We start from the raw sequence: 113,068 nt of genomic DNA, 5'->3' as shown, positions 1-113,068 counted from the left end.
ACGCCAGAACACCGCGGCGATCGGCGACGTGCTCTACACCCATTACGTCTTCTACTTCCAGCTCGCCGGCCTCGTGCTGCTGGTCGCGATGATCGGCGCCATCGTGCTGACCTTGAAGCATCGCACGGACATCAAGCGCCAGGACATTTCGCGTCAGGTGGCGCGCAAGCCGGAAACCGCAATCTCCGTGGTCAGCCCGAAGCCGGGCCAGGGCATCTGAGGGTAGGGGAAGGAAAGAAACATGGAAATCACCATCGGTCATTACCTCACCGTCAGCGCCATCCTGTTCATGCTCGGCGTGTTCGGCATCTTCCTGAACCGCAAGAACGTCATCATCATCCTGATGTCGGTCGAACTTATCCTGCTCGCGGTCAACATCAACATGGTGGCGTTTTCCACCTTCCTGAACGACATCACCGGTCAGGTTTTCGCATTGTTCATTCTGACCGTCGCGGCCGCGGAAGCCGCCATCGGTCTCGCAATTCTCGTCGTCTTCTATCGTAACCGGGGCACGATCGCGGTCGAAGACGTCAACATGATGAAGGGCTGAGAAGGCTATGATCATCTACAAACTCATTGTCTTCCTTCCGCTGTTGGGATCGCTGATCGCGGGGCTGGGGGGACCTGTGATCGGCGCCAAGGCGTCGGAATATGTGACCACCGGCCTCATGATGATCGTGGCGGCCCTGTCATGGATCGTCTTCTTCGACGTCGCGCTCGGCGAGACGCAGACCATCGTTCCGGTGCTGCGCTGGATCCAGTCCGGCGGCGTCGATGTCGAATGGGCGTTCCGGATCGACACGCTGACCGCCGTGATGTTCGTGGTCGTGAACTCGGTGTCCTGCCTCGTCCATCTCTACTCGATCGGCTACATGCATCACGATCCGCATCGGCCGCGCTTCTTCGCCTATCTGTCTCTGTTCACCTTCGCCATGCTGATGCTGGTGACGTCCGATAACCTGCTGCAGATGTTCTTCGGCTGGGAAGGCGTGGGTCTCGCATCCTATCTGCTGATCGGTTTCTGGTATAAGAAGCCCTCGGCCAGCGCCGCGGCGATGAAGGCGTTCATCGTCAACCGCGTCGGCGACTTCGGCTTCGCGCTCGGCATCTTCGGGATCTTCGTGCTGTTCGGCTCGATCAACTTCGACTCGATCTTCGCCGCCGCCGCCACCTATTTGCCGGCCGCCGCCGAACATGCCGCTGAAGGCGCCGCCGCCGCGACCGGCGAACACACCGCCGTCGCCGGCGACACGGTGCTCAACTTCCTGGGCATGCATCTCGACAAAGCCAGCGCGCTGACCGCCATCTGCCTGCTGCTCTTCATGGGCGCAATGGGCAAGTCCGCCCAGTTCCTGCTGCACACCTGGCTGCCGGACGCCATGGAAGGCCCGACGCCGGTGTCGGCGCTCATCCATGCCGCGACCATGGTCACCGCCGGCGTCTTCCTCGTCGCCCGCATGTCGCCGCTGTTCGAACTGTCGCACACCGCGCTGATGATCGTCACGCTGGTCGGCTCGATCACCGCCTTCTTCGCGGCCTCGGTCGGCCTGGTGCAGAACGACATCAAGCGCGTCATCGCATACTCGACCTGTTCGCAGCTCGGCTACATGTTTGTCGCGCTCGGCGTCGGCGCCTATGGCGCGGCCGTGTTCCACCTGTTCACGCACGCCTTCTTCAAGGCGCTGCTGTTCCTCTGCGCCGGTTCGGTCATCCATGCCGTCTCCGACGAGCAGGACATGCGCTACATGGGCGGGCTGCGCTCGCATATTCCGCGCACCTTCTGGATGATGATGATCGGCACGCTGGCCATCACCGGCGTCGGCATTCCCGGCACCCCGATCGGCTTCGCAGGCTTCTTCTCGAAGGACTCGATCATCGAGGCTACGTTTGCCGCGCACAGCCCGCTGTCCGGCTGGGCCTTCACGCTGCTGGTCATCGCCGCCTGCTTCACGAGCTTCTATTCGTGGCGCCTGATCTTCATGACTTTCTTCGGCAAGCCGCGCGCCTCGCACGACGTCATGCATCATGTGCATGAATCGCCGAACGTGATGCTGATCCCGCTCTATCTCCTCGCCATCGGCGCGGTGCTGGCCGGCGTGATCTTCCACGACCACTTCTTCGGCGAAGCCTATGCCGAATTCTGGAAGGGCGCGCTGTTCACGGCTCCCGGCAACGAAGTGCTCGAACACTTCCACCATGTGCCGCTGCTGGTGAAGTGGAGCTCGTTCATCGCCATGGCGCTCGGCTTCATCGTGGCCTGGATCATGTATATCCGCGCCCCCTGGATGCCGTCGTACCTCGCCCAGCAGCATGACGGTCTCTACAAGTTCCTGCTGAACAAGTGGTACTTCGACGAGCTATACGATCTGCTCTTCGTGCGTTCGTCGAAGTGGCTCGGCCGCTTCCTGTGGAAGCAGGGCGACGGAACCGTCATCGACGGCTTCGGGCCCAACGGCATCGCCGCCCGCGTGGTGGATGTCACCGGCCGCGTCGTTCGCCTGCAGACCGGTTTCCTTTATCAATACGCCTTCGTGATGCTGATCGGCATTGCCGCTCTGATAACCTGGATGATGCTCGGGAGTTCGTTCTAATGTCCGGTTGGCCCATTCTCTCCCTGGTCACCTTCCTGCCTCTGGTCGGCGTGGTCCTGTTGCTGCTGATGAGGGGCGACAGCGAGCCGGGGCGGCGCAACGTGCTGCTCATCTCGCTCGCCACCTCGGTCGTGACGTTCGTCGTCTCGCTGTTCATCTGGACGGGCTTCGACAATTCCAACCCCGGCTACCAGTTCGTCGAGAAGATGAACTGGTTGAACACCGGCATTTCCTACCATGTCGGCGTCGACGGCATTTCCATGCTGTTCGTGATCCTGTCGACCTTCCTGGTGCCCTTCTGCATCCTCGCCAGCTGGTATTCGGTGGAGAAGCGCATCAAGGAATACATGATCGCCTTCCTGCTGCTCGAAACGCTGATGATCGGCGTGTTCGTGGCGCTCGACATCGTGCTCTTCTACGTCTTCTTCGAAGGCGTGCTGATCCCGATGTTCATCATCATCGGCGTCTGGGGCGGCAAGGATCGCGTCTACGCCTCCTACAAGTTCTTCCTCTACACGCTGCTCGGTTCGGTGCTGATGCTGCTCGCCATCATGGCGATGTATTGGGACGCCGGCACGACGGACATCACGGTTCTGGCCGGCCACAAGTTCCCGGCCAATATGCAGACCTGGTTGTGGCTGGCCTTCTTTGCCTCGTTCGCGGTGAAGATGCCGATGTGGCCGGTTCACACCTGGCTGCCCGACGCGCACGTTCAGGCGCCGACGGCGGGTTCGGTCATTCTGGCCGGCGTCATGCTGAAGCTCGGCGGTTACGGCTTCCTCCGTTTCTCGCTGCCGATGTTCCCGCTGGCGTCCGACTATTTTGCGCCCTTCGTTTTCGCGCTGTCGGTCATCGCCATCATCTACACCTCGCTGGTGGCGATGATGCAGGAAGACATCAAGAAGCTGATCGCCTATTCGTCGGTCGCCCATATGGGTTACGTGACCATGGGCATCTTCGCGGCCAACACCCAGGGCGTGCAGGGCGCGATCTTCCAGATGCTCAGCCATGGCATCGTCTCCGGCGCGCTGTTCCTCTGCGTCGGCGTGGTCTATGACCGCATGCACACCCGCGACATCGACGCCTATGGCGGCCTGGTCAACAACATGCCGAAATATGCGGTGGCCTTCATGGTGTTCACCATGGCCAATGTCGGTCTGCCCGGCACCTCCGGCTTCGTCGGCGAATTCCTGACCCTGCTCGGCGCCTTCCGCGCCAACACCTGGGTCGCGCTCTTCGCCACCACCGGCGTCATCCTGTCGGCAGCCTATGCCCTCTGGCTCTATCGTCGGGTCGTCTGGGGCGCGCTCGAGAAGGAAAGCCTCAAGAAGCTTCTCGACCTGTCGCCGCGCGAACAGCTGATCCTCTATCCGATGATCGTGCTGACCATCTTCTTCGGCGTCTATCCCGCGCCGGTGTTCGACGCCACGGCCGCCTCGGTCGAGCTTCTCGTCAACAATTACTCTGCGGCTCTGGAGGCAGCGCACAGCGTTGCCGCCGCGGCCAACTGATCACAGGACCTTGCCCCAATGACGGCTGAAACCCTTCTCGCAAGTCTGACCATCACGACGCCGGAGTTGATCCTGGCGATCGGCGCGCTGGTTCTCCTGATGATCGGCGTTTTCGCGGGCGAAAAGTCCGCGAAGACTGTGACTTACCTCAGCGTGCTGCTGCTGCTCGGCGCGGCCGCGACCGTGGTGCTGCATCCGGCTGAAGGCGGAGCCTTTGGCGGCGTCTTCGTCGCCGACGGCTTCACCCGCTTCATGAAGACGCTGGCGCTCGGCGCTTCCGCCGTGGCCCTGTTCATGTCGGCCGGCCAGGCCAAGCTCGAGAATATCGACAAGTTCGAATTCCCGATCCTGGTGGTGCTGGCGACGCTCGGCATGACCATCATGATCTCGGCCAACGACCTGATCACCGTCTATATGGCGCTCGAACTGCAGTCGCTGGCGCTTTATGTGGTCGCCGCTCTCAACCGCGATTCCGCCCGCTCGACCGAAGCCGGCCTGAAGTATTTCGTGCTTGGCGCCCTGTCGTCGGGCATGATGCTCTACGGCATGTCGCTGGTCTACGGCTTCACCGGCCATACCGGTTTCGCCGACATCACCCAGGCGCTCACCGCCGAGACCCGGTCGATCGGCCTGGTGTTCGGCTTGGTCTTCGTGCTGGCCGGCGTCGCCTTCAAGATCTCGGCCGTTCCGTTCCATATGTGGACGCCCGACGTCTATGAAGGCGCGCCGACACCGGTCACCGCATTCTTCGCCGGCGCGCCGAAGGTGGCGGCCATGGCGGTGTTCATCCGCGTCGTGATGGACGCCTTCCAGCCGTTGATCGCCGATTGGCAGCAGATCATCGTCTTCATCTCCATCGCCTCGATGCTGCTCGGCTCCTTCGCCGCGATCGGCCAGAGCAACATCAAGCGCCTGATGGCCTATTCGTCGATCGGTCACATGGGTTACGCGCTGGTGGGCCTCGCGGCCGGCTCTCAGGAAGGCGTCACCGGCATCGTGCTCTATATGGCGATCTACGTCGTCATGACGCTCGGCGCCTTCGCGATCATCATGGCGATGCGGTCAAAGGACGGCAAGGCGCTGGAAAACATCTCCGATCTCTCGGGCCTTTCGAGCACCAGCCCTTTCATGGCGTTCGTCCTGACGGCGCTGATGTTCTCGCTGGCGGGCATTCCGCCGCTGGCCGGCTTCTTCGCCAAATATTTCGTGTTCCTGGCGGCGATCAAAGCGGGCCTCTACTGGCTGTCGGTGATCGGCGTTCTGGCTTCGGTGGTGGGCGCCTATTATTATCTCCGCATCGTCAAGGTGATGTGGTTCGATGCGCCGGCGGCTGAAATGGCCCGCGCGCCCGGCGCCCTCAAGCTGGTCTATGGCCTGTCGGGCCTGCTGGTGATCGGCTACATCGTCGTCGGCGGCCCGATCGGCGCCGCGGCGGAAGCGGCAGCGGCCGCGCTGTTTTGATGGTCGCCAGCAACAAGTCCGCCATCGCCCGGTTTCGTCATGAAGCGCTGGGCGATGTCGGATCCACCAATACCTTATGTCTGGAGCGGGCGCGGGCAGGAGATCCGGGCCCGCTTTGGCTTACGGCGCGCCGTCAGCTGAGCGGTCGCGGCCGTCGGGGACGCACCTGGATTTCCGAGCCCGGAAATCTCTATGCCTCTTTGCTGCTCACCGATCCTGCCGCGCCGGAAGCGCTCGGCTCGCTGCCGATCGCGGTGGCGTTGGCCCTTCATCGCGCCGTCGCTTCGGTCGGTCCGTGGCTCGGCGACAGGCTGCGGATCAAATGGCCGAACGATCTGCTGATCGATGGCGCAAAAATTTCCGGAATTCTCATCGAGGCCGAGCAGCTGGCGGATGGCCGCCGCGCCGTGGTGATCGGCTGTGGCGTCAATGTTACCCATAAACCCGAAAATCCCCTCTATCCGGCCATGACGCTGGCCGAGGCCGGTGTGTCGACCTCCGCCGACGATCTCTTCGCGCATCTGTTCGAGGAGATGGCGCTCGTGCTTTCCGAATGGGACGCGGGACGGGGCGTGGCGAGCGTGGTGGAAGCCTGGAAAGAGCGGCTGGCGGGTCTGGGGGCGGCTATTACGGTGAACCTTCCTGACCGGTCGATTTCCGGCGTTTTTTCCGCTATAGATCTCGACGGATATTTGCATCTCAAGACGGCGGATGGCGCCGTTCTTCGTATCGCCTCGGGCGATGTTTTCTTTTCATGATGAAAGACTGTGAGTGACGATGGCCGACAAGGATGAACTTGTGTTCCTGCCGCTGGGCGGCGTGGGCGAAATCGGGATGAACCTGGCGCTTTACGGCTATGGACCGCGGCACAAACGCCAATGGATCATGGTCGATTGCGGCGTGTCTTTCGCCGGTCCCGATCTGCCGGGCGCCGAACTGATCCTGCCCGATATCCGCTTCATCGAGGAAGAGAAGCAGAATCTGAAAGCAATCTTCATCACGCATGCGCATGAGGACCACTACGGCGCCGTTCGCGATCTCTGGCCGCGCCTCAAGGCGCCGCTCTATGTGTCGCCCTTCACGGAAGGCCTGCTCGAAGCCAAGGGCGACTACGACAAAGCCGATCCCATCCCCGTGCAGATGCTTTTGCCGGGCCGGCAGATCAACGTCGGTCCGTTTACGGTCGAGCCGGTCAACGTGGCGCACTCCATTCCGGAAGCCATGTCGCTGATCATCCGCACGCCGCTCGGCAATGTCGTGCATACCGGCGACTGGAAGATCGACCCCGAGCCGTCGCTCGGCAAGCCCACCGACGATGCGCGTTTCCGCGAAATCGGCGAGGAGGGGGTCCTGGCGCTGATCTGCGATTCGACCAACGCCCAGCGCGAAGGCGTGTCTCCCTCCGAACTCGACGTGTCGCGCGGCCTGGAAGAGATCATCACCAAGGCGGAAGGCCGGGTGGCGATCACCACCTTCTCGTCGAATGTCGGGCGGATCAAGTCGATCGCCATGGCTGCCGAGAAGGCCGGCCGCGAGGTCTTGCTGCTGGGTTCCTCCATGCGGCGGGTAACGGACGTCGCCAAGCAACTGCACATGCTCGACGACATCAAGCCTTTCGTGGCCGAAGACGAATTCGGCTATCTGCCGCGCCAGAACGCCGTGGTGATCCTCACCGGCAGCCAGGGCGAGGCGAGGGCGGCTCTGGCCAAGATCGCCCGCGACGAGATGCGCAATATCGGCTTCACCAAGGGAGACACATTCGTCTTCTCCTCGCGCGCCATTCCCGGAAACGAGAAAGCCATTCTCGACATCAAGAATGCGCTGATCGATCAAGGCATGATCGTGCTCACCGACGCCGACGGTCTCGTGCACGTCTCGGGCCATCCCCGCCGCAGCGAGCTCAAGCAGATGTATGACTGGGTGAAGCCGCAGATCCTGGTGCCGGTGCATGGCGAGGCGGCGCATCTGCGCGCCCATGCCGATCTCGGTCGCCAATGCGGCATCCCGGAAGTCGCCGAAGTCCGCAATGGCGGTATCTTGAGGCTTGCTCCGGGACCGGCGGAAATCATCGACGAAGCGCCGTTCGGCCGCATCTTCAAGGACGGCAATCTGATCGGCGATTTCGACGAGATGGGCATCGGCGATCGCCGCAAGCTCTCTTACGTCGGCCATGTCGCGGTCAATGTGCTGCTCGACGGACGCTACGACTTCATCGACGATCCCGATGTCTCCGCTTTCGGTTTGCCGGCTTTCGACGAGGCGGGCGACGAGATGGAAGACATTCTCTATGACGCCGTGCTCGGCGCCGTGGAGAGCATTCCGCGCGTCAAGCGCAAGGATCTCGACATGGTCAAGGAGGCGGTCCGTCGCTCGGTCCGGGCTGCGGCAAATCAGGTCTGGGGCAAAAAACCCATTGTGACCGTCTTCGTCACGCGGATACAATAAGGCCAAAGGGGCGTCATTCGCCCCATTCAATCGATCTGTGATCTCGGTCCGTCGCCTTCTCGGCGGCGGCCGCGTGCTGGGAGACGGCCATGAACATCGTTTCAATTATCGCTGAATACTTCATCTGCTGGTGGATCACGCTGTTCATCGTGTTGCCGATCGGACTGAGGACCCAAGCCGATGAAAAGACCGTGATCAACGGCACGATCTCGAGCGCGCCGGCCAAGTTCCGTCCGTTCCGGGTATTCGTCGGCACGACGGCGCTGGCCGCGATCATCTATGCCTGCTGGTTCATCGCCACGCGGGTCTTTGGACTGAACGCCCTGTCGATCCCTCGCATCGTTCCCGACTTCCATTGACCAGCATGACGCAACGTTGGTTGACGTTGCGTGACGGGATTCTGCCCGGCCTTGGCTCGTAAATGATGCTTCGCCAGGACGCCTCACGCTTTCCGGTCGGATCCGCTGATTTTACGGCTGCTGCGCCATTCTGACACATCCCGAATATAAGCGTCGGGTTTCCTATCTGGGACTTTTGCGCCGCGCGGCCCATTGGCGTCCAAGCTGCGCGATCGACGGCGCGAAGAAGGCCATTTCGCCGCAAAATTAGTCATATTTATTTGAAAGCGATCTTCCGCCGTCGTCGAAACACCGAAAGCATGTCCGAAAACGAGAAGCAGCCGCAGCGCAGGCAAAAAAAAACAAGGCTTAACGCCTTGTTTTTAGGTAGTTTCGCGTGATCTTCAACCCAATTAAGGGGGCAGCGGGTTAACGCGCCTCAGATCCCATCCTCCCAAGACTTAACCGCGAAGTTTGGCAAGGATTTGATCCCCTTGCCTCTTTTATGACCGGAAACTAGCCCAAAGATTAATCGTTGTCATCACCTTTTTTGCAAAAATGCGACAAGCGTCGAAAAAAAATACGTTGACAGGAAAATAACGGCTTCCGTAGCGTGAGGGTCATAATCTTGTCGTAATGAGTCGAATTTTTGGCCGCCGCGCATCCTGGCGCGCGCTGCATCGACGCACCGGGCGCCAGGAGGCGGCCCTGTAGAGGCCGTGCGCTTTCCCCCTTTCGCAGACATGGCTTTCAGAGGGGAATTCTCCGGCTCCGGGTTTCTTTCTTGCTGCGAACTGGTTAAAGAAACAGCGGAAAATTGCTGTCTTTGCCGCGATTCCGATCAGGGTCGCCGAAATTCCGGATCACACCATGCGCCTTAGCCGTTACTTCCTGCCCATCCTCAAGGAAAATCCCAAGGAAGCGGAAATCGTTTCCCACCGCCTGATGCTGCGGGCCGGCATGATCCGCCAGCAGAGCCAGGGCATCTACAGCTGGCTGCCGCTGGGCAAGCGGGTGCTGGACAAGGTCAACAGGATCATCCGCGAAGAGCAGAACCGCGCCGGCGCCATCGAGCTATTGATGCCGACCCTTCAGTCGGCCGAGCTCTGGCAGGAGAGCGGGCGCTACGACGCCTATGGCAAGGAGATGCTGCGCATCAAGGACCGCCAGGACCGCCAGATGCTCTATGGTCCGACGAACGAGGAAATGATCACCGAGATCTTCCGCTCCTATGTGAAGTCCTACAAGGACCTGCCGCTCAATCTCTATCACATCCAGCTGAAATTCCGTGACGAAGTGCGTCCGCGCTTCGGCACCATGCGCTCGCGCGAATTCCTGATGAAGGACGCCTATTCCTTCGATCTGGACCGCGACGGCGCCATTCATTCCTACAACAAGATGTTCGCCGCCTATCTTCGGACCTTTGATCGCCTCGGCCTGCGCGCAATCCCCATGCGCGCCGACACCGGCCCGATCGGCGGCAATCACAGCCATGAATTCATCATCCTGGCCGACACCGGCGAATCCGAAGTCTATTGCCACAAGGATTTCGTCGATTTCGACATTCCGGCCGAGGACACCGATTTCGACAGCGTCGACGGTCTCAAGGCGATTTTCGACAAGTGGACCTCGCGCTACGCGGCGACCTCGGAAATGCATGACGAAGCCGCCTTCGACGCCATTCCGGAAGGCGAGCGCCTGTCGGCCCGCGGCATCGAAGTGGGCCATATCTTCTATTTCGGAACCAAGTATTCCGACAGCATGAACGCCGCCGTCCAGGGGCCGGACGGCAAGCAGCACAATGTCCATATGGGCTCCTACGGCATCGGCCCGACGCGCCTTGTTCCGGCCATCATCGAAGCCTCCCATGACGAAGCGGGAATCATCTGGCCGAAGTCGGTGGCGCCCTTCGACGTGGCGGTGATCAACATGAAGGCGGGCGATGCGGCCTGCGACACCGCTTCCGAAGGCATCTACGCTGCTCTGACTAAGGCCGGCTTCGATGTGATCTACGACGACACCGACGATCGGGCCGGCGCGAAATTCGCGACCGCCGACCTCATCGGCGTGCCGACGCAGATCATCGCCGGCCCGCGCGGCGTCGCCGCCGGCGAGGTCGAGATCAAGGATCGCAAGACCGGCGCGCGGGAAACCATGACCATCGAGGCAGCGATCAACAAGCTGACTTCGGGCAACTGAACGGGGACGACATGACCGACAGAACGGGCGCTCAGGATGGCGCGAGCTCGCGAGCGTCTTCGCGGCCTTTCTCAGCCTATGAGCGCCTGGTGGCGTGGCGCTATCTGCGCCCGCGCCGCAAGGAGGCGTTCATCTCGGTGATCGCCGGCTTTTCCTTCGTCGGCATCATGCTCGGCGTGGCGGCGCTCATCATCGTCATGGCGGTGATGAACGGCTTCCGCACCGAGCTAATCACCCGCATCCTCGGCATCAACGGCCATATGGTGATCGAGGCGGCCGACGGGCCTCTCGACAATTACGCCGAGATCACCGCCAATGTGTCCAAGCTCCCCGGCGTCAAATTCGCCATTCCGTTCATCGACGGTCAGACGCTCGCGTCGGGCAAGGGCGGAGCGGGCACCGGCACCATCGTGCGCGGCGTGCGCGCCGACGATCTGACCAAATTGAAGATGGTTTCGGACAACATCAAGGCCGGAGACCTCGTCGGTTTCGCGGCGGGGCAGGGCGTTGCGATCGGCAGTCGGCTAGCGACGCAGCTGGGATTGCAGGTGGGCGACCAGATCACGCTGATTTCGCCCGAAGGCGATGTGACGCCGCTCGGCGTCAGCCCGCGCGTCAAAAGCTACCGGGTCGACGCGGTTTTCGAGATCGGCATGTCGGAATATGACGGTTCCATCGTCTTCATGCCGTTCGACGAAGCGCAGCTCTATTTCAACGCCGACGGCATCGCCAAATCCATCGAGGTCTTCGTCGATCACCCGGACAAGATCGACGATCTGATTCCGAAGGTCGAGGACGCCGCCGGCCGGCAGATTTTCCTGACCGACTGGCGCGACCGCAACCGCACCTTCTTTTCGGCGCTGAATGTCGAACGCAACGTGATGTTCATGATCTTGACGCTGATCGTGCTGGTGGCGGCGCTCAACATCATCTCCGGCCTGATCATGCTGGTGAAGGACAAGGGCAGCGACATCGCCATCCTGCGCACCATGGGCGCGACATCGGGCGCGGTGATGCGGATCTTCTTCATGACCGGCGCTGCGATCGGCGTGACCGGCACATTCGCCGGCTTCGTGCTCGGCAGTCTCGTCTGTTTCAACATCGAGCGGATCAAGGAGTTCTTCTCCTGGATCGCCGGCACCGACGTCTTCAATCCCGAGCTTTATTTCCTCAGCCAGTTGCCGGCGGAAATGAATGTCAGTGAGACGATCTCGGTCATGATCATGGCGCTGACCCTGTCGTTCCTCGCCACCATCTTCCCGGCCTGGAGGGCGTCGAAGATCGATCCCGTTCAGGCGTTGCGCTACGAATAAGGCCAGATATGACCGAAATACTCAAGCTCGCCGCCGTTTCGCGCCATTACGGGGAAGAAGAGACGCGGCTCGACATTCTGAAAGACGCCGATTTCGTGATGCGTCCCGGCGAAATGATCGGTCTGGTCGCCCCGTCGGGCACCGGAAAGTCGACGCTGCTGCATCTCGCAGGCCTGCTGGAGCGCCCCGACGGCGGCGAGGTCATCGTCAACGGCCGGTCCTGCGGCAATCTTTCCGACGCGGAGCGCACCGATATCAGGCGCTCCGACATCGGCTTCGTCTATCAGTTTCATCATCTGTTGCCGGAGTTTTCCGCGCTCGAAAATGTGATGATGCCGCAGATGATCGGCGGCCTCGCGCCTAAAGAGGCGGCCGAAAGGGCAGGGCAATTGCTCGACTATATGCGCATCGGCCATCGCGCGACCCACCGTCCGGCTGAACTCTCCGGCGGCGAACAGCAGCGCGTCGCCATCGCGCGCGCTGTGGCCAATGCGCCGCTGGTGCTGCTTGCCGACGAGCCGACGGGCAATCTCGACCCTCACACCGCATCCTATGTCTTCGACGCGCTGGAGGCCCTCGTCCGGCAATCAGGCCTGTCGGCGCTGATCGCCACGCATAACCACGAACTGGCGTCGCGCATGGATCGTCGCGTCACCATCGACGGCGGCAGGATCGTCGAGCTCTGATCATTTCAAGGTGAAACGCTGCTCGACATCGGTCTTGTTGCCGGAGGCGAGGTCGGTGAAGGTGTATTTCAGCACATAGGCGCCGGCCGGCGCCTGGGATACGTCCAGCGTCAGCGGGGTGAAGATCTCGAACAGCGGCTCGACCGAGGTGATCGAGAAGTTGCCGAACGATTTCTGCTCGGCGAGCAGTTCGCCTTCCGGGCTCCGCAATTCGAAATCGACCGTAAATCGAGCCTGCACCCTGCCGTCATCGGAGTTCTTCCATGCCAGCCCGATCGGCTCGACATAGGAGATCAGGGTGGCCCCGACGGAAAACTCATTCGTCTTGACGCGCTTGTAGGCCCCGAACATCAGCGGTTTCTCGTTGACGAAAAACGCCTTGCGGATATCGAACGGGATCTTCGCCTGGGCCGCAGCCATGGCGGAGCGCATCTTCTCGAAGGCGGGGCGGCCGCCCTCGGGTTTGGCGAGTTCATCCTCGGCCTGTTTGGCGAGGTCCGCCATCTGACCAGCCGCGACGATCGAAGGCGCTGCGAGCGCGAGGAGCGATGCCAGGAGAACAGGTATCCGCATACGGCGTCCTTTCGGATGAAGGTGCTTCAGCGCTCAGTTTATAAGCGATTCGCTTGTTTCGTCTGCCGCGAAGGCAGGGCGAGCGTCTTTTCTACCCAGGCGGCGATGACGTCCGTCACCACGCCGTTGGTGGCGGGCGAGAGAGCGTCGCCGGCGAGCACGTGCAAATAGGGATCCCCGACTGCCTGGATCTCGATCAGCGCGCTCGGCCCGCCCCACCGCGCCTGAGCGTCGCGCACGAGATGCGGACGGATGACGCGATCGTCCGGCGAGACCAGAAAGAGCGCCGGCGTGGCGATCTCGCTGAGATCGACGGCTCGGGCCTGTTTGACGCTTTCGGCCATCGGCAGCAGAGCGGCCGTCGGATAATCCGAGGTCCAACTTGCGGCATGACCCGGCGTTGCCGGCTCGAAGCCCCGCCGCGCACCGAGAACCATATACGCCAGTCGTCGCGCCCAGGGTCCCTCGAGAAGAAATGCGCCGGCCGCCTGTACGCCGTAATTGGGCGAGACGAATACGACTGCGGCGATCCTCTCCCGAATATCGGGGCGTGCGAGCAGGATGGTCACCAGCGACGCGCCGGTCGAGGTCGCCATGATCACCACCTTGCGGCCCAGACGCTCGCCGATCGCCAGGGCCTCCGCCGTATCATTGAGCCAGTCCTGCAGGCTCGGTTCGGCCATGGCGTCGCGATCGGCGCGGCCGTGTCCGGCGAGGCGCGTCAGGAACAGGTTTGCGCCGAGACGCTTCGAAAGATCGTCCGGCACGGGCCGCATCTCGCCGGCCGACGCCGAAAAACCGTGAATATAGACGAGCGAGACGGGCGTTTCATGCCCCTCGAAGCTGTTCAGCCAGACGATCTGTTTGGCGAGACCGGCCCGGATGTCGGCATAACGCGATTCTCGCGCCGCGAGCCAATCGTCGAGATCGGCGCCGATTTCGTCGGCGTTGAACGTGACGGTCAGATCGGCGGGCTCGCGAGGCCCGAGTGCATAGACGATGCCGGCAGCCGCTGCGAGCGCGACGATCACCCATAACAGGATCATGATATGCCCTCCGCGGCTTGTGTTGCGGCTCCGCATTTCGGCTTCCCCCTCGCCGGACGCTGTGCTACATCGCCACCATGACCGGATTTCTCGATAAAATCAAAAGCCTGTTTTCTTCCTCCGCCGCCGGCGAACCGGCCAGCCAGAAGGAAACCGCCCAGACCATTCATGATTGCCGCGTTGTCGCGACGCCGCGCAAGGAAGGCGCGCAATATCGCCTGGCCGGCCGGATCGAAAAAGTGGTGAATGGCGAGACGTTGACACGCAACTTCGTGCGCGCCGACCTGTTCAGCAGTGAAAGCGACGTGCTCGAGATCACCTTCCGCAAGGCGACGCAGATCATCGAACAGAACGGCCCGACGCTCTGGTCGGACGGAGCCAAGGACCGCCAAGTCTGATATTTATCTGATCGACGGCGAGGGCGCAGTCACGAGGCCGCGCCCTTTTCCATGTCACGTTTTCATCGACGCCAACTGGCGGAAGGCGTTTTCAAACACCTCGACACTTTGCGCGCCGGTCACCACATACTGGTCATCGATCACGAAGCAGGGCACGCCGGAGACTCCCATGCGTTGGGCGGCGGCGATCTCGTCCTTCACCGTGTCGACATCGATATCGGAGGCCAGCTTCTCCGCTGTCGCGCCTCGGTCCATGCCCGACTTCTCGGCGATATCCAGCAGCACGGCGTGATCCCCGACATTCTCGCCCTCGACGAAGTTGGCGGTGAACAGCGCCTTCGACACTGCGTTCTGCACCGTCTCCCCGGAGGCTGCCGCCCAATGGATAAGCCTGTGCGCGTCCAGCGTGTTCGGAAATATCCTGGCCTTTTCAAACGCGAACGGCAGGCCGATCTCATTGCCCAACTGTGTCAGCATCTGATGGCCCCGTTTGACAGCTTCGGGGCCGCCGATCTTGCGGGCGAGGTAATCGAAAGTATCCAGGCCCTCGGCCGGCGCGTTTGGCTCGAGTTGATAAGGTTTCCAGGCGATCGTCGCAGTCAGCACATCCTTGACGCGGTCGAGCGCCAGCGCCAGCCGCGCCTGTCCGAGATAGCACCAAGGGCAGACGACATCCGAGATGATGTCGATTTTCACGGTCGTTTTGGTCATTTCCGAGCTCTTTCGTCCCACCAGGTGGAAAACTGGACGCCGTAGAGAGACAGCGTCGCGGGGTGATCGATGTGTTTCCAACGCGCCACCCGCTGTTCCGGCGAATGGAAGAGTGGGATGGCGTAATATTGTGACAGCAGCAGCCGGTCGAAAGCGCGGACGGCGGCCTTGAATCCTTCGTCGGTGCGGGCGGCGAGGATGACGCCGATCATCCGATCGATATCCGGGTCACCCGCGCCGGCGGCATTGTCCGATCCCTGAATGTCGCGAGAGGCCGAGGCCCAACGGGTTTCCTGTTCCAGCCCCGGCGACAGCGTGGCGGCATAGGTGCGGAAGATCATGTCGAAATCGAAGCGCTGCGTGCGCTCCTGATACTGCGCATCCTCCACCGTGCGGATGGTGACCGCGATGCCGAGAGCGCTGAGCGTGCGCTGATAGGCGATGGCGATGCGCTCCTGATCGAGGCTCTGCGACAGAATCTCGAAGGCGAACGGCTTGCCGTCGCGACCTACCATCCTGCCGCCATCGATATGATAGCCGGCTTCCCTCAGAAGCGCGAAGGCCTGTTTGAGGATCTTTCGATCGCGTCCCGATCCGTCGGATACGGGCAGGCGGAAGGATCCGTCCAGCAGCGAGGGCTCCACCTTGGCGCTAGCAGGTCCGAGCAGGTCGAGTTCGCGCGGGCTGGCGGGTACACCAAGGCTGGACAGGTCGGAATTTTGCCAGAAGCTCTCCGTTCGGCGATAGGCTTTCTCAAACAGACTGCGATTGAGCCATTCGAAATCGAAGGCGAGGGTAAGCGCCTTTCTCACCCGGAGATCGGCGAAAACGGGCCTGCGCGTGTTGAAGGTCATCGCCAGCGTATTGGCGGGCAGGCGCGGCTGGAAGACTTCCTTGATCACGTCTCCGCGCTGAACGGCGGGAAAATTATAGGCCAGGTCCCAGTTCTTCGGCGAGCCCTCGCTATAGACGTCGATCAGGCCCTTCTTGAAGGCTTCGAAGAGAGTGTTTTCCTGCAGATAATATTCGATGGAGATCTCGTCGAAATTGTCGAAGCCGATCTTGGCGGGAATATCCTTGCCCCAATAGTTCGGGTCGCGCTTGTAGACGATGCGTTCGCCCGGCCGGATATCCTTGACCAGATAGGGGCCCGAGCCCAGTTGCGGCGTCAGCGTGGTCTGGTCGAAGCCCTCCACCTTTGTGGCGTGCCTGGGCAGCACCGGCGACAACGCCAGCAAGAGAGGAAATTCGCGATCCGCCTCGGGCTTGAAGCTGAAACGCACGGAGCGGTCGCCGATCTTCTCCATCTTCTCGACGAGTTTCAGGCGGGTCGAGAAAGGCGGGCGTCCCTTGTCCCGCAGCAGTTCGAAAGTGAAAATCACGTCCTCGGGCGTAACGGGCCGGCCGTCCGACCAATGCGCCTTCGGATTGAGATTGAACTGAATGAAGGTCCTGTCCTCGTCCATCTCCACCGTTTCGGCCAGCAAGCCATACATGGTGAAGGGCTCGTCGCGAGACCGCGCCATCAGCGATTCGACCACCAGATTGCCGAGCTCCGGATCCCACATGCCCCGCGCGGTGGTGCGCTTGCCCTTGAGGATGAAGGAATTGAGATTGTTGAACGTGCCGACGACGCCGAAGGTGAGCTTGCCGCCCTTGGGGGCGTCCGGATTGGCGTAGGGAAAATGGGCGTAATCTGCCGGCAGCGCCGGTGCGCCATGCATGGCGACGCCATGCAGGGGCTGCGCCGCGGCCGCGAGCGGCATGAGCGAGAGGAGAGCGATGAGAAGCGTCTTGAACACGACTTGTTCCTTTGCGTCGACGGGCGGCGCCGGATGAATCACGCCAGACAGTACAAATTGTGACGCGCGACTTCAACGAATGAGCCGCAACGTGAAAATATTCACCTGCCGCATAGCAAGAAATACTGGATATCTGCGATTGGCCGATGTAACAGGAGCCCATGCGGGGCGGGTCATGCATTCGCCTCATTTGGTCGGCAGGAGGGGCGCGGCTCAAGCGGCCCGCGTTGCCGCCGAGGAGATCTTCCAAGAGACGGGAAAGCAAAATGACATCCAAGTTCAAATCCGTTGTCGGCGCGCTGATCGCAGGCGCTACTTTCGCAACGACGCTGATCGCGACCCCGATGACGGCGTCGGCGCAGCAGGCGACGCCGCAAGGCTGGTTCAAGGTGTGCGACAAGCAGGGCGACTCGGATGTTTGTTCGGTCCGCAACATCATCGCGGCCAATACCGGACAGCTGATCACCGCGGTGGCGTTGGTGACCGTGTCGGGCAAAGTGAACCGCAAGTTCATGCAGGTCTCGGTTCCGCCCGCGCGTCTCATCCCCCCCGGCGTGTTGATGCAGATCGACGGCGGCAAAGGCCAGAAGCTCGATTACGGCATCTGCATGCCCGATCTCTGCATTGCCGAAATGCCGCTGACCGACGCCGTTATCGCCAGCCTCAAGAAGGGCAATGAAGTGGTGTTCACCTCGGTGAACTTCCAGCGCGCGCCCAACCCGATCAAGATGACGCTGTCGGGTTTCACCGGCGTGTTCGACGGCCCTGCCATGGAACAGTCCAAGCTGCAGGAAACCCAGCGTAAGCTGCAGGAAGAAATGCAGAAGAAGGCCGAGGAAGCCCGCAAGAAGCTGGAAGACGCCCAGAAGGCCGCGACCCAGCAGTAAGCCTTCAAGCGCTCGACAAAACAAAAACCCGGGATGCGGCGCGCATCCCGGGTTTTTTCGTATTTCGGGCCGTGATTTTCGGCGCGCCGACCCAGACGCGCCGATTTGCAGCCTGTCAGGCGGGAATCTTCAGGCCCTTCTGGCTGGCGGGGCGCGCCATGCAGCGCTCGTACCAGGCCATCATCGCCGGGAAGCTGTCCATTTCCAGGACGTCCTTGCCGCCATAATAGAAGTCGGCGCACCAGATCCAGGGGAAGGTGGTGATGTCCGCGATCGTGTAATCGTCGCCCATGATGAACTGACGATCCTGCAGCCGCGCATCGAGCACGCTCATCAGCCGCTTGGCCTCGTCGCGATAGCGCTCCATGGGATAGGAATTGTTGGCGACCTTGTCGGCGGCGAATTTGTAGAAATGGCCGAACTGGCCGAACATCGGCCCGACCCCGCCCATCTGGAACATCACCCAGCACAGCGTCTCATACCGCGCCGCCGGGTCCTTGGGCAGCAACTTGCCGGTCTTTTCCGCCAGATACATCAGGATCGCGCCGGATTCAAACAGGCCGATCGGTTGGCCGTCCGGACCATCGGGATCGATCAGCGCCGGGATGCGTCCATTCGGATTGAGCGACACGAATTCCGGGCTCTTCTGGGCGTTGCTGGAGAAGTCGACCTTGTGCGGCTCGTAAGCCAGGCCGAGTTCTTCGAGGGCGATCGATACTTTGACGCCGTTCGGCGTGGGCAGCGAATAAAGCTGGATCACGGAGGGATCGGCCGGGGGCCATTTTGCGGTGATCGGGAAGGAAGACAAGGAAGCCATGGAAAGGTCCTGACAGGTTGGCGCGCCGGAGGCGCAGGCGTTGTGAGAGCGGCGCGACTGCGCAAACGCACGCCCCGATGTAGGAGGTCATGCCGAAAGCGCAACGGCTGCGCGGTCAATAAGGTCGGAAATTTTCGGTCATTGCGCCCGAGGCGTCCGGATCGCCGTCCGGAGGCCGGCGGCGCCCTTCCCACAAATCCGCGTGGAAAGGACGCTGCCGGGTCGCCATGAGGGTTTGGCTGGCAAACAAAAGGGACAATGCCTGCGCCAACCCGCCCATGAATAATGCCGACCAAACGGCGCGAATTACAATACCCGCGCGCTTGTCAAGTGAAAACATAGTAAATTTGTGGATCGTCAATGTCCTAACACGCCGAGCCGCTCGGCGATCAGGCGCCGCTGCGCGCATGTCTGGCCGTCCGGTTGGGCGTCGGGCGCTGTGATGCGCGCCAGCTTGAGGCGGAACCGACGGCGCGCCTCGGCCGTAAGGTCCCACATCTGCTCGTCGATCGCCCGCCGCACCGCCAGCATGTCCAGATCATAGCCGCATCGATAGGCGCCGCCGATGCCGAGCGCGAGATCATGAACGTAGCGAAGTTCTTCCTGTCCCTTGTCGGCGACGGCGTGGGAAACCAGGAACAAAGCGGCCACACCGGCGCTCGCGCCTGTCAAAAACAGGGACATCATGGGCAAAGCCTGGGTTTGCGATGCGGACCGCGACTGGCGAAAAATGGGACGCGACCGGTGTCCGCCGCCCGGTCGCGTCCGACAGCCCCACAGACGCCGCGGGAGGAGAACGGCGCATGCCCCTGTCTGATCTCAACCTAGCTGATTTGCGCCGACGATTTTTGAGTTGTATCAAAAATCGGCGCTATGTTTTCGCGGGAGGGGCCGCCATGAGACCGGATGAGAACCGTTGCAGATGACCGAGGAAAGCCCTGACCGCCGGATTGGATCGCCGGCTTTGCGGCCAGACCGCCGTGATCGTGTCCCGCCTGACCGAATACGCCTCGAGCACCGGCACGAGTTCGCCACGGGCGACATGCGGCGCCGCGGCGAAAGATGCGCAGACGCCGATGCCGCCTCCCGCAACCAGCGCCGCGATCAGCGCTTCACTGGCGTCGACGACGATAGCGGACGGCGGCGCCATGTCGATTTCTCGCTCGCCGATCCGGAACGGCCAGCGGAACAACTGGCCGCTGCTCTGAAACCGGAGGGACACGGTGTCGTGGGCGTGGACGTCGTCCGGGTGGCCGGGGACGCCGCGTTCGGCCAGATAGGCGGGCGAGGCGAAGCAGCCGAGCACATGGGGCGTCAACCGGCGTGACAAAAGCCGGGAATCGGGGAGATCCCCGAGCCGGACCGCGATGTCGATTCCATCCTCGACGAGATCGACGAACCGGTCGCTCAGTCTGAGATCGACCTGCACTCGTGGAAAGCGCCGCCGAAAGGATGGCAGGGACGGCGCGAGAACGTGGATGCCGATCGGCAAGGACGCAGCGACCTTCAGGACGCCCGAGGGCTCCGCGCGCGCCTGGATCACCGATTGCTCGATCTCGTCGACGGCGCGCAACAAAACCAACGCCCGCTCGTGCAGATCGCGGCCCTCCGGCGTCAGCGTCAGGGCGCGGGTGGTCCGCGTCAGCAGGGTGACGCCCAGCGTGGTCTCGAGCCGCTGAACGCTCTTGCTGACGGCGGAAGCGGACACCGACAGCGAGCGGGCCGCGGCGGTGAAGCTGCCCAACGAGGCGACGCGCGCAAAGGCGACCAGACCCGTAAGGCGATCGAGCGATATTTGTTCCATCATGGAAAGAGTAAAGCGAATTCGGCGTGCATTATCAAGCGCGGGGTGATCAGCCATATGGAAGCATCAGCAAGATCCGATGGAGATAAAGATGACGATCACGACGATGAAAGCCGTCAGGCTGCACGCTTTCGGCGGACCCGATGCGCTGCGCTACGAAGACGCGCCGCTGCCCGCACTCGCCGCCGGCGAGATCCTCGTGCGGGTCCATGCGGTCGGCCTGAACCCGCCGGACTGGTATCTGCGCGACGGCTACGGCGCGCTGCCGCCGGAATGGCGCCCCAATCCGACATTTCCGCTCATTCCCGGTTCGGATGTCTCGGGCGAGGTGGCCGCAGTCGCCGAGGACGTCACCGCTTTCGCGGTCGGCGATCTCGTTCATGCGATGGTTCGCTTTCCGGCCAGCGCCTTTTCGGGCGGCGCCGCCTATGCCCAGTTCGTGAGCGCGCCGGCGTCGGATTTCGCCCCTAAGCCCGCCAACATCGATCATGTTCACGCCGCGGCCGCTCCCATGTCGTTGCTGACGGCCTGGCAGTTTCTCATCGATCTCGGCCATCGCGAAGCCAACCCGTTCCAGGATTTCCCGCACAGCCCCCCGGAACTCGACGGCAAGACGGTGCTGATCAACGGCGCGGGAGGAGGCGTGGGACATCTCGCCGTGCAACTGGCGAAATGGAGGGGGGCGCGCATCGTCGCCGTTGCCTCGGGACGACATGAACGTCTCATGCAGGATCTGCGCGTCGACGAATTCATCGACTACACCACATCGTCGCTTGATCGTCTGGCGGGCGACGTCGATATCGTCCTCGACACGGTGGGCGGCGCAGGCGCCGGCCGCTTCATTCCGATCCTCAAACGCGGCGGCATGCTGATGCCCGTCTATCCGCTCGGCTTCGACGGGGCCGATGACGCGGAGAGGGCCGGAATCACCGTATCCACGACGCAAGTGCGCTCGCATGGCGGTCAATTGGCTGAGGCCGGCCGCCTGCTGCAGGACGGAACGGTCCGCGTCGTGATCGACAGCCTGTTCCCGCTCGCCGACGCGTCGCGGGCTCATGAGCGCGCCGAAAAAGGCGGCATCCAGGGCAAGATCGTTCTGACCGTCGATTGATCCCCTCTACATTCGCAGCGCGGTGCAGCCGCCCTTACGGAAGGACAGCAATATGTTGATGGTGACCGGAACCGTCCGGCTAATGGACGGAGATGCAACGGCCTTCGCCGCCGATCTCGACAGCTTGGCATCGGCGGCCCGCCGGCGGCCGGGCAATCTATTCTTCTCCGTGGAAGTTCACGACGGAGACGTCGCGGGCTTCCGCGTCGTCGAACTCTGGCGCGACCAGCCGTCGCTGTCGGGCCATCTAGCGGCGCGCGACACAGCCGATTTCATAAAACGTTGGGGCAAAAAGATGATCGCCGACATCCGAAAATACGATGTCGTCAACCAAAGGATGTTGATCGATCGTCAAGACTGATCGGGATTGCGTTCCAGACAGGAGTGTTCTGGCGGATGGGGTGGGATTCGAACCCACGGTACGGTTTCCCGTACGCCGGTTTTCAAGACCGGTTCCTTAAACCGCTCGGACACCCATCCAACTGATTGAATTGGTTTGGTTTTCCTCGTGTTAGGAAAGTCCAGAAATTCGGCTTTGCTACCGATTTGCTACCAATTCACTCGCGCGTGGACTGTTTAGCAGCTTTAATGGCGGCGTCAACCTGTTCAGCGGCGTTCGCCTGCATCCCTGGCATGACATGCGAATAGAGATCGAGGGTGATCCCGATGGTAGAATGACCGAGCCTTTCACTTGCGATTTTCGGATGAACGCCGGCGGCCAAGAGCTGTGTCGCATGCGAGTGGCGGAGATCATGAAAACGGATCGGGGGCAGGGAGGTTTTTGCCAACAACCGGGTCCATTCATGAGTGAGTGATACGGGTTTAAGTGGCTTTCCATCGATCTGGGCGATAATAAACGAGTCGTCGTTGGGCCGAACTCCAAGCTTTAACTGCTCTTCCGCCTGGGCGAGCCTGTGCCTCTTCAAGTCGTCTAGGACTGTGGATGACAGGGCGACAGTGCGCGCTTTACCGGATTTCGTCTCTTTGTATCTGACTTCCGTTCCAACCTGTTCAGCGCTTTGTCGAACGGAAAGAACGCCGTTCGAGAGATCAACGTCGCGCCATCTTAGCGCAAGTATTTCTCCACGACGAAGGCCACATAGAGCCGCTAGGAGCGCAGCCATATAGATGCGGCTATTGCGTAGCTCATCGAGCAAAATCGCCGTTTGAGTGGCGTTGTAAGCGTCCATCTTGGAGCGCTCTACCTTCGGCGGTCTGGTCAGCGCTACAGGGTTCTTTTTCAGCAGATCCCATTTCACGGCCTGATCCATGGCAGTCAGCATCACCCGGCGGCAATGGTGAACTGTACGGGGCGAAAGTCCGCCCTTTCCGTTCCGTCTACCACTCTCAAGCAGTTGCCCCCATGCGGCATCGATCTTCGCCGCTGACAGCTTGTTTAGGGTGATGGAGCCAAGCACGGGCGCGACGTTCTTCAGGAGAAGTTCTTCGTAACGTTGGTGCGTTTTTGGTGACACGTTCGCCTTCTCATGCGCCAGCCATCGAACGAAATATTCCCGCACCGTCGTCTTTGCTGGCTCAACATAATGACCGCCGTCTAACTCGGTTATCAGTCGAGCGCATTCCGTCTCCGCTTGACGCTTTGTTCCCTTGAAGGTGTGCCACTTGCGGCGGCGCTTGCCTGTCTCTGGATCTGGCACGTCCAGCACAATAGCCCATGTCCCGGGTGAGCGTTCTCGTATGTGGCCCTTCATTGCTCCCTCCTTTTCAGGCTCTTTGTCCATTCAAGAAGTTTCTGAAATGGATTTTTGCTGGGACTAGACTGCTGCCGAGCTTCAACTGCTGCATCAACGAAGAACTCAAGGATTTGAAGATCGCGCTTCGCCACAGCGTCATGAATTTTATAAGCAGCTTCGATGGCTTCTTTCGCCAAATTCAAAGCTTCCTCTTTGGTCATTTCACGTAGATCGGTGTCGTCCGCTTTTCCGGTGGATGAATACTTTGCGACCGTCTCCTCAAGAGAACCCTGAATATCATATATCCGGTTAGTGTATTCCTCGTTGTATTCAACGAACTCCCTGAGTCCATTGTGCAAGTTCAACCCTATGGCCGCCAGCCTACGAACTGCTTCAGACTTAGAGCGGATGCGATTTTCCCACGCCCACTCATCAATTGCTTTCATCTCGGAGGGCGAAATAAACATGTTGAACCGTTCGGATTTCGGCTCATCGTTCTCAGGCCGTCCCGTCATATCATTCTCCGTGCATAAATGTGACAACCTACGTAGCTTGCGTAGATTTTTGTTGCAAGCGTTTTCCTCTGTGCTATCTTATCCTCTGTAAGCTACGTAGGTTCATAGGAGATAAAGATGACGCTAGAAGATGCTCTCTCAAGGCCAACAATTCCGGTCACGGATGCTGGCTTGCTGTTTTTCGGACTTGCCCGGAATGCGGCTTACGAAGCGGCTAAGCGCGGTGACATAGAAACTATCAGGATCGGCGGTCGTATTGTCGTACCAGTCGCTCCGCTTGCCGCCAAACTCGGTCTTAAGGCGAAGTTCGGAGGTGCGGCTTGAGCGCACTTATCGACAAGCGGCTTTTCCTCGAAAACTCTCCATACGAGAGCGATGCGGGGGAGTTGATCGGGAAAGACCCGCGTCAAATTCTACTGGCCGAAATTCGGCTGCTGGAACACCCGGAAAGCCCATTGAAGGCGATCCGGTCCAAGTGCCTGGATTGCAGCGGAGCCAATGCCGCTGAAATCCGGAAATGCACTGCTTTCAAATGTGCGCTTTGGCCGATGCGTATGGGCGGCAACCCATTCCATGCGTCGAGCGCATCAGCAAAACGGGAAGCGGCGAATTGCGCCACCTCCAACGAAAACGGCCCGGCAGAGGCGGCAACCTCTCCGGACCATGGCTCAAACAATTCCAAGCAAGGAAACTGAAATGAACATCGACACGAATAGCACCAACCAACACTTTATTCCAGTGTTCTCGCGCCGTGGATTTATCTACGGCCTTGCGGGTTGCGCTGCGGCAACGGCTTCTAACGCCGACGCTACGCAACTGCCGAGCCCCGCAACTGAGCACAATGGAAACCTTGAACTGATAGCAGCACTTCAGCATCTGCTTCGTGCTCAACAGCAGTACGAGAAAGAGCAAAGCGACCTTCAATGGCTGGCAGATGAATGGCGTCATCGCTGGCCGCTTGCCCCTGAATGCATCCTCGGCAGTGCCAACGTGGATCGCCACGGTTACGACGAGGATGCCGAGCGCGATTTGATGGGCCGGTATATTTACCGCGAAACCGCTGAGCTAACGACCCGCATCAAATCAAAAAGTTGGTGTCAAGAACACCCAAGGGTTTGCTTTGCTGTCGAAACATCGGAAAAACTTAGAGCGACAGTGCATGAAACAGAGAACAGAAAGCCAAAAGGACGGACAGATAAGGCCCGCGCCGAGTATGAAGCGATAACCGCCCGGTATTTGAAGGATTACCGCGCGGCAATTCCCGTAGCTCTCGAATATGAGCGCGTGACAGCAGATATCCGGCGGCGGTCCGGCGTAGACGAAGCGCTTGCGCGTGTGAGTGCATCGAAAGCCGCTGTCGATGAAGCGATGACGGCTGTCTTCGTTTCCCCGGTTAGAAATCTTGCCGGTCTCAAAGCGAAGGCGAAGCTCGTAAAGGAAGCTTTGCCGCAGAGCATGTTCCGTCCGGGTTACATTGACGACATGGGCGCGTTGGGCGGTCTCTTCAGCATCGCCATGGACGCAATTCATTTGAACGGGGGTGATGCATGACTTCGCTTTCAATTCCCGTAGGCGGCACGACCGGCCTTTCCCATGAGCATAGCGCTGCGGTCGAAGAGGCGGCGCGCTGGCTTTCCGATCTCCCCGCCAAAGACTTTCCGCCGTTGGTGCTTGATCTCATGCGCCGGTTTGGCGTGACGCCTCAGGAAGCCTGCGAGGCTATTTCGATGGCCCGGAAGATGTGGACGTTGCGGAGGGCTTTCGGTTGAACGAAGAGCTTTCCGAGCAGGAGACGCGGTCGTTTACGTCGTGGAAGTTGGACATCCTCGACGCCATGTCCTGCGATCCAAATGTTGATCCCATCGATTTTAGGGTCGCATTTCGCGTAATGCAGCACGTCAATGCCAGGACGAGGGATGCCCATCCCTCTCTTGAGCGTATCGCGGCTCAATTGGGTGTGCACCGCGATACCGTTATGCGGAGCATCAAGCGTTTGTGTAGCCTAGAAGGCGGGCGTCATTGGATAAGCCGCTCCCGCAGATCGCGGATTGAGGCATATTTCTACACGTTCACGACCGACCGTCTGACTGCTGTTCTAGACGGAAAAATAGACCGCGAAGAACGCGCGCGAGATCTCTCTGTTGAGAAGAAGCGCCGGCGTTTCGAAGTTGCAACGTCGCAACGTCGCGAAGTTGCAAGTGTGCATACTCCCGAAGTTGCAAACGTGCATGTTCACGACGTTGCAGGGGAGCAACCCAAACACCTTACTAAGAACTACCTGAATAGAACACCTGATTATCTTAGCTATGAGAAGGAGGGTAATCCTTATGCGCGGGCAAGAGATGGATATTGATCTTCCCCTTTTTGCATGGAAGCCGGTGTGCAGCGTTGTCGCATTTCCGCTTAAAAAACGAATAGGGAAGGTGCGGCGGGTCGCTGGCGTCTTTAACGAAAAAAGCGAAAAGCAACGCCTGTGGTATTGGCGAACGCAGGTAGCGCAACTCTCGGATCAACTGCAGCGCATCGGCTACGGGGAAGAGCGGATAGAAGAGGAAATTGAAGCGTTCAGGGTTGCAGTCAGCCGAGAACTTTCCATGATGAATTATCAGCGGCTTTCGAGAGGCAACAATCCGAAGGGGGTGGCATGAGCGCGGAAAACCTCAAGACAGACACGCGTCAAGCTAACTGGCGTCGTAGCAATCCCGACAAGTACGAGGGACACATTGCCGTCCAACGCGCCTTGGTCGCCGGCAAGCTGATTAAGCAGCCTTGCGAGGTTTGTGGATCACGCAAGGTCGATGCTCATCATGATAATTACGACCAGCCGCTAAACGTTCGGTGGCTGTGCCGGCAGCATCACGTGCGCCTTCACTTTGGTGGTGAAGACATGTTTTCGCTGTGTCTCAAAAGGCTTCAGACGGACGCTTCCGCTTTGTAAGATCGGTGTAAAAACAGCATTGGCGGGCGTCAAAATAATGGCGTCTGCCACTTCGTTGCATACATCTCTGAAGCGCCTAGATGATTTTCTTGACACCAGAAAGAGCAGCTAATCTTATGTTTGCGTCCCGCAGTGAGAAACCGACTATGCGAACGCTGATCTGCTTCATGTTCTTTTTGATGACTGCATCAAGCGCTGACGCAGCGAGTATCTGGAAAGGCACGGGGCAGGGCGGGATCGCGTTTATTGCTGTCGAGGGCGAGTTATTTGAAGGTGATGAGAAGACCTTCAATAATCTGGCTATCACGATGGAAAAAGGCGTTGTGCTCCTCAACGGTCCAGGCGGACGCGCTGATGTGGGGATGTCCATCGGACGCACCATCTCAATAAAGGGGTTTGCAACAGGCGTGGTGGGCCAGACGCTTTGTGCGTCTTCTTGCGGCTTGGCATGGCTTGCCGGCCGGCCAAGAATGCTATCAGCAGAGGCGAGGGTCGGGTTTCATGCCATCTACACGGTAGAGAATGGAGCCAACAACGTCAGCTCTGACGGAAACGCCTTGGTCGGATCGTACCTCCGGGATCTCGGTTTCTCTGACAACGTTATCCGATACGCCACCTTCACCAGCCCCAATGCAATCAAGTGGCTCTCCAAAGATGAAGCGGCGAGCATCGGTTTAGAGGTATCCTACCTTCCCTCAGCTGCTGTGTCAGACGCGCCCGCAAAGGCAGAACCTCCCAACACTGCCGAAGTGTCTGTCCCCGACGCATCCGAACCCGCAATCGCGCTTCCAATTCCCGCCGAGGCACCTCGGACGATGCTGGTGGCTCCCGCTGTAACAGTTGAGCCGCCCCCTCGTTCACAGTCTGACGAGTGGAAGTTTGCCGACAATTTAGATTTGCCGGGTTTCGACCTTCCCCGTATGCCTATCAAGGCAAAGACCGCCTTGGCATGCTACAAGGCTTGTAACGAAGCGACGAGCTGTACGGCATACACCTTCAACGCCGACGCGAAGGCGTGCTTCCTAAAGCGAGGCGCTAGCCAGGCGCTGCAATTCACACGAGCTTTCTCGGGCTACAAGGCTTCCAACATCATTTACCGCGTTGGGCGCGAGTACGGGGCTGATGTCCGGTTCAGGACGAACTTGGGGACGGAGATAATGGCGATGCCGTACTCAACCTATATCAATAAGACGTTGGCTTGGTGCCAAGATGAGTGCGTTGACGATTTTCAATGCCGAGCATTCTCGTATTTTCGGAACGGAATTTGCGTGAAGTTCACCGCCTCGAAACCAGTGCGGATGAACAGCGAAGTCTATTCAGGCATAAAAATGGATTGACGGATTGGTCTAAACTAGAGGCCGTTTGAGTGGGCGTCATTTTGGAACGGCACACAACGGCCCCGGGTTAAAATACGAAAGCTTCGCAATATTATTGCGTTCCATCGTTTTTATATTGCTCGAAAACTGAGACTACATGTCTGACTAGCCGGGATGGTTGGATGATGGAAAAACTCTTGCGGTCCGGTTGGAAAACAGAAGGCTATCGAGCCGACGCGGATCAGGGGAGATCATTGCGATCAAACAGCGTCTGTGCGCCAGAGCGGATTGGGTTGAGCCCAGCGTTAGCCAGGTCTTTATAGTGCCGCAACATCTTTGGGCGAAGCGAGCGATTTGAATTTTCGGAAGCCGTCATGGGGAGCCGTTGCCAATGATGAGCTTGGGTATTTATCGTTCTTGCAACCTAGGCGATCTGCCTAATGTAGAAGCATTCTGTGTTTTCTTGCGAGGTCGTGCCAAATTGCACAGTTGCCACGCAATTTAGAGGAAAACGGCGACGCTCTCAAAGTTCTGCTTGCAACTTTTAAAGATCGACGAAACGTTTCACGCAGCGAACGATCTAACTCAGGAAGTTGATTGTCGACCACATCCCGCACGATCTCCATAGCCAACGGATATTTGCAAGTATAGCTGCCGCCAATTGCCATTCCCCATTCTTGTACCGTCAAGCGATCTAAGGCGGCAGCTGGAACGAAAGTCACGGACTGACAATACAGTGTTGATAAAACAAGAACCGATGAGCACTTTAGATTTGGCATTGAACACCTAGACTAAAGAAAACGGCGCGACCAGGTCCGCCATCTGGCCGCGCCGTGACTGGTCCCAAGATCATCGCCGGGAGGAGAAGCGATGCCCGTCCTGTCTAAGGTAGTTATACCGCAATCAAGAGCTACCAAATTGCGGTATATCAAGCTTCAGTAAAATAACGAACATGACCGAGCTTTTACGGGAAGAGGAGGAACCGATGAGAATAACGTTAGCTGTCGCCTTGAGTACATTGTTTGGCGAATTCGCTTTTGCCGATACGGTGTCTGATATGGTGGAGGCTCGCGAAAATGGTCAGATAGTCGGTACGTCAGAAATTTGCGGCTATACACTCAATGCTGACAAAGTCGCCGCATATGTCTCCGAGCGATTAGCTGGGATGGACCCATTAGCCCGGTCATCATTCCAGACCGGTTCGGGCGCCCATAAAATGCGTTTGATGGAAATGGGGGAGCTGGAACGCAAGGTATCATGCGCGACCCAAGCAAAAGTCGCTGCGAAATACGGCTTTATGCCATGATCCGCCCAATGGTGATCCTCGCCTCGCTTATCTTCTCCTATGCTGAAGCTGAGGCGCAAGTGACTACATGTCAGGGAGATTTGTGCACCGTGGAGGCAAACGGCGAAACACGCACTCTCTCTCCTCAGGAGGTCGGAAAGATTAAACGACAAAACTCCCGCACAGCGCTTGCGAACGTTGAATGCCACCATGCATCCGCACCCGACAAATGCGAAGAACTCATGCGAGACATCTTCGCATTGTTTCCATACTGACATCTTGTCACTTGAAGGGCTAGCGAACAAACCCGTTCTATCGGAAGCAGCTTCTTTCCATTATCATAGCACAAGCTAACGAAATCAATGACTTGACGCACACAACCAACGTTGACATTTGACACGGGCGTGTCAATATCCAGCAACCAACTGGAGACCCGCCATGCGCAGCTATGTCGTCTACACCCGCGTATCTACCGAAGATCAGGGAAAATCGGGTCTTGGGCTTGAAGCGCAGCAGCGGGACATCTCAATCTACCTCGATAAGTTCTCGGAAATGCCGTACCGGATAATCGGCACTTTCCAAGACATAGAAAGCGGCGGCAATAACGACAGGCCTGAATTGGCGAAGGCCCTTGCCTTGGTGCGCAAAACCGGCGCTGAATTGCTGATAGCCAAGCTAGACCGTTTAAGCCGCAAAGTTTCGTTCATCGCTGGTCTGATGGATGATCCAAAGGTCAAGCTTCGTGTTGCCTCGATGCCATTTGCTGATAAGTTTCAACTGCATATCTATGCGGCGCTTGCCGAGCAGGAGCGTACTTTTATCTCGGAGCGCACAAAAGCGGCTCTCAAGATGGCGAAGGAACGCGGGAAGGTTCTCGGCGGCATGCGGGATGCAACGATGAAGCGGAACGTAGCCATTCAGGAGAAGGCCAACCGGGAAGCCGCCAAGCTTATGGAGATCATCTCACCGCTTCAGCAAGCCGGAAAAACCCTTTCAGAGATCTCTAGAACCCTGAACAATCAAGGTATCCCGACTTCACGCGGTGGCCTCTGGACTGCGAAACAGGTCTCGCGCGTGATCGAACGCTCCGCATAGCGCTGCAAACCTAATATGCCTTGGATGCCCTGAGATAGAGGGCGTATGCGCCATATTGTTTCGGAACCGAAATGATGATATTCTTGTTTCGTTCTCACTCTTGGGCGAAATAGGAAATGAAGCGGATAGGTCCATACTCAAGGCCACATACCCTAGCGAAACTTGACGGACGCAGCCGAGAAGCACGGCTGTTACAAAACACGCGGGATGATCTCATTCGTCATGTCGGAGGAGTGCCATCCGTCGCCCAACTTGCCATGATTGACCGGGCGGCATGGCTAAGCCTTCATTTGTCGATGATGGACGCCAAGATCCTTGAGGGAGGCGATGCGGTCCTTACTGATAGGGACGGCAGGCAGTATCTGGCATGGGCGAACACGCTCAACCGTCTGCTTCGTGACATCGGTTTGAATGGAAAGCCTCAGGTGGCTTCGAAGACGCTTAAGGACATCATTGCGGAGCATGCCGCGTGAACATCCTTCAGGCCTGTGCAAATCCCGAACTGTTCGCCCCCTGGTTTCGAAAACCCGAAACCTATCAGTCGTGGTTTGCCTTCCTGGCTGCCCTGTTCGGTCTGGAAATGACGGAAGAGCAGGCCGAGATTTACCGCAAGCATACGGGGCGGCAAGAGCTTCCTACCGAACCTTTCAACGAAGCATGGCTCGTTGTCGGCCGGCGCGGGGGTAAATCGCTGTTCATGGCGATTGCGGCTGTCTTCCTCGCTGCGTTCTTCGATTACTCGAAATACCTCGTACCGGGCGAACGGGCGACGGTCATGGTCATTGCGGCTGATCGGCGACAGGCGCGCACCATCATCCGCTACATCAAGGGAATGCTGTCCATCATCCCGGTGTTGAAGGAACTGGTAGAGCGGGAGACAGCGGACGAATTCGAGCTTAGCAATTCGGTTTCCATCGAAGTGGGAACGGCGTCTTTCAGATCAACGCGCGGCTATACCTACGCCGCTGTTTTGTGTGACGAAATAGCGTTCTGGAGAACAGACGACGCCGCCGAACCTGATTATGCGGTTCTCGACGCTATCCGGCCCGGCATGGCGACAATCCCTAATTCTATGCTGTTATGCGCCTCTTCTCCCTATGCCCGCAAGGGCGCGCTCTGGGACGCCTTCAAGCGTTACTTCGGGAAGAGCGACGGGCCTTTGGTGTGGAAGGCTTCCACTCGGGAAATGAACCCGACTATCCGGGAAAGCACCATTGCACGGGCGTATGAACGAGATCCGGCGGTTGCCAGTGCCGAATATGGCGCTGAATTCCGGCGCGACATTGAAGCGTATGTCTCTATTGAAGCTTTGGAAGCTTGCACGGCGTTCGGTTATACGGATCGCCCCTTTAGCTCTCGGACAAAGTATCGCGCCTTTGTCGACCCATCCGGCGGGGTGAATGACAGCTTCACGCTCGCGGTTGGTCATTCCGAGACGGACAAGATCGTTCTTGACGTTGTCCGCGAGAAAAAGCCGCCTCTTAGCCCGGAGGGGGTAATTGACGAATTCTGCGGCATTCTAAAGGCTTACGGCATCCGTGAGGTTACAGGAGACCGCTACGGCGGCGAGTTCCCGCGTGAACAGTTCCGCAAGCACGGCATTGCCTACAAGGTCGCCGAGCATGTCCGCTCCGATCTCTATCGGAACCTCCTGCCGATCATCAACAGCGGGCGGATTGAACTTCTCGATTTGCCGGTTCTTCGCTCTCAATTGGTCAACCTTGAACGTCGTGTGCATCGCGGCGGTCGGGAAACCATCGACCATGCTCCCAACGCTCATGACGACATCGCTAACGCCGTCGCTGGCCTCGCAAGCACCGTTGCTTTCGGCAAGCGGTCGCCTGTCGCCGCGTCCGGCATTCAACGCCGAAATTGAAAGGTAACACCATGACCACTCCCAACACCCTAGCTGAACTGAAAAATGCCCGACAGGCCGCAGGCGAACGCTACGCCGCCGCTGTGGTTGAGATCGAAGCAGCATTTATCGAATTGTCGGCATATGACCGCGTTCTTCAAAACGGCAACGTCAACCGCTTGTCTGGCGCGCCGTATGAGCATCGCAGCTTCAGGGGCGGGCTAGACCTGCTTCCGGCAGATATGCGCCACCCGGATTTCGGTTCCTACACGACGGAATTCAATCGCCGGATCAATTCGATGGCGATCCCGATCATTGATGCTCTTTCCTGAGGCGCGCCGATGACCATCTACGTCAACTTCTTCCGCATAAGCGCAAAGGGCTCTGTACACGTCCAGATGCCCGATGATTGCGTTGCCGCCGAGACTTTCGCCTCTTCCGGGACAAGCACCTACCAGGGCCAACAACGAAGCGAAGTCGTGTCCGTCTTTTCCGACAGCGCCAGTTTCCGCTTTGCCAAGGGCAAGACGCCGAACGCGGCGCTCAACGTGAACAGCGACGTTTCTACCGCCGGAGCCTATTTGCCGGCCAATGTCTTTGCGACCTTCAATCTAAACCCTGGCGAGAAAATCGCCGTTCAAGCTATCTAAGGAGCGCCTAATGGCTGATCTTCTCACCACTCTTCGCCAGCGTTTCCCGAAACCCGATCATCGCATTTCGGATCTTGCGGGCATGTTCGAAACCGTCAACACTTTCATTCCGGTCATCACGGCATGGAAGAAGGAAGCCGCTAGCAACAAGAACCTTTCGGAGGCGGGCGCTTCGGCTGCATATCGCAGGAAGATCGGCGAAAACGTCATGCGGGAAGTCCGCAACATGAATTCGCTGATCCGTGAGAGCAGGGAGAAGATTTCGTCTTCCCGCGTTCAGGTGACGCAACCGACATTCGACCAGAAAGACATGCTGGCGGCTGCCCATCGCCGGGAGATCCGCGAATTCCTGCGCAATGCGGACACGTCTCAGCGCCTATCGCTTGTCATGGGCAAAGACGCTGATCCGCTGTTCATCAACGCTGCGCTTGAGCTTCCCACTGTCGTTTCTGGTTTGCTCGAGCAACAGGCCGATATGGTGCGCAAGGTCTATGCCGAGCGCTATCATCCCGACGTTCTGGAGCATATCGAGTTGCGAGAAGAGGCCCTTGAGGTCATGACCGCCTTCGCCAGCATCTTCAAAGAGGAGGTCCGAAAGCAGGCCGGGATTAGGAACGAACCCGATTTCGATGCTTGGTATGAAACCGGCGCGGAACCGGAGGCGGCTTGATGGCAGTCCGTTACGCCTGGGCCGATGTCGTCCCTTCGGATCACGCTGTTCCTCGCGGGGAATGGGCGGGCGTTCGTTCGTCCCTTCGCAAAGAGCGGGCGATTGTTCAGGCCGGGCGTAAGGGTAATCGCCCTCGCGAGTTACAAGGCGTTCGGGACCCGTCACATTCCCGAACGTCCTGCGCTTCGAAATGCAGTCCGGGATAATCGTGCTTCCTACGGGGCTGCAATGGCATCCTCTGCCGCTCGTATCCTTCGTATTGCTGCGGAGGGTGGAGACGCAGGAGCCGAGAAGCGGAAAGTCCTGGGCCGACTCGGCGCAAAGGTCCAAGGCGATATGCAAGCGGAGATCACCGCCTTGCAGTCACCTCCGAACGCGCCAAGCACCATCCGGCAGAAGGGAAGTTCGAACCCATTGATAGACTCAGGCCGACTCAGGGCTTCAGTGGCGTGGCAGATTGTCGAGGGCGGGGGAATGGCAACGTTCAAAGCCGGGCTGCTTGGGTCCGCCTCATCGTTCGCTAAGTAGAAAACGGCTGAGAATTCCCGAATGCGCCGCTATGAACTGGAATATGATAAACGATGCCCAGATGAAATTTCTCACGCACAGCTATATAAGGAAGTCCTTATACGTCTAGTCAGTGTCAAAAAGTAGTTGCCGTGATAGTCCGGCCAAACCTACAGTGCTACAAACCGATCCGCTCTCGCGGATAACCGGCGCGGTTCGATCGCAATGATCTACCCTGATCCGCGCCGGTTTTTGGTTTATCAGCCTGTTTTAGTCCGTGCGAACGAACCATCAGCTGACCGACCAGCTTGCGTTCATCAGAAAAGCAGCTAAATTTAGGACATTATCCCCAAGCTTTGGATTATTGTCCTATGCCCAAAAAGACAGATGATCCCGTCCTCTACATCGGTCACGCCCTTGCCATGGCTCCCGCCTCCCAATTTCGCGCCATGACGGGAAAGAACGTGGCCGAGAAGGAACAGGCGAGGGAGGCGCTTGCGGAGGCAATTGCCGATACCCTGGGAAGACAATTCGAACTCACGTTCAAGGGTATGCAAATGGACTATTCGGTATCGTCTACAGGTGTAAGCCGGGCAGGGAAGGCGCTAAGCGATGGTCAGTGAGATCCATATCGAGGGCGTCGGGATCATGCGCCATTTGAATGATTGGCAGTTGGCGCGCCTGAACCGGGTCCGGCGGAACAAGTTCGCAGAAACGGCTGCCGCTTATGGGCTTGGAATGAGCGTCTACCAGTTCAAGAGCCTGTCGCCGGAAGATCGGGCGAAATGTGTTGCGGCTTTCAACAGGCTTTTGGCGCCGCCGCCGTATTTATTAAAAAATGTTGCGCGCATTCCAACCGGTTAACGCGTGCTTCTAGACCATCCTCTCCCAGCAATGTTTCGAAGCGAGACAGTCGCGGCAACATAAGATGCGAAAAACCCGTTCTGTAATTGTCAACTAGGGGATTTTGCTTGCGCAAAAGCACCTTGTCTCCTTGCCGGAGTACCTGCCCTTGACACGCATCGGCAATTAATAGTTTCTTAAATAAAACACTCAAAGCCGGGCGAGGAAGATATGGCAAAAGTGAATTTCGATGCGGGTATGTGGGGTGAGAACGGACCTAGAAGCCTGGATTACGATTTCTCGGATCTATATTACTCAACGTCTGGCTCAAATGAATTTCGTCCCGGCTTTGGGTTTGGTGGAACCCTTTATGCCGAGGCATCGGCATGGGTTGGGCTCAACTACGAAATGGGCTTTGGCTTGTTAGGGCAGGCCAAACTGGATTTAGGAGATATAAACGGCTCAGTTGACATCGCTGTCAATGCAGCGACTTCTAATAAGAATGATGCCTACAAAAGCGGTGCGGTTGTTGATCTGAAAAATTACTCTGCCCCATCATCGACATTAACCGTTGATACTTTTGATCTTGTAAATAGCTTTGTCAAAGTAGACTTGGCTGCAAAGCTGAAGGCGGATCTATTTGGCGGATACAGCGCCAAAGCTGGAATTAGCGGTGTCCGTGAAATTAGTGGAGGTGACAGTTTCACAACAAGTATTCTGAATATAGATGAGCGTGTTAATCTAATCGATATTAGCGGACAAGCTCTAAAAGACGGCTTTAATGTTGATTTTCTGTATGGCGCCATAGGTGGCAAGATGCCCACGATGTCGTATTCTTCTCAACAATATATTCCGGGTGTTGGGGAATTCGGGCAAATTCAAGTGTCAGGCGTATCAAATGCTTTTCTCACTGCAAGCCTTGACCTTGATGCGGCACTTCTCTCTGCGTTCGCACTTCCGCCCCAACTCCTGTCTGGACAGATTGGCTTGGATGCCAACATAGGGTTCGGATATGCGAAAGCGCTAATAAAGTATGGCCTGATCGATGCGCGTCTGACCGTCAACGCGGCGCTCAAGCAAGACTTTCTGCTTACACCGGATGTCGACGTCACTCTCAAAAGCAGCCTTGGTGAAACGCTTACCGGCAATCTAGGGGATCAATTCAAATTTCAATCTCCTGAGGGTGAAGGTTCGTTCACAGTTGAGGCTAGGTATGACGTTGGTGGCACAATTTCCAACAATACATATCTAAATCTTACCTCCTCTTTAGATTATAAAATTCTTTTTGGACAAATAGAGGCAGCAATTGGTGTAAAGATATTAGGCCAGGATATAAGTGGATCATGGAATTCAGATCCGTTCCAACTTGCCGGTGGTTCAGTCCCGCTCGGCGGCGGTGCAAATATACTCATATTTTCGGACACATCAGAATATGAATTTGGGTCATTCAAGGAGAAATACACCGTATACTACGAGAATTTCGTCACCGCCGCCTCTGTTGGCAACCTTCAGATGACTACGCACCAACAGTCATTTACGGGTGATGCGAAAAATAATGTCGTCACCGGAAACGCGCTCGCCAATGAAATACTTGCCGGTTACGGAAAAGACACAGTTCGTGGAGGCCAAGGGGCAGACTACCTCTTTGGAGATGGAGGCAACGACAAACTGTTTGGTGATGCTGGCGACGACAGCGTTATCGGGTATTCAGGTGATGATTTGATCTACGGTGGTGGTGGCAAGGACCTGCTAAGGGGTGGGTCAGGCGCTGATATCGTATATGGCGGGGATGGGGATGATGTCCTCAGGGGGTTTGAAGACAACGATAAATTGGATGGAGGCAAAGGGAACGACGCGATTTACGGGGATCAGGGCGTCGATAAAATGACCGGCGGTCTCGGCCAGGACACCTTCGTGTTTCTTGAAGATTATGCGCGTATTCCGAAGAAGCAATGGGATACCATCACTGATTTCAACGGGGAAAAAGGCGACGTTATCGATCTGTCGGCTATTGATGCCAAGACCGGCAAAGATGGGTATCAGCAGTTCACATACATTGGCGAGCGCTCTTTCTCTGGCTTCGCTGGCCAACTCCGTTATGAGGAAAGCAACGGGGGCACTTACATCCTCGCTGATACGAATGGCGACAGGCGCGCGGATTTCGGTATTTTCCTCAAAGGAAGCCCGTCTATCTCAGAAGGCTGGTTCGAACTTTGACCCTGTAAGGGGGAGGGCGGCAGCACTTTAGTATGCCGCCCTCAACGATAAAAGCGTGGGAACATAAAGCAAACGCCTCGCTACCATTTTGCTACCCAACTCGGTAGCAGAGAAAAAAATGAAGGAGGACAGGAAGAGATTTTTCTCAATAGTTTCCGAGAACTCTCGGTATTAGCCGGCATGAGAACAAAGAGGGAGGGACGTTCAAAACCGAATTTCAAGACCGGTTCCTTAAACCGCTCGGACACCCATCCGCTTCGGCTGCCCTTTTAGCAGCTTCGCGCGCGGCGTCAACATCGGTGGGGGGATGCATTCGTCCGCATTGGGCAGCGTTAACTTCGCGTTTACCATAACGAGCAATTTCCCGCCCTGCATCCCAATTCCGTTCGCAATTCCGCCTGGATGTTGGCATGTTTTTACCAACCGTAGTTAACAGAAGCGCATTGGATCGCCGGAGACGGCGGGATGCGTTCTGAAACGAAATGAATCTGGCGGCGCGGGGCGCAGATAGCATATGGCGGTAAAGACTGAGCGGCGCGGCGCGCCTTGGGCTGGAGCGGGAAAATGGACGGCGCTGGCGGTTCTCTGCCTGTGCGTTGCGTCCTGCGGAACCACCAAGACGGTCGGCAAGAAGCGGTCGCACGGCAAGGAATATTTCGCGGAAAGCGAATATGGCGTCAAAGCCAGCCCCCGCGTCTACAAGGGCAAGCATCCGCCCAAGGGCGGCGGTCGCGAAATGGTCGGCAAGCCCTACAAGGTCAAGGGCAAGTGGTATCAGCCCAAGGAAGACAAGTCCTACAACAAGGTGGGACTGGCGTCGTGGTACGGCTCGGCCTTTCATGGTCGGCTGACCGCCAATGGCGAGATCTACGACCAGTATTCGCTCTCCGCCGCGCATCCGACATTTCCGCTGCCCAGCTATGCGCGCGTCACCAATCTCCAGACTGGTTCGTCCCTGATCGTCCGGGTCAATGATCGCGGCCCTTATCATCCGGGCAGAATCATCGACATTTCCGACAAGGCCGCCGACATGCTGGACATGCGTCACCACGGCACCGCCAAGGTGCAGGTGCAATATGTCGGCAGGGCTCGGCTGGATGGTCGCGACCAGGCTTTCCTGATGGCTTCCTATATCCCGAAGGGCGAACGTATCCGCCGCAATCCCGGCGGCCAGATCGCCACGGGCGTGATGGTGGCCTCCAACGACGCGACGTTTACGCCGAGCCAGGTCGTGCGGGCGGCGCCCGTCGTTCCGAAACCGGCCGTGACGCGGGTCGCTTCGGTGGCCTATGTCGAACCCGCCGCGACGCCGGCCTGGGCCGGCGACCTCTCCGAATTCGAGACGATGGTGCAACTGCCTGATTTCGGCCCCGTTCCGGTCGAGAGACCGCAATATACCGGGCAGAGCCTGGGCACCTTGTCGGCCTATGCGGAAATGCGCGTCGAGACGGCGCAGGCCGCGCCCTTCGACGCCGTGCTGGTCGGCAGGGGCGGGCTGAACGCCGAGGCGATCCGCAAATCGGTCGAGCGCCGCAACTGAACGCCCCCGTTGCAATCGCCCCGGTCGTTTCCAATCCCGGCGTCGGCCCCTTGGCGCCACAGCCAATTCGCGTAGGGTGAGGCGCGCAACACAGATCCGGATCGTCATGCCAGTCTTGCTATTTCTGTTCGCTGCGATCGTTTTTTCGATCACCGGTTTCGGCGTCGTCCAGGCGGCGCCGCTGGAGACGAAGGCGAAGGAAATCCTGCTGATCGAGGAGAGCACCGGCACCGTGCTGTTCGAGCGACAGGCGGATGCGGTCATTCCGCCCGCCTCGCTCGCCAAACTGCTCACCGCCGAATATGTTTTCCGGGAGTTGAAGGAAGGGCGCATCAAGCCGGAGGATCGCTACAAAGTCTCCGAATACGCCTGGAGAACCGGCGGCGCCCTGTCGCGAACCTCCACGATGTTTGCGGCGCTGAATTCGGAGATCAGCGTCGTGGATCTGCTGCGCGGCGTGATCGTCCATGCCGCCAACGACGCCTGCATCATTCTGGGCGAGGGGCTTGCGGGCTCCGACGCCGCCTTCGCCGAAAAACTGACGGCGCGGGCCAAGGAACTCGGCCTGACCGCCACGACGCTCGCCAATTCAAACGGTCTGCCCAATCCCGGCAATAAGACGTCGATCCGCGATCTCGCGAAACTCGCCCTGCATATCCGCTCCGCCTATCCCGATCGGAAAGGTCTCTATGGCGAGGAGGATTTCGAGTGGAACAAGATCCGGCAGAGAAACCGGGTGATCAAGATGGGAATCGGATTGGACGGCATGGCGCTCGGATTCGCCGAAGGCGCAGGCTACGGCGTGGTGGCGACGACGGCGCGCAACGGGACGCGGCTTTATCTGGCGATGAGCGGGCTGACCTCGGAGAAGGAGCGCCTTGAGGAGACGCGCCGCATTCTCGACTGGGGCTTCACCAATTTCGCGCGGCGGACGGTGTTTCGCGAGGATGAAACGGTGGCCGAAGCGCCCGTTTACGGCGGCGACAAGGCTCGAGTGCCGCTCAAGGCCGACAGGAACGTGGATATCTTCGTTCCGGTCGACGCCGAAGACAAGGTCCGGGCGCGCATCCTCTACACCTGGCCGCTGACGGCGCCGGTGTCCGAGGGGCAGAAGATCGGGGCGATGGAACTCAGATTGGGAGAGCGGAAGATCCTCGAAAGGCCTGTCTACGCTTCGGCGCCGGTCGGCGCCGGATCCTTGTCGTCGCGAGCCTGGGATGGTTTGAAGGAAATGATGTTCTTCTGGCTTTGACGGATGCCGCCGGCTTGGTTATGAGCATGCAAGGCAAGAATGGAGCCCGCGCGTGGCCGCAAGACAAGGTTTGTTCGTGACGTTCGAAGGCGGGGAGGGCGCCGGCAAGAGCACCCAGATCCGGCTTCTCGCCGATCGTCTCAGACGCATGGGACTGGATGTGCTGGTGACGCGCGAACCCGGCGGCTCCCCCGGCGCCGAAGCCGTCCGGCATGTGCTGCTCTCGGGCGCAGCGGAATCCCATGGCGCGCGTCTGGAGGCGATACTGTTCGCCGCGGCCCGCAACGATCATGTGGAGGAAGTGATCCGGCCTGCGCTGACCAGCGGCGCGGTGGTGCTCTGCGACCGCTTCATCGATTCGTCTCGCGTTTATCAAGGCGTCACGGGCAATCTCGAAGCCGAGTTCATGGACAATCTCGAACGAGTGGCGATCAACGGCGTGATGCCGGATTGCACTCTGATTCTCGATCTGCCCGCCTCGGAGGGCCTGCGCAGGGCAAAGGCGCGGGCCGGCGGTGAAAACGCCGCCGCTGCCCCCGATCGTTTCGAGAAGGAAGAAGTGTCCACCCACGAGAAGCGCCGCGAGGCCTTTCTCGACATCGCGGACCGCGAACCTCTACGGTGTCGCGTCGTCGACGCCGCCTGGCCGCCGGAAGCCGTGCACAACCGGATCTTCGAGATCGTCGAGAGCCTGTTGCCGATCCACTCGCACCGGGTGCGGGAGACCGGCGAAGCGTGAGCGCGGCTCCCTCCACTCTGCTCGACGGGGCGATCGCCCCGCAGGAAAACACCCGCCTGTTCGGCCATGCCGAGGCGCAGATATTCCTGGCCGAATCCTATGCGAGCGGCAAAGGACATCACGCGCTGCTGCTCGAAGGGCCGGAAGGGGTGGGCAAGGCGACGCTCGCCTTTCGTTTCGCCAACCATATCCTCGCTCATCCCGATCCTCTCGCCGCGCCGACGCAGATGTCCGATCCCGATCCGGGGCATCCGATGTTCCGCCAGATCGCCCAGGGCGCGTCGCATAATCTCCTGCATCTCACGCGGCCGGTCGACGCCAAGACGGGCAAGGCCAAGACCGCGATCACCGTCGATGAGGTGCGCCGCGCGGGGAAGTTCTTTTCACAGACCTCGGGCACCGGCAATTGGCGCATCGTGATCGTCGATCCCGCCGACGACCTTAACCGCAGCGCCGCCAACGCCATCCTGAAGATGCTCGAGGAGCCGCCGAAGCGGTCGATGTTCCTGGTGCTCTCGCATGCGCCGGGCAAGCTCCTGCCCACCATCCGTTCGCGATGCCTCGCGGTGAGCCTGAAGCCTCTCGGCGACGACGATCTTGTTTCGGCCTTGGCTCATCTCGGGTTATCGGCGCCGGAGCACGTGAGGGATCGGCTGCTGGCGCTGGCGGGCGGTTCGGTCTCGCAGGCCATCAAGCTGTTGAATTACGGCGGTCTCGACGTGCTGGACGCGATGAGGGCTGCACTGGGGCAAGAAGGCCCGGCGCGCCGCCGCGCCATCCACAAGATCGCCGATGTGGTGGCCCAGAAGGACGGCGACATCCTCTACGAATTCTTCATCGACCAATTGGGCATGGAAGTGTCAGGCCGGGCCCGCGCCGCGGCCCTTCAGGGCGACGTCGCGAGAGCGTTCGATCTCTCGCAATTGAAGGCGACGATGGACGAACAGATCGGCGCGTCGGACGCCTACAATCTCGATCGCAAGCAGACGGTGATCACGCTGATGGGCGAAATCGCCGGACGACTGTAAAGCGCGCAGCGCTCAGGAAATCACCAGCTTGAGGCCCACCAGCGCCAGCGTGGCGGCCAGGAACGGACGGATCAGTCGATCGGGCATGCGCGGCGCGATATGGCTGCCGATGATGATGCCGGGGATCGAGCCGAGCAGCAGCGAGATCAGCATCATCCAGTCGATTTCGCCGATCATCCAGTAGCCGATGCCGCCGACCAGCGTGAGCGGCACGGCGTGGACGATATCCGAGCCGACGATGTCGCGGATCTGCAGGCGGGGATATAGCATCAGCAGCACGGTGACGCCCAGAGCGCCGGCGCCGACCGACGTCAACGTCACCAAAGTGCCGAGAACGACGCCGAGGACGAATGTCAGCGCCGTCACCATCGACGGCGAGACCGGCGGCTTATGCTGCCGCCATTCCGTGACCCGGGCCACGATCTGATTGCGAAACAACAGCAGGAAGGCCGTGAGAAACAGCATCCAGCCGAGCGAATATGTGATCAAGGAGACGGCGCCGATGCTTTTGCGATCGATGCCGGACAGAAGATAGAGCGTCACAAGGGCGGCGGGCACGCTGCCCATGCCGAGAACGCGGACGATCGCCCAGTTGATGGTCTTGTTGGCGCCGTGCACGACCGTGCCGGCGCTTTTGGTGATCGCGGCGTAGAGAAGATCGGTGCCGACAGCCGTGGCGGGATGGACGTTGAACAGCACGACGAGCAGCGGCGTCATCAATGATCCGCCGCCGACACCGGTAATCCCCACGAGAATGCCGACAAACAGGCCGGAAATCGAATACAGCGGATCAATATTATGCAGGAAGTCCAACTCAATCCCTTTCGCGCGCGGTGATCGCAATGCATCGCGCCTTTCGCCTTGCCGTTTCACAACAGGGCGCCCCACACTTATCCGACTAGTCGCCGATCCCGGTCGAGTCAAGCAAATGGCGCGCGCTATCCCCGCATCGCTAAGCTTCGCGTTGTTTTGGACCGGGAAATCGATTCATGTTTGCAGCCGTGCGAAATAAGGCTTAGAAGCGCTGCAACAACCGTAAACGACAAGCAAGGCATGACCGCGAATGATCGACAATTCGCCCTTTTACATCACCACCGCGATCTCCTATCCGAATGGAAAGCCGCATATCGGCCACGCTTACGAGCTGATCGCCACGGACGCCTTGGCCCGCTTCCAGCGGCTCGACGGGCGCGAGGTGTTCTTCCTGACCGGCACCGACGAGCATGGCCAGAAGATGCAGCAGACCGCGCGCGCCCAGGATCTGACGCCGCGCGAACTGGCTGATCGCAACTCCGCCGAATTCCGCCGCATGGGCGGGCTGCTCAACGCTTCCAACGACGATTTCATTCGCACCACGGAAGAACGGCATTACAAATCCGTGCAGGCGATCTGGACCAAGATGGTCGAGGCCGGCGACATCTACAAGGACAGCTATTCCGGCTGGTATTCGGTCCGCGACGAGGCCTATTATCAGGAAGGCGAAACCGAGCTGCGCGCCGATGGCGTGCGTTACGGGCCGCAGGGCACGCCGGTGGAATGGGTGGAGGAGGAAAGCTATTTCTTCCGCCTCTCGGCCTACCAGGACAAGCTGCTCGCGCTCTACGAGGCGCAGCCAGATTTCATCGGCCCTGACGAGCGCCGCAACGAAGTGCTGTCCTTCGTGAAATCAGGTCTCAAGGACCTGTCGGTGTCGCGCACTACCTTCGATTGGGGCATTCCGGTGCCGGGCGATCCCAAGCATGTCATGTATGTCTGGGTCGACGCGCTGACCAACTACATCACCGCCGCAGGCTATCCGGACACGGACAATGCGCGCTGGAAGTTCTGGCCTGCAACCCACATCATCGGCAAGGACATCATCCGCTTCCACGCCGTCTACTGGCCGGCCTTCCTGATGTCTGCAGGCGTGGCGTTGCCGAAGCGCGTCTATGCCCACGGCTTCCTGCTCAACAAGGGCGAGAAGATGTCGAAATCGGTCGGCAATGTCGTCGATCCCTTCGATCTCGTCGAGCATTTCGGCTGCGACCAGGTGCGCCACTTCTTCCTCCGCGAAGTCTCCTTCGGCCAGGACGGCTCCTATAGCGAGGAGGCGATCGCCAACCGCATCAATGCCGATCTCGCCGACAATATCGGCAATCTCGCCCAGCGCTCGCTGTCGATGGTGTCGAAGAATCTCGAAGGCGTCATTCCCGAGCCCGGCCCGCTGACGGCCGACGACGAGGCGCTGATCGCGCTCGCCGACAAGGCCATCGAGATCTGCCGCACGGAGATGGCGACGCAGCAGATCCACAAGTCGATGTCGGCGGTCTTCGCCGTGTCTTCGGAAGCCAACAGCTATTTCGCAGCGCAGGCGCCCTGGGCCTTGGCGAAATCCGGCGATGTCGCCCGCATGTCGACCGTGCTCTATGTGACGCTCGAAGTGGTGCGCCAGATCGCCGTGATGTTGCAGCCCTATGTGCCGGCCTCGGCCGAAAAGCTGCTGGATCTCTTCGGCGAGTCGGTCACGAGCCGCGACTTCGCCTCGCTCGGCGCAAACGGCCGCGTCAAGAGCGGCGTGACGATAGCGCCGCCCACCGGCGTGTTCCCGAAATATTTCCCGCCGAAAGCGTGAGGCGGGAATGCTGATCGACACGCATTGCCATCTGGACTTTCCGGATTTCGACGCCGAGCGCGACGAGCTCGTTTCGCGCGCCCGGGCGGCCGGCGTCGCCCAGATGATCACCATCTCGACGCTGGTGCATCGCTTCGAGCGCATCAAGGCGATCGCCGAGACCTATCCGCAGGTGTTCTGCTCGGTCGGCACGCATCCCAACCACGCGCATGAAGAACCCGACATCCAGACCGACGACCTGGTCGCGCTGTCGGAGCATCCGAAATGCGTGGCGATCGGCGAGGCGGGCCTCGACTATTTCTACGACTATGCGACGCCGGAACAGCAGGCTACGGGTCTGCGCCGGCACATCGCCGCCGCCCGCATCACCGGCCTGCCGCTCGTCATCCATTCCCGCGCCGCCGATGACGACATGGCGGCGATCCTGAAGGACGAAACGGAAAAAGGCGGGGCGTTTCCGTTCCTTCTCCATTGCTTCTCGTCAGGAGCCGAACTGGCGCGGGTCGGCGTGGAACTGGGCGGCTATGTGTCCTTCTCGGGCATCCTGACCTTCCCGAAGTCGCAGGACATCCGCGACATTGCGGCGTCCGTGCCGCGCGACCGGCTGCTTGTGGAAACGGACGCGCCCTATCTCGCGCCGAAAACCTGGCGCGGAAAACGCAACGAGCCGTCCTATGTGGTCAACACGGCCGAGGTGCTCGCCCAGACGATCGGCGTGAGCGTCGAGGCGGTCGCAGAACTCACCACCGACAACGCCTTCCGCTGCTTTTCCAAGATGACGCGTGTCGCCTGACGGAGAACCTCGCTGATGAAGCGACGCTTTACGATTCTCGGATGCTCTTCCTCGCCCGGCGTGCCGCGCATCACTGGCGACTGGGGCGCCTGCGACCCCAACAACCCCAGGAATCGTCGCACCCGCGCCGCCATGCTGGTCGAGCAATGGTCGGATGACGGCAAACTGACCTCGGTGGTGATAGACACCGGTCCTGATTTCCGCGGCCAGATGGTGGCGGTCGGCGCGGAGGATCTGCACGCCGTGGTGCTGACTCATGCCCATGCCGACCATCTGCACGGCATCGACGACGTCAGATCCTTCGTCTACAAGAACGAGCATCGCATGCCGGTCTGGGCCGATCCGGTAACGATGGAGCGGGTGATCGAGGGCTTTCGATACATATTCGAGACGCCAGCCGGCAGTTCCTACCCGCCGATCGCGCGCAGCCATGAGATCGACATCGCCAAGACTTTCGAGGTTCCCGGGCCCGGCGGGGCGATTCCATTTCTGCCGCTGATCCAGCAGCATGGCGACGCCCATTCCCTCGGCTTTCGCATCGGCAATGTCGCCTATTGCACAGATGTCAGCGATTTTCCCGAGGAGTCTCTGGAAAAACTGGTCGGCCTGGACGTGCTGGTGATCGACTGCCTGCAATATCGCCGCCACCCAAGCCATCTGTCGCTCGAACAGGCGCTTGCCTGGATCGAGCGGATCGCTCCGAAGAGGGCTATCCTCACCCATATGCATATCCCGCTCGATTACGACACGGTGATGCGGGAGACGCCCGATCATGTCGAGCCGGCGTTTGACGGGATGCGGATCGAGGTGGAGTTTTAAGCCTTCAGGGCCCAGCCGCCGACTCATCCATCGTCATGCTCGCCCTTGTGGCGAGCATCGGCAGCGGCATCGTCGAATGCAACGCGTCTGTCGGCAGGCCCTCGGGACAAGCCCGAGGGTGACGATCCGAGATGTAAGCGGACCACGCCGCATACAACTGCAGCGTAAACCTCAGAACAGTTGCTTCAGGCTCTCCCTGATATCCGCCAGCGTCGCGCCGCCCGTCTCACGGTCGAAGCTCTTGCCCGTAATCATCTCGAAGGCGTCGATATAGACCTTCGACGCCTGCTCGACCAGTTCGGCCGGAATGGCGGGGATCGCGTCTTTATACGGGTCGCAGCGTTCGGCCACCCAGGCGCGGATGAAGTCCTTGTCGAAACTCGCCGGACGCTTTCCGCTTTCGAGAGCCGCCTGATAGGTCTCGGCGATCCAATAGCGCGAGGAATCCGGGGTATGGATCTCGTCGGCGAGGATGATCGTGCCCTCGGCGTCGACGCCGAATTCGTATTTGGTGTCGGCGAGGATGAGACCCTGCGCCGCGGCGCGCTCCTGGCCGCGGGCAAATAGCTTGAGGGCATAGGACGACACCGTGTTCCACTGCTCTTCGGTCAAGAGATTCTGAGACAGGATCTCCGCGCCGGACAGCGGCTCGTCGTGGCCGCCGTCGAAGGCCTTGGTGGTCGGCGTGATGATCGCTTCGGGAAGCTTTTCATTGTCGCGCATGCCGTCGGGGAGTGTGACGCCATACATCATGCGCTCGCCGGCCTTGTATTTGGTGAGAATCGAGGTCGAGGTCGTGCCGGCGAGATAACCGCGCACCACGATTTCCACCGGCAGGATGTCCAGCCGCTTGCCGATCACCACATTCGGATGCGGATAGGAGATCACGTGATTTGGGCAGATGTCGGCGGTCAGTTCGAACCAGTGTCGCGCCGTCTGGGTCAGCACCCGGCCCTTGTAGGGAATGGCGGTCAGGATACGGTCAAAGGCCGACAGACGGTCGGTGGCGATGATGACCCGGGCGCCATCGGCCAGGTCGTAATTGTCGCGCACCTTGCCTTTGTAATAATTCGGCAATTCGGGAATGTACGCATCGTCCAGCACGGGAAGCCCGGTCATCGCGCGGTCAGCCTTTCCAAACAGAGTTCGTCTGCGCAGGAGGCCCCACGCCCATGGGCCGATTAATCAGCGCCACGGGCAAAGGTCAAGCCGAAACGAGGCTTTGTCCGCGTTGCAGGTTCAATGGGTTTGCAGCGCCTTCGGCCGGTATTGCGTACGGCTTTCGGGGTCGAAATTGGCCAGAACCGCCGGATGCCGGAAGGGGTCGCCGCTTTCATCGAGCACGAGGTTCTGCTCGGAGACATAGGCGACATAGGCCGATTCCGCATTCTCGGCATACAAATGATAAAACGGCTGATCTTTTGACGGTCTGACTTCGGGCGGAGTCGAATTCCACCATTCTTCGGTGTTCGCAAATTCCGGATCGACGTCGAAGACCACGCCGCGGAACGGAAACACCCGATGCCGGACCACCTGGCCGATCTGGTATTTCGCCACTCTTTCACGCATATCCGCACCTCGATTGATGATCCCATGATTTGGTGCCGACGAGGCGGCTTTTCAAGTCGCGCCGACCGCGCCATAACAGTCTGCAAATCGGCCGCGGCATATGAAGCGGCTCTCATCGCATAAGGAGTTTTCATGGCCAATCAATGGGGTAGGGACGCCGGTCCCACCGGGCCAAATCCGGGTCGTTCGGCAGGCGCGCTGGTCGCCGCAGTTCTGGCGCTCGTGATCGGCGCCGGCGGCGGCTATGGAGCCGCCCGCTATGTCCAGGGCGACACGAGCGCGGCGGTCGAAGCGCGCGACCAGACGATCTCCGATCTGCAGACCGATCTGGACTCCGTGAGAGCCGAGGCGGACAAGGCCGCCTCGCGCGAAAAATCGCTGGAGGCCGAACTCGGCGATCTCGATGCGGAAATCAAATCCCTGCAGAGCGAGAACGATCGATTGCGCGCGGGTTCGGAGGACGACGCCGCACTGGCGAAGGAAAACAAGGATCTTCGCGCCCGGCTCAAGGCCGCCGACAAGGCGGCCAAGGATTTCGCGGCCGCGCAAAAGGCGCTCGATCAGGCGGAGGCCGACCTTGCGATCGCTCAGAAAACCGTCGCTGCTCGAGACGCCGCGATCAAGGATCTGCGCGCGGCGCTCGCCGATGGCGGAGATGCGCAGGCGGAACTCGATCGCATCACGCGCGAGCGCGACGTCCTGGCGGCGGAACTGAGGGAAGCCCGGGCCAATCTGGGCGACGCGGGGCAATTGCAGCGTGATTTCAGAGCGTTGAAAATCGAGGCAGCGGAGCTTCGCGATCGCGTCGAGCGCGAGGCGGCGGATCGCGCGCGGGCCGAGGAGAGGGCAAAGGATTTCGAAACCGACATCGTCAGGTTGACGAGACAGGTCGCGGCGCTGGAGAAACAACTGGCGGATGCCGAACCGGGACGACCGCGTCATGAAGAGCCCGACACCCAGCCCGACCCGCAACCGGAAAATCCCGCAAATCCGCGAAATCCCGAGGACGTGCAGAGCGCGCTCGAGGATATGCCGGGCTACGACAATCTGTCGCCCGCCAAGCAGAAGACGCTTCTCGAACTATTGAGCGATGGACAATGCGTCACGGATGCGTTGAAATCGGTTTACGGGCGCGTGCCGGCTGCGGCGTTGCGCAACTTGCTGCGCGATCTGCGCGGAGCATGCTGACGAGGAGGGAACGGATGGGTATCGCGACGTGGTTTTCCGCCGGGTTGATGTCGGCTTGCCTGTTGTTCGGCGCGAGCGCCGGCGCGGCGGAACTCGAAAAGAACATCATGACCGGTGGACCGAAAGGCACCTATATCAAGATCGGTCGCGATATCGCCGCTCTCGGCAAGGCATGCGGACAAACGCTGAACGTGGTGGAAAGCGCCGGGTCGCTGGAGAACTTTTCCAGCGTCCGCAAGCGCAAGAATACCCAGTTCGGCATCGTGCAGAGCGACGTGCTCGATTATCTCAAGACATTCGAGGCCAATGATCCCGAGATCCAGCAGGCGGTCAAAGGCGTGCGCATCATGTTCCCCCTCTATAACGAGGAAGTGCATGTGCTCGCCCGCACCGAAATCAAGACGATCGAGGATCTCGCCGACAAGAAAGTCGCGGTCGGCGTGCGCGACAGCGGCACCTTTCTGACAGCCACCCTGATCCTCGACATTCTCGATATCGACGCAACGCAGGTGGAGATCAACCAGGACCAGGCGCTGAAGGATCTCGAAGCGGGCAAGATCGACGCCTTCTTCTATGTCGCCGGCGCGCCGGCGGCACTGTTCGACAGCGACAAGATCGACGGCGCTAAATTTCACCTCCTGCCGATCACGCAAGCGCCGCTGCTCGCGACCTATATCCCGGCCACGATCGACGCCAAGTCCTATCCGTTCCAGAAGGAAGCGGTGGACGTCGTCTCGGTCAAGGCGGTGCTTATGACCTTCGATTACGACAAGACCCGCAACGCCTATCATCGCGACAGCTGCAAGGCGGTGGCGGATTTCTCCAACCTGATCGTCAACAATCTCGCGCAACTCAAGGAAAGCGGTCATCCGAAATGGAAGAGCGTCGACCTGACCGCGATCCCGCCCGGCTGGAAGGTCGGCGTCTGCGTCAAGGAGGGGCTCGCGGCGGATTACAAGCCTTCCTGCGCCAAGGCGGAGCCGGCGAACGCCGAGAGCGGCGAAAACGACGATTACCTCAAGCTGTTGAAAGAACGACTGAAACAGTGACTGGTGATGTTTCATCGAGCGCCAGGCGTCTCGAAGCGCCGCTCATCCGGACGGATCGTCTGCTTCTGCGTCCCTACCGTATCGAGGACTTCGAACACCTCCTGACCATCTATGGCGGCGATCGAGCGCGGTTCATCGGCGGTCGCCTCAAGCCACGGCAGGTATGGGACGGCTTCATGAATGTGATCGGCCACTGGCCTGTGCACGGCTTCGGCGGCTGGGCGTTGGAACTCGCCGAGACGGGAGACCTGATCGGCGAGGTCGCCGTGCATCATCCGGTCGATTATCCAGAGACAGAGCTCGGCTGGCTGCTGTTCGACGGGTTCGAGGGTAGGGGCTACGCCACGGAAGCTGCGATCGCTGCCCGTGATTTCGCCTTCCGGGAGGCGGGCGTGGCGACGCTCGTCTCCTATATCGATCCGGACAATCATCCCTCGCGGCGGCTGGCGGAGCGTATGGGTGCGGTTCTCGACCCAACAGCGCCGACGCCAAATGGCGATCCCTGCCTGGTCTACCGGCATCCGAAGCCCTGAGTTTTTGAACTTCTGAAACGCAAATGGCGGGGAAAAACCCCGCCATTCTCATATGTTGTGGCTGAAAACCGATCAGCAGGAATAATACATGTCGAATTCGACCGGATGCGGGGTCATTTCGAAGCGCATGACTTCCTGCATCTTCAGCTCGATATAGCTGTCGATCTGGTCGTCGTCGAACACGCCGCCGACGGTGAGGAACTTGCGGTCCTTGTCGAGGCTTTCCAGCGCTTCGCGGAGCGAGCCGCAGACGGTCGGGATCTTCTTCAGTTCCTTCGGCGGCAGGTCGTAGAGATCCTTGTCCATGGCCTTGCCGGGATGGATCTTGTTCTTGATGCCGTCGAGGCCGGCCATCAGCATGGCTGCGAAGCCGAGATAGGGGTTCTGGGCCGGATCGGGGAAGCGGACTTCCACGCGCTTGGCCTTCGGCGAAGAGCCGAACGGAATGCGGCAGGAAGCCGAACGGTTGCGGGCCGAATAGGCCAAGAGAACCGGCGCTTCATAACCCGGCACCAGACGCTTGTAGGAATTGGTGGTCGGGTTGGTGAAGGCGTTGATCGCCTTGGCGTGCTTGATCACGCCGCCGATGTAATAGAGGCAGCTTTCCGAAAGCCCGGCATATTCGTCGCCGGCGAATGTCGGCTTGCCGTCCTTCCAAATCGACTGATGGACATGCATGCCCGAGCCGTTGTCGCCGAACACCGGCTTCGGCATGAAGGTGGCTGTCTTGCCATAGGCGTTGGCGACCTGATGCACGACATATTTATAGATCTGCATCTTGTCGGCGTTGCGCACCAGCGTGTCGAACTTGACGCCGAGCTCGTGCTGGGCGGCGGCGACTTCATGGTGCTGCTTTTCGACCACGACGCCCATTTCCGACAGCACGGTCAGCATTTCGGAGCGCATATCCTGTAGGCTGTCGATCGGCGGAACCGGGAAATAGCCGCCCTTGACGCGCGGACGGTGGCCGAGATTGCCGGAGTCGTAATCGGTGTCGTCGTTGGACGGCAGTTCCGACGAATCGAGCTTGAAGCCGGTGTTGTAGGGATCGGCCTTGTACTTGACGTCGTCGAACACGAAGAATTCCGGTTCCGGGCCGACGAACACGGTGTCGCCGATGCCGGAGGCCTTGAGATAGGCTTCTGCCTTCTTGGCCGTGCCGCGCGGATCGCGGTTATAGGCTTCGCCCGAGATCGGGTCGAGAATGTCGCAAAGGATGACCATGGTGGACTGGGCGAAGAACGGGTCCATATGCACGGTGGCCGGATCCGGCATCAGCACCATGTCGGACTCGTTGATGGCCTTCCAGCCGGCGATCGAGGAGCCGTCGAACATGACGCCATCGGCGAACATGTCTTCGTCCACGGCCGAAATGTCCATGGTCACATGCTGCAGTTTGCCCTTGGGATCGGTGAAGCGGAGGTCGACGAATTTCACGTCGTTGTCCTTGATCTGCTTCATGATGTCTTTTGCAGTCGTCATCGAAGTTTTTCCTTTGCTATGACGATGTTTCCTCCCTGCCGTTGCCCGGCAGGCTTGGTCTTATTGGGCGTCAGATCGCGTCGACGCCTGTTTCGCCGGTGCGGATGCGCACGACTTCCTCGACATTCGAGACGAAGATCTTGCCATCGCCGATGCGGCCCGTCTGGGCGGCATTGCGGATCGCGTCGATCACACGTTCGACATTTTCATCCGCCAGCACGACTTCCACCTTCACTTTCGGAAGGAAATCGACGACGTATTCTGCGCCTCTATAGAGTTCGGTATGGCCTTTCTGACGGCCGAAACCCTTGGCTTCGGTCACCGTGATGCCTTGCAGTCCAACTTCCTGAAGGGCTTCCTTCACTTCATCAAGCTTGAACGGCTTGATGATCGCTTCGATCTTTTTCATGAGAAAATGTCTCTCCGCTTCTCCCGTTAAAAGCGAGTTGCTCCCGCTCGCCTCGATAAATGCACATCGCGTGCCAGATCTACACAACAAGCGCGAATTTTGCTTGAAATTCTGCAAGTCCCTCGCGATCATGCGCAAAATCAGCCAAAAAAAAAGAGAAAAAAACGCACAACTCCCATTTTCCTCCCAGAATGGGACGCAATGTCTCATAAGAGGTAAATCGGATATTGCTATGGGGTGGGGGGGTCGGTGAATAACTATGCAAATGATTATAATTTCATCTTATTTTGCCGGTGAACAAAGTGTAGCGGTGAGAATCGCGACGTCGCTCGCCCTGCGATATTTCTAGGATGCTCAAACGATGAGCAATCACCATAGTATGCTAATTGAACCACAGGCTGTATCGGCTGTTGACGCCGACTGCATCGCGTCGGGCATAACGGGCTACGCCTTGATGGCGCGAGCGGGCAGGGCGGCCTCCGCCGCCGCGCTCCGTCGCTATCCGGGCGCGCGCCGCTTCGTGCTGCTGTGCGGGCCCGGCAACAATGGCGGCGACGGCTATGTGGCTGCCGCCGCGCTGGCCGAGGCCGGCGCGGAGATCGCCGTCTTTGCGCTCGCCCCGCCGACCACCGATGACGCCAGGCGCGCGCGCGCCGACGCCTGCTGCGCACCGCAGCCTTTGGCGGAATATCAGCCAGCGCCTGATGATGTCGTGATCGACGCCCTTTTCGGCGCCGGTCTGTCGCGTGACCTTTCGATCGACGTGATGACGCTTGCGGCCAAGGTGAAGGCGGCGGGCGCGCCGGTCATTGCGGTGGACATGCCCTCGGGCGTCTGCGGACATTCCGGCCGAATGCGCGGCGGCGCCTTCGAAGCGGATGTGACCGTAACATTCGTCGCCGCCAAGCCAGGACAGTTGTTGATGCCCGGCAGGGCGCTGTGCGGCGAGATCGAGATCGCCGATATCGGCGTGCCCCGCCGCTTGCTCGACAAGCATGCGGGTCCTGTCCGCATCAATGCGCCCGATCTCTGGTGCGACCGCCTCGCGAACAAATCTGCGGCCGGGCATAAATACAGCCATGGCTCGCTGGCTGTCTTTTCCGGCGGCGCAATGCAGACCGGCGCGGCGCGGCTCGCCGCCGCCTCCGGATTGCGTGGCGGGGCAGGGCTTGTCACCATCATCACGCCCGAGGACGCCGCGCCTGTTCACGCCGCCCACCTGACCGCCATTATGCTCAAGACGGCCGATAGCCTGGCGGAACTGGAAACGATTCTGGACGATGCCCGGCTCAACGCTTTCGTGCTCGGTCCCGCATTCGGCGTCGGCGAAAAGGCGAGGGAATTCGCGCTGGCGCTGAAGGATCGTCGCCTCGTTCTGGACGCTGACGCGATCACCAGTTTTCGCGACGATCCCGATCGGCTGTTCAAGGCTTTTGCCGGAGAGCCGCGACTGATCCTGACGCCGCATGATGGCGAATTCGCCCGGATTTTCCCGGATCTTGCTGCCGATGATACGCTGTCCAAGGTCGACCGGGCGCTGGCGGCGGCCGCCCGCGCCAACGCCGCCGTGATCCTGAAAGGCGCGGACACCGTGATCGCCGCCCCGGATGGTCGCGCCGCGATCAACGCCAATGCTCCGCCCTGGCTGGCCACCGCCGGTTCAGGCGATGTGCTGGCCGGTCTTTGCGGGGCGCTTCTGGCCCGGGGGGTACCGGTCTACGAGGCGGCTTGCGGCGCCGTCTGGCATCATGGCGAGGCGGGGCAACGCGCGGGCAGGGGACTGACGGCGGAAACACTCATCAATTTTATTGATGTCTGATCTGACAAACTTGGTTTTGTCGTCCCGCCCGATCAGGAGTATGGCGGATCAAAAGGAGTCCGCCATGAAGCCCATCCATATCCTTCTCCTGGTTATCGTCGCCGCCGTCTGGGGCTTCAATTTCGTGGTGATCCGGCTGGGGATCGACAATTTCCCGCCGATCTTCTTTTCGGCCCTGCGCTTCCTGTTTGCAGCCATTCCGCTCGCGCTGATCCTGCCCAAGCCCGATGTCTCCTGGCGGATCATCATCGGCATCGGGCTGGTGCTGGGCGTGGTCAAATTCTCGCTGCTGTTCCTCGGCATGAGCGTCGGCATGCCCGCCGGGCTTGCCTCGTTGGTGCTGCAGAGCCAGGCTTTCTTCACGGTCATTCTCGCCGTGCTGGTCTATGGCGACCGGCCGCGGCCAACCCAGATCGCCGGCATGGTCGTCGCTTTCTCGGGCGTTGCGCTGATCGCGTCCACCGTCAATGGCGATCTCACCGCATCGGGACTGGCGCTGTCCATCGGCGCGGCTCTGGCGTGGGCCTGTTCGAACCTGTTGATGAAGAAGGCCGGCGCGGTGGATATGCTCAGGCTGATGGTCTGGGTGAGCCTCGTTGCGCCTCTCCCGCTTCTCGCGATCTCGCTCGCTTTCGAAGGCTGGGAGCGCGATCTCCAGGCATTGACGCATGTGACCTGGTCGGGGGCGGGGGCGGTGATCTATATCGCCTATCTCGCCACGATCTTCGGCTTCGCCGTCTGGGGCGCGATGATCCGCCGCTATGGCGTCGCCACGGTCGCGCCCTTCTCGCTGCTGGTGCCAGTGTTCGGCATGAGTTCGGCGGCGATCGTGCTCGGCGAGGCTTTCGGGCCGATCCGCATTATCGCCGCGTTGCTGATCGTCGCGGGACTGGCTCTGAATGTCTTCAACCCCGCCTGGCTGCGGCCGCGCCCGACGACGGCCTGACGCTCAGAGCAGACGGCTGGTGCGCAACTGGCCGGCCTGGGCCAGAACGGGATAAGCGATCGACACCAAGAGCGAATTGATCTCCTTGAGATCGCGCATCGTGTCGATATGGATCGACGAGGAATCGATGCTGGCGCGGTTTTCGCCCAGGCGCTTGATGTGGTTTTCCTCGCTGACCCGCACCATGTCGCGCACCACTTCCTTCTCCTTGACCAGCTGCCGCGCATGTTCGAGATCGCGGTTGACCAGCAGGTTGAAGGCGAGCCGCGCATTGCGCAGGACGCGCTGATGCATGGCGGTGAGTTCATGCAGGCCTTCCTCGGAAAAGCTCGCGCCGCGCGCATCCTTCTTTCGCGCCTTGGCCAGCATGTTCTGCGAAATGATGTCGCCGACCTGTTCGAGATTGATGGTGGCTTCGAGGAGATCCTGCTGCCGCCGCGCCGCGTCTTCGGCGAGTTCGTTGCCGGAAATCTTGGCGAGATAGAGCTTGATGTTGCGGTTGAAGCGGTCGACGCTGTCGTCCAGCCGCTCGATCTGCGTCATCTGCTGGTCGTCCGGCCGGAGAAAAGCGTCGAAGACGCGGGTCAGCATCACCTCGATGCGGTCGCACATGCCGACCACTTCACGCGTGGCGTTGTCGAGCGCGCGTGGCGGATTGGTGATATCGGAGGGGTCGAGCGCCGACAGTAGGGCCGCGTCGCTGTTGTCTTCGTCCTTGGCGTCCGAGGGCAGGGCGTTTTCCAGCATCTGCGCCAAGGAGCCTGCGAAAGGCAGGCCGATCAGCAGCACCACAGCATTGGCAATGACATGCATCCAGACCACGGCGTCCGCAGGCGTGTCGAAATAGATCTCGGGCCGAAGCTGAAAGCTTAGTTGCAGAATAAGCCCCGCGACCATGCCGAGCCCACGAATGGCGACATTGCCCAAGGGCGCGATACGGGCCGCCTTGACCTCGCCGCGCGTCAGAACCGCGCCGATGACGGCGCCGCCGAAATTGACGCCGAGCACGAAGGGAATGATCAACTCATTCGGCACCAGCCCATGGCTGGACAGCGAGGCGAATAGCAGGATCGAGGCGACGCTGGAATGAAACAGCCAGGCCATCAGCGCCGCGAGCGCAAAGGCGGTGATCCAGTCCTGCTGCAGATAGCCCATGATGATCGGCAGGACATGGCTTTCCTTGAGCGGCGCGGACGCCTCGCCGATCAGCCGGAGCGACAGAAGCAGAAGACCGAGGCCGAACAGGATGCGGCCCATCTCCCGCCAGCGCCGCGACGTGGTGCGATAGGCGATGGTGCCGGCGATCATCAGGAGCGGCACGAGCAGCGACAGGTCGCGCCGGAGGATGCGGGTGACGAAGGCGGAGCCGAGATCCGCGCCGAGCAGCGCCGAAATGCCGACGGTCGAGCTAACGAAGCCGGACGCCGAGAAACCCGACACGATTAGCGCCACCGCCGTCGAGCTCTGCAGCGCGATCGCCAGAAAGAAGCCGGCCGCCGCTGCATTGACGCGGTTGCCGAGCGCATAGCGCAACTTTTCCCTCAGCATGTCGCCATAAGCGCGCTCGACGCCTGTGCGCACCATGCGCGTGGCCCAGAGCAACAAAGCGACGGCGCCTGCCAGATTGATGAAGATCACCGAACCGCTCAAGGGCGAGGCCTCCGGAAAACAGAAAGGATCGATACGTGAATTTGAAAAATATCACGTCGACCTGTATCGGGCCTTTCTATCGTCCGTTCAATCCCAATCGCGGCGTCACTGTCTCGCAAGCGGCGTTTATGACAGTTTTATGACGGTGCGTATGCTTGAACCAAGGGGGGGGGACGCGGGCGAGGCGTCCGCTACTCCGCCGCCTGCCGCTTCTGCGGACGCCGCCCCAGCAGTTCCTTGAGAAACTGGCCGGTATAGGAGCGCTCGACCTTGACGATGTCCTCGGGGACGCCCTGGGCGATCACCTCGCCGCCGCCATCGCCGCCTTCGGGCCCGAAATCGAGGATCCAGTCGGCGGTCTTGATGACTTCGAGATTGTGCTCGATCACCACCACGGAATTGCCTTGGTTGACCAGTTCGTGCAGCATTTCCAGGAGCTTGACCACATCGTGGAAATGCAGGCCGGTGGTCGGCTCGTCGAGAATGTAGAGGGTGCGGCCGGTGGAGCGCTTGGAGAGTTCCTTGGCGAGCTTGACGCGCTGCGCCTCGCCGCCCGACAGCGTATTGGCCTGCTGGCCGACCTTGATATAGCCGAGGCCGACATCGCGGAGCGAGATCAGCTTGTCGCGCACGGCGGGCACCGCCGCGAAGAAATCGCAGCCTTCCTCGACCGTCATGTCCAGCACGTCGGAGATCGACTTGCCCTTGAAGGTGACGTCGAGCGTCTCGCGATTATAGCGCTTGCCGTGGCAGACGTCGCAGGTGACATAGACGTCGGGCAGGAAATGCATCTCGATCTTGATGACGCCGTCGCCCTGGCAGGCTTCGCAGCGGCCGCCCTTGACGTTGAAGGAGAAGCGCCCCGGCTGATAGCCGCGCGCCTTGGCTTCCGGCAGACCGGCGAACCAGTCACGGATCGGCGTAAAGGCGCCGGTATAGGTGGCGGGGTTCGAACGCGGCGTGCGGCCGATCGGCGATTGGTCGATATCGATGACCTTGTCGATATGCTCGAAACCGTCGATGCGCTCATGCTCGGCCGGATTTTCGCGCGCGCCCATCACCCGGCGCGCCGCCGCCTTGTAGAGCGTCTCGATCAGGAAGGTCGACTTGCCGCCGCCCGACACGCCCGTCACGGCAGTGAACACGCCCAGCGGAATGGCCGCCGTGACATTCTTGAGATTGTTGCCCTTGGCGCCGACGACCTTGATCTCCTTACCCTTCTTGGGCTTGCGCCGCTCGCGCGGAACATCGACCGAGAGTTCGCCGGAGAGATATTTGCCGGTCAGCGAATTGGGGTTGGCCATGACCTCCGCTGGCGTGCCTTCCGCCACCACGCGACCGCCATGCACGCCGGCGGCGGGGCCGATATCGACGACATGGTCGGCGGTCAGGATTGCGTCCTCGTCATGCTCGACCACGATCACGGTATTGCCGATGTCGCGCAGATGCTTGAGCGTATCGAGAAGGCGGGCATTGTCGCGCTGGTGCAGGCCGATCGAGGGTTCGTCGAGCACATAGAGCACGCCTGTCAGGCCCGAGCCGATTTGCGAGGCCAGCCGGATGCGCTGGCTTTCCCCGCCCGACAGCGTGCCGGAATTGCGCGCCAGCGTCAGATAATCCAGGCCGACATCGTTGAGGAATTTCAGGCGGTCGCGGATTTCCTTGAGGATGCGGGTGGCGATTTCGTTCTGCTTGACATTGAGCTTGTCCGGCAGGCCGACGAACCAGTCGTTCGCCGCCCGGATCGACATATTCGACACCAGGCCGATATGCTTGCCGTCGAGCTTCACCGCCAGCGCTTCCGGCTTCAGGCGGAAGCCTTTGCAGGCCGGGCAGGGGGCCTGGCTCATATAACGCTCGATCTCTTCGCGCGACCAGGCGGAGTCCGTTTCTTTCCAGCGGCGTTCGAGATTGGGGATGATGCCTTCGAAGGTTTTCGTGGTCTGATAGCTGCGCGCGCCGTCGGCATAGTTGAACGTCACCTCGCGATCGCCGGTGCCATTGAGAATGGCGGTCTGCGCCTCGGTGGACAATTCGCTCCAACGCGCCGAGAGCTTGAAGCCATAGGCCTTGCCGAGGCCCTCGAGCGTCTGGTTGTAGTAAGGAGAGGTCGACTTGGCCCAGGGCGCCACCGCGCCGTCGCGCAGCGTCCGCTCCGTCTCGGGCACGATCAGGTCCGGATCGATCTTCTGCTGGGTGCCGAGACCGTCGCAGGAGGGGCAGGCGCCGAAGGGGTTGTTGAAGGAAAACAGCCGCGGCTCGACTTCGGGAATGGTGAAGCCGGAGACCGGGCAGGCGAATTTCTCCGAGAACATCACCCGTTCATGCGTTTCGTTGAGCGACTTGTTGGCCGAGCCGCCCTCGGCGGTGTCTTCCTTCGGCAAAGGCTTGTCGGCGAATTCGGCGATCGCCAGCCCGTCGGCGAGCCTGAGGCAGGTTTCGAGACTGTCGGCGAGACGCGAGGCGATATCCGGGCGCACGACGATGCGGTCGACCACCACGTCGATGTCGTGCTTGTACTTCTTGTCGAGCGTCGGCGCCTCGGCGATTTCATAGAACTGGCCGTCGATCTTGACGCGTTGGAAGCCCTTCTTCATGAGCTCCGCCAGTTCCTTCTTGTATTCGCCCTTGCGGCCGCGAACCAGCGGCGCAAGGATATAGAGCCGGGAGCCCTCGGGATAATCGAGAATGCGATCGACCATCTGGCTGACCGTCTGGCTCTCGATCGGCAGGCCGGTGGCCGGCGAATAGGGCACGCCGACGCGGGCGAAGAGCAGGCGCATATAGTCGTAGATTTCGGTGACGGTGCCGACGGTCGAGCGCGGGTTGCGCGAGGTGGTCTTCTGCTCGATCGAAATGGCCGGCGACAGGCCCTCGATGAGATCGACATCGGGCTTCTGCATCATTTCCAGGAACTGGCGCGCATAGGCCGACAGGCTCTCGACATAACGACGCTGCCCCTCGGCATAGATCGTGTCGAAGGCGAGGGAGGATTTGCCCGATCCCGACAGGCCGGTCATCACGATCAGCGAATTGCGCGGCAGGTCGAGATCGACCCCCTTGAGGTTGTGTTCACGCGCGCCGCGGATGGAAATGGTCTTGAGTTCGCTCATGATGCCTGTGTCTCGCCTGTTCTTTCGCCCTTATACGCCCATGCCGCGCGCGGAGGTCGCCGCCATCAGGCAAAACCCCGATTTTCCACAAAGTCGATTCTGTTGACTGCCGCACGAAAAACGACTAGAACAAAATGCGAACAATTGGAAGCCCCGGATTTTCTGTGGATTGGACGCGTGGAGGGGCGCGCCGGTTCCCTTGAAGGGTTATTCTTCGCCCCTCAGTTGATGGACGGCGGTTTGCCGATTTTGTGGATAGGATTTAGCGATGGCGGGCAGTGTAAACAAGGTCATTCTGGTTGGCAATGTCGGCGCGGACCCCGAAATCCGCCGCACTCAGGACGGGCGTCCGATCGCCAATCTTCGCATCGCCACATCGGAAAGCTGGCGCGACCGCAATTCCGGCGAGCGCAAGGAAAAGACCGAATGGCACAATGTCGTGGTCTTCAACGAGGGCCTCTGCAAGGTGGTCGAGCAATATGTAAAGAAGGGCGCCAAGCTCTATATCGAGGGCGCGCTGCAGACCCGCAAATGGCAGGACCAGACCGGCAATGATCGCTACACGACCGAAGTCGTGCTGCAGGGCTTCAATTCGACTTTGACCATGCTGGATGGCCGCGGCGAAGGCGGCGGACGCGGCGCGTCCCAGGGCGGCGGCTACGACGATATGGATTCCGGCTTCGGCGGCGGTTCCGGCTATGGCGGCAACGATCGGGCCGGCCGCTCCCCGCAGCCCAGCCGCGCGCCGCAGAGCGCGCCGTCCTTCTCGCGCGACATGGACGACGACATCCCGTTCTGAAGCGGACAACGGCGCGCTTCTCCCGTAGTCCGGCGGTGGCATGGTTCTTGCGTTTTTGATCGCGCAATAAATCATGGAGTTTACGGATGAAACTATCTTTCGCTCTGGCGCTCGGCGCGGCGACGCTTCCCATGGTCGCGTCGGCGGCCGACCTGATCGACGCCACGCCGCGCATCGCCGTGATGTCGGCTTTCGAGCCGGAATGGCAGGTCCTTCTCAAGGATCTCGAGGGCGCCCAGGAGCATAAACTCATGGGACGCCGTTTCGTGACCGGAAAGCTCGGCGGCAAGGACGTCGTGCTTTTCCTGAGCGGCGTCAGCATGGTCAACGCCGCGATGACCACGCAACAGGCAATCGATCATTTTTCGATCAAGGCGATCGTATTTTCCGGCATCGCCGGCGGCGTCGATCCCAGCCTGTCGATCGGCGACGTCGTGGTCAGCGATCAGTGGGGCCAATATCTCGAAGCGATCTTCGCCCGCGAAACCGACGGCAAATTCGCCATACCGCCCTTTCTCGACACGCAGTTCCCGAACTACGGCATGATCTATCCCAACGAGACGGAAGTCCTGCGCGAGGGCATGGACAAGCCGGAGGATCGTTTCTGGTTTCCGGTCGACGGCAAGCTTCTCGAAACGGCCAAAGCCGTGGCGTCGAGCGTGACGCTGGAAAAATGCGCGGGCGAGGGCAAGTGCCTGGCCCATGAGCCGAAGATCGTCGTCGGCGGCAATGGCGTGTCCGGTCAGGCCTTCGTCGACAACAAGGCGTTCCGCGAATTCACCTACGCCACCTTCAAGGCCAGGGTGCTGGATATGGAAAGCGCCGCCACCGCCCATGTCGCCTATGTCAACAAGGTGCCGTTCATCGCGTTCCGCAGCCTGTCCGATCTCGCCGGCGGCGGGGAAGGGGCCAATGAGATGGGCGTTTTCTTCGCCCTCGCCTCCGCCAATTCCGCCAAGGTGGTCGAAGCCTTCGTCGCAAAGCTTCCCTGACCGTCAGGGGCCGGCATAGACCGTCAGCGTCGCTCTCAGGCCGTCGATGACGAATTGCACGGCGAGCGCCGAAAGCAGCACGCCCAGGAGCCGGGTGAGGATCGCCCGGCCCGTCTGGCCGAGATAGCGGTCCAACCTGTCTGCGATGATCAGCGCCGCGAAGATCACCAGAAATACAGCCGCGATCACCAGGATCAGCTGCGCGCGTTCCAGCGGCGGCCGGAAATTGCCGGCGAGCAGGATCGTCGCGGAAATGGCGCCGGGGCCCGAGATTAGCGGAATCGCCAGGGGAAAGACGCTGAGATTGTGGATATGATCGCGGGTGATCGCGGTTTCCGTGGTCTTTTCCTTCCGCTCCTGGCGTTTCTCAAAGATCATTTCGAAGGCGATGAAGAATAGCAGCAATCCGCCGGCGATGCGGAAGGCGGGAAGCGAGATGCCGAGCACCGAGAGAATGCCGGCGCCGAAGACGGCGAAGACCGTGAGGATACCGAAGGCGATCAGCGTGCCGCGCAGCGCGGTGTGGCGCCGCTGCGCCTGAGTCATGCCGGCCGTCAGCCCGAGGAAAATCGGCGCGAGCCCCGGCGGATCCGTGGTCACCAGAAGCGTCGTGAACGCGTTGATCATCGCTTCCAGACTGGCCATGATTTTCCCCTCTTTTCCGCCATCTGTAGCGACCCTCGCCCAACCGTGCAAGCAAAGGCTAAAAAGCCGAAAATATCAGCGCTTCCGGGGAAAGAACTGTTCATAAAGCCGCCATGAAATTGGCCTTCAACCGGCTGTTCCGCTATAACGGCGGCATTGATTCCGTTTGAGAGATTGAGACCAGATTGACCGAGATTGTCCCCCCCGGCGGCCAAGGCCCCAGCGGCATCGAGCCCATCTCCATCGTCGAGGAAATGCAGCGATCCTATCTCGATTACGCCATGAGCGTGATCGTGTCGCGCGCGCTGCCTGATGTGCGCGACGGGCTGAAGCCGGTGCATCGCCGCATTCTGTTCGGCATGAACGAATTGGGCATCGACTGGAACAAGAAATACGTCAAATGCGCCCGCGTGACCGGCGACGTGATGGGTAAATTCCACCCGCACGGCAACGCCGCGATCTACGACGCGCTGGCGCGCATGGCGCAGGATTGGTCGCTGCGACTGCCGCTGATCGACGGACAGGGCAATTTCGGCTCCGTCGACGGCGATCCGCCGGCGGCCGAACGCTACACCGAATGCCGCCTGGAAAAGGCCGCGCATTCGCTGCTCGACGACATCGACAAGGAAACGGTCGATTTCCGCGACAATTACGACGGCACGCTCAGCGAGCCGGTGGTCATCCCGGCGAAATTCCCCAATCTGCTGGTCAATGGCGCGGGCGGCATCGCCGTCGGCATGGCCACCAATATTCCGCCGCACAATCTCGTCGAAGTCATCAACGCCTGCATCGCGCTGATCGACAATCCCGGCATGGAATTGCTGCAGATCATGGAAATCGTGCCCGGTCCGGATTTCCCGACCGGCGCCATGATCCTCGGCCGCGCCGGCGTCCGCCAGGCCTATGAGACGGGCAGGGGCTCCGTCATCATGCGCGGACGCGCCCGCATCGAGCCGATGCGCAACGACCGCGAGCAGATCATCATCACCGAGATTCCCTATCAGGTGAACAAGGCGACGATGATCGAGAAAATGGCCGAACTGGTGCGCGACAAGCGTATCGAAGGCATTTCCGATCTGCGCGACGAGTCCGACCGCGAGGGCTATCGCGTCGTCATCGAATTGAAGAAGGACGCCAATGCCGAGGTGATCCTCAACCAGCTCTATCGCTACACGCCGCTGCAGACCTCCTTCGGCTGCAACATGGTGGCGCTGAACGGCGGCAAGCCGGAGCAGTTGACGCTGATCGACATGCTCAAGGCCTTCATCGCCTTCCGCGAGGAAGTGGTGAGCCGGCGCACGAAGTTCCTGCTGCGCAAGGTGCGCGACCGCGCCCATGTCTTGGTCGGTCTGGCGATTGCGGTCGCTAATATCGACGAGGTCATCAATCTCATTCGCCGCGCGCCCGATCCGCAGACCGCGCGCGAACAATTGATGACCCGTCGCTGGCCGGCCCAGGACGTCGACTCGCTCATCCGCCTGATCGACGACCCGCGCCACCGGATCAACGACGACGGCACCTACAACCTTTCCGAAGAGCAGGCCCGGGCGATCCTCGATCTGCGCCTTCAGCGCCTGACTGCGCTCGGCCGTGACGAAATCGGCGACGAACTCAACAAGATCGGCGCCGAGATCAAGGACTACCTCGACATACTCAGTTCGCGCCTGCGCATCATGACCATCGTCAAGGACGAACTCGCCGCCGTGCGCGACGAATTCGGCACGCCGCGCCGCACCGAGATCGTCGAAGGCGGCCCTGATATGGACGACGAGGATCTCATCGCCCGCGAGGACATGGTGGTCACCGTGTCGCATGCCGGCTACGTCAAGCGCGTGCCGCTCGCCACCTATCGCGCTCAACGTCGCGGCGGCAAAGGCCGCTCAGGCATGTCCACCCGCGACGAGGATTTCGTCAACCGTCTGTTCGTGGCCAATACGCATACGCCGGTGCTGTTCTTCTCGTCGCGCGGCATCGTCTACAAGGAAAAGGTCTGGCGCCTGCCGATCGGTTCGCCGACGTCGCGCGGCAAGGCGTTGATCAACATGCTGCCGCTCGAACGCGGCGAACGCATCACCACGATCATGCCGCTGCCGGAGGACGAGGACAACTGGGCCAATCTCGACGTGATGTTCTCGACGACCCGCGGCACCGTGCGGCGCAACAAGCTTTCGGACTTCATCCAGGTCAACCGCAACGGCAAGATCGCGATGAAGCTGGAGGAAGACGGCGACGAAATCCTCTCGGTCGAAACCTGCACCGAGCGCGACGACGTGCTGCTGACCACGGCGCTGGGCCAGGCGATCCGCTTCCCGGTCGACGACGTCCGGGTCTTCGCCGGCCGCAACTCGATCGGCGTGCGCGGCATTTCGCTGGCGGATGGAGACCGGTTGATCTCCATGACCATTCTCGGCCATGTCGACGCCGACGCGTCGGAACGCGCGGCCTATCTCAAGCGCTCCGCCGCCGAACGCCGCGCCATGGGCGTGGATGAAGAGGATGTGGCGCTGGTGGGCGAGGAGGTCGGCGAAGTCGGCGATCTCAATGAAGACCGCTATCAGGAACTCAGGGCGCGCGAACAGTTCGTGCTGACCGTGTCGGAGAAAGGCTACGGCAAGCGCTCGTCATCCTACGACTTCCGCATTTCGGGCCGCGGCGGCAAGGGCATCCGCGCCACCGACACCTCCAAGACCAACGAGATCGGCCAGCTCGTCGCCGCATTCCCGATCGAGGACGCCGACCAGATCATGCTGGTCTCCGACGGCGGCCAGCTGATCCGCGTGCCGGTCGCCGGCATCCGCATCGCCAGCCGCGCCACCAAGGGCGTGACCATCTTCTCGACGGCCGCGGACGAAAAGGTCGTGTCGGTCGAGCGCATCAGCGAGCCGGAGGACGACGAGACGGCGAGCGAAGGCGCCGAGACGTCGACGCCGGCGGCCGAACCGGACGCCGAACCGAGCGCCGAATAAGCGCCGGGCACGACGCGACGAAATCGATGGCGGCCGGTCGACCGGCCGCCATTTTCGTCTCGACGCGGCGCTATATGGCCAGGCTCTGCCTCACGAGCGTCGCGTTCAGCCGGTGTCATCCAGCATGTTCGCCATCGCCCTGGCCGTCTGCGCATCGGCCGGGAAAAAACTCTCGATGACGATATCGGCGAGGGTGACATCCACGGCGGTGCCGAACACCGTCGTCGTGCTCAGGAATTCCAAACGGCCGATGCAGCTGTCGACGACGAGGGGTATGGCGATGGCCTGGTCTCCGCCATGGGGGGTGCGATCGCCGAGCGCATGCTTCGGCGTGGGATAGGATCGCAACTCGTCGAGCAGCGCGGCCAGCGCCGGATCGGCCGAGAGCTCGATGTCATGGGCGAGCCGCGCGAGGATATGGCTGCGCCATTGCTTGAAATTGACGATGCGCGGTGCGAGGCCGGCCGGATGCAGGCTGAGGCGCAGCACATTGATCTCGCCGGCAAGAAGGTCTTCGGAGACGCCTCGGGTCAGAACGTCCACCGCTCTGTTCGCCGAGATCAGCGTCCAGCGCCGATCGACCGCAAGGGCAGGGTGAGGCTCATGAGCCGTCAACAATCGATCAATGACGCCTCTGGCCGCCTGCAATTCGGGCGCCGCCAGCGCCCTTTCGCCGTAAGCAGGCGCAAAACCAGCGGCCAGCAGCATCGCGTTCTGCGCGCGTAGCGGCAGGTTGAGGCATTCCGAAAGCCGCAGGATCATGTCGCGGCTGGGCATGGATCGGCCTGCCTCGAGAAAACTCAGGTGACGCTGCGAAATCTCGACCTGCAGCGCGAGCTCCATCTGGCTGTAGCGCCGCCTCCGACGCCATTCACGCAACATCTGTCCAGTTTCGGTTTTCGGTCTCGTCATCGGTCCAGATTGGCTCCTGCCGGCAGATAAGCCTATTACTTCCGAGGTAATCGACGCCAGAACAAATTCCGCAAGAATGGCGGTCAGCGTTCGACCATTTCGGTCGTCGTCGGCAAGAGGAACATTCTCATGGACATTTTCAGACCACGTTTGACACTCGCCAATCTGCTCGTGATCGATGCGTTCACCTGCGCCGTCATGGGCGTTGCGCTCTGCTTGTTTCACGCGCCGGTCGGCGGTTGGACAGGCATTCCCGGGCCGCTGCTGTTTTGGGCCGGGGCGGCGCTGCTGCCGGTGGCGGCCTTCATGACGACGACCGCGCTGATATGGCCGGCGCCGTCGCGGGCGACGACGATCGCCATTGCGGGCAACGCTCTCTGGATCGTCGCAAGTCTGGCGCTGCCCATGTCAGGCGCCATTTCGCCCAATCCCATCGGCTGGGCGTTTCTCACCACCCAGGCCGTGTTTGTCGCAATGCTGACGATGGCCGAACACGCCGCGACAAGACCTGCGATCGCCGCCAACTGAAAGGATGTTACCGATGACCGCATATGCAGTCGCACATCTTCGCGCAATCACCGTCGACCAAGGCGTGGTCGACTATCTCGAGGGTATCGACGCCACGCTGGCGCCGTATGACGGTCGCTTCATCATCCATGGCGGTCCGAAAGAAGAGTTGGAAGGCCATTTCACCGACGACTTGATCGTCATCGCCTTTCCCGATCTCGACGCCGCGCGCGGCTGGTATCGATCGCCAGACTATCAGGCGCTTGCGCCGCTGCGCATTCAGGCGGCCGAAGGCGACGTCTTCCTGATCGACGGCGTCGATGCCGATCACAGGGCGACCGATATTCTCAAGGGCCTCGGAGTCGTTTGAACAAGGGTCGGCGACCGTGGCGGCAGCGGGACCGCAGCCGCCACGGCTCGATCGATACATTCTGTTCCATAATCTATCTTATCAGGATTAAGTCTGTAGCCGCAAAGTTAGAATATCCTGTTCCTGCAAAGTTGGAATGTCACACTCCCCGCATCTGAACAACGTCTGGGAGGCCACAATGGTCGATCGCGATGTCTTGCGTTTGAACGTCGCAACACCCTTTGCTCTTGCTGGTGAACGAGATCATTCTTCGATTTCCGTAATTTCTCCGTCACGCGGAACACGATGACGGCTCTGCGGATTATTCCGCACAGAACAATGGGGAGCGACATGCGGATGGACACCAAATTCGGTTGGAAGCTTCAGAGGCTGGCCAAGAAGCTGTGGTTTCGCGCCGCGCTCTATGCCTTGGCGGGATTGCTCACCGCGCTGTTCTCCGTGTTCTTCTCACCGGCCTTGCCGCCTTTCGTCAGCGCCAAGATCGGCGCGGATGCGGTCGACAATATTCTCACCATCCTCGCTTCCAGCATGCTCACCGTGACGACATTTTCCCTGTCGATCATGGTCACGGCTTTCGGCGCCGCCACCAACAACGGCACGCCGCGCGCCGCGGCTCTCGTGGCCGAAGACCCGACGACGCAGAATGTCTTGGCGACGTTTCTCGGATCGTTCCTGTTCAGTCTGGTCGGCATCATCGCCCTCAGCGCCGGCGCTTACGGCGAAGAAGGCCGGGCCGTGCTGTTCGTGGTCACGCTGGGGGTCATCGCCATCATCGTCGCCGCCATCTTGCGCTGGGTGGATCATCTTTCGGTGCTCGGCCGGGTCGGCGACACGATCGATCGCGTCGAACGCTCCGCCGGCCATGCATTGGAAGAGCGCCGCAGATATCCGTCGCTCGACGCCCTGCCCGCCTCGGCGCATGACCTGTTTGCGCCAGTCGACGCGATCATGATCCATGCGCCCGATATCGGCTATCTCCAGCATGTCGATGTGGCCGCGCTCGACGGCATCGGCGAAAAATTCGGAACCCGTGTGCACGTTCTCGCTATTCCCGGCGTTTATTGCGATCCCAGCCGCGCAGTGGCGTGGATTGCGAAAGCGGGCAACCACGGCGCCGACGAAGCGGAGATGACGGCCGCCATCGCGTCCGCTTTCACGATCGGCGCGATGCGTTCGTTCGAGCAGGATCCGCGATTCGGATTGTCGGTTTTGAGCGAGATCGCCTCTCGGGCTTTGTCTCCCGCAGTCAACGATCCCGGCACGGCCATCGACGTCATCGGCAGGCTCACCCGATTGTTTTGGCTTTTCAGGACTCTATCCGAGGAAGAGCGCCCCGGAAAACCTCGCTTTCAACATGTGACTGCGCCGACACTGTCTCTCGTCGACCTGTTCGAAGACGCTTTCGATCCCATCGCGCGCGATGGCGCCGGGCATTTCGAAATCCAGATCAGGCTGCAGAAGACCTTCAAGAGCCTGTCCGGCATCGATGCCGAGATGGCCGCCGAGGCGAAAGTCCAGTCGCGTCGCGCTCTGGCCTGGGCCGAGAGATCCATCGCCGTGGACGATCATCTGGCAAGGCTGCGGGACGCGGCCAGGCAAATCGAGGCGCTGGGCGCCGGTGCGGAGCGCTGAGCGACGCCGGCTGCCGTGGATGCGACCGCTGCATGCCGACATCGCTCGGCTTCATCCGAAACGAACGCGGACGGTGTTCGTCGAGACCGTCACGCCAGAGGCGCGCCGATGATGTCGATCTTGGCGCGGCGGCAGGCTTGCGTCAGCGCCTGGATCATGTCCGGCGTCGGCGCTTGTTGCGGCGGAAGGTCCTCGCGGTCGGCCGGTCGGCCCATCTCGATCAGCATGGATTCGAAATCGCCGCCTTTGGTGATGGTCAGGCAACGCGCGCCGAGTATGCTGTCGACCCGGAAGCGGTGTGGAACGCCCTTGGGCGCCGTCAGCGTGTCGCCGGCTCTGGCGATGACGATCTTGCCGCCGACTTCGAAGCGCATCACGCCTTCGAGCACATGGAAATATTCGTCTTCGCTCTGATGAATGTGCAGCGGCGGCGCTTCGCCATGGGGCATCCGGTGTTCGACGATGGACACGCCGTCCTGCGAACCGGACGTCCTGGCGCGAAGCGCGACCAGCGTGTTGCCGAACCAGAACATGTCGTTGTCGATCTCTTGCCGAGCGGCGATCTGCGGGGTCATGAAAAGTCCTCTCTCCTGGTAATCCAGCTTCCCTGTGAAGCCGGAGGCTTCCCGCCGGTGGACAATGGCGCCGGCGTCGAAGCGTGAGAAGAGATGTAGCCCGGGGTCCGGTGCGGCGCTGTCACGCGGGAAACAGGGCGCGCTAGGCGCCGTTTCAGGCGTGATGACGCCCGATGCGCGCCTGTTGCCGCTTTGTCGCACTCGACGGACGATACGGATAAATCGATCTCATGGGGTTGGCGGTTGCACCGACGTGGCCTATCGTGGCCTCCTCAATGATCAGCGGGAGGTTCGAAATGATGCATTTTACCCGTTCCGCGATGACGCCGGTCGTATCGGCCTGACGCGTCCCCGGCGCTTTTTCGGCGCCTCGAGGGCTTTGACGCCAACCAAATCCTTCTTGTGACCCCAATTCGCGCTTTGGCGCGAAACAGCGTTTTCTCTCGTATTTTCAGGAGCCGACTCCGGTCGGATCATCTCATGGCATTCGGACATACGGCCCGCACCGGCGGCGCCTTTCGCAGTGTTTTCAGTTTTTGTTTCGTTCATTGGCGCCGTCAGCCAGGTCGCGTCGGCTTCATGCTCACGACGGTGTTGCTGTCGACGCTCGCCGATGTCTTCACGCCGCTGTTTTCGGGGCGTCTCGTCGATGCGGTGGTCTCGGGCCGCGCCGATGATCCCGACGCATGGAACAGCGCCCTCGCCGCTTTCGGCTGGTTGATGGCGCTGTCGATCGGCGCGCTGCTGCTGCGACATGCGACGTTCATGGCGATCATCGGTTTTACGTTGCGCTCGATGAGCGATATCGGCCGCCAGTCGTTCCACCGCATCCAGCGTTTTTCCAGCGATTGGCACGCCGACAGCTTCGCCGGCTCCACCGTTCGCAAGGTCACGCGCGGCATGTGGGCGCTCGATCTGTTGAACGACACGGTGTTCGTGGCGCTGTTTCCCTCGGCCGTCATGCTGGTCGGCACGACGCTGATGATGACCTGGCACTGGCCGCTGATGGGCGGTCTGGTCGGGCTGGGATCGGTGATCTTCGTCACCTTCACGTCGCTGATGGCGCTGCGCTATGTCGCGCCGATGGCGAGTCTCGCCAATCGCTGGGACACTAAGCTCGGCGGCTCGCTGGCCGATGCCGTCACCTGCAACGCGGTGGTGAAAGCCTATGGCGCGGAAGCGCGCGAAGACCGCCGCCTCGCCGGCGTGATCGACAAATGGCGCGACCGAACCGGCCGCACCTGGACGCGCGGCACGCTGAACGGCACGCTGCAGGCCGCCCTGCTCGCAGCTCTCCGCGCCGGCGTTCTCGGCCTCGCTCTGTGGCTCTGGGCCAGCGGCCAGGCCAATGCAGGCGACATCACCTTCGTCCTGACCTCCTTCTTCATCCTGCAGGGCTATCTGCGCGAAGTCGGCATGCATATCCGCAATCTGCAGCGCTCGGTGAACGACATGGAGGAACTGGTCGCCATTCACGCCCAGCCGCTCGGCGTCGTCGATATCGCCGGCGCCAAACCTCTGGCCGTCAGCGCCGGCCGGATCGACTTCGACTGCGTGAATTTTCACTATGGCAGGCATTCCGCGCCGCTCTATCGTGATTTCTCGGTGACGATCCGTCCGGGCGAACGCGTCGGCCTGGTCGGCCATTCGGGATCGGGCAAGACAACTTTCGTCAAGCTGATCCAGCGGTTGCACGACGTGACGGGCGGTGAGATCCGCATCGACGGTCAGGACATTTCTCAGGTCGCGCAGGCGTCGCTGCGCCAGCAGATCGCCATCGTCCAGCAGGAGCCGATCCTGTTCCACCGGTCGCTGGCGGAGAACATCGCTTATGCACGGCCGGACGCGACACAGGCCGAAATCGAGGCTGCGGCGCGGCTCGCCAGCGCCCATGACTTCATCTCGGCGCTGTCGCATGGCTATGGCACGCTGGTCGGCGAACGCGGCGTGAAGCTGTCGGGCGGCGAGCGCCAGCGGGTCGCCATCGCCCGCGCCTTCCTCGCCGATGCGCCGATCCTGATCCTGGATGAAGCGACCTCCAGCCTCGACTCCGAATCCGAAATGCTGATCCAGCAGGCGATGGAGCGGCTGATGCAGGGGCGCACGACGCTCGTGATCGCCCACCGACTGTCGACGGTGCGGGCGCTCGATCGGCTCTTGGTGTTCGATCACGGCCGGATCGTCGAGGAAGGGGATCACGCCAGCCTGGTGCGGGTGAAGAACGGCATCTATCGCGGCCTGTTCGAACGGCAGGCGCTGGAACTGACCAAGGGGCTGGTTCTGGAGGCGTAAGAGCTTGCCCCTCGTCCCGCTCAGATGATCAGGTTCGCCACCAGCTCATTGTCGGTGATGTCCTCGAAGCCGAGGCCGGCGCTGTCGAAACGCTCCATCAGCCCGACGAAATTGTCCTTGTGGCTGGTCTCGATGCCGATCAGGATCGAGCCGAAATTGCGGGCGGATTTCTTGAGATATTCGAACCGGGCGATGTCGTCGTCGGGGCCGAACAGATTGAGCAGATCCTTGAGCGCGCCCGGGCGCTGCGGCAGGCGCAGGATGAAGTATTTCTTCACGCCGGAATAGCGCATCGCCCGTTCCTTGACGTCGGGCAGGCGCTCGAAATCGAAATTGCCGCCGGAGACGACGCAGACCACCGTCTTGCCGGCAAGCGCATCGGCGCCGATCTGCTCGAGCGCAGCGATCGACAGCGCGCCGGCCGGCTCCAGCACCACGCCTTCGACATTCAGCATTTCGATCATCGTGGCGCAGATGGCGTTTTCCGGCATCAGCATCACCTGGCGCGGATCGAAGCGTTCGAGCGCGGCGAAATTGAGGTCGCCGATGCGGGCCACGGCGGCGCCGTCGACGAAATTGTCGACCTTGGGCAGCGTCAGGATGGCGTGCGCCTCGAGGCTCCGCTTGAGGCTCGGCGCGCCCGAGGGTTCGGCGAACAGAAAGGCTTCGCGCGGCAGGCGATCGCCGAGAAATCCGGTCACGCCCGCCGACAGCCCTCCTCCGCCCACGGGCATGATCACAAGGTCAGGCAGCCTGCCGTCCGGCATCTGCTCGATGATTTCGGCGCCGACGGTCGCCTGTCCCTCGATGATGTCCTCATGGTCGAAAGGCGGCACCATATAGCCGTTGGTCTGTTCGGCATGGGCGCGGGCGGCGGCGTAACATTGGTCGAAGAAGTCGCCGATCAGGCGGATCGTGATGAATTCGCCGCCGAACATGCGGGTCTTGTCGATCTTCTGCTGCGGCGTGGTCACCGGCATGAACACGACGCCCGGCACCCCGAAATGCCGGCAGACAAAGGCGAAGCCCTGAGCGTGATTGCCCGCCGAAGCGCAGACGAAGGTGGTGTCGCCCTCGCCGCGTGCGATCACCTTGCGGAAGAAATTGAACGCGCCGCGGATCTTGTAGGAACGGACCGGCGACAGATCCTCGCGCTTGAGCCAGATCTCGGCGCCGAAACGGCGCGACAGATGATCGTTGAGCTGCAAGGGCGTGGCGGGAAAGAGTTCGCGCATCGCCTCGGTGGCGTTCAATACATGCTCTGGGGTCACTGGCCTGGTCCGGTTGTCTCGCGTTCGGTGTCTATGTCACGCGAATGACGCCCTGAAAAGCCGAAAACGGCGCATCCGTCCGGATACGCCGTTTTCTTGATTATCACAGTCAACTTAAATCGGATCGAGATCGCCCCTCGCCCAGTTCTCCTGCGTCTCGGCCATGAAATCCGCAAAGCGGCCTTCCTCGATCGATTTGCGGATGCCGCTCATCAGGTCCTGATAATAGCTGAGATTGTTCCAGGTCAGCAGCATGCCGCCGAGCGCCTCATTGGAGCGGACCAGGTGGTGTAGATAGGCGCGGGAATAATCGCGCGCCGCCGGGCAAGACGATTCCTCATCCAGCGGACGCATGTCCTCGGCATGGCGGGCGTTGCGGATGTTGACCTTGCCGCGACGGGTGAAGGCCAAGCCGTGGCGGCCAGACCGGGTCGGCATCACGCAATCGAACATGTCGATGCCGCGCGCCACCGATTTCAGCATATCGTCTGGTGTGCCGACGCCCATGAGGTAACGCGGCTTCTCAGTGGGCAGATGCGGATTGACCGTCTCGATCATCTCCAGCATCACATGCTGCGGCTCGCCCACGGCGAGCCCGCCGATGGCGTAACCCTTGAGATCCAGCGCCTTCAGCGCTTCGGCGCTCTTGACGCGCAGCGCCGGCTGGTCCCCGCCCTGCACGATGCCGAACATCGCCTTGCCCGGCTGGTTGCCGAAGGCGACCTTGCAGCGCTCCGCCCAGCGCACCGACATTTCCATGGCGCGCTCGATTTCCTTGGGCTCGGCCGGCAGCGCCAGGCATTCGTCGAGCTGCATCTGGATATCGGAGTCCAGCAGCCCCTGGATCTCGATGGAGCGTTCGGGCGACATGTGGTGCAGCGAGCCGTCGAGATGGCTCTTGAAGGTCACGCCCTTCTCGTCGAGCTTGCGCAGGCCAGACAGCGACATCACCTGGAAGCCGCCGGAGTCGGTGAGGATCGGCTGCGGCCAGCGGATCAGCTCATGCAGGCCGCCGAGACGCGCGACGCGCTCCGGGCCGGGCCTGAGCATCAGGTGATAGGTGTTGCCCAGGATGACATCGGCGCCGGTGTCGCGCACCTGGTCGAGATACATGGCCTTGACCGTGCCGACGGTGCCGACCGGCATGAAGGCCGGCGTACGGATCGTGCCGCGCGGCATGGTGATTTCGCCGCGCCGCGCCTTGCCGTCGGTCTTGAGAAGCGTGAATTTAAACTCTTCGTGCATCAGTTTTTCCGTGTCAGCAGGCTGGCGTCGCCATAGGAGTAGAAGCGGTAGCCGGTGTCGATGGCGTGCTCATAGGCTTTTCTCATCGTCTCCAAGCCTGAAAAGGCGGAGACGAGCATGAACAGCGTCGAGCGCGGCAGGTGGAAATTGGTCATCAACCGGTCGACGATCTTGAAGCGGTAGCCGGGCGTGATGAAGATGTCGGTCGCGCCAGACCAGGCGGCGATCGAGCCGTCGTCCTTGGCTGCGCTTTCAAGGAGACGCAGCGAGGTGGTGCCGACCGCCACGATCCGGCCGCCTTTGGCGCGCGCGGCGTTCAGCCGGTCGGCGGTCGCCTGATCGATATGACCGATCTCGTGATGCATCTTGTGCTCGGTCGTGTCGTCCGCTTTGACCGGCAGAAATGTCCCTGCCCCGACATGCAGCGTCACGAAGGCGCGGCCGACGCCCTTTTCATCAAGAGCGGCAAACAGTTCCGGCGTGAAGTGAAGCCCCGCGGTCGGAGCCGCCACCGCGCCCTCTTCCCTTGCGTAAATCGTCTGGTAGTCTTTGCGGTCCTGCGCGTCCTCGGGACGTTTGGAGGCGATATAGGGCGGCAATGGAATATGGCCGACCGCAGCGATCGCTTCGTCCAATGCCGGGCCCGAGAGATCGAAGGTCAGGGTCACCTCCCCCGCATCGCCTTTGTCAGAGACGACGGCGCCGAGGCTGCCGGCCAGGCAAGCATTATCGCCGTCATGGCCGAATTCGATGCGGTCGCCCTGCTTGATGCGCTTGCCCGGCCGGGCGAACGCTTTCCAGGAAGACGGGCTCACGCGCATGTGCAGGGTGGCGGAGACCGAGCCGATATTTTCTCCGCGGACCCGCCGTCCCTCGAGCTGCGCCGGAATGACCTTGGTGTCGTTGAACACCATCACGTCGTCGGGGCCGAGCTGGTCGACGAGATCCTTCACGATCAGGTCCTGAAATCCCTCTCTGGCGGGATCGACGATCAGCAGGCGCGCGGCGTCGCGCGGCTCGGCCGGTCTGAGGGCGATCCGCTCTTCGGGGAGTTCGAAATCAAACAGGTCTACGCGCATAGTCCATCCAAACGAAAACCGCCCCCGCGCATAATCGCGGAGGCGGCCTGTGTCCATCAAAAACGAGAATCAGGCGGCGATGTCGGCCGCGACCTTCATCGAGACGATCTCGTCGGGATCGACCACGGGCTCGCCGCGCTTGATCTGGTCGACGAAGTCCATGCCCTCGATGACCTGGCCCCAGACGGAATACTGCTTGTTGAGCCAGGGGGCGTCTGTGAAGCAGATGAAGAACTGCGAATTGGCCGAGTTCGGATTCTGCGAACGCGCCATCGAGCAGGTGCCGCGAATGTGGCTGATCGCCGAGAATTCAGCCTTCAGGTCGGGCTTTTCGGAGCCGCCCATGCCGGCGCGGGCCGGATTGAAGGAGGCGCCGCCCTTCTTGCCGAATTTCACGTCGCCGGTCTGGGCCATGAAATCGGTGATGACGCGGTGGAAGACAACGCCGTCATAGGCGCCTTCGCGAGCCAGTTCCTTGATGCGCGCGACGTGGCCGGGAGCGACCTCCGGCAGAAGCTGGATGACCACTTTACCTTTGGTGGTTTCCATCACGATGGTGTTTTCCGGATCCTTGATCTCGGCCATGGGTTTTCTCCTTGTTGAATTCTTACTTACCGACAGTGACCTTGATCATCCGGTCGGGATCGGTGACCGAGCCGTTGTTGGCGTCGTCGCCGCGCTTGATCTTGTCGACATTCTCCATGCCGCTGACGACCTTGCCGACCACGGTGTACTGGCCGTTGAGAAAGTCGCCCGGCGCAAACATGATGAAGAACTGCGAATTGGCGGAATTGGGGTCCTGCGAACGGGCCATGCCGACGGTGCCGCGTTCGAAGGGAACGCTGGAAAATTCGGCCTGGATGTCCGGAAGGTCCGAACCGCCCATGCCGGCGCGCTGCGGTTCGAAGTTCTTCGTCATATTGCCGAACTGCACATCGCCTGTCTGGGCCATGAAGCCTTCGATGACGCGGTGGAAGGCGACATTGTCGTATTCGCCCTTGGCGGCGAGCGCCTTGATCTGCTCGACATGCTTCGGCGCCACCTCGGGCATCAACTGGATGACCACGGGGCCGTCCTTGAGCTGGATCGTCAATTCGTTCGGGTTGGCGCTTGCCGCGCCGGCGAGGCCGAGAGCGAGCACGAGGCCGGCGGCGAGAGTTTTGAAGAGGTTCATGGGGTCTCCCTATAGATGCTTGTGTTCAGAACGCTCAGGACGCGCGCCGAGCCCGCAGCGCCGCAAGGACGGGCCTCGGCACGAAAGCGCTGACGTCGCCGCCCATCGCCGCGATCTGCCGGACCAATGTGGCCGTAATCGGTCTGGTCGTCGCGCCCGCCGGTAGAAAGACGGTCTGAATATCCGGCGCCATCTGCCGGTTCATGCCCGCCATCTGCATTTCGTAATCGAGATCGGTGCCGTCGCGCAAACCCCGGATCAGCATTTTGGTTCCATGAGCGCGCGCCGCGTCGACGACGAGATTGTCGAAAGCGACCACCTCGATATCGGCGAGGCGGCCCGGCAAGGTCTCGGTGAGAGATTGTCGGATGAGTTCGGCGCGTTCGTCGAAGGAAAACATCGGCGCCTTGCCTGGATGAACGCCGATCGCGATCACGACCTTCGGCGCGATCGCAAGCGCCTGGATCAGAACGTCCAGATGTCCATTGGTCAGGGGATCGAAAGAGCCGGGATAGAAGGCCGTGGTCATGTCGCCATCCAGGAGAATATGGGCCGCCTTTTGTCATGGAACTCCGGGGGGCGCAACCGGTTTCCGGCCAATTCACGAAACTGAACGCTGGATGAACGGCCTATTCAGGGCGATTTCAGGGGGCGCATGGTTATATCGCCTCAAGTTCGGAGCGACGCAAACACAACAACAAGCGTCCTCCCTGGAAACAGAAGCCGCGCCGACACCGCCCGATCGCGGAAACCGGCGGACGAAGACACGAAAGGACGACGACGATGATGTATCTGACCCTGACGATGATGGCCGGCGTGGTCGCCGTGATGTTTCTGGCGACAGCCATCTCTTCCGTCGTCAACGCCGTGCGCGAAGAGCATGCCACCCGCGCCGCCCTTTCTCGTCGCGCGACGATCTGATCCCGATACTTCGACCTCCTGTTCCGGAAGCCGGTCTCCCCTGCGCCGCGCTTCGACCATCTGGAAAGCCGGACGGCCCCTGCCCGTCCGGCTTTCGGCGTTCATGGTCTTGCCTCATGATGACAGCGCGATGCAGCCGCCGGGACGTTCGGGCAGAATCAACAGCGCGCCTCGCCGGTAGAGCTGTCGCGCCGCCCGCGCGTCGACGCCTTCCAGCCGCGCCTGTCCGCCACTCCAGTCCAGCATCTCAACGCCTTCGGGCAGTTCGTTCGGTTGAAGTCCGCCCGTCAGCACCCGCACCGTCTGCGGCGAGGCGACCGCAACCAGCGTCAGCGGCTGGATCGCCAGAGCGGCGAGGCCGATCGCCGCGACGCCTGCGGCATAACCGACGGCGGACGCGAGACGGGCCTCAGTAATCGAAGACATGCTCCACTCCTCTCGCGGCCGTTGCCGGGTAGGCGGAATAGAGCCGGCCGAGTTCGCTGGTCTTGAGGCTGGCCAGAACCCTGTCGCCTTCGAAACCGTCGCGGCCGACACGGGCGATTTCCGTTCCCGGCCCGGCATAGGTTTCACCGGGCGGCAGCAGCACGCTGGCCATGACGTCGTCATTGCCGGCGATCTCGATGAAGCGCCCGCTTTTGGCTGTCACGGCGGCGATGATCTTGGTGAAGGCGTCGTATCGGTCCGTCTCGATGATCACGCCGGCCGTCGTGTCGGCGATGATGCGGACGCCCTCGACCGAGGCCAATTCGTTGGTCGGCATGTCGCCAACCAGTGACCGGATGGTGAGCTTGGCTTCGCCGGTCGCAGCGACGCCCGCGGCGATGGCTTGGGCATAGACGATCTTGGCGCTCCATTCGCCGCCCAGCGCCAGCCGGCGCTCCCAGCCGCGCAGCACGTCCGTCATGGGGGCCGCGTCGAGCATGTCGCGCCACTGGCCGAAATCGAACTTGTACCAAGGCGTCTGGCGAAGGAACGCCGCATAAGTGACGGCCATGTCGCGGGCGACGAGATCCTGCGGCGTCTTCTCCGCGCCTCTGACGGCGGCGAACAACCGTCCCACCGTCTCCTCATAGGCGGCCTTCATCAGCATTTCCAGCGTGAAGCTGACGCCGATCGTGTGGACCATCAACCTTGTCGCTCCGTCCGCGCCGCCATGGGCGTCGGCGTAACGCATCATCTGGCAGGTCGAGGACCAGAATCCGGCGATGGAACCGAGATAGCCGAAAGCGTATTCGTCCGTCGTCTTGAGCGTTTCCGCAATGCCGTCATAGGCGTAGACGATGTGCCATTCGGGATAGGTGAGATAGGTGTTGGCCTCGGCCCGCCAGAAGGCGGGATCGCTCATTTTCGGATCGGTCCGCGCCGCGCCGATCTTGCCCCTGCAGAAGGTTTCGATATAACCGACCGGCGCGAGCAAAAGGATGACCGAGATGGCCAGCGCGGCGAAAAGGTAAGCCAGTCCTTTCAGCGCTTTGCGGATCATCGCGCGTCTCGCGAAAACATGACGCTGGCCGCGATCGCGCCGCCGCCAAGCGTCAGGTGAGGCAGATTTGCGAGGATCTTGAAGGTCAGCGGAAGATCCTGGACGCCGTAATGGACGATGCCGAGATCGAGATAACCGGAACCGGTGGCGAGGCCGAGCGCGCCATCGGCGAAGTAGAGAATGCCGAAGCTGCGCAGGAAGAACTTCGAAGCGCGGGTGCCGGCAAACGCCGATCCGCCGGCCCAAAGCGCCGAAGCGAGATGCAGCGCGTCGTCATAGATGTCGAGCGCAAAGATGCCGAACACCTTTCCATCCGGGGTCGGCACGAATGGCATATAGTTCAAGAGAGCCACCGCCAGAAGAATGAGGAAATAGAGCGTCGATGTCAGTCTCAAGCGGTTCATGGCGTCCTCACAGCTTGCTGAAATAGCGGTCCCACATCAGATTGCGAAAGATCAGCCGGGGATCGAGGCTGCGCTTGAAGGCGACGAAGTCGGCGGCCCGCGGATAGCTTCGCGTCAGCTGATCGAGCGACGCATGCGGCCGGTACGGCAGGTAATAGGAGCCGCCGATCTCCAGCACGCGCTCGATCAGCTGATGCGTCATGCGCCGCATGTCTTCCTCGCCGCGTCGGCTCATTTCCTGCGAGAACAGCATGACGGAGGCGATGCGCGGCTCCGGCGCGTAGGCGAGCACGCTCTCCGTATCGGCCGCGACGTAACGCACCGTGACATTCAGAAGCTGCTGGTAGGAGGCCGGAATGACCGCCCGGCAGGCCTCGACGAAATCGGCGAAGCGATCCGGCGGAACGAAATATTCGTGCAGAATGTCGGTCCGGCTGGGATCGCCGTCGTCGAGCGTGATGACCGGCTCGTTTATGAGATTGTTGCGCGTCGTCACGCCCGTGAAGGACGGTCCGAGCGTTTCCTCGGTCCACCATCTGAACTGCTTCGACCTTTCCGATTCCGTCTGCATGCGGAAGATCTTCGCCGAGATCACGCTGACGATGCCGGATCCTTCTGCGGTCGGCAGATCGCTTTGATCTTCGGTCGGCCGGAAGGTGATCAGCAGACCGTCGTTGAAAAAATTGTCGATCGATACGTCGAGGCGTCCATAGGCCATCTCGACCGAACGGTCGGCGGCCAACGTTTCCGCGAAACGCTGGCCGAGTTGGCGGCCCGCGACGGGTTCGAAGCGCGGCTCGAGCCGCATATTGGGGACCATGTCGAGCTCGAGTTCGAGAATGACGCCGAACAGGCCGTAGCCGCCCATCGCGTGGCGGAAGACATCGGCGTTCTCCGAGCGCGAGCAGGTGCGGATGACGCCGTCGGGAAACATCATCTTGAGCGACCGCACCGAGGCGCCGCAGCCGGGATGGGCAACCGGCCAGCCATGGGCATTGACCGAGAAGGTGCTGGCCACGCCGAAATCATTGTTGGATTGCATGATCTTCGGGGAAAAGCCGATTTTGTCGAGTTCCCGGATCACCGTTTGCCAGCGGGTCCCTGCCCCGACGCGATAGGTGCGGGCGCTGACATTCGGCTCGATCCAGGTCTGGACCAGAGACAGGGCGATCCCTTTGTCCGGGATGCTCTGCCCGCCCATGGAATGCCGCGCCGTGCTGGCGATCATCGGATAGGTCTTGTCGCCCGCGCCTCGCACCAAGTCACGCAACTGGTGGACGAAGGCGCCGTCGATGCGGGCGTTGAATTGCAACAGCTTGGTGATCTCGGTCGGCTCCAGCTGGCTGGCGTCGTTGAGAAGATTGCCTTTGGCGGAGAGGAAACTGTCGAAAGCCGGGAAAGTAGGCCCCCGCGGAGCCGAACCGCTCGCCGCGCGCCACAGCCCCATGCCGGCGAGCCCGGCGCCCGCACCCAGCAAAAACCCTCTCTTCGTCGTTTTCGCCATCTTTCGCCCACTCCATCCGATTCGTTCCGCGGATGATGATCACGGAACGGTTGACGATGGGCAAATATTCATGAAAGGGCGGCCAATATTCGCGTCCGAAACGCTTGGGCCGTGCAAGAATGTCACCCCCTTCGCCAGTAGCTCCATGGTAGATACCAGCGCATGGCGGGCGTCAATTCTTGCGGAACCGGATCGACGCCCCAAGTGCCGCCCGGGCCGCATCGCGCGACGCGGAAAAGGGTGAGGAACCCGCCGGCCCAGAGCCCGTGCCGGGCGACGGCCTCGTAGCCGAATTCCGAACAGGTCGGCATGTGGCGGCAGGAATTGCCGATCAGGCTCGACAGCGTCAATTGATAGAACCGGATGACGCCCATGCCGAAAAGCCTGCCCGGCGTCTTGCGAAACGGTCCATGCCAGTTGCGGCCACGGCGCGGACGCTCCTCGTCGGCGTCATCGAGATTGTCACAGTGCCGGCACATGCTGAGCCCCTTTCCGCCGCCATGTGGGGACGATACTGGCGCGGAGCAAGTCAGATCAGGCCGAGATTGCGGCTCATCGCCGCCTGAAAATGCGCGTCCAGCGCCTGTTCGGCCTTGTCCGCATCGCGCGCCCGGCAGGCTTCGATGATCTCGACATGCTCCTTCAGCGTCCGAAGCGCCACCGGCGCGGTCAGTTTGCGGTCGAGCCGCAGCAGCCGGAGATAATTGTGCATGCGGCGGTAGCTGCTATCGATCAGCGGATTGCGGAACACGCCGATGACGGCGTTGTGCAGCATCTGCTCGAGAGCTTCCATTTCAATGAGTTCGGCGGCGCCGAGGCCTTCGGTCCCGATCGCCATCATCAGCCGCAGATGACGCTCCAGCATGGCGGTCACCAGCGCCTCGTCGCCCTGCTCGGCGAAAACCCGGATCGCCGCCTTTTCGATGATCGAACGGAATTGGTAGGTCGAGCGCGTCAGCTCCAGACCGGGACGGACGAACTGGATGCCCGAGCGGGGATGGATGGTGAGGATGCCCTCCGCCTCCAGCACCCTCAACGCATCGCGCAGCGGCGCGACGGGCACGTCGACCAGATCGGACAATTCGCCTTGGGAAACGAAGGCGCCGGCCTGCACCTTTCGATCGAACAGCGCTTCGAGAATGCGCTCATAAGCGATGTCGCTCATGCGCTGGGCGCTGCCGTTTTCTTCCACCGGGTCTAGGTTTTTTGTTTTTCGGGCCACTTGCACGCCATCCTGTTTTGCCATATCAGATACGGCAACTGATAGATCAGTTCAACGATTTAATCGATCAGAGATTAGTTCATGACGCTTGTGGCCTTTCGCATCACCCGTTTTCAATTCGCCCGCGACCGCGTGATCGGCGACAGTCAGGTGCGGGCGGACGATGCTAATGTAGCAGCCCTCGAACTGATCTCCAAAAGCGGCGCGGTCGGTCTCGGCTTTATCCAGACCCTTTTTACGCCGCTTCCGGGAGAAGACGAGATTTCCCGCGTCTTCGCGGGCGAAATCTGGCCGGTCATCGAAGGCCAGCCGGCGATCGCGCTGGCGCATCGGCAGAGCCGCCCGCGCGGCGGGAATCAGCGCGCCTTCTCTCTTCCGTTTCATGAAGCGCTGCAGGTGGCGCTCTGGGATCTCGCCGCCAAGGAAGCGGGCCTGCCGCTGCACAGGTTGCTCGGCGGCCGCCGCGACCGGGTGAAAGCTTACGCGAGTGGCCTCGACTATCACCTCTCCGACGACCAGTTTCAGTCGCTCTTCGCTTACGCCGCCTCGATCGGCTACCGCGCCTTCAAGATCAAGGTCGGTCATCCCGATTTCGAACGCGACCTGCATCGCCTGAAGATGCTGAAGGCCGTCGTTCCGGCAGGGTCGGACATCATGATCGACGCCAACGAGGCCTGGAGCGCCAAGGAATCGCTGATGAAGATCGAGCTGATTCAGAAGGAAGGCCACGATCTGCTCTGGGTCGAAGATCCTATCCTGCGCAGCGATTTCGACGGCCTCAGGCTGTTGCGCCGCTCGGCTTCGCGCACCCAGATCAACACCGGCGAATATCTCGACCTCACCGGCAAGCGGCTACTTCTGGAAGCCGAGGCCGCCGACATGATCAATGTCCACGGCCAGGTCGGCGACGTGATGAAGATCGGTTGGCTGGCGGCCGAAAAGGCTGTGCCCGTCAGTCTCGGCAACACCTTTCTCGAGGTCGGCGTGCACATGGCCTGCGCCCTGCCCGAGGTCGAATGGCTCGAATATTCGTTCCAGAATTTCGATCATCTGGTCGACGAACCGGTGCGGATCGAGAATGGCTGGGCTTACGCGCCGGAGAGACCGGGCCATGGTCTCGTGCTTTCGGAGACGGCGCGGCGCGACTGGGCGCGGCCGTCGCTTTTGGCGCGGCAGGATCTCGGGCCAGCGCCGACCAACCCCAGACTGCCGATTTGAATGCAATGACGTCATGCCGGCGCGGGAGGCGCGGCATCATCCTTGGGAGGAACTCGACATGCTGAAGACAATCAAGGCGCTTATGATGGGCGCGTCGCTGGCGGTGATCGCCGGCCAGGCGCTCTCCGCCGAACTGACGGTGTGGGACTGGAAGTCCGGCGACCCCGCCACCGCGAGCTATTACCAGAAGGCCAAGGAGCTTTTCGAGGCCAAGCATCCGGATGTGACGGTCAACTACGTCATGCAGCCCAACGATCAGTATTACACGCTGCTCGGCACGGCGCTGTCGTCGAATTCAGGCCCGGACCTCTTCCTGATGAATGGCGGCGCGCAGGCCAAAGCCCGCTTCCCCGCTCTCGTCAAGCTCGACGACAAGGTGGCCGACATCAAGGCCGATCTGGTCGGTTGGGAAGAGTTCTCCGACGCGAGCGGCGTCTACGCCATCCCGCTCTCCATCCAGGGTTTCGTGGTCTATTACAACAAAAAGCTCTATCAGGACGCGGGTCTCGACCCCGCCAAGCCGCCGAAGACCTGGGCCGAACTTTCCAAAATGTGCGAAGCCATCAAGACCAAGGGCGAAGTTCCCTGCTTCGCCATGGGCAACAAGGAAGGCTTCGGCATCGAATTCTGGTTCTCGGCGCTCGCCGCCACGCAGTGGACGGCTCAGGAGCAGGCCGATTTCGCGGCAGGCAAGCTCAAATGGTCGAGCGAGCCGGTGAAATCCATCCTGCAGGCCTGGGTCGACGCCAACAAGGCCGGCTGGTTCCCGCAGGGCGCCAATTCCACCTCCAAGTTCATGGACGAATATGAAGGCTTCATGCGCGGCGAAGCGGCCAACACCATCGGCCTGATCTCCGACGTCGCCCATTGGAAGCAGTTCGACGAGTTCCTGGGCCCCGAAAACGACGGCGTCTACATCATGCCCTCGCCCAAGGTCGCCTCGGACAAGACCGAGGGGCAGCCGAAATTCCCGCTGTCCGGCGGCATCGGCTATGGCGTCAACAAGGCTTCGCCCAATGCCGATCTCGCTCTGGAGTTCGCCAAGGTCCTCGCGTCCGCTGAGCCGGCGCAGATCTTCTTCAACGACGCCGGCGCGATTTCGTCGAACTCCAAGATCGACACCAAGGGCGTAAAAAGCCCGGCCGGTCTCGAAATCCTCGGCTGGATGGCCTCGTCGGGCGCTCCGACCGCCCACACCAATTCCTCCGCCAAGGAGCTCGAGGAAATCCATCGCGTCAGCCAGCTTCTCTTGAATGGCGAGACGACGGTGGATGAAGCAGCGGCCCGGATGGACGCCGTGCAGGCCGACGCGCACAAATAAGCAGGACATTCGCGCCGGGGGCGACCCCGGCGCCCGCATTGCAAGGGATGACACGCGTGGGCAGCGCCACAGAACGACGCATCGCTTATCTGTTCATCGCGCCGGCGATCCTGCTGGTCGCGTTGTTCAGGATTTTTCCGCTCATCTGGGGCTTTGTCCTGTCGTTCTTCGACACGGACGGCATGTCGACCTTCACCTTTGTCGGCGTCGACAATTATGTCGCCATCGCCTCCGACAGCGCCTTTCGCGACAGCGTCGAAAACACCCTTATCCTGATCGCCACGCTCCCTGTCTGGGTGGCGCTGCCGATGGTGCTCGCCATCCTCATCCATCAGGGCGTGCCGGGCGGCCGGTTCTTCCGCGCCGTCTATTTCCTGCCCGCCGTGCTGTCCTCCGTCATCGTCGGCTCGATCTTCAACATGGTGCTGCGCTACGACGGCAGCCTTAACGCCATGCTGAAAGCGGTCGGCCTCATCCCGGTCGATTGGCTCGGCTCGGGCTGGACGGCGCTGTTCTGCCTGTTCGCCGTGCAGCTCTGGTCGACCTTCGGCATGAGCCTGCTGATCTTCATGGCCGGCCTCTCCACCGTGCCCAAGGAACTCGTCGAAGCCGCCCGGCTCGACGGCGCAAAGCCCTTGCAGGTCTGGATCCACGTCATCATTCCGGCGCTGAAGCCGATCATCGAATTCGTCGGCGTCGTCACCACCATCGGCGCGCTGACCTCGATGTTCGGCCTCATCTATGTGCTGACCGCCGGGGGGCCGGGCACCTCGACCGCGCTGCCGGAATTCCTGATCTGGCTGGAACAGGGCAAGATGAACCGTCCGGGCTATGCGGCGGCGATCTCCATGCTGCTGTTCTCGCTGATGGCGGGCCTCGCCTATATCCAGATCAAGATCATGTCCAAGAACGCCAATCTCTGAGGATCGCCATGGCCATTTCCGGAAAACGCGAAAAGACGCTGCTCCGGCTCGCGTCGATCCCGATGTGGGCCCTGGCGCTGACCTGCCTCTACCCGATCTATTTCGCCGTCAACAATGCGCTGAAAACCGACAAGGGCTATATCCTTAACCGCTTCTCGCTGGTCGACGACCCGACCGTGGTCAACTTCATCAATGCCTGGAACCGGTCGAAGCTGTCCGAATACTTCCTCAATTCCGTCGTCACCACATTCGGCGCGGTGGCGCTGCTGCTGCTCGTCTCATCGCTCGCCGGCTTCGCCTTCGCCATGCTGCGCTTTCCCTATCGGAAACTGCTGTTCATGGTGGTGCTGGCCTCGCTGATGATCCCGGTGCAGGTGGTGCTGGTGCCGTTCTACCGCACCATCGTCGCGCTCGATCTGGTCAACACGCGCATCGGCCTGATCATCTCCTACACGGCTTTCTTCCTGCCGTTCTGCGTCTATCTGATGACCGCCTTCTATTCCGGCCTGCCGCGGGAACTGGTCGAGGCGGCGCGGATGGATGGCGCGAAACTCCTGCAGATCTGGTGGCATGTCATGCTGCCGCTCGGCCGTCCGGCGCTGATCACGCTCGGCATTCTCAATACGCTCTATTGCTGGAACGACGTGCTGATCTCGCTGCTCGTGCTGCAAAAGGAGCGGACGCTGATGGTCGGCATCGCCGCGTTGAAGGGCGAATACACCACCAATGTGCCGCTGCTGATGGCCGGCATCGTCATCGCCGCCGCTCCCATCGTTCTCATCTACCTCGTTTTCCAGCGGCGCATCGTCAATGGCATCGCCACCGGCGCCGTGAAGGGTTGAACCATGCATCAGATCGAACTCGCCAACGTCACCAAGTCCTATGGCGCGGCCCATGTCATCCACGGCGTGTCCATGCAGATCGAGCGGGGCGAATTCACCGTCTTCGTCGGCCCGTCCGGCTGCGGCAAATCCACTCTGCTGCGCATGATAGCCGGGCTCGAGGAGATCACCGGCGGCGACCTGTTCATCGGCGGCGTCAGGATGAACGATACCGAGCCGTCCGAGCGCGGCGTCGCCATGGTCTTCCAGTCCTATGCGCTCTATCCGCATATGACGGTGGCGGAAAATATGAGCTTCGGCCTGCGCATGGCCAAGGCGCCGAAGGCGGAGATCGAGGAAAAGGTGGCGCGCGCCGCCAGCATCCTGCAACTGACGCCGTTGCTCGACCGCAAGCCCGCGGCGCTTTCCGGCGGCCAGCGCCAGCGCGTCGCCATCGGCCGGGCGATCGTGCGCAATCCCGATGTCTTCCTGTTCGACGAGCCTCTCTCCAATCTCGATGCGGAACTGCGCGTGCAGACCCGGGTGGAGATCGCCAAGCTGCATCAGACGCTCAAGAACACCATCATCTATGTGACGCACGACCAGACCGAAGCGATGACGCTGGCCGACAAGATCGTCGTGCTGCGCGCCGGCCGCGTCGAGCAGATCGGTTCGCCGGTGGCGCTTTACGAAGATCCCGACAACGCCTTCGTCGCCGGCTTCATCGGCTCGCCGCGGATGAATTTTCTGCAGGCGACGGTGTCGGCCGACGGCCAACGCCTCGAATTCGCCGCCATCTCCATGCCCTGCCCCGCTCTGTCGACGCCGCTTGCTCCGTCGTCGAAACTGCTGATCGGCCTCAGGCCGGAACATCTCGACGAGGGCGACGGCATTGCGTTTCCGGCGCGGGCGGATGTGGTCGAGCATCTCGGCGCCACCGCCTATGTCCACGCCGCGCTGCCGGACGGCGCGATCGTCGTGGCGGAAAAGCGCAAGACGGCGGCCCGCGTCGGCGACGCGATCGACATGCGCTTCGAACCCGCCAACGCCCGCTATTTCACCCTCGACGGCGCCCGGATCCGCTGACATGGCCAAGATGGGCATGGCCATCCGGCTGAAGCCGGAGATGGTGCAGACCTACAAGCAGCTTCACGCCCAACCCTGGCCGGAGATGGACGCCGCGCTGAAAGCGGCCCATATTCGCGACTACTCCATCTTTCTCAAGGAACCGGAGAACATTCTGTTCGGCGTCTGGGTTTACGTCGGAGACGACTTCGAAGGCGACATGAAACGGCTGGGCGATCTGGATGTCACCAGGCGATGGCTCGCCCTTACCGACGCCTGCCAAACGCCGTTCGACACGGCGGCGCCGGGCGAATGGTGGTCGTTTCTGCCCTGCGTCTATCATCTCGATTGAAAGGATACGCCATGAAGACCCGCCGCGTCGGAAAGACCTCGCTCCAGATCTCGGAAATCGGTTTCGGTTGCGCGCCGCTCGCGGGCCTTTACAGGCCCTGCTCGGATGAGCAGGCGCGCGAGGTGCTGCAGACCGCCTGGGACGCCGGCATCCGCTATTTCGATACCGCGCCGCATTACGGCGCGGGCCTGTCGGAAGAGCGCCTGGGCAAATTCCTCTCCGACAAGACGCGATCGGACGTCGTGATTTCCACCAAGGTCGGTCGCCTGTTCACCCCGGTCCCGCGAGAGGAAGCGCCGGATTACGGCTTCGTCGACGCCAATCCAGCCGTCATGCGCTACGACTACAGCCGCGACGGCATCCTTCGCAGCCTGGAGGAAAGCGGCAAGCGCATGGGCGTCGATCGCTTCGACGTCGTCTTCGTCCACGACATCGGCCCCTATACCCATCAGGAGCCGGAGAACTCCAGATATCTCGACGACTTCCGCCGCAGCGGCGGCGCGGCGCTGGAAGAGTTGAAGGCGCAGGGCGTGATCGACGCCTGGGGCGTCGGCGTCAACGAGACGGCGATTTGTATCGATCTGATGGGTGATTTCGACATCGACGTCATCCTGCTCGCAGGACGCTACACGCTGCTCGACCGATCTGCGGAGCGCGATCTCTTGCCGCTTTGCCGTAAACGCGGCACGTCGCTCGTCATCGGCGGCGTGTTCAATTCCGGCATTCTGGCCACAGGCCCCTCGCCCGACGCGACCTTCGACTATGCGCCGGCCTCCGACGACATCAAAACCCGGGTCGGCGGCATGAAAGCGCTGGCCGAGCGGCAGGGATTTGATCTGGCCACATTGGCGCTTCGATTCCCGCTGGCGGAATCATGCGTGGCGAGCGTGCTCATCGGCACCGCCAAATCGGCGAGTCTGATGCGGAATCTGCAAAGCCTGGATCGCGTGGTCGGTCCGGAAGCCTATGCAGACTATGACACTTTCAGCCTGCGACCCTTCTGAGGGGGATATGCTGATAAAAAATGTCATATTTAGTGACATCCAAGCCGTCGTAGATGTTGACTGAAATATTCATGTTTACTAGAACCACCGCCGGAGCCGCCGAGGGGTTGCTCCCGCGGCCTTTGCAGAGCGCGATCACGCGCTGAGATCCGCGCTTCACCCACACAAAAAGAGATTGAGCGGCCCGGCCATGCCGGCGCGCCGCCCCGATTCCCGCGCGCCGTCCGCGGACGGGGCGCTTTGTGGACGTGCAAGGAGAGAGAAATGGCAGACATGATCACCATCGATGCGAGCGCAATGTCCTCGATCGACTACAAGCAATTTATCTATGACTACTTCGCGACCACGGCGGTGGGCTCCACGGCCGGCGCATCCACCTATTACGGCGGCACGTATCAATCGCCTTACGGCTATTTCAACGGTTCTCAGGTGGGCTTCCGCTATGCGGGGACCGACAACGACGCCCAGGTGGTGATCGAAGGCGCCGATATCGCTTACGACGGACTGCTCGGCCCAAGCTATGGCCACGGCATTTCCGGCTCCGTCTCGTCGATCTCTCTCGGCTCCTATGATGAAGGCACCACCTATACGCAGGACGACACGGCGGGAGTCCGCGGCGAACTCACCGGCGTTTTGCAGGGACTGGTGATCTCCGGGCTCGACTATTCCGCCGCAATCGGCGCCGGCACCGGTGAAGACAATCTCGTCTATCAGATCTACAACGCCTTGCGGAAGGCGAACTCGGTGCTCGACTTCGACGGCGACGGCGACAGCGGCTACGAATACATCGACTATCTCTACGACCTTCTCGACAACCAGGCCCAGCACTTCGTCGGCTCGGCCGGCGCCGACACCTATACCGGCACCGACTTCGCCGACCAGATCGACGGCAACAACGGCAACGATATCCTCAACGGCGGGGCCGGAGCGGACGTAATCGCCGGCGGTCTTGGCGCCGACACGATGGATGGCGGCAAGGGCGCCGACACGCTCGACGGTGGCGCGGGTGACGACACGCTCGCCGGCGGCACCGAGAACGACACTGTGAACGGAGGCAACGGCAAGGACATTCTGTCCGGAGACGCGGGACGTGACGTTCTGGCTGGCGGCAATGGCGCCGATATTCTTACCGGCGGCGCGGGCATCGACACGCTCTCCGGCAATGCCGGAGCCGACACCTTCGTCTTCGCGCTCGGCGACAGCTCCGCCAACCGTGCCAAAGCCGACACGATTACCGACTTCAACGGCAAGCAGGGCGACATCATCGACCTCAGCGGCATTGACGCCAATGACGCCAAGAACGGCGACCAGGCGTTCTCCTTCATCGGCGACGACGCCTTCTCCAAGCATGCAGGCGAGCTCCGCGCCTATATCACCAACGGCGAGCGCTACGTCGCGGGCGACAACAACGGCGACGGCAAGGCGGATTTCACGATCCACATCGACAGCAACGTCAACTTCCGGGCGGAATTGTTCGACCTTTAAGCGGATTTCCATCTGCACGGTTTGGACGGGGACGGCGATGCGCCGTCCCTGTTTTCGTTTCAAGCGGATACGGTCAACAGAATTCGGTTTTTCCGATAGCGACATTCTTGATAATAAATTTGCGAATACCGTAAAACTTTGGCTCAATGGAGACCGGGAACACAATCACAAACGGGAGAACGACCATGAAGACCTTCTTGAAGTCCACGACCGCTCTCATGCTCGGCCTGTCCGTCTCCGGACAGGCGATGGCCGCCGAAATGCTCAAGGAAATCGGACCTGGCGAAGGCGAGGTTTCGATCGTCGCCTGGGCCGGCTATGTCGAGCGCGGCGAAACCGACAAGAACTACGACTGGGTGACCGCTTTCGAAAAGGAGACCGGCTGCAAGGTTTCCGTCAAGACCGCCGCCACCTCCGACGAAATGGTCACCCTGATGAACCAGGGCGGCTTCGACCTCGTCACCGCCTCGGGCGACGCCTCGCTCCGCCTCGTCGCCGGCGGCAAGGTGCAGCCGATCAATGTCGATCTGATCAAGAGCTGGTCGACCGTCGACGATCGGCTCAAGGATGCGCCCTGGCACACGGTGGACGGCGCCCATTACGGCACGCCCTATCAGTGGGGCCCGAATGTGCTGATGTACAACACCAAGGTGTTCGGCGACAAGGCGCCGAAGAGCTGGTCGGTGGTGTTCGAGGAACAGAACCTGCCCGACGGCAAGACCAACAAGGGTCGCGTCCAGGCCTTCGACGGCCCGATCTACATTGCCGACGCCGCGCTCTACCTCAAGGCGCACAAGCCGGAACTCGGCATCAAAGACCCTTACGAGCTCAATGAAGAGCAATATGCCGCCGCGATCGCGCTCCTCAAGGGCCAGCGCTCGCTGATCGGCCGCTACTGGCACGACGCCATGGTGCAGATCGACGACTTCAAGAACGAAGGCGTCGTGGCGTCGGGTTCCTGGCCGTTCCAGGTCAACCTGCTGGCAGCGGACAAGCAGCCAGTCGCCTCCGTCTTCCCCGAGGAAGGCGCGACCGGCTGGGCCGACACCACCATGCTGCATGCCGAAGCCGCTCATCCCAACTGCGCCTATATGTGGATGGAGCATTCGCTGTCGCCCAAGGTGCAGGGCGATCTCGCCGCCTGGTTCGGCTCGGTGCCTTCAGTTCCGGCCGCCTGCAAGGGCAATGCGCTGCTGACCGACGAAGGTTGCGCCACCAACGGCTTCGACAACTTTGAGAAGATCAGCTTCTGGAAGACGCCGACCGCAAAATGCGCCTCGCAGGACGCCTGCGTCCCCTATAGCCGCTGGACCTCGGACTATATCGAAGTGATGGGCGGCCAGTAAGCCGCCCTCTCCCGCCGCCTTGGCGGCGGAACGCCCTATTCCTCCGCCCCTATCGGGGCGGAGCAAGCGCAGGGCATGGCCGGCAAGGCCGCATTCCTTTCTATGACGGAGACTTCACTATGGTAGCGGCTGTATCCTTCCGCGCCGTGTCGCGCCATTTCGGCAGCGTCAAGGCGGTCGACGGGGTCGATCTCGACATCGCCGAGGGCGAATTCTTCGCCATGCTCGGCCCCTCCGGCTCGGGCAAGACCACATGTCTCCGACTGGTGGCCGGCTTCGAACAGCCGACCGGCGGCGAGATTTCCATCTTCGGCGAAAGCGCCAACGGCGTGCCGCCCTGGAAGCGCCAGGTCAACACCGTGTTCCAGGACTATGCGCTCTTCCCGCATATGACGATCCTTGACAATGTCGCCTATGGCTTGATGGTCAAGGGCGTCGACAAGGCGACGCGGCTGCGCGAAGCCGAAAAGGCGCTGGAGCTCGTCAAGCTCGGCGGCTATGGCGCCCGCAAGACCGGCCAGCTCTCCGGCGGCCAGCGCCAGCGCGTGGCGCTCGCCCGTGCGCTCGTCAACAAGCCGAAGGTGCTGCTGCTCGACGAGCCGCTCGGCGCGCTGGATCTCAAGCTGCGTGAAGCCATGCAGGAAGAGTTGAAGGCGCTGCAGAAGAGCCTCGGCATCACCTTCATTTTCGTCACCCATGACCAGGGCGAAGCGCTGTCCATGGCCGATCGCGTCGCCGTGTTCAACAATGGCGGCATCGTCCAGGCCGGCTCGCCAGAGGACATCTACCAGCGGCCGAAGGTGAAATTCGTCGCCGATTTCGTCGGCTCGTCCAATCTCCTGCCGCCGGCGACGACCGAAAAGCTGATCGGCCAGCGCCGCTGGTCGAGCCTGAGGCCCGAAATGATCGGCCTCGGCGACGGCGGCGCCGACCATGGCGTCCTCTCCGGCCGCCTCGCAAACCGCGCCTTTCTCGGCTCGGTGACCCGCATCGCGGTGGACACAGGCGATGTCAGGCTGCACGCCAATCTCGCCCCCGGCGCCGTCGTGCCTGGCGAAGGCGAAACGGTGACGCTGAATTTCCCGAAATCCGCCCTTCACCTTCTGGATGACGCGGCATGACCGGCGCGGCTGTCTCTCCATCCCAGGACGGCATGATCGGGAGGGCGGCGGCGACGCTGTGGCGGCGGCCAAAGCTACTGCTCGGGTTGATGCTCGCCCCGCCGCTGCTCTGGCTCGGCGTCATCTATATCGGCTCGCTGCTCACGCTGCTGCTGCAGAGCTTCTTCTCGCTCGACGATTTCACAGGCCAGGTGAAATACGAGCTGACGCTCTCGACCTATAAGGAACTGACCCGCGCCTCCAACATCGACATCATCTTCCGCACGGTGACGATGGCGGCGCTGGTGACCATCGCCTCGGCCATCATCGCCTTCCCGATCGCCTATTTCGCCGCCCGCTACGCCAAGGGCAAATGGAAGGCGCTGTTCTATCTCGGGGTGATGCTGCCCCTCTGGTCGTCTTATCTGGTCAAAATCTACGCCTGGAAGATGATCCTCGCCAAGGAAGGCATCATCAGTTGGGCGTTCGAGAAGATCGGTCTGAGCTTTCTGCTCGACGCCTATCTCGCTCTGCGCATCGTCGGCGGCACGTCGCTGTCGATCAGCTTTACCGGCACGTTTCTAGTCTTTGTGTATATCTGGCTGCCCTATATGATCCTGCCGATCCAGGCGGCGCTCGAGCGCGTGCCGGGCAATCTGATCGAAGCCTCCTATGATCTCGGCGCCGCGCCGGGCAAGACCTTCCGCCATGTGCTGTTGCCGCTGGCCCTGCCCGGCATCGTCGCAGGCTCCATCTTCACCTTTTCGCTGACGCTCGGCGACTACATCATTCCCGGCATCATCGGCTCGTCCAGGCTGTTCATCGGCCAGGCGGTCTACACCCAGCAGGGCACGGCCGGAAACATTCCGCTCGCCGCCGCCTTTTCCGTCGTGCCGATCGTAATCATGGGAATCTATCTCTGGGTCGCCAAGAAGAAGGGAGCCTTCGATGCGCTCTGATCGTCTCAACGCGGCCCCCACCGGCCTCAAGATCGCCGCCGGCGCCGGCCTGCTCTTCCTGCAGCTTCCGATCCTGCTGATCTTCGTCTACGCGTTCACGACCGAAGAGAAGAGCTTCAAATGGCCGCCGCCGGGCTTCACCCTGCAATGGCTCGGCAAGGCCTGGGACCGGCCCGACGTCTGGGCGGCGCTGACGCTGTCGGTGCAGGTGGCGGCGATCGCCACGGCCATCGCGCTGGTGCTCGGCACGCTCTGCGCCGCAGCCGTGTCGCGGGCGAATTTCTTCGGCAAGGAGGCGATCTCGCTGCTCGTCATCCTGCCGATCGCCCTGCCCGGCATCGTCACCGGCATCGCGCTTCGCTCCGCCTTCGGCATCATGGAGATCCCCTTCTCCTTCTGGACCATCGTGCTGGGCCACGCCACCTTCTGCGTCGTCGTGGTCTACAACAATGCGGTGGCCCGTTTCCGCCGCCTGTCGGGCTCGCTGATCGAGGCCTCCTACGACCTCGGCGCCAATTCCTTCCAGACCTTTCGCTATGTCATCCTGCCGAATATCGGCACGGCGCTGATGGCGGGCGGCATGCTTGCTTTCGCTTTGTCCTTCGACGAGGTGATCGTCACCACCTTCACCGCCGGCCAACAGGAGACGCTGCCAATCTGGATGCTCGAAGAACTCATTCGTCCGCGCGAGCGGCCGGTCACCAATGTCGTCGCCATGTTCGTGGTGCTGGTGACATTCCTGCCCATCCTGGGCGCCTATTACCTGACCCGCGACGGCGCCGAAACCGCCGGCGCCGGCAAATAACCCGGCAATCAAGAGGGAGAACATCATGGATACCGAATTGCTGATCGGCGGAAAGTTCGAAGCCGGCACGGAGACGGAGGAGCAGATCCTCAACCCGCGCACCGGCGAAACCATCGTCGCCATTCCCGAGGCCTCGACCGCCCAGATCGACGCCGCCGTCGACGCCGCCGACAAGGCCTTCACGACATGGTCCGAGACGACGCCAGCCCAGCGCGCGTCCTATCTCCTCAAGATCGCCGACGCCATCGAGGCCGACGCGCTCGGCTTCGCCACGCTGGAATCGCTGAATTGCGGCAAGCCGATCAATGCGGCGCTGAACGACGAAATCCCGGCCATCGCCGATTGCTTCCGCTTCTTCGCCGGCGCTGTCCGCAGCCAGCATGGCCCCGTGGCCGGCGAATATCTGCCCGGCTTCACCTCGATGATCCGCCGCGACCCGATCGGCGTCGTCGGCTCCATCGCGCCGTGGAACTATCCGCTGATGATGACCGCCTGGAAGCTCGCGCCCGCGCTCGCCGCCGGCAACACGGTGGTGTTCAAGCCCTCCGAGCAGACGCCGCTGACGGCGCTGAAGCTCGCCAAGGTATTGGCCGATATTCTCCCGGAAGGCGTGGTCAATGTCGTGCTCGGCCGTGGCGAAACCACCGGCAACCACCTCATAAACCACCCCAAGATCAAGATGGTGTCGATCACCGGCGATGTCGCCACCGGCAAGAAAGTGCTGGTCGCCGCCTCCAAGACGGTCAAGCGCACGCATCTGGAACTGGGCGGCAAGGCCCCGGTGATCATCTATGACGACGCCGATATCGACGCCGCCGTCGGCGCGATCAAGATCTTCGGCTACTACAATGCCGGCCAGGATTGCACCGCCGCCTGCCGCATCTATGCGCATGAGAAGATCTACGACAAATTCGTCGCCGATCTCGCCAGCGCCGTCTCCTCGATCAAGTACAATCTCGCCGACGACACCGAAAACGAGATCGGCCCGCTGATCTCCAAGCGCCAGCGCGACCGCGTCGCGAGCTTCGTCGAGCGCGCCGCCGAACTCGGCCATATGGAGATCGCCGCCGGCGGCAAGCTCGGCTCGGACCAAGGCTTCTTCTACCAGCCGACCGTGGTCGCCGGCGCGCGCCAGGATGACGAAATCGTCCGCCGCGAAGTGTTCGGTCCGGTCGTTTCCGTCACCCGCTTCGGCGGCGACGACGATGTGGTCGCCTGGGCCAACGACAGCGATTACGGCCTCGCCTCCTCCGTCTGGACCAAGGATGTCTCCAAGGCGCTGAAGGCGACCGCCAAGCTGCAGTATGGCTGCACCTGGGTGAACACCCATTTCATGCTGACCAACGAAATGCCGCATGGCGGCGTCAAGCAATCCGGCTACGGCAAGGATATGTCGATGTATGCGCTTGAGGATTACACCGCCGTCCGCCATGTTATGATCGCTCACTGATCACAACAGATCTCCCCGCATCCGCGCGGGGAGATCCCTTCCGCGGAGGCTCCCATGCCCGATCTTGCCGAGACCATGCGCGTGTTCGAGCCCTATCCGGGGCTTTTTGCATTTTATGACGGCCGCATCGCCGGCAAGCGGCTGCATTCTCAAGAAGAAAACTGGCTCGACGACGGCGCCTATGGCCTGGGTATCGCGGCCTATGCGCTGGTCGATGGGACCGAGGCCATCGTCTATGACAGCCACACGAGCCTCGACCACGCCCGCTTCATGCGGCGGTATCTGGAAGAGACGGGCGTAACCTCGATCCGCCTCGTGCTGAGCCACTGGCACACCGACCACGTCGCCGGCAACGAGGTGTTTTCCGATTGCGAGATCATCGCGCTCGGCCTGACGGCGCAGGCGATCGAAGAGCATCGCGAGGAACTGGAAAGCGGCTCGCCGCCGATCTCGCCTCTGGTGATGCCGACGACGCTTTTCGACAAACGGCTCGATCTCAGACTCGGCGATCGACGCATCGAATTGCATCACTTCGACATTCACAGCGCAGACGGCTGCGTGCTGTGGCTGCCGGATGAAGGCCTGCTCCTGGCTGGCGACACTTTGGAAGACACCGTGACCTATGTCTCCGAGCCCGAGCATATCGACACGCATATCGCGGAACTGTCGCGGATGTCCCTATGGCCGATCCGCCGCATCCTGCCCAATCACGGCGATCCCCGACGCATCGCCGAGGGCGGCTACAAAAAGGGCCTGATCGACGCCAACCGCGCCTATCTCGAACGGCTGATCGATCCGCTCGACCGCCGCATCGCAGCGTCCTCGCCGCTGATCGATTTCGTCGCCGAGGATTGCGCCCGCGGCGCCATCCTCTATTTTGAACCCTATGAGGCGGTCCACCGCCGCAATGTCGAGGCGGTGGAGAAGGTCCACGGCTGACGCTCAGAGCAATCCGCGCCGGGCGAGATTGGCCATCAGGGCGCGGACGCCGAAGGTCCAGGGCTGGCATTCCGTCGACAGCCGCACGGTGTTGGTCAGGCTGCCGAGTTCGGGATTGGCGATCGTCACCACGTCGCCGAGCTTGTGGGTAAAGCCCTGCCCCTTGTGGTCGCGATCCTCGACCGGCGCGAACAGCGTGCCCATGAACAGCATGAAGCCATCCGGATATTGATGATGCCGGCCGATGGTCTGGCTGACGAGATCGAGCGGATCGCGGCTGATCTCCTTCATCGAACTCTTGCCGTCGAGCACATAACCGTCCTCGCCTTCCACCCGCAGCGTCAGGTCGGCGTTGCGGACATGGTCGATCGTGTAGGTCGCATCAAACAGACGGATGAACGGGCCTATCGAGCAGGAGGCGTTGTTGTCCTTGGCCTTGCCGAGCAGCAGCGCCGAACGTCCTTCGACATCGCGCAGATTGACGTCGTTGCCGAGTGTGGCGCCCTGCACCACGCCCCTGGAATTGACTGCGAGCACGACTTCCGGCTCAGGATTGTTCCATTTGGAAATCGGATGCAGGCCAACCTCGGCGCCATAGCCGACGGATGCCATCGGCTGGGCCTTGCTGAACACTTCGGCGTCCGGGCCGATGCCGACTTCGAGATATTGCGACCAGACGCCTTCCTCGATCAGCGCCGCCTTGACCTTCATCGCCTCGTCCGAGCCGGCCTTCAGGTTGCGCAGGCTGTCGCCGATGATCGACGTGACGCGTTCGCGGATCTTTTCGGCCAGCACCGGATTGCCCGCCGCCTTCTCCTCGATCACGCGCTCGACCATCGAACGCGCGAAGGTCACGCCGCAGGCTTTCACCGCCTGGAGATCGCAGGGCGCGAGAAGCAGGCTGCGGCTGGCTGCATCCTCCAGCGACATCACCGGTGTTCCCGGATTGGCGGAAAGCCAGGCGACGGGATCGTCCATTTCCAGGAGGTCGCGCATAGTCGGCGCGTCTTTCGACGTCACGTCATGCAGCATGCCGTCGCGGAGAACCACGAGCGCCGGGCCATCGGCCGCTTCCAGCCAGATCCGCCCGACGAATGTTCCGCTCGCGAAATGTTTCGCAGTCAAATTCACAATCCTCACTCCCTGACTTCTCAGCGCCGCTTGAACACAGGCTGGCGCTTTTCCTTGAACGCGGCGCGGCCCTCGGCCGCGTCAGCCGTGGCGAAGCAGATGGTCTGCAAATCGCGCTCATATTCGATAGCCTTTTCGACCGGCATGGAAAAGGCCGCTTTCAGATTGAGCTTGGCCGTTTCCGCCGCGATCGGCGCCCGCGCGGCGATGGTTTTCGCCAGCGCCCTCGCCCGCGTCATCAATTCCGCCTGCGTGGTCACCTCGCTGACCAGCCCCCAGCCCAATGCGCGCTCGGCGCTGACCGGATCGCCGGTCATGATCATCAGCGCCGCATTGGACGAACCGACGGCATGGGCGAGATGAACGGCCATGCCGCCGCCGCCGATCCAGCCGAGCTTGATTTCCGGCGCCGCGAACTGGGCATTGTCCGAAGCCAGCCGGATATCGCAGGACATCGCCGTCTCCAGCCCGCCGCCGAAGGCGTAGCCGTTGACGGCGGCGATCGACGGCTTGAGCAGCGCCCGGATGGCGTCGCAATAATCGGGACGATTGCGGAACTGCCAGGGCGTCTCATACGTATCGAGTTCGCGGATGTCGGAGCCGGCGCAGAAGGCGCGTTCGCCGGCGCCGGTGACGATGACGCAGCGGATCGTGTCGCTGTCATTGCATTCGGTGACCGCCGCGACGATGGCGTCGGCCATCTCAGGCGTCACGGCGTTCAGCTTCTGCGGGCGGTTGAGGGTGATGACGGCGATATCGTCCTCGATCTCGAACCTGATATCTTCGGTCATGGCGCGTAATCCTTCTCGGGCGCATGTTTTGCAAACAGCGCATTCAGCGCGGCGATGGCGGTTCTTCCATTGGTTTTGTTGGCGAAACAGTCGCGCAACAGCGCCGAGGCTTCGGTCTGGAAGCGGATATAGCCGTTGAAACGCGGTCGGACATAGGCGCTTTCGAGGGTTGCCGCCGTGTTGCGATAGAACTGGCCCCAGCGCCCATTCACCGCCTCGTCGCTCCAGGCCGACCGGCGCGACGGCTGGCCCTCATGGTCGGGAATGAAGCGCGTCTGCGCCTCCTCTCCCATCAACCAGGTCAGATGTTCGACAAGCTCCGGCGTCACCTCGCAACGGCGGGACACGGCGATGCCGGTGCCGCCCAATGTCGATCCGGGCCGTACGCCGAGGCTCGCCACCGGCGCGTTATGAAAGCCGAGCGCGCGGCCGGCGTTCGGAGCGGCATAATTGACATAGCCATAGATCAGCGGACACAGCGCGACATCGTCATGCGCCGCCATATGGCCGAGAATGCCGATGGGATTGAGGCCGCGCACGGAGGCGGGGCTGCGACTTGCGAGCAGACCCATGAGATCATAGACGATCAACCCCGTCTCTTCCGTCACCAACTGGTGACCCTTGCGGCCGGCCTCTTCGCCATAGGCGGAGGCGATCGACAGGAAGCTGAGAATCGCATGCGGTCCCGCCAGCGACAGCGCCACCTTGCCGCCGGACCAGGAGAGATCCACCACATCTTTCCAAGTTCGGGGCGGCTCATCCACGAGGTCCGGCCTCACCGCCATCACCTGTGTTGCGGCGTCCAGCGGCAGCGCCCAGGTCTTCCCCTGGTAATGGTAACTCTCGAGGCACGGACCGATCGTCGCCGCGCCGATTTCCTCCAGCGCCACCGCGCCGAAAACCTCCTCCAGCGGACGCAGGCAGGTCTCCGCTACGGCCTCGCCGACATGGGGATGATCGAGCACAACGAGGTCGTAACGTGCGCAGAGATCGGCGATCGGATGGGATTCGAAGCCTTCGAGCGGCTGCTTGTCCCAGACGATGTCGACCAGTCCCTCGGCGCGCGCCTTATCCGCCGCGGCCGCCAAGGCATTGTAACCCCGGGGATGATCCCAGGTCAGGGCGTGATAGCGCTTCATCACTGCATCACCCATCCGCCATCGACATTCAGCGTCTGGCCGGTGATGAAGCCGGCGCCGTCCGAGGCCAGGAACATCAGCGCATTGGCGATGTCGGCGGGCGAGCCGCGCCGTTTCACCGCCTGGTGATCGAGCACATGGCGGGTATAGCCTTCCGGATCAGGGTGGATCTTTTCTGCGTCGGTCGGGAAGGCGCCCGGCGAAATGGCGTTGACCGTGACGCCATACGGGCCGAACTCCCGCGCCCAGGCGCGGGCAAGCCCCACCAGCGCGCCCTTGGACTGGACGTAGGGAGACAGCATCGCCCAGCCGCCGTAAAGAGTGATCGAGGCGATGTTGATGATCCGCCCCCATTGTCGCGCCTTCATGTGCGGCAGCGCCGATTGCACGCAGACGATCGCGGCGTCGACATTGACGCGCTGCACCAGCTGATGCTCCTCGATCGTGTAATCCTCGAAGGGCTTGGAGGGGTAGATCGCGGCGTTGTTGATCACCACGTCGAAGCCGCCATGCTTCTCCTGCAGAAAATCGAGTTCGCGCTTCAGCCCAGAGAGATCGGCGAGATCGAAATCGCGCACCAGCAGCCGTTCGGCGTGATGCGTCTTGGCCGCCTCTTCCAGCGCCGCCATCTTGGCGGCGTCACGGTCGATCACCACCACGCGCGCCCCGGCGTCGAGGAAATGCATCGTCGTCTCGAGCCCCAGACCGCCGGCCCCGCCGGTATAGAGAATGGTCTTGCCGTTCATGTCGATCATGCGCGGCCTCCGATCGGCAGATGGCGGCCCGAAGGCTCCGGATAGTCCTCATCGGGCTGCGCGGCGATGGCGCGGATCCGGCCTTCGCTGGCCGCGATTTCCTCGGCGCTGGTGAGAATGCTGAAGGTGGATTGATAGGCGCGCTCGTCGCCATGTTCGAGCCAGATCAGCTCGCCTTTCTCCCTCGCATAGCCCTTGCCGAGCACGTGATTGGTGGAAGGCTCGATCCCCAGGGCATATTGTCCGGCTTGCAGGTTCTGCCATTCATATTGACAGGGAAACTGGTCCTTGCGCGTCGTCACCTGAAAGCCGAGGCCGAGCGCGTCGTTGACCAGCGCCACCGGAACTTCGCCTGCGGCGTCGGCGCCGAGTTCATGCTGCCAGACCTGCTCGTGAAAGCCCAGTTGCGGCGCGGGCATCGTGCGGTACCCGGCGGATTGCTTGCGGAAATCGTCGCCCGCATGCGCCGCCCAGACCACCTCCCTGATCGGCGCGATGTAACGCGAGCCCTCGGCCAGAACCGGATGCCCGACATTGATGTGATAGCAATACATATGCGGCGTGCGATAGAAGCCGCGATTGACGACCCGGTCGGAAATTCGGATATCGTTGGTTCCGGCGGTGATCTCGATGCGGCGGATGAGTTCCAGGTGTTCGCCGAAGACGGCGCCCTGGATCACCGAACCCTCGCACCACAGCACCAACTCGTCACCGTCCCAGCGCTCGCCGTAACCGGTGAGCTTGCCCGGGATCGTGCCGATGCGGCCATGAATGGAGTGGCTGACCGTCTTGCGCGGGCCGTAGACATAGTGATCCGCCGGCTCGTCATGCATGAACAGGATATGGTCGAGGCCGCAGGTGACCATCAGGCCGGAGAAGGAGCGCAGCCAGGCGAGCCCGCCCTCGCCTTCATATTCATGCAGGCCAGGATGGCGAAAACCAGCCGGCGAATGCCAGCCCACCGCCATGCCGCGATAGTCGCAATCGGCGATGTCGAAGGCGCGGTCGATGAGCACGGTGAAGCGCAGCCCGGTGCCGCTGCGAAATTCCAGCATGCGGATGCCGCGTTCGACGCCGTCGCCCAGCGTCATCAGCCGCACGCCGGCGAATTGCCCAAACGATCCCGCATGCGCCGCGAGGTCACGGCGTGACCGCTGGCCGCCATAAAGTTCAACCATGTCTGCATTTCCTTCTTGTCTGTCGCCCTGGTCGGAGGCGACCGGCCGGATCGTCTCCGGCCGGTCCTGTCACTGATCAGAGACCCTGGGCCCTGAGCTTGCCGTCGAGGAATTTCTTGGCGCGCGGCACGTCCGACTCTTCGAGATGTTCGATGATCATCGGAATATTCGGATGCTTGCGCGAAAGAAGCTTCAGGTAAAGATCGTAGTTCAGCGATCCCATGCCGGGAGCCGGCAGTTCGATCTCGCCGACGCCGCGGAAGGTGTGGCTTTCCAGCGCGTCCTCGTCACCGATATCGGCATGCTTTTCCGACTTGTCGTCGCCGGAGCGCTTGACGTCCTTGGCGTGGCCGATCTTGATCTTGTCCTGCAGCGTGTCGAACACCTGGTGAAGGATCTCGTCCATGCGATCGATATTGTGAGTCTCGAAATAGTTGGTCGGGTCCATCAGCAGGCCGAGGCCGGGATGATCGACCTGGGCGAACATCTTCACCGTCTCGTCGACAGAGCCGACGACATTGTTCACATAGGTTTCGAGCAGGAAGACGGCGCCGTGATCGTAAGCGAACTGCGACAGATCGGCGATGACCTTGCGGCACTCCTCGAAGCCTTCCTCCGTCTTGTTCTTGGGGTGATGCACCCAGTCGGAGTCGGTGTTGAAGGTGCCGGTTTCGGAAATCACATAGGGCGTGCCGAGATATTGCGCATGCGCGATGATCTCCTTGAGATAGCCCACGCGCTTTTCGCGCTCAGCCTTGTCGGGATGGATGATGTTGGTGTAGCCCGAAATGCAGCAGATCGGCAGATTGTGATCGCGGAACGTCTCGCGGATCGTCACGCATTTGTCCTTGGTGATCTGCCCGGCCGACAGGTCGATGTCCTTGAAATGCATGTCGAGCTGGACGGTGTTGAAGCCGATGTCGCGGATCTTCTTGGCGGTTTCGTCGAGGCCGTAGGGGAAATAGCCGGTGAAAATACCTGTTTGCATCATGATGGTGTTCCTCCCTTTTCTGATGGTCAGTCGATGGCGATTTCGGCGAGCTTGACGGCCCGGCCTTCATCCATGGAGCGATAGCCGGCTTCGACCAGCGCCATGGTTTTCACATTGTCGGCGACGTTGAGCGCCGGCGTTTCTCCGGTTTTGACGGCGTATTGCAGCTGCTCCATCACCCCGATAAAGGCGTGCGGGAACCACATCGTGTCCCAGGTCGGGGTCACCCATTGGCCGCCGGTGGTGGTCTTCGAGGCGTAGGTCAGCGTCGAGGCCGAACCGTCGGGCCAGCCGATCGTGCCCTGCGCCACGCCATCCGTGCCCTCGACCCGCCATTTGATGTAGAAATCGCTGTCGAAGCCCGCTTCGCGCGGACCGGCCCAGACATCCTCCATCGACACCGCCAGCACATTGTCGGGAAACTTGATGGTGGAGACGGTGATGCCGTCCTTATGGGCGAATTGCGTGCGCGGGTCGGATCGCGTCGCGGTGTAGATTTCTTCCGGGTCGCCGAACAGGAAGCGCAGCACGTCGAGATGATGCACGCTCATATTGGCGAGCGTCAGTCGATCAAGGCCTTCGAGGAACGTCTGCCAATGCGGAATGGCGCGCATGTCGATCGTCGCGATCACCACCTTGCCCAACTCGCCCTTGTCGAGGATCTGCTTGAGCACCCGCATCGACTGGTCGTAGCGCATATTCTGGTTGACCGAGAGGATCTTGCCGGCGGCTTTCGCCTCGTCGCGCAGCTTGCGCGCCTCGTCGAGTGACAAGGCCAGCGGCTTCTGCGCCAGGATCGCCTTGATATGCGGCTCTTTCAGCGCCGCGCGGATCAGCGCCGGCTGCTGGTCGGGTGGATAGGCGATATCGAGGATCTCGACATCCGTATCCTTGATCAGCGCCTCCGGCGTGTCGTGCACCCTGGGAATACCCCAACGGCTGGCGACGCCTTCGGCGCGGGATTTGGTCCGCGAAGCGATGGCCGCCACTTGAAAGCCGGCTTCCTTGTAAGCGGCAAGATGGCATTCGGCCATGATCATGCCGGCGCCGATGGCGCCGATCCTGTAGTCTTTGACACGGACCTCCACGTCCGGTTCGAAACCCTTGGCGTCAGCCATGTTTTCCTCCCATCATGCGCCGGCGGGAGCGAGCGCGCGCCCGTCCGGACCAAAAAAGTGAATGCGGCGCGGGTCGCAGCTGAGCGCGACGGCGCTGTCGATTTCGATGCGCGGCTGCCCACGCAACAGCGCCCGCAAACGGCCCTCCCCGACGGCAAATGTCACCACCGTGTAGCCGCCGAGCGGCTCGACCTCGAAGACCCTGGCCGGGCGGCCGGGTTTCTCGTTGCTCCAGGGTTCGGGACGCAGGTCCTCAGGCCGAATGCCGACGCTCGACGCGGCAGGCGGCGCGAGCCCGGCGAGAGCGATGGCGCCGGAGGCTGCGGAACCGGCTTCGATCGGCAGGATGTTCATCGCCGGCGAGCCGAGCAGGCGCGCGACGTAATCGCTGGCCGGCCGGTCATAGATCTCCGAGGGCGCGCCCATCTGGCGGATCGCGCCGTTCTCCATGATCGCCATGCGGTCGGCGATCGACATCGCCTCTTCCTGATCATGGGTGACATAGAGGAGCGTGTGGCCGAGTTCGCGCTGGATACGTTTCAGCTCGACGCGGGTCTCTTCGCGCAGCCGCGCATCGAGCGCCGAGATCGGATCGTCCATCAGATAGGCGGCGGGATCGCGCACCAGCGCACGGGCGATGGCGACGCGCTGGCGTTCGCCGCCGGAGAGCTGCGCCGGCGGCTTGTGCAGGAGATGGCCGATATGGAGCTTCGCCGCCACCGCCGCCACGCGCGCCTTGATCTTGTCTTCCGGCACGCGCCTCTCGACGAGCGGAAAGCGCACATTCTCCTCCGCCGACATATGCGGAAACAGCGCCAGGTTCTGGAACACCATGGCGACGTTGCGCTCGGCCGGCGACAGCGCATTGGCGAGTTTGCCGCCGATCAGAATCTCTCCCGCATCCGGGGTCTCAAGACCGAGAATGAGTTTCAGGATGGTCGATTTGCCAGACAGCGGCGGCCCGAAGAAGCAGAAGAACTCGTTGTCGGCGATCTCGAAGGAGACATTGTCGACCGCGACCGTATTGCCGAACCGCTTGGTGACACTGCGAAATGCGATGCTGGCCATGATCACGCCTCCCTGATTGCGAGACCGGTCTCGCCGTCGAACAGGCGAACCGAACCGGGATTGATCGTGAGCCGCGCCGTCTGGCCGACTTCGAAACCGGCGTCGTTGCCGAGCACCAGCTTGATCACGGCGCCCTCGCCTCCCAGATGGACGATGGTGCGCGAGCCTATGCGCTCGACGAAGAACACCGGCAATCCCGATGACGACGCCTCGAGTTGCGCCTGTTCCGGTCGGAAGCCATAAGTGACGTTGCGGGTCCTGCCCGCTTTCGCCGCTCGCGCCAGAGACGGCTCCAGCGCCTCCGACAGGCCGAAGGCGCCGAGATCGACATGCAGCGCATCGGCGCGGTCGACGAGTTCGCCGCGGATGAGGTTCATGCCCGGCGATCCCAGAAAGCCGGCGACGAACGTGCTGCTCGGATTGTTGTAGACATCGACGGGCGATCCGCTCTGCAGCAAGACGCCATGATCCATCACCGCGATCCGGTCGGCCATGGTCATGGCCTCCAGCTGGTCGTGGGTGACATAGACCATGGTCTGCTTGAACTGGCGTTGGAGATGTTTGAGTTCTGTGCGCATCACCGCGCGGAACGCGGCGTCGACATTCGACAAGGGCTCGTCGAGCAGGAAAATCGCCGGCTCGACGATCGCCGAACGGCCGATCGCCAGCCGCTGCAGGATGTTGACCGATAGTTTCGCCGAAGGCTGCGTCAGCAACGGCCCCAATTGCAGGAACTCGGCCATCTGCTTGACCCGACGGTCGATCTCCGCCGTCGGCAGCTTGCGCATGCGCAAGCCGTAAGCGAGATTGTCGTAGACGCTCATATGGGTGAAGATCGCATAATTCTGGAACACGAAGCCCACGCCGCGCCGGCCCATCGGCACGCCGTTCATGTCGCGATCGTCGAACAGGATGGAACCGCTGGTCGGGTCTTCCATGCCGGCAATCATGTTCATCGTCGTCGACTTGCCGCAGCCGGAGGGACCGAGCAGCGCGACGAACTCGCCGTCCTCGATCTTCAGGTCCATGGTCTTCAGCGCCTGGAATGCGCCGAAACTCTTGGTCAATTGCTTGAGGTGAATGGATGTCATGCCGCGCTCCCCGCGTTGCGCGCCCGGTTCATGCGCGAGATGGCGAAATTGGCGGCGACCGACAGCACGATCAGGATGGCGAGCGCGATGGCCGCGACATAGCCCCAGATCAGATCGTTCTGGGTGACCTTGTAGATGTAGACGGAGATGGTTTCGGTCGCGACGCCGGGGCCGCCGCCGGTCATGATGTAGAGCGTGTCGAAGATCTTGAAGTTCTCGATCACCCGGATCGCCAGCGCGATGATGATGATCGTCTTCATCTTCGGCAGGATGATGGTGCGGAATTTCTGCGGCCAGGAGGCACCGAGCAATGTGGCCGCCTTCAGCTGGTCATCAGGCACGCCGGCGAGGCCCGCCAGCAGGATCAGGAACATCAGCGGCGTCCATTGCCAGATGTCGGCGATCATCACCGCGACCAGCGCCCATTGCGGGCTCGACAGCCAGGCGAGCGAAAAAGGCTGGCCGATGAGGCTTGAGATAATGTCGTTCACCGGCCCGCCCGACTGGAACAACATGAAGAACATGTAGCCGGCGACTGCGGGCACCACCATCATCGGCATCAGCATGATCGAATAGAACAGCCGCTTGCCCCTGAAATCATCCATGAACAGCAGCGCCAGCCCGAAGCCGAGCAGGAATTCCGCCGGCACGCAGACGGCCATCACCAGAAGCGTGCGGCCAACCGCATCCCAGAAGCGCGTGTCGATGGCGAGATCGGTGTAATTGGCGAAGGTGTTCCAGCTTTCCCAGGCCATCCACCAGGGCACGCCATCGAGCGGCGACCAATCGGTGAGGCTGATATAGAGCTGCATCAACAGCGGAAAGACGGAGATGAACAGGACGAGGATCTGCGCGGGCAGCGTCAGGCGGAAGCCCAGCCGGCCGCTTTCGACGTCCTTGCGGGTGGTGTCGGTGGTCTTCATGGCGATGAGGTCCGTCGAGGAAGCGAGCGCGTCGGTCATTGCTTCAGCGCCCCGAAGGTCAGGCCGCGCACCAGATGTTTCTGGATGGCGATGCCCATGATCACCGGCGGCACGGCGGCGATGAGGCCGAGGGCTGCTTTCGCGCCATAGAGCTGGCCGGTCATCGACGACGACAGCGACGCCATATAGACCGGGATCGTCACCCATTCCCGCGTGGTCAGGAGCAGGCCGATCAGATAATCCGACCAGTTGAGAATGAAGACGAACAGAGCGGAGCTTGCGAGCGGCGCGCGCATCATCGGCAGGGTGATGCGGGTGAAGACGCGGAAGCGCGAGCAGCCCTCGACGCGGGCGGCGTCTTCGATTTCGCGCGGCATGTCGTCGAAAAACGTCTTCATCAGCCAGAAGGCGAAGGGCAGCGTGACGATGCCGTAGATCAGCGCCAGGCCCCACCATGTGTCGACAAGACCGAGAAAAGCCCACATGATCATCACCGGGATCATCACCGCCATCGGCGGAAAAAGCCGGAGCTGGATCAGCGCCAGCGGCAGATTCTGGCCCGAGCCGAAGCGCGACAGACCATACGCGGCGGACGTGCCGGCGATCATCGCGATCAGCGTGCCGAACACCGCCGAGAGCAGCGAAGACAGGATGGGTTTCGTCGCCGTGCGGTCGAGCGCCACGATCAGGTCGCTTGAGGATGTGCCGAAGATGAAGCGGAAATTGTCGAGCGTCGGCTGTTTCGGCCACCAGGTGAGATCGGCGCCGGCGGCCGACCATTCGGCGATAGGCTTGAAGGCCATCGAGGCCATCCAGAGAATGGGCACGAGCGTGATCGCCACTGCAAGAAGAATGGCAGCGTAACGAAAAAGCTCGAAAATGGGGGAACGGGACATGGATCTATCACAAGAATTGCGGGCGCGGTGAAGGAGAGGCGTCGACCGCCTCTCCCCGGCTCGTCGGCCGCCTCAGACGGCGTCGGTGATGGTCGGCCAGGCCGCTTTGTTGGCCTTGATCGCCTCGATCAGCTTGTCCTCGCCAGTGCGGCGGGCAATGCGCTTCCATTGCTTTTCGGTATCGGCCATCGCCTGTTCCGGGCTCTTCGCCTTGGTCAGCGCCGCCATCAGGTTTTCGTCCAGCGCATTGTGGAAAGCGGTGGCGCCCGGATAATTGATGGTCGGCACGGTTCGGGCCACGCTCTCGCGCACGATGTCCATGTGGTAATCATGATAGGTCTCGCGAACGAGCGGATCGGAGAAGTTGGCGAGCTGGAACGGATCGAAATAGCCGCCCGGATTGGCTGTCATCCAGGAATAGATACGGCTGGAGCCGAGCCATTGCAGCAGCAGATAGCAGGCTTCCGGATTCTTGCTCTGCGAGGACACCGAGGCCGACAGATTGAGCCAGAGCACGGTGCGCTGGATCAGCTTGCCGTCCACCTCGCGGCCCGGCGGCAGCATAGAGCCGACCTTGCCGGTGACCTTCGAGCCGGTGTTGCCGGCATTGTCGAGGAATTTCGGCAGGTTGGAAAAGGCGCAGGTCATGGCGGCGCCGGCATTGGCGAAGTTGCCATACTGCTCAGGCCAACCCCAGGAGATCGCATCCGGCGAATGATGCGACAGCGAGTCGACATATTCGAGCGTGGCGGCGACGCCGGCGTCCGAATTGATCAGCGGCGCGCCGCTTTCGTCGAACAGATATTGGTTGGGATTGCCCATCGACACATATCGCTGATACCAGTTGGTGTAGCCCCAGCCCTGATTGCGCAGGTCGGTCGAGCCGAACAGACCCTTGTCCGGACGATGGAAGAAAGCGGCGATCTCGGAATGCTGCTTCCACGTCTTGGGCGGCGCGAGCTCATAGCCGTGCTTGTCGGAAAAGGCCTTCTTTTCCGCTTCGTCGCTGAACAGGTCGGTGCGGTAGTTCCAGGTCTGGAAGTCGCCGTCCAGTGACACGCCATAGGTCTGGCCGCGATACTGGTTGAGCAGCGACACGCCGGCCTGGCCGCCGACATAGCCGCGCTCGGGATCGTCCCATTCCGGCTTGTGGGCCGCGACATAGTCGTCGAGCGCGATGATGCCGCCGGTTTCGGCGAGATCGCCCAGACGGTTCCATTCCACCGCATAGATGTCGAAGGCTCCCCCCTTGGTGGAGATGTCCTGCATCGTCTTGGTGAATTCCTGGCCGTTGGGAACGCCGACGATTTCCAGCGTGATGCCGGTTTCCTTTTCCCACAATTCCTTGATCGACGGCGCGCCCTTGGGAAACGGCTGCGTCAACTGGCCGATCGAGCCGTCGGACAGGCCGAGCACGATCTTGGCCGGCGCATTGCCCGCGCCCTTCAGCGCCTTGGCTGCCTCGATCGCCCGCCCCTCGGGCGTGTCGGGACCATATTGATAGCGCTCGGCGCCGGCGAAGCCGGTCGGGCCGCCGATCATGCCGGGGGCCAACGCATCCGCCGCAAACGCGCGGCCGGGTCGAATGAATTGCGGGGCGATGCCGATGGCGGCGGTGACGCCTGCCAGTCGTGAGGACGCGCTCAAGAAGCCGCGTCGCGACACGCGAAACGAAGTGGACATATTTTCCTCCCTTTGCAACGGACCTCCCATCCGCTGCGTGATTGATATTGATTTTATCATGAGGCAATGTCAACATCAAAAAACATCATTGATCTCCGCTGGGAAATCATTCTCCATCACAACTGACGCAGAAGCGGATCTTGAACCGCTCAACGTGTTGAATAGGTGAAGAAAAATGATGGCGTGCTTTCGGTGGAGAATTTGCGCGTCCTGCAAAATCACTTGCGCGGCGCCGAGAACGGATTACATCATTTTACATCATCATCGCTGACGGGAATCATGGGCTTGCGATCGACACTCTTTGATATTGCGCGGGAATCAGGCGTCTCTACCGCCACCGTCGACCGCGTGCTCAACAATCGTTCCGGGGTCAGCGAGCGAACCCGCTCGATCGTGATGGAAACCGCCAAACGCCTGGGTTATTTCGGCGGCGGCGACGCCTCGTCCGAGCGCATCAGGCTCGATTTCGTGCTGCCCCAAGGCACCAATTCGTTCATCAAGACGCTCAAGGCGCAGATCGAGCGGCAATGCGCGGCGCAGGAAATCATCGACTGTCGTATCCATGAGGTAGAGGGTTTCAACCCGATCACGCTGGCCGACACGCTGATGGGCCTTCGCGGCGAAAGTCAGGGCGTCGGCCTCATCGCGCTCGACCACCCCGCCGTGCGCGAAGCCATGCGCATGCTGGCGGATGCGGGCGTGGCGGTGGTCACGCTGGTGTCCGATATCCTGCATGTGCCGCGCACCGGCTATGTCGGCATCGACAACCGCGCCGCCGGTCGTTTAGCCGGCTATCTATTGGGGCGTTTCCTGCCGCCGGGAGAGAATCGTAAAGTCGCGCTGTTTGCCGGCTCGCTCTCCTATCGCGGCCATGAAGAGCGCGAGATGGGCTTCCGGCATATCCTGACGGAAGAATTTCCGCACCTGCAGGTGGTCGAATTGCGGGAAGTCCGCGACGACCGGCAGCGCGCCTATGAGGAAGCTGCGGCGCTGCTGGCGCGCCATCCCGATCTGGTCGGAATCTACAATATCGGCGCCGGCAATGCCGGCATCGGCCAAGCGATCGCTGAGGCCGGCCGGTCGAAATCCATCATCTTCATCGGCCACGAACTGACCGAATCCTCGAAACTGCTGCTGCTTTCGGGCGCGATGGACGCGGTCATCGACCAGAATCCGCGCGTCGAGGCGCGCGAGTCGATCGCCATGCTCAGCCATGCGGTGCTCGGCAAGCGTTTCGACTATCATGCCCCGCGCCTGCAGGTGGTGTTCCGCGAAAACATCCCGGAGCTCTGAGGCTTCCCGGCGCGGCTCCATCTTGCCTCATCTGCGGAAAAGCATTACATACTCATTAACCATGGGGTGAAGTGATGCAGCATGAACGGGCCGAAAGCGCTGATGACGCGACCGAAGGCGACGCCGCCAACAACAACGACGCCGTGAACGCAAGACTGGTCGAAATTCTCAAGGCCAACACCGTGCGCGCGTCAGGTGCAGGCGATGCGGCGCTGTTGCCGAAGCGCGGTTTCGTGTCGCAGATCTTCGCCATGCTCGGCCTCGTCGGCCTGATGGCGGTCGCTTACGTCTATGGTCTCGTGGTCGGCAAGGACGCCTGATTCCCACACATTGTCGAATGTTGAAAAGGGCTCCTCGCGGAGCCCTTTCGGCTATTTCAGACCGTCACATATTTCCGCCAGTCATGCTCTTCCTTGAAACCGAGAACCTCACGGATCTTGCGGTTGGAAAGCAGGCTTTCGAATTCGCCGATTTCACGGGTGAACGGCACATTCGGATAGTAGCGCGCCGCCAGCTCGCGGCTCGGCGTATCGGCCGACACCGTGTCGTTGACAGCATTGAACACCTGATAGCCCATGCCGTCCTTGCCGATGCAGAGATGAACGATCTGCCCGAGGTCGCGCGCGTCGATATAAGACCAGGCGATCCGCTTGCGAATTTCAGGATTGGCGAAATAGCGCGGAAAGTCCGCATATTCATGCGGCTCGATCACATTGCCGATCCGAAGCGCATAAATGTCGGCGCCCGAGCGTTCGGCGAAGGCGCGCGCGGTCTTCTCGTTGACCACCTTCGACAGACCATAGGAGTCCATCGGGTTGACGTCGTAGTCTTCGTCGAGCGGAAACTGATGGAAGTCGCGATGTCCCTCGGCGAAGCAGACGCCATAGGTGGTTTCAGACGACGCCACGATGATCTTGCGCACGCCGAGTTTCACGGCCGCTTCGACGACATTGTAGGTGCCCATGGTGTTGACGCGGAAGGTCTCGTTGTCGGGCTTGATGAGAATGCGCGGGACGGCGGCGAAATGCACCACGGCGTCATAGGGCTGAACGCCCCGACCGTGATCGAGGTCCGGGAAATCGCGATGCATCGACAGCGCGTTGAACACCTGGCCGGAATCGGTGATGTCGACGATGAGGTTGGTCACCCCGGGGCTGTCGAGCGGCACGAGATCGAGATTGTGGACCTCATAGCCGGCATTGATCAGCCATGGCACGACATGACGGCCGGCTTTTCCGGCGCCGCCGGTGAACAGAACACGTTTTTTCAAAACAATCCTCCCCTGATCCGCCTCCAACAGGCGAACGTGATGTCAGGCAGGAGTGATACGCGCGAAAACCGAATTCGTTCAAGCCCGAAGGGCGAAAGCCGCAGCTTTCACCCTCGGCTTTTACGCTTCAGAGCAGGGTCACGTCGAGCGCGGCGGGATTGGCGAAGTCGTTCTGGGCGGCGATCAGGTGCAGTTCGCGCCGTCCCGCCTTCATCGTCTTGTCGAACAGCGCGAAGATGCTGGACGCCGTGCGCGACAGGCTGTCGGCGAGCGAGGCGCCGGAAAGCCGATGCGCGAGAAACAGCGCCGAGGTGCAGTCGCCCGCGCCGTTCGGGGCCGGATCGATCGCCAGTCGCGGCGTCGACACCAACGCCTGCTCGCCCGAGCGGTGCGAGGCCAGCATCTGGATCTGGTCGTCCCCGGTCTTGTCGTGAATCAGCGAGGTCAGCAGCACGATCTCGGGACCCATCTCATGCGCCGAACGGCAGGCGGCTCGCGCCTCTTCGAGCGTCGTGATCGTCCGCCCGGTCAAAAATTCGAGCTCGAACTGGTTGGGCGTGATGATCCCGGCGCGCGGCAGCGCCCGGTCGCGGAAAAATTCGGGAATGCCGGGACGCACGAAGAAGCCGCGGCCGACATCGCCCATGACGGGATCGCAGAGCCAGAGCGCATTTTCCGGCAAGCGATCGAGAAGCGACAGAATGATTTCGCCGATCGCGGGATCGCCGAGATAGCCGGTCAGCAGCGCGTCGGCGGTCGCCAGCGCGCCGCGCTTGTCGAGCCCCTCGACGATCGCCTCGATATGGGCGGGCGCAAACACGTCGCCGGTCCATTCGCCATAGCCGGTATGGTTGGAAAACTGCACCGTGTTGATGGCAGTCACTTCATGGCCGAGGCGTTGCAGCGGAAACACCGCGGCGCGATTTCCGACATAGCCATAGGCGACATGGGATTGGATGGACAGGATCTGCTTCATGGGGGCATCCGGGCAAAGGCGGGAGGGACGTCAAAACGAAAAACCCCGCTGTCTCCAGCGGGGTTTCACAATCAGTCTCGTCGAGAGATTACTCGATGATCGAGGCGACGATGCCGGCGCCGACGGTGCGGCCGCCTTCGCGGATGGCGAAGCGCAGCTTTTC

Annotated in this window: 113 protein-coding genes, 2 tRNA genes and 1 pseudogene (1 of these 116 cut by a window edge); 68 read left to right on the top strand and 48 right to left on the bottom strand. The window is 61.3% G+C overall.

Translation table 11 applies throughout. The annotated features are described in order from the left end of the window. From OCK01_RS00580 to OCK01_RS00530, 11 genes are all read left to right on the top strand, one after another. Positions 1–220 carry the end of an NADH-quinone oxidoreductase subunit J gene (locus OCK01_RS00580; RefSeq protein ID WP_182826268.1) on the top strand. It extends 395 nt beyond the left edge of the window, so the window shows 220 of its 615 coding nt (coding positions 396–615); the start codon falls outside the window, past its left edge; its stop codon occupies positions 218–220. Positions 221–241: 21 nt separating this feature from the next. Then, the gene (gene nuoK / locus OCK01_RS00575; protein ID WP_137153656.1) at positions 242–550 is read left to right on the top strand and encodes an NADH-quinone oxidoreductase subunit NuoK; all 309 of its coding nucleotides are present in this window, start codon (positions 242–244) and stop codon (positions 548–550) included. A 7-nt stretch (positions 551–557) separates the two neighbouring features. Continuing rightward, positions 558–2,591, top strand: a complete 2,034-nt coding sequence (gene nuoL / locus OCK01_RS00570) for an NADH-quinone oxidoreductase subunit L (RefSeq protein ID WP_263822252.1) — start codon at positions 558–560, stop codon at positions 2,589–2,591. After that, on the top strand, positions 2,591–4,102 hold the full coding sequence (locus OCK01_RS00565) for an NADH-quinone oxidoreductase subunit M (RefSeq protein ID WP_263822251.1): 1,512 nt from the start codon (positions 2,591–2,593) through the stop codon (positions 4,100–4,102). The genes nuoL and OCK01_RS00565 overlap by 1 nt, the downstream gene beginning before the upstream one ends. 18 nt (positions 4,103–4,120) lie before the next feature. Then, positions 4,121–5,563 (top strand): NADH-quinone oxidoreductase subunit NuoN, encoded by a 1,443-nt coding sequence (gene nuoN, locus OCK01_RS00560; protein ID WP_263822250.1) that lies wholly within the window; start codon positions 4,121–4,123, stop codon positions 5,561–5,563. Further along, positions 5,563–6,321 (top strand): biotin--[acetyl-CoA-carboxylase] ligase, encoded by a 759-nt coding sequence (locus tag OCK01_RS00555; RefSeq protein WP_263822249.1) that lies wholly within the window; start codon positions 5,563–5,565, stop codon positions 6,319–6,321. Before nuoN ends, OCK01_RS00555 begins: the two co-directional genes overlap by 1 nt. Positions 6,322–6,340: 19 nt before the next feature. Further along, positions 6,341–8,008: a ribonuclease J gene (locus tag OCK01_RS00550; protein ID WP_263822248.1), complete on the top strand. Its 1,668-nt coding sequence runs from the start codon at positions 6,341–6,343 to the stop codon at positions 8,006–8,008. A gap of 89 nt (positions 8,009–8,097) precedes the next feature. Next, positions 8,098–8,367, top strand: a complete 270-nt coding sequence (locus OCK01_RS00545; RefSeq protein WP_263822247.1) for a DUF1467 family protein — start codon at positions 8,098–8,100, stop codon at positions 8,365–8,367. Positions 8,368–9,216: 849 nt separating this feature from the next. Beyond that, positions 9,217–10,545: a proline--tRNA ligase gene (proS, locus tag OCK01_RS00540; protein WP_263822246.1), complete on the top strand. Its 1,329-nt coding sequence runs from the start codon at positions 9,217–9,219 to the stop codon at positions 10,543–10,545. Positions 10,546–10,556: 11 nt separating this feature from the next. Then, on the top strand, positions 10,557–11,858 hold the full coding sequence (locus OCK01_RS00535) for a lipoprotein-releasing ABC transporter permease subunit (RefSeq protein WP_182826273.1): 1,302 nt from the start codon (positions 10,557–10,559) through the stop codon (positions 11,856–11,858). An 8-nt stretch (positions 11,859–11,866) separates the two neighbouring features. Then, complete coding sequence (locus tag OCK01_RS00530; RefSeq protein ID WP_263822245.1) at positions 11,867–12,544, top strand: ABC transporter ATP-binding protein; 678 nt, start codon at positions 11,867–11,869, stop codon at positions 12,542–12,544. On the opposite strand, the gene OCK01_RS00525 is transcribed toward OCK01_RS00530, so the two are convergent. Both OCK01_RS00525 and OCK01_RS00520 read right to left on the bottom strand, forming a co-directional pair. Next, positions 12,545–13,117 carry a hypothetical protein gene (locus OCK01_RS00525; RefSeq protein WP_182826275.1) on the bottom strand — a complete coding sequence of 191 codons (573 nt, stop codon included), beginning with the start codon at positions 13,115–13,117 and terminating at the stop codon, positions 12,545–12,547. It lies immediately after the preceding gene. A gap of 38 nt (positions 13,118–13,155) precedes the next feature. Then, on the bottom strand, positions 13,156–14,163 hold the full coding sequence (locus OCK01_RS00520; protein ID WP_263822244.1) for an alpha/beta hydrolase: 1,008 nt from the start codon (positions 14,161–14,163) through the stop codon (positions 13,156–13,158). Between the two features lie 77 nt (positions 14,164–14,240). Here OCK01_RS00520 and OCK01_RS00515 point away from each other — a divergent pair, with 77 nt between their 5' ends. Further along, positions 14,241–14,561, top strand: coding sequence for an HlyU family transcriptional regulator (locus OCK01_RS00515; protein ID WP_263822243.1), 321 nt, complete (start codon positions 14,241–14,243; stop codon positions 14,559–14,561). A gap of 54 nt (positions 14,562–14,615) precedes the next feature. Here OCK01_RS00515 and OCK01_RS00510 read toward each other — a convergent pair whose 3' ends face one another. Continuing rightward, positions 14,616–15,272 (bottom strand): DsbA family oxidoreductase, encoded by a 657-nt coding sequence (locus OCK01_RS00510; RefSeq protein WP_263822242.1) that lies wholly within the window; start codon positions 15,270–15,272, stop codon positions 14,616–14,618. After that, complete coding sequence (locus tag OCK01_RS00505) at positions 15,269–17,074, bottom strand: extracellular solute-binding protein (RefSeq protein WP_263822241.1); 1,806 nt, start codon at positions 17,072–17,074, stop codon at positions 15,269–15,271. Before OCK01_RS00505 ends, OCK01_RS00510 begins: the two co-directional genes overlap by 4 nt. Before the next feature lie 266 nt (positions 17,075–17,340). Here OCK01_RS00505 and OCK01_RS00500 point away from each other — a divergent pair, with 266 nt between their 5' ends. After that, positions 17,341–17,961 carry an invasion associated locus B family protein gene (locus tag OCK01_RS00500; protein ID WP_263822240.1) on the top strand — a complete coding sequence of 207 codons (621 nt, stop codon included), beginning with the start codon at positions 17,341–17,343 and terminating at the stop codon, positions 17,959–17,961. A gap of 115 nt (positions 17,962–18,076) precedes the next feature. Here OCK01_RS00500 and OCK01_RS00495 read toward each other — a convergent pair whose 3' ends face one another. The 3 genes from OCK01_RS00495 to OCK01_RS00485 all read right to left on the bottom strand — a co-directional run bounded on the left by OCK01_RS00495 (position 18,077) and on the right by OCK01_RS00485 (position 20,585). Beyond that, complete coding sequence (locus OCK01_RS00495; RefSeq protein WP_263822239.1) at positions 18,077–18,778, bottom strand: glutathione binding-like protein; 702 nt, start codon at positions 18,776–18,778, stop codon at positions 18,077–18,079. A 357-nt stretch (positions 18,779–19,135) separates the two neighbouring features. Further along, positions 19,136–19,465 (bottom strand): hypothetical protein, encoded by a 330-nt coding sequence (locus OCK01_RS00490; RefSeq protein ID WP_263822238.1) that lies wholly within the window; start codon positions 19,463–19,465, stop codon positions 19,136–19,138. A gap of 184 nt (positions 19,466–19,649) precedes the next feature. Next, entirely contained in the window at positions 19,650–20,585 is a 936-nt protein-coding gene (locus tag OCK01_RS00485) for a LysR family transcriptional regulator (protein WP_263822237.1), read from the bottom strand. A gap of 88 nt (positions 20,586–20,673) precedes the next feature. On the opposite strand from OCK01_RS00485, the gene OCK01_RS00480 reads away from it, so the two are divergent. Further along, on the top strand, positions 20,674–21,693 hold the full coding sequence (locus tag OCK01_RS00480; protein ID WP_263822236.1) for an NADP-dependent oxidoreductase: 1,020 nt from the start codon (positions 20,674–20,676) through the stop codon (positions 21,691–21,693). A gap of 52 nt (positions 21,694–21,745) precedes the next feature. Further along, entirely contained in the window at positions 21,746–22,054 is a 309-nt protein-coding gene (locus OCK01_RS00475) for a putative quinol monooxygenase (RefSeq protein WP_263822235.1), read from the top strand. 29 nt (positions 22,055–22,083) lie between these two features. Here the strand turns inward: OCK01_RS00475 and OCK01_RS00470 are convergent. The 3 genes from OCK01_RS00470 to OCK01_RS00460 form a co-directional block, all read right to left on the bottom strand. Beyond that, positions 22,084–22,173: transfer RNA gene (locus tag OCK01_RS00470), tRNA-Ser, on the bottom strand. A 77-nt stretch (positions 22,174–22,250) separates the two neighbouring features. Continuing rightward, entirely contained in the window at positions 22,251–23,405 is a 1,155-nt protein-coding gene (locus tag OCK01_RS00465) for a site-specific integrase (protein ID WP_263822234.1), read from the bottom strand. Beyond that, positions 23,402–23,902 (bottom strand): hypothetical protein, encoded by a 501-nt coding sequence (locus OCK01_RS00460; protein WP_263822233.1) that lies wholly within the window; start codon positions 23,900–23,902, stop codon positions 23,402–23,404. The genes OCK01_RS00465 and OCK01_RS00460 overlap by 4 nt, the downstream gene beginning before the upstream one ends. Positions 23,903–24,019: 117 nt before the next feature. Between OCK01_RS00460 and OCK01_RS00455 the strand changes: the two genes are divergently transcribed. The 17 genes from OCK01_RS00455 (at position 24,020) to OCK01_RS00375 (ending at position 37,278) form a co-directional block, all read left to right on the top strand. Further along, positions 24,020–24,226: a DNA-binding protein gene (locus OCK01_RS00455; protein WP_263822232.1), complete on the top strand. Its 207-nt coding sequence runs from the start codon at positions 24,020–24,022 to the stop codon at positions 24,224–24,226. Next, positions 24,223–24,597, top strand: a complete 375-nt coding sequence (locus tag OCK01_RS00450; RefSeq protein WP_263822231.1) for a hypothetical protein — start codon at positions 24,223–24,225, stop codon at positions 24,595–24,597. Before OCK01_RS00455 ends, OCK01_RS00450 begins: the two co-directional genes overlap by 4 nt. A gap of 1 nt (position 24,598) precedes the next feature. Beyond that, positions 24,599–25,453: a hypothetical protein gene (locus OCK01_RS00445; protein ID WP_263822230.1), complete on the top strand. Its 855-nt coding sequence runs from the start codon at positions 24,599–24,601 to the stop codon at positions 25,451–25,453. A 214-nt stretch (positions 25,454–25,667) separates the two neighbouring features. Next, positions 25,668–26,255 (top strand): helix-turn-helix domain-containing protein, encoded by a 588-nt coding sequence (locus tag OCK01_RS00440; RefSeq protein ID WP_263822229.1) that lies wholly within the window; start codon positions 25,668–25,670, stop codon positions 26,253–26,255. Continuing rightward, positions 26,245–26,550 carry a DUF6074 family protein gene (locus OCK01_RS00435; protein ID WP_263822228.1) on the top strand — a complete coding sequence of 102 codons (306 nt, stop codon included), beginning with the start codon at positions 26,245–26,247 and terminating at the stop codon, positions 26,548–26,550. Before OCK01_RS00440 ends, OCK01_RS00435 begins: the two co-directional genes overlap by 11 nt. Next, positions 26,547–26,840 (top strand): hypothetical protein, encoded by a 294-nt coding sequence (locus tag OCK01_RS00430; RefSeq protein WP_263822227.1) that lies wholly within the window; start codon positions 26,547–26,549, stop codon positions 26,838–26,840. Before OCK01_RS00435 ends, OCK01_RS00430 begins: the two co-directional genes overlap by 4 nt. Before the next feature lie 80 nt (positions 26,841–26,920). Then, complete coding sequence (locus OCK01_RS00425; protein ID WP_263822226.1) at positions 26,921–28,177, top strand: PAN domain-containing protein; 1,257 nt, start codon at positions 26,921–26,923, stop codon at positions 28,175–28,177. A gap of 931 nt (positions 28,178–29,108) precedes the next feature. Beyond that, positions 29,109–29,462 (top strand): hypothetical protein, encoded by a 354-nt coding sequence (locus OCK01_RS00420; protein WP_263822225.1) that lies wholly within the window; start codon positions 29,109–29,111, stop codon positions 29,460–29,462. Between the two features lie 417 nt (positions 29,463–29,879). Continuing rightward, a complete protein-coding gene (locus OCK01_RS00415; RefSeq protein ID WP_263822224.1) occupies positions 29,880–30,536 on the top strand; it encodes a recombinase family protein in 657 nt (218 codons plus the stop codon). Between the two features lie 116 nt (positions 30,537–30,652). After that, on the top strand, positions 30,653–31,009 hold the full coding sequence (locus OCK01_RS00410) for a hypothetical protein (RefSeq protein ID WP_263822223.1): 357 nt from the start codon (positions 30,653–30,655) through the stop codon (positions 31,007–31,009). Further along, complete coding sequence (locus tag OCK01_RS00405) at positions 31,006–32,412, top strand: hypothetical protein (protein ID WP_263822222.1); 1,407 nt, start codon at positions 31,006–31,008, stop codon at positions 32,410–32,412. Before OCK01_RS00410 ends, OCK01_RS00405 begins: the two co-directional genes overlap by 4 nt. Before the next feature lie 11 nt (positions 32,413–32,423). After that, complete coding sequence (locus tag OCK01_RS00400) at positions 32,424–32,723, top strand: hypothetical protein (protein ID WP_263822221.1); 300 nt, start codon at positions 32,424–32,426, stop codon at positions 32,721–32,723. A gap of 9 nt (positions 32,724–32,732) precedes the next feature. After that, positions 32,733–33,041: a hypothetical protein gene (locus OCK01_RS00395; protein WP_263822220.1), complete on the top strand. Its 309-nt coding sequence runs from the start codon at positions 32,733–32,735 to the stop codon at positions 33,039–33,041. A gap of 10 nt (positions 33,042–33,051) precedes the next feature. After that, on the top strand, positions 33,052–33,711 hold the full coding sequence (locus tag OCK01_RS00390) for a hypothetical protein (RefSeq protein ID WP_263822219.1): 660 nt from the start codon (positions 33,052–33,054) through the stop codon (positions 33,709–33,711). A gap of 878 nt (positions 33,712–34,589) precedes the next feature. Further along, the gene (locus OCK01_RS00385; protein ID WP_263822218.1) at positions 34,590–34,841 is read left to right on the top strand and encodes a hypothetical protein; all 252 of its coding nucleotides are present in this window, start codon (positions 34,590–34,592) and stop codon (positions 34,839–34,841) included. Further along, positions 34,831–35,082: a hypothetical protein gene (locus tag OCK01_RS00380; RefSeq protein ID WP_263822217.1), complete on the top strand. Its 252-nt coding sequence runs from the start codon at positions 34,831–34,833 to the stop codon at positions 35,080–35,082. The genes OCK01_RS00385 and OCK01_RS00380 overlap by 11 nt, the downstream gene beginning before the upstream one ends. 210 nt (positions 35,083–35,292) lie before the next feature. After that, positions 35,293–37,278, top strand: coding sequence for a calcium-binding protein (locus tag OCK01_RS00375; protein ID WP_263822216.1), 1,986 nt, complete (start codon positions 35,293–35,295; stop codon positions 37,276–37,278). Between the two features lie 125 nt (positions 37,279–37,403). Here the strand turns inward: OCK01_RS00375 and OCK01_RS00370 are convergent. Continuing rightward, a tRNA-OTHER gene (locus OCK01_RS00370) sits at positions 37,404–37,532 on the bottom strand. Positions 37,533–37,792: 260 nt separating this feature from the next. Here OCK01_RS00370 and OCK01_RS00365 point away from each other — a divergent pair. The 4 genes from OCK01_RS00365 (at position 37,793) to OCK01_RS00350 (ending at position 41,837) form a co-directional block, all read left to right on the top strand. Then, the gene (locus OCK01_RS00365) at positions 37,793–38,818 is read left to right on the top strand and encodes a septal ring lytic transglycosylase RlpA family protein (protein ID WP_263822215.1); all 1,026 of its coding nucleotides are present in this window, start codon (positions 37,793–37,795) and stop codon (positions 38,816–38,818) included. Positions 38,819–38,924: 106 nt separating this feature from the next. Then, entirely contained in the window at positions 38,925–40,070 is a 1,146-nt protein-coding gene (locus OCK01_RS00360; RefSeq protein ID WP_263822214.1) for a D-alanyl-D-alanine carboxypeptidase family protein, read from the top strand. A gap of 52 nt (positions 40,071–40,122) precedes the next feature. Beyond that, complete coding sequence (tmk, locus tag OCK01_RS00355; RefSeq protein WP_263822213.1) at positions 40,123–40,809, top strand: dTMP kinase; 687 nt, start codon at positions 40,123–40,125, stop codon at positions 40,807–40,809. Next, entirely contained in the window at positions 40,806–41,837 is a 1,032-nt protein-coding gene (locus tag OCK01_RS00350; RefSeq protein ID WP_263822212.1) for a DNA polymerase III subunit delta', read from the top strand. Before tmk ends, OCK01_RS00350 begins: the two co-directional genes overlap by 4 nt. Before the next feature lie 12 nt (positions 41,838–41,849). Here the strand turns inward: OCK01_RS00350 and OCK01_RS00345 are convergent, their stop codons facing one another. Further along, the gene (locus OCK01_RS00345; protein WP_263822211.1) at positions 41,850–42,650 is read right to left on the bottom strand and encodes a sulfite exporter TauE/SafE family protein; all 801 of its coding nucleotides are present in this window, start codon (positions 42,648–42,650) and stop codon (positions 41,850–41,852) included. 250 nt (positions 42,651–42,900) lie between these two features. Here OCK01_RS00345 and metG point away from each other — a divergent pair, with 250 nt between their 5' ends. From metG to OCK01_RS00330, 3 genes are read left to right on the top strand one after another with little or no spacing between them, the layout of a single operon-like run. Continuing rightward, a complete protein-coding gene (gene metG, locus OCK01_RS00340; protein ID WP_263822210.1) occupies positions 42,901–44,448 on the top strand; it encodes a methionine--tRNA ligase in 1,548 nt (515 codons plus the stop codon). A 7-nt stretch (positions 44,449–44,455) separates the two neighbouring features. Then, positions 44,456–45,241 (top strand): TatD family hydrolase, encoded by a 786-nt coding sequence (locus OCK01_RS00335; RefSeq protein ID WP_263822209.1) that lies wholly within the window; start codon positions 44,456–44,458, stop codon positions 45,239–45,241. Positions 45,242–45,256: 15 nt separating this feature from the next. Beyond that, positions 45,257–46,060 carry an MBL fold metallo-hydrolase gene (locus OCK01_RS00330; RefSeq protein ID WP_263822208.1) on the top strand — a complete coding sequence of 268 codons (804 nt, stop codon included), beginning with the start codon at positions 45,257–45,259 and terminating at the stop codon, positions 46,058–46,060. 171 nt (positions 46,061–46,231) lie between these two features. Here OCK01_RS00330 and OCK01_RS00325 read toward each other — a convergent pair whose 3' ends face one another. Then, positions 46,232–47,179 (bottom strand): phosphoribosylaminoimidazolesuccinocarboxamide synthase, encoded by a 948-nt coding sequence (locus tag OCK01_RS00325; RefSeq protein ID WP_263822207.1) that lies wholly within the window; start codon positions 47,177–47,179, stop codon positions 46,232–46,234. 120 nt (positions 47,180–47,299) lie between these two features. Further along, complete coding sequence (gene hspQ, locus OCK01_RS00320; protein ID WP_263822206.1) at positions 47,300–47,629, bottom strand: heat shock protein HspQ; 330 nt, start codon at positions 47,627–47,629, stop codon at positions 47,300–47,302. Between the two features lie 132 nt (positions 47,630–47,761). On the opposite strand from hspQ, the gene OCK01_RS00315 reads away from it, so the two are divergent. Genes OCK01_RS00315 through OCK01_RS00305 form a run of 3 tightly spaced genes read left to right on the top strand, consistent with a single transcriptional unit; the run spans position 47,762 to position 50,399 of the window. Next, positions 47,762–48,817: a hypothetical protein gene (locus tag OCK01_RS00315; RefSeq protein WP_263822205.1), complete on the top strand. Its 1,056-nt coding sequence runs from the start codon at positions 47,762–47,764 to the stop codon at positions 48,815–48,817. A 14-nt stretch (positions 48,818–48,831) separates the two neighbouring features. Then, entirely contained in the window at positions 48,832–49,866 is a 1,035-nt protein-coding gene (locus tag OCK01_RS00310) for a TAXI family TRAP transporter solute-binding subunit (RefSeq protein WP_263822204.1), read from the top strand. Then, positions 49,863–50,399, top strand: coding sequence for a GNAT family N-acetyltransferase (locus OCK01_RS00305; RefSeq protein WP_263822203.1), 537 nt, complete (start codon positions 49,863–49,865; stop codon positions 50,397–50,399). The genes OCK01_RS00310 and OCK01_RS00305 overlap by 4 nt, the downstream gene beginning before the upstream one ends. A gap of 72 nt (positions 50,400–50,471) precedes the next feature. On the opposite strand, the gene glnA is transcribed toward OCK01_RS00305, so the two are convergent. Together glnA and OCK01_RS00295 are read right to left on the bottom strand one after the other, a co-directional pair. Then, entirely contained in the window at positions 50,472–51,881 is a 1,410-nt protein-coding gene (gene glnA / locus OCK01_RS00300) for a type I glutamate--ammonia ligase (protein WP_263822202.1), read from the bottom strand. Positions 51,882–51,951: 70 nt separating this feature from the next. After that, a complete protein-coding gene (locus OCK01_RS00295) occupies positions 51,952–52,290 on the bottom strand; it encodes a P-II family nitrogen regulator (RefSeq protein ID WP_137153622.1) in 339 nt (112 codons plus the stop codon). Between the two features lie 361 nt (positions 52,291–52,651). On the opposite strand from OCK01_RS00295, the gene OCK01_RS00290 reads away from it, so the two are divergent. Both OCK01_RS00290 and OCK01_RS00285 read left to right on the top strand, forming a co-directional pair. Next, positions 52,652–54,109 carry an NAD(P)H-hydrate dehydratase gene (locus OCK01_RS00290; RefSeq protein ID WP_263822201.1) on the top strand — a complete coding sequence of 486 codons (1,458 nt, stop codon included), beginning with the start codon at positions 52,652–52,654 and terminating at the stop codon, positions 54,107–54,109. Positions 54,110–54,173: 64 nt separating this feature from the next. Further along, complete coding sequence (locus tag OCK01_RS00285; protein WP_263822200.1) at positions 54,174–55,055, top strand: EamA family transporter; 882 nt, start codon at positions 54,174–54,176, stop codon at positions 55,053–55,055. Between the two features lie 3 nt (positions 55,056–55,058). Here the strand turns inward: OCK01_RS00285 and OCK01_RS00280 are convergent, their stop codons facing one another. Both OCK01_RS00280 and uvrA read right to left on the bottom strand, forming a co-directional pair. Beyond that, positions 55,059–56,705 (bottom strand): Na/Pi cotransporter family protein, encoded by a 1,647-nt coding sequence (locus tag OCK01_RS00280; RefSeq protein ID WP_263822199.1) that lies wholly within the window; start codon positions 56,703–56,705, stop codon positions 55,059–55,061. A gap of 191 nt (positions 56,706–56,896) precedes the next feature. Further along, the gene (gene uvrA / locus OCK01_RS00275; protein WP_263822198.1) at positions 56,897–59,818 is read right to left on the bottom strand and encodes an excinuclease ABC subunit UvrA; all 2,922 of its coding nucleotides are present in this window, start codon (positions 59,816–59,818) and stop codon (positions 56,897–56,899) included. A gap of 268 nt (positions 59,819–60,086) precedes the next feature. Between uvrA and OCK01_RS00270 the strand changes: the two genes are divergently transcribed. Together OCK01_RS00270 and OCK01_RS00265 are read left to right on the top strand one after the other, a co-directional pair. Beyond that, entirely contained in the window at positions 60,087–60,617 is a 531-nt protein-coding gene (locus tag OCK01_RS00270; protein ID WP_182826300.1) for a single-stranded DNA-binding protein, read from the top strand. Between the two features lie 86 nt (positions 60,618–60,703). Next, positions 60,704–61,609 (top strand): 5'-methylthioadenosine/S-adenosylhomocysteine nucleosidase, encoded by a 906-nt coding sequence (locus OCK01_RS00265; RefSeq protein WP_263822197.1) that lies wholly within the window; start codon positions 60,704–60,706, stop codon positions 61,607–61,609. A gap of 3 nt (positions 61,610–61,612) precedes the next feature. Here the strand turns inward: OCK01_RS00265 and OCK01_RS00260 are convergent, their stop codons facing one another. Continuing rightward, entirely contained in the window at positions 61,613–62,254 is a 642-nt protein-coding gene (locus OCK01_RS00260; RefSeq protein WP_263822196.1) for a MarC family protein, read from the bottom strand. 185 nt (positions 62,255–62,439) lie between these two features. Here OCK01_RS00260 and gyrA point away from each other — a divergent pair, with 185 nt between their 5' ends. Next, positions 62,440–65,220: a DNA gyrase subunit A gene (gene gyrA / locus OCK01_RS00255; RefSeq protein ID WP_263822195.1), complete on the top strand. Its 2,781-nt coding sequence runs from the start codon at positions 62,440–62,442 to the stop codon at positions 65,218–65,220. Between the two features lie 105 nt (positions 65,221–65,325). On the opposite strand, the gene OCK01_RS00250 is transcribed toward gyrA, so the two are convergent. Further along, positions 65,326–66,132, bottom strand: coding sequence for a helix-turn-helix domain-containing protein (locus tag OCK01_RS00250; RefSeq protein ID WP_263822194.1), 807 nt, complete (start codon positions 66,130–66,132; stop codon positions 65,326–65,328). A 129-nt stretch (positions 66,133–66,261) separates the two neighbouring features. Between OCK01_RS00250 and OCK01_RS00245 the strand changes: the two genes are divergently transcribed. The 3 genes from OCK01_RS00245 (at position 66,262) to OCK01_RS00235 (ending at position 68,641) form a co-directional block, all read left to right on the top strand. Then, positions 66,262–66,660 carry a hypothetical protein gene (locus OCK01_RS00245; RefSeq protein WP_263822193.1) on the top strand — a complete coding sequence of 133 codons (399 nt, stop codon included), beginning with the start codon at positions 66,262–66,264 and terminating at the stop codon, positions 66,658–66,660. 13 nt (positions 66,661–66,673) lie between these two features. Next, complete coding sequence (locus tag OCK01_RS00240; protein ID WP_263822192.1) at positions 66,674–67,009, top strand: DUF1330 domain-containing protein; 336 nt, start codon at positions 66,674–66,676, stop codon at positions 67,007–67,009. Between the two features lie 330 nt (positions 67,010–67,339). Next, the gene (locus OCK01_RS00235) at positions 67,340–68,641 is read left to right on the top strand and encodes a DUF2254 domain-containing protein (RefSeq protein WP_263822191.1); all 1,302 of its coding nucleotides are present in this window, start codon (positions 67,340–67,342) and stop codon (positions 68,639–68,641) included. Positions 68,642–68,730: 89 nt separating this feature from the next. Here the strand turns inward: OCK01_RS00235 and OCK01_RS00230 are convergent, their stop codons facing one another. Further along, complete coding sequence (locus tag OCK01_RS00230) at positions 68,731–69,216, bottom strand: cupin domain-containing protein (RefSeq protein WP_263822190.1); 486 nt, start codon at positions 69,214–69,216, stop codon at positions 68,731–68,733. Positions 69,217–69,696: 480 nt separating this feature from the next. Between OCK01_RS00230 and OCK01_RS00225 the strand changes: the two genes are divergently transcribed. After that, the gene (locus OCK01_RS00225; protein WP_263822189.1) at positions 69,697–71,508 is read left to right on the top strand and encodes an ABC transporter ATP-binding protein; all 1,812 of its coding nucleotides are present in this window, start codon (positions 69,697–69,699) and stop codon (positions 71,506–71,508) included. Positions 71,509–71,528: 20 nt separating this feature from the next. Here OCK01_RS00225 and ilvA read toward each other — a convergent pair whose 3' ends face one another. From ilvA to coaD, 6 genes are all read right to left on the bottom strand, one after another. Further along, a complete protein-coding gene (ilvA, locus tag OCK01_RS00220) occupies positions 71,529–72,779 on the bottom strand; it encodes a threonine ammonia-lyase (protein WP_263822188.1) in 1,251 nt (416 codons plus the stop codon). Between the two features lie 114 nt (positions 72,780–72,893). Then, positions 72,894–74,024 carry a tRNA guanosine(34) transglycosylase Tgt gene (gene tgt, locus OCK01_RS00215; protein WP_263822187.1) on the bottom strand — a complete coding sequence of 377 codons (1,131 nt, stop codon included), beginning with the start codon at positions 74,022–74,024 and terminating at the stop codon, positions 72,894–72,896. Next, positions 74,024–75,103: a tRNA preQ1(34) S-adenosylmethionine ribosyltransferase-isomerase QueA gene (gene queA, locus OCK01_RS00210; RefSeq protein WP_263822186.1), complete on the bottom strand. Its 1,080-nt coding sequence runs from the start codon at positions 75,101–75,103 to the stop codon at positions 74,024–74,026. Before queA ends, tgt begins: the two co-directional genes overlap by 1 nt. Before the next feature lie 69 nt (positions 75,104–75,172). After that, entirely contained in the window at positions 75,173–75,688 is a 516-nt protein-coding gene (locus tag OCK01_RS00205) for a peptidylprolyl isomerase (RefSeq protein ID WP_263822185.1), read from the bottom strand. Positions 75,689–75,710: 22 nt separating this feature from the next. Continuing rightward, the gene (locus OCK01_RS00200) at positions 75,711–76,277 is read right to left on the bottom strand and encodes a peptidylprolyl isomerase (RefSeq protein WP_263822184.1); all 567 of its coding nucleotides are present in this window, start codon (positions 76,275–76,277) and stop codon (positions 75,711–75,713) included. A gap of 34 nt (positions 76,278–76,311) precedes the next feature. Further along, positions 76,312–76,806, bottom strand: a complete 495-nt coding sequence (coaD, locus tag OCK01_RS00195) for a pantetheine-phosphate adenylyltransferase (protein WP_263822183.1) — start codon at positions 76,804–76,806, stop codon at positions 76,312–76,314. A 254-nt stretch (positions 76,807–77,060) separates the two neighbouring features. Here coaD and OCK01_RS00190 point away from each other — a divergent pair, with 254 nt between their 5' ends. After that, positions 77,061–77,198, top strand: coding sequence for a hypothetical protein (locus OCK01_RS00190; protein WP_182826321.1), 138 nt, complete (start codon positions 77,061–77,063; stop codon positions 77,196–77,198). Between the two features lie 114 nt (positions 77,199–77,312). Here the strand turns inward: OCK01_RS00190 and OCK01_RS00185 are convergent, their stop codons facing one another. The 6 genes from OCK01_RS00185 to OCK01_RS00160 all read right to left on the bottom strand — a co-directional run bounded on the left by OCK01_RS00185 (position 77,313) and on the right by OCK01_RS00160 (position 81,814). Further along, positions 77,313–77,624, bottom strand: a complete 312-nt coding sequence (locus OCK01_RS00185) for a hypothetical protein (protein WP_263822182.1) — start codon at positions 77,622–77,624, stop codon at positions 77,313–77,315. Further along, positions 77,608–78,684, bottom strand: coding sequence for a hypothetical protein (locus OCK01_RS00180; RefSeq protein WP_263822181.1), 1,077 nt, complete (start codon positions 78,682–78,684; stop codon positions 77,608–77,610). The genes OCK01_RS00185 and OCK01_RS00180 overlap by 17 nt, the downstream gene beginning before the upstream one ends. Next, positions 78,681–79,088, bottom strand: coding sequence for a hypothetical protein (locus OCK01_RS00175; protein ID WP_263822180.1), 408 nt, complete (start codon positions 79,086–79,088; stop codon positions 78,681–78,683). Before OCK01_RS00175 ends, OCK01_RS00180 begins: the two co-directional genes overlap by 4 nt. Before the next feature lie 7 nt (positions 79,089–79,095). Further along, on the bottom strand, positions 79,096–80,592 hold the full coding sequence (locus OCK01_RS00170; protein ID WP_263822179.1) for an FAD-binding oxidoreductase: 1,497 nt from the start codon (positions 80,590–80,592) through the stop codon (positions 79,096–79,098). Positions 80,593–80,714: 122 nt separating this feature from the next. Next, a complete protein-coding gene (gene yidD, locus OCK01_RS00165; protein WP_263822178.1) occupies positions 80,715–81,071 on the bottom strand; it encodes a membrane protein insertion efficiency factor YidD in 357 nt (118 codons plus the stop codon). Between the two features lie 50 nt (positions 81,072–81,121). Then, positions 81,122–81,814 (bottom strand): GntR family transcriptional regulator, encoded by a 693-nt coding sequence (locus tag OCK01_RS00160; RefSeq protein WP_263822177.1) that lies wholly within the window; start codon positions 81,812–81,814, stop codon positions 81,122–81,124. A gap of 81 nt (positions 81,815–81,895) precedes the next feature. Between OCK01_RS00160 and OCK01_RS00155 the strand changes: the two genes are divergently transcribed. From OCK01_RS00155 to OCK01_RS00090, 14 genes are all read left to right on the top strand, one after another. Then, positions 81,896–83,032: a mandelate racemase/muconate lactonizing enzyme family protein gene (locus OCK01_RS00155; protein WP_263822176.1), complete on the top strand. Its 1,137-nt coding sequence runs from the start codon at positions 81,896–81,898 to the stop codon at positions 83,030–83,032. A 58-nt stretch (positions 83,033–83,090) separates the two neighbouring features. Then, positions 83,091–84,353, top strand: a complete 1,263-nt coding sequence (locus OCK01_RS00150) for an ABC transporter substrate-binding protein (RefSeq protein WP_263822175.1) — start codon at positions 83,091–83,093, stop codon at positions 84,351–84,353. Positions 84,354–84,409: 56 nt separating this feature from the next. Beyond that, positions 84,410–85,276: a carbohydrate ABC transporter permease gene (locus tag OCK01_RS00145; RefSeq protein ID WP_412178954.1), complete on the top strand. Its 867-nt coding sequence runs from the start codon at positions 84,410–84,412 to the stop codon at positions 85,274–85,276. 8 nt (positions 85,277–85,284) lie between these two features. Then, a complete protein-coding gene (locus OCK01_RS00140) occupies positions 85,285–86,118 on the top strand; it encodes a carbohydrate ABC transporter permease (RefSeq protein ID WP_263822173.1) in 834 nt (277 codons plus the stop codon). A gap of 3 nt (positions 86,119–86,121) precedes the next feature. Beyond that, on the top strand, positions 86,122–87,183 hold the full coding sequence (locus OCK01_RS00135) for an ABC transporter ATP-binding protein (RefSeq protein ID WP_263822172.1): 1,062 nt from the start codon (positions 86,122–86,124) through the stop codon (positions 87,181–87,183). A 1-nt stretch (position 87,184) separates the two neighbouring features. Next, a complete protein-coding gene (locus OCK01_RS00130; protein ID WP_182826329.1) occupies positions 87,185–87,514 on the top strand; it encodes an L-rhamnose mutarotase in 330 nt (109 codons plus the stop codon). An 11-nt stretch (positions 87,515–87,525) separates the two neighbouring features. Beyond that, positions 87,526–88,518 (top strand): aldo/keto reductase, encoded by a 993-nt coding sequence (locus OCK01_RS00125; RefSeq protein ID WP_263822171.1) that lies wholly within the window; start codon positions 87,526–87,528, stop codon positions 88,516–88,518. A gap of 264 nt (positions 88,519–88,782) precedes the next feature. After that, positions 88,783–90,003, top strand: coding sequence for a calcium-binding protein (locus tag OCK01_RS00120; protein WP_263822170.1), 1,221 nt, complete (start codon positions 88,783–88,785; stop codon positions 90,001–90,003). A 185-nt stretch (positions 90,004–90,188) separates the two neighbouring features. Beyond that, positions 90,189–91,349: an ABC transporter substrate-binding protein gene (locus OCK01_RS00115; protein ID WP_263822169.1), complete on the top strand. Its 1,161-nt coding sequence runs from the start codon at positions 90,189–90,191 to the stop codon at positions 91,347–91,349. Positions 91,350–91,468: 119 nt separating this feature from the next. Beyond that, entirely contained in the window at positions 91,469–92,470 is a 1,002-nt protein-coding gene (locus OCK01_RS00110) for an ABC transporter ATP-binding protein (protein ID WP_263822168.1), read from the top strand. A gap of 32 nt (positions 92,471–92,502) precedes the next feature. Continuing rightward, the gene (locus OCK01_RS00105; RefSeq protein ID WP_263823134.1) at positions 92,503–93,408 is read left to right on the top strand and encodes an ABC transporter permease; all 906 of its coding nucleotides are present in this window, start codon (positions 92,503–92,505) and stop codon (positions 93,406–93,408) included. Continuing rightward, the gene (locus OCK01_RS00100) at positions 93,398–94,213 is read left to right on the top strand and encodes an ABC transporter permease (protein WP_137153585.1); all 816 of its coding nucleotides are present in this window, start codon (positions 93,398–93,400) and stop codon (positions 94,211–94,213) included. Before OCK01_RS00105 ends, OCK01_RS00100 begins: the two co-directional genes overlap by 11 nt. Before the next feature lie 25 nt (positions 94,214–94,238). Next, complete coding sequence (locus tag OCK01_RS00095) at positions 94,239–95,663, top strand: gamma-aminobutyraldehyde dehydrogenase (RefSeq protein ID WP_263822167.1); 1,425 nt, start codon at positions 94,239–94,241, stop codon at positions 95,661–95,663. Between the two features lie 54 nt (positions 95,664–95,717). Next, the gene (locus OCK01_RS00090) at positions 95,718–96,602 is read left to right on the top strand and encodes an MBL fold metallo-hydrolase (RefSeq protein ID WP_263822166.1); all 885 of its coding nucleotides are present in this window, start codon (positions 95,718–95,720) and stop codon (positions 96,600–96,602) included. A gap of 3 nt (positions 96,603–96,605) precedes the next feature. Here OCK01_RS00090 and OCK01_RS00085 read toward each other — a convergent pair whose 3' ends face one another. The 12 genes from OCK01_RS00085 to OCK01_RS00030 all read right to left on the bottom strand — a co-directional run bounded on the left by OCK01_RS00085 (position 96,606) and on the right by OCK01_RS00030 (position 109,366). Further along, positions 96,606–97,727, bottom strand: coding sequence for a fumarylacetoacetate hydrolase family protein (locus tag OCK01_RS00085; protein WP_263822165.1), 1,122 nt, complete (start codon positions 97,725–97,727; stop codon positions 96,606–96,608). A 26-nt stretch (positions 97,728–97,753) separates the two neighbouring features. Further along, positions 97,754–98,524 (bottom strand): enoyl-CoA hydratase/isomerase family protein, encoded by a 771-nt coding sequence (locus tag OCK01_RS00080; RefSeq protein ID WP_263822164.1) that lies wholly within the window; start codon positions 98,522–98,524, stop codon positions 97,754–97,756. Then, positions 98,521–99,663: an extracellular solute-binding protein gene (locus OCK01_RS00075; protein ID WP_263822163.1), complete on the bottom strand. Its 1,143-nt coding sequence runs from the start codon at positions 99,661–99,663 to the stop codon at positions 98,521–98,523. Before OCK01_RS00075 ends, OCK01_RS00080 begins: the two co-directional genes overlap by 4 nt. Continuing rightward, positions 99,663–100,418 (bottom strand): SDR family NAD(P)-dependent oxidoreductase, encoded by a 756-nt coding sequence (locus OCK01_RS00070; protein ID WP_263822162.1) that lies wholly within the window; start codon positions 100,416–100,418, stop codon positions 99,663–99,665. The genes OCK01_RS00075 and OCK01_RS00070 overlap by 1 nt, the downstream gene beginning before the upstream one ends. Beyond that, positions 100,415–101,596, bottom strand: coding sequence for an aldose 1-epimerase family protein (locus tag OCK01_RS00065; RefSeq protein ID WP_263822161.1), 1,182 nt, complete (start codon positions 101,594–101,596; stop codon positions 100,415–100,417). Before OCK01_RS00065 ends, OCK01_RS00070 begins: the two co-directional genes overlap by 4 nt. Positions 101,597–101,672: 76 nt before the next feature. Continuing rightward, the gene (locus OCK01_RS00060; RefSeq protein WP_263822160.1) at positions 101,673–102,587 is read right to left on the bottom strand and encodes a sugar phosphate isomerase/epimerase family protein; all 915 of its coding nucleotides are present in this window, start codon (positions 102,585–102,587) and stop codon (positions 101,673–101,675) included. A 26-nt stretch (positions 102,588–102,613) separates the two neighbouring features. Then, the gene (locus OCK01_RS00055) at positions 102,614–103,705 is read right to left on the bottom strand and encodes a Gfo/Idh/MocA family protein (protein ID WP_263822159.1); all 1,092 of its coding nucleotides are present in this window, start codon (positions 103,703–103,705) and stop codon (positions 102,614–102,616) included. A gap of 12 nt (positions 103,706–103,717) precedes the next feature. Continuing rightward, complete coding sequence (locus OCK01_RS00050) at positions 103,718–104,773, bottom strand: ABC transporter ATP-binding protein (RefSeq protein WP_263822158.1); 1,056 nt, start codon at positions 104,771–104,773, stop codon at positions 103,718–103,720. Between the two features lie 2 nt (positions 104,774–104,775). Beyond that, positions 104,776–105,864: an ABC transporter ATP-binding protein gene (locus OCK01_RS00045; RefSeq protein WP_263822157.1), complete on the bottom strand. Its 1,089-nt coding sequence runs from the start codon at positions 105,862–105,864 to the stop codon at positions 104,776–104,778. Next, entirely contained in the window at positions 105,861–106,787 is a 927-nt protein-coding gene (locus OCK01_RS00040) for a carbohydrate ABC transporter permease (protein ID WP_263823133.1), read from the bottom strand. The genes OCK01_RS00045 and OCK01_RS00040 overlap by 4 nt, the downstream gene beginning before the upstream one ends. A gap of 35 nt (positions 106,788–106,822) precedes the next feature. Next, complete coding sequence (locus tag OCK01_RS00035) at positions 106,823–107,683, bottom strand: carbohydrate ABC transporter permease (protein ID WP_263822156.1); 861 nt, start codon at positions 107,681–107,683, stop codon at positions 106,823–106,825. Positions 107,684–107,755: 72 nt separating this feature from the next. Continuing rightward, the gene (locus OCK01_RS00030) at positions 107,756–109,366 is read right to left on the bottom strand and encodes an extracellular solute-binding protein (protein WP_263822155.1); all 1,611 of its coding nucleotides are present in this window, start codon (positions 109,364–109,366) and stop codon (positions 107,756–107,758) included. 285 nt (positions 109,367–109,651) lie between these two features. On the opposite strand from OCK01_RS00030, the gene OCK01_RS00025 reads away from it, so the two are divergent. Together OCK01_RS00025 and OCK01_RS00020 are read left to right on the top strand one after the other, a co-directional pair. After that, positions 109,652–110,659 (top strand): LacI family DNA-binding transcriptional regulator, encoded by a 1,008-nt coding sequence (locus OCK01_RS00025; protein ID WP_263822154.1) that lies wholly within the window; start codon positions 109,652–109,654, stop codon positions 110,657–110,659. Positions 110,660–110,733: 74 nt separating this feature from the next. Next, positions 110,734–110,979, top strand: coding sequence for a hypothetical protein (locus OCK01_RS00020; RefSeq protein ID WP_263822153.1), 246 nt, complete (start codon positions 110,734–110,736; stop codon positions 110,977–110,979). A gap of 56 nt (positions 110,980–111,035) precedes the next feature. Here OCK01_RS00020 and OCK01_RS00015 read toward each other — a convergent pair whose 3' ends face one another. The 3 genes and pseudogenes from OCK01_RS00015 to OCK01_RS00005 all read right to left on the bottom strand — a co-directional run. Next, entirely contained in the window at positions 111,036–111,929 is an 894-nt protein-coding gene (locus OCK01_RS00015; RefSeq protein WP_263822152.1) for an NAD-dependent epimerase/dehydratase family protein, read from the bottom strand. Between the two features lie 127 nt (positions 111,930–112,056). Further along, positions 112,057–112,905, bottom strand: a complete 849-nt coding sequence (gene pdxY / locus OCK01_RS00010) for a pyridoxal kinase PdxY (protein ID WP_263822151.1) — start codon at positions 112,903–112,905, stop codon at positions 112,057–112,059. An 88-nt stretch (positions 112,906–112,993) separates the two neighbouring features. Continuing rightward, positions 112,994–113,068: pseudogene (locus OCK01_RS00005) on the bottom strand (elongation factor Tu); the annotation flags it as partial.

This window comes from Rhizobium sp. TRM95796, assembly GCF_025779995.1.
Lineage (GTDB): Bacteria > Pseudomonadota > Alphaproteobacteria > Rhizobiales > Rhizobiaceae > Rhizobium_E.
The sequence above is the reverse complement of the archived record's forward strand: the minus strand, read 5'-3'. Positions and strand labels throughout refer to the sequence as shown.

Bases quoted from the DNA above. Each gene is read 5' to 3' on its own strand.
- OCK01_RS00535 (WP_182826273.1), top strand. From the start codon at position 10,557: ATGACCGACAGAACGGGCGCTCAGGATGGCGCGAGCTCGCGAGCGTCT.
- OCK01_RS00225 (WP_263822189.1), top strand. From the start codon at position 69,697: ATGGCATTCGGACATACGGCCCGCACCGGCGGCGCCTTTCGCAGTGTT.
- OCK01_RS00095 (WP_263822167.1), top strand. From the start codon at position 94,239: ATGGATACCGAATTGCTGATCGGCGGAAAGTTCGAAGCCGGCACGGAG.
- OCK01_RS00555 (WP_263822249.1), top strand. From the start codon at position 5,563: ATGGTCGCCAGCAACAAGTCCGCCATCGCCCGGTTTCGTCATGAAGCG.
- OCK01_RS00045 (WP_263822157.1), bottom strand. From the start codon at position 105,864: ATGACATCCATTCACCTCAAGCAATTGACCAAGAGTTTCGGCGCATTC.
- OCK01_RS00375 (WP_263822216.1), top strand. From the start codon at position 35,293: ATGGCAAAAGTGAATTTCGATGCGGGTATGTGGGGTGAGAACGGACCT.
- OCK01_RS00485 (WP_263822237.1), bottom strand. From the start codon at position 20,585: ATGATGGAACAAATATCGCTCGATCGCCTTACGGGTCTGGTCGCCTTT.
- OCK01_RS00360 (WP_263822214.1), top strand. From the start codon at position 38,925: ATGCCAGTCTTGCTATTTCTGTTCGCTGCGATCGTTTTTTCGATCACC.
- OCK01_RS00115 (WP_263822169.1), top strand. From the start codon at position 90,189: ATGAAGACCTTCTTGAAGTCCACGACCGCTCTCATGCTCGGCCTGTCC.
- OCK01_RS00190 (WP_182826321.1), top strand. From the start codon at position 77,061: ATGATGTATCTGACCCTGACGATGATGGCCGGCGTGGTCGCCGTGATG.
- OCK01_RS00390 (WP_263822219.1), top strand. From the start codon at position 33,052: ATGGCTGATCTTCTCACCACTCTTCGCCAGCGTTTCCCGAAACCCGAT.
- OCK01_RS00445 (WP_263822230.1), top strand. From the start codon at position 24,599: ATGAACATCGACACGAATAGCACCAACCAACACTTTATTCCAGTGTTC.
- OCK01_RS00070 (WP_263822162.1), bottom strand. From the start codon at position 100,418: ATGATCGACATGAACGGCAAGACCATTCTCTATACCGGCGGGGCCGGC.
- OCK01_RS00430 (WP_263822227.1), top strand. From the start codon at position 26,547: ATGAGCGCGGAAAACCTCAAGACAGACACGCGTCAAGCTAACTGGCGT.
- OCK01_RS00330 (WP_263822208.1), top strand. From the start codon at position 45,257: ATGAAGCGACGCTTTACGATTCTCGGATGCTCTTCCTCGCCCGGCGTG.
- OCK01_RS00310 (WP_263822204.1), top strand. From the start codon at position 48,832: ATGGGTATCGCGACGTGGTTTTCCGCCGGGTTGATGTCGGCTTGCCTG.
- OCK01_RS00550 (WP_263822248.1), top strand. From the start codon at position 6,341: ATGGCCGACAAGGATGAACTTGTGTTCCTGCCGCTGGGCGGCGTGGGC.
- hspQ (WP_263822206.1), bottom strand. From the start codon at position 47,629: ATGCGTGAAAGAGTGGCGAAATACCAGATCGGCCAGGTGGTCCGGCAT.
- OCK01_RS00395 (WP_263822220.1), top strand. From the start codon at position 32,733: ATGACCATCTACGTCAACTTCTTCCGCATAAGCGCAAAGGGCTCTGTA.
- OCK01_RS00385 (WP_263822218.1), top strand. From the start codon at position 34,590: ATGCCCAAAAAGACAGATGATCCCGTCCTCTACATCGGTCACGCCCTT.
- OCK01_RS00270 (WP_182826300.1), top strand. From the start codon at position 60,087: ATGGCGGGCAGTGTAAACAAGGTCATTCTGGTTGGCAATGTCGGCGCG.
- glnA (WP_263822202.1), bottom strand. From the start codon at position 51,881: ATGACGACTGCAAAAGACATCATGAAGCAGATCAAGGACAACGACGTG.
- OCK01_RS00455 (WP_263822232.1), top strand. From the start codon at position 24,020: ATGACGCTAGAAGATGCTCTCTCAAGGCCAACAATTCCGGTCACGGAT.
- nuoK (WP_137153656.1), top strand. From the start codon at position 242: ATGGAAATCACCATCGGTCATTACCTCACCGTCAGCGCCATCCTGTTC.
- OCK01_RS00100 (WP_137153585.1), top strand. From the start codon at position 93,398: ATGCGCTCTGATCGTCTCAACGCGGCCCCCACCGGCCTCAAGATCGCC.
- OCK01_RS00420 (WP_263822225.1), top strand. From the start codon at position 29,109: ATGACCGAGCTTTTACGGGAAGAGGAGGAACCGATGAGAATAACGTTA.
- OCK01_RS00335 (WP_263822209.1), top strand. From the start codon at position 44,456: ATGCTGATCGACACGCATTGCCATCTGGACTTTCCGGATTTCGACGCC.
- OCK01_RS00380 (WP_263822217.1), top strand. From the start codon at position 34,831: ATGGTCAGTGAGATCCATATCGAGGGCGTCGGGATCATGCGCCATTTG.
- OCK01_RS00295 (WP_137153622.1), bottom strand. From the start codon at position 52,290: ATGAAAAAGATCGAAGCGATCATCAAGCCGTTCAAGCTTGATGAAGTG.
- OCK01_RS00495 (WP_263822239.1), bottom strand. From the start codon at position 18,778: ATGGCTTCCTTGTCTTCCTTCCCGATCACCGCAAAATGGCCCCCGGCC.
- OCK01_RS00140 (WP_263822173.1), top strand. From the start codon at position 85,285: ATGGCCATTTCCGGAAAACGCGAAAAGACGCTGCTCCGGCTCGCGTCG.
- OCK01_RS00525 (WP_182826275.1), bottom strand. From the start codon at position 13,117: ATGCGGATACCTGTTCTCCTGGCATCGCTCCTCGCGCTCGCAGCGCCT.
- OCK01_RS00170 (WP_263822179.1), bottom strand. From the start codon at position 80,592: ATGGCGAAAACGACGAAGAGAGGGTTTTTGCTGGGTGCGGGCGCCGGG.
- OCK01_RS00125 (WP_263822171.1), top strand. From the start codon at position 87,526: ATGAAGACCCGCCGCGTCGGAAAGACCTCGCTCCAGATCTCGGAAATC.
- OCK01_RS00250 (WP_263822194.1), bottom strand. From the start codon at position 66,132: ATGACGAGACCGAAAACCGAAACTGGACAGATGTTGCGTGAATGGCGT.
- OCK01_RS00545 (WP_263822247.1), top strand. From the start codon at position 8,098: ATGAACATCGTTTCAATTATCGCTGAATACTTCATCTGCTGGTGGATC.
- OCK01_RS00475 (WP_263822235.1), top strand. From the start codon at position 21,746: ATGTTGATGGTGACCGGAACCGTCCGGCTAATGGACGGAGATGCAACG.
- OCK01_RS00020 (WP_263822153.1), top strand. From the start codon at position 110,734: ATGCAGCATGAACGGGCCGAAAGCGCTGATGACGCGACCGAAGGCGAC.
- pdxY (WP_263822151.1), bottom strand. From the start codon at position 112,905: ATGAAGCAGATCCTGTCCATCCAATCCCATGTCGCCTATGGCTATGTC.
- OCK01_RS00035 (WP_263822156.1), bottom strand. From the start codon at position 107,683: ATGTCCCGTTCCCCCATTTTCGAGCTTTTTCGTTACGCTGCCATTCTT.
- OCK01_RS00245 (WP_263822193.1), top strand. From the start codon at position 66,262: ATGGACATTTTCAGACCACGTTTGACACTCGCCAATCTGCTCGTGATC.
- OCK01_RS00120 (WP_263822170.1), top strand. From the start codon at position 88,783: ATGGCAGACATGATCACCATCGATGCGAGCGCAATGTCCTCGATCGAC.
- OCK01_RS00200 (WP_263822184.1), bottom strand. From the start codon at position 76,277: ATGAACCTCTTCAAAACTCTCGCCGCCGGCCTCGTGCTCGCTCTCGGC.
- OCK01_RS00065 (WP_263822161.1), bottom strand. From the start codon at position 101,596: ATGGTTGAACTTTATGGCGGCCAGCGGTCACGCCGTGACCTCGCGGCG.
- OCK01_RS00290 (WP_263822201.1), top strand. From the start codon at position 52,652: ATGAGCAATCACCATAGTATGCTAATTGAACCACAGGCTGTATCGGCT.
- nuoN (WP_263822250.1), top strand. From the start codon at position 4,121: ATGACGGCTGAAACCCTTCTCGCAAGTCTGACCATCACGACGCCGGAG.
- OCK01_RS00230 (WP_263822190.1), bottom strand. From the start codon at position 69,216: ATGACCCCGCAGATCGCCGCTCGGCAAGAGATCGACAACGACATGTTC.
- OCK01_RS00530 (WP_263822245.1), top strand. From the start codon at position 11,867: ATGACCGAAATACTCAAGCTCGCCGCCGTTTCGCGCCATTACGGGGAA.
- OCK01_RS00060 (WP_263822160.1), bottom strand. From the start codon at position 102,587: ATGATGCAAACAGGTATTTTCACCGGCTATTTCCCCTACGGCCTCGAC.
- OCK01_RS00185 (WP_263822182.1), bottom strand. From the start codon at position 77,624: ATGTCTTCGATTACTGAGGCCCGTCTCGCGTCCGCCGTCGGTTATGCC.
- OCK01_RS00235 (WP_263822191.1), top strand. From the start codon at position 67,340: ATGCGGATGGACACCAAATTCGGTTGGAAGCTTCAGAGGCTGGCCAAG.
- OCK01_RS00155 (WP_263822176.1), top strand. From the start codon at position 81,896: ATGACGCTTGTGGCCTTTCGCATCACCCGTTTTCAATTCGCCCGCGAC.
- OCK01_RS00205 (WP_263822185.1), bottom strand. From the start codon at position 75,688: ATGGCCGAGATCAAGGATCCGGAAAACACCATCGTGATGGAAACCACC.
- OCK01_RS00175 (WP_263822180.1), bottom strand. From the start codon at position 79,088: ATGAACCGCTTGAGACTGACATCGACGCTCTATTTCCTCATTCTTCTG.
- OCK01_RS00435 (WP_263822228.1), top strand. From the start codon at position 26,245: ATGGATATTGATCTTCCCCTTTTTGCATGGAAGCCGGTGTGCAGCGTT.
- OCK01_RS00180 (WP_263822181.1), bottom strand. From the start codon at position 78,684: ATGATCCGCAAAGCGCTGAAAGGACTGGCTTACCTTTTCGCCGCGCTG.
- OCK01_RS00520 (WP_263822244.1), bottom strand. From the start codon at position 14,163: ATGATCCTGTTATGGGTGATCGTCGCGCTCGCAGCGGCTGCCGGCATC.
- OCK01_RS00075 (WP_263822163.1), bottom strand. From the start codon at position 99,663: ATGAAGCGCTATCACGCCCTGACCTGGGATCATCCCCGGGGTTACAAT.
- OCK01_RS00265 (WP_263822197.1), top strand. From the start codon at position 60,704: ATGAAACTATCTTTCGCTCTGGCGCTCGGCGCGGCGACGCTTCCCATG.
- OCK01_RS00150 (WP_263822175.1), top strand. From the start codon at position 83,091: ATGCTGAAGACAATCAAGGCGCTTATGATGGGCGCGTCGCTGGCGGTG.
- tgt (WP_263822187.1), bottom strand. From the start codon at position 74,024: ATGCACGAAGAGTTTAAATTCACGCTTCTCAAGACCGACGGCAAGGCG.
- OCK01_RS00425 (WP_263822226.1), top strand. From the start codon at position 26,921: ATGATTTTCTTGACACCAGAAAGAGCAGCTAATCTTATGTTTGCGTCC.
- OCK01_RS00135 (WP_263822172.1), top strand. From the start codon at position 86,122: ATGCATCAGATCGAACTCGCCAACGTCACCAAGTCCTATGGCGCGGCC.
- OCK01_RS00365 (WP_263822215.1), top strand. From the start codon at position 37,793: ATGGCGGTAAAGACTGAGCGGCGCGGCGCGCCTTGGGCTGGAGCGGGA.
- OCK01_RS00080 (WP_263822164.1), bottom strand. From the start codon at position 98,524: ATGACCGAAGATATCAGGTTCGAGATCGAGGACGATATCGCCGTCATC.
- OCK01_RS00105 (WP_263823134.1), top strand. From the start codon at position 92,503: ATGATCGGGAGGGCGGCGGCGACGCTGTGGCGGCGGCCAAAGCTACTG.
- OCK01_RS00410 (WP_263822223.1), top strand. From the start codon at position 30,653: ATGAAGCGGATAGGTCCATACTCAAGGCCACATACCCTAGCGAAACTT.
- OCK01_RS00110 (WP_263822168.1), top strand. From the start codon at position 91,469: ATGGTAGCGGCTGTATCCTTCCGCGCCGTGTCGCGCCATTTCGGCAGC.
- yidD (WP_263822178.1), bottom strand. From the start codon at position 81,071: ATGTGCCGGCACTGTGACAATCTCGATGACGCCGACGAGGAGCGTCCG.
- OCK01_RS00510 (WP_263822242.1), bottom strand. From the start codon at position 15,272: ATGACCAAAACGACCGTGAAAATCGACATCATCTCGGATGTCGTCTGC.
- OCK01_RS00260 (WP_263822196.1), bottom strand. From the start codon at position 62,254: ATGGCCAGTCTGGAAGCGATGATCAACGCGTTCACGACGCTTCTGGTG.
- OCK01_RS00515 (WP_263822243.1), top strand. From the start codon at position 14,241: ATGACCGGATTTCTCGATAAAATCAAAAGCCTGTTTTCTTCCTCCGCC.
- OCK01_RS00490 (WP_263822238.1), bottom strand. From the start codon at position 19,465: ATGATGTCCCTGTTTTTGACAGGCGCGAGCGCCGGTGTGGCCGCTTTG.
- OCK01_RS00415 (WP_263822224.1), top strand. From the start codon at position 29,880: ATGCGCAGCTATGTCGTCTACACCCGCGTATCTACCGAAGATCAGGGA.
- OCK01_RS00285 (WP_263822200.1), top strand. From the start codon at position 54,174: ATGAAGCCCATCCATATCCTTCTCCTGGTTATCGTCGCCGCCGTCTGG.
- OCK01_RS00315 (WP_263822205.1), top strand. From the start codon at position 47,762: ATGGCCAATCAATGGGGTAGGGACGCCGGTCCCACCGGGCCAAATCCG.
- OCK01_RS00480 (WP_263822236.1), top strand. From the start codon at position 20,674: ATGACGATCACGACGATGAAAGCCGTCAGGCTGCACGCTTTCGGCGGA.
- OCK01_RS00400 (WP_263822221.1), top strand. From the start codon at position 32,424: ATGACCACTCCCAACACCCTAGCTGAACTGAAAAATGCCCGACAGGCC.
- OCK01_RS00240 (WP_263822192.1), top strand. From the start codon at position 66,674: ATGACCGCATATGCAGTCGCACATCTTCGCGCAATCACCGTCGACCAA.
- queA (WP_263822186.1), bottom strand. From the start codon at position 75,103: ATGCGCGTAGACCTGTTTGATTTCGAACTCCCCGAAGAGCGGATCGCC.
- OCK01_RS00055 (WP_263822159.1), bottom strand. From the start codon at position 103,705: ATGGCTGACGCCAAGGGTTTCGAACCGGACGTGGAGGTCCGTGTCAAA.
- coaD (WP_263822183.1), bottom strand. From the start codon at position 76,806: ATGACCACGGCCTTCTATCCCGGCTCTTTCGATCCCCTGACCAATGGA.
- nuoL (WP_263822252.1), top strand. From the start codon at position 558: ATGATCATCTACAAACTCATTGTCTTCCTTCCGCTGTTGGGATCGCTG.
- proS (WP_263822246.1), top strand. From the start codon at position 9,217: ATGCGCCTTAGCCGTTACTTCCTGCCCATCCTCAAGGAAAATCCCAAG.
- OCK01_RS00500 (WP_263822240.1), top strand. From the start codon at position 17,341: ATGACATCCAAGTTCAAATCCGTTGTCGGCGCGCTGATCGCAGGCGCT.
- OCK01_RS00130 (WP_182826329.1), top strand. From the start codon at position 87,185: ATGGCCAAGATGGGCATGGCCATCCGGCTGAAGCCGGAGATGGTGCAG.
- OCK01_RS00040 (WP_263823133.1), bottom strand. From the start codon at position 106,787: ATGAAGACCACCGACACCACCCGCAAGGACGTCGAAAGCGGCCGGCTG.
- metG (WP_263822210.1), top strand. From the start codon at position 42,901: ATGATCGACAATTCGCCCTTTTACATCACCACCGCGATCTCCTATCCG.
- OCK01_RS00090 (WP_263822166.1), top strand. From the start codon at position 95,718: ATGCCCGATCTTGCCGAGACCATGCGCGTGTTCGAGCCCTATCCGGGG.
- OCK01_RS00325 (WP_263822207.1), bottom strand. From the start codon at position 47,179: ATGACCGGGCTTCCCGTGCTGGACGATGCGTACATTCCCGAATTGCCG.
- OCK01_RS00565 (WP_263822251.1), top strand. From the start codon at position 2,591: ATGTCCGGTTGGCCCATTCTCTCCCTGGTCACCTTCCTGCCTCTGGTC.
- OCK01_RS00050 (WP_263822158.1), bottom strand. From the start codon at position 104,773: ATGGCCAGCATCGCATTTCGCAGTGTCACCAAGCGGTTCGGCAATACG.
- OCK01_RS00030 (WP_263822155.1), bottom strand. From the start codon at position 109,366: ATGTCCACTTCGTTTCGCGTGTCGCGACGCGGCTTCTTGAGCGCGTCC.
- OCK01_RS00465 (WP_263822234.1), bottom strand. From the start codon at position 23,405: ATGAAGGGCCACATACGAGAACGCTCACCCGGGACATGGGCTATTGTG.
- uvrA (WP_263822198.1), bottom strand. From the start codon at position 59,818: ATGAGCGAACTCAAGACCATTTCCATCCGCGGCGCGCGTGAACACAAC.
- OCK01_RS00460 (WP_263822233.1), bottom strand. From the start codon at position 23,902: ATGACGGGACGGCCTGAGAACGATGAGCCGAAATCCGAACGGTTCAAC.